We start from the raw sequence: 115343 nt of genomic DNA, 5'->3' as shown, positions 1-115343 counted from the left end.
GAGAGGCCGTGTTAGATATACCTCACTGATCAGCCTCTCAGAACTATCCACTATATGTATCGCTGATATCTGCTTCTTCTTTTGCCAATTTCTCTATACCTTCCTTGAGACCATATTCCAGAACAATCTCGCTAAGGTCAGTAAGCGTATAGTAGGAATACGGCTCTTCAGTCCCCGTATTCGGGTCTCGGCGGTTCCGAACGAGTGCAGAACGCTTGAGCTTCCGGAGGTAATAATGTAGCTCATTCCCCTCTCTATCAAGCATTTTGGAGAGTTCACTTTCGCTGAGGCGGTCTTCCTCGCTTAATGCAGTCAAGATCTTAAACGCGGGTTCAGAGGCTGCAACACTGTACATTTCCAAGTACTCTTCTAGCGTAAACAGACTGTCCTCTGGCAAATCGATATCTAGCTCAGGTCTCTCATCACCTCCTTCGTGATCGTTATCCCGCGTCTGAAGCGCACCTCCATCGGATCGAATTGAGAATCGGTCAGCCATTATTGGTCACGTATTCCGGTCTACCACCTACACTGGGTTAAATATTCTTACCCCAGTGGAAGTAGATCGATCCGACCGGGTTTAAGTCTCGAGAAATAGTAGAAAAAACAAGAATGCGAGAGCGACTCTTCGAGGCTCTAGACGAGAGCGAATATATCCAACACGATGCCAGCAAGTCCGATTTTCTCGTATATTTGATGGGGCCGTACAAATCATATCCACCATACGAATCTCCAACGCCGGAGGAAACTGATGTCGCGACGAGCCGCCCAACACTCAACGAGATCACCCGTCGGCTACAGCGTGGTGAACTAACGTTAGATCAAGACGAGGCGTTAGCACTACTGATCTCACTAAAGCGAGATCTGCGAGAGCAGAACGGAGTGAACGCGTTCCTCGCTACTGATCCGCAGATCCCGTTGGATGAGATGGACGCAGCGACACAAAGCATCGAGTATACGAAAGCGGCAACGGCGACTGTCTTCATCGCTCCTGCAATGGGTGACAATCTCGGCGTTGGGATCGAAATCGGGTCCGTATGCGAACATCTCGATCAACCGGAATTGCTGACGGACGTAGCGTTCTATGGAGAGGAAAACGTCGAGAGTGCGATGATCAAGGCCGTCTCTGAACGATGGCACGTTACGATCGACGATTTCAGAAGTTACGAAGACCTCTACAAAGCTATTCGAGCCCATCTGCGTGCTGTTGCGTGACAGCGTTATTCCCTCGTTTCATTTCATCGTTGCTACCGCACCATCGGTTAGTCCGGCTCTGTTGAAATCCTTTCGCGTTGACATTCAGAAGAGCCACTCTTCCCACCGAGTTCCGCAGATCCGATGCGAAACTAGCTTCTGAGCAAATCGCAAGACGACAAGAGGGTTTCAACAGAGCCGTTAGTCCGTAAAGAATATGAAGTAGATAGAACCAGCGGATATCGAAGCTCTCACCCGCTATAGCGCGCTGCAAATTACCAGAGTTTCTCGCTTCTATTGTACAGATCAGCTAATCTAGATACAACATCCTCAAGCGCGAGAAGCTCTTGCTCAACAGCATCAAGTGTCCAGAATCGGACCTCGTTGTGGAACATCTCTCCCGGCTCTTCCTGGGTCTTACGGCGAACAGCGCCGAGATTGCGTAAACAGGTCAAATTAGGGAGGACGACATTGACCCGTTTCACGTTGACTCCTTCGTACTTATCGATCGTCCTCGTTATCTTCTTGTGGTCAGTCTCGTAGAGCGTCTCGACTTCATAGACCTCTCTAGAGGGCTCGTGGTAGATATCCGGTCTAGGGTTTCCACCGCCTCGAAGTTCGGTTTCAGTCGGGATTCGTTCTTTGAGATCGATTCTGGACTCCTCTTGAACGGCGACCCCATCCCGTTTCAGGAGTGCTTCGACAGTGAAGCACTTGATCCAATAATGGAGACGGGATTCTTCTCCCTCATCGCGAGCGGTGATCTCCTCGAGCGCACCGGACGGTTGAATCGCCTTCCTGAATTCGTCTTCACCGCTATGGAAGAGTCGATCTAGCTTCTGGGAGTCGGACTCGAGGGAGACGTTACCCCATGCTAACCGCACTAATTCCCGCTTCACGTCTTCCGGAAGCGGTCGCGGCCGTACCGACAGTATCTGGGTCGTTTCCCTCACGTCATCGGTCGACCGGAGATAATCGTGGAGAGCGGGCGCGTACTGTTCATTGGCGAAGAGCAAGAGATATCCGAGTGTTTCCGAGAAGAATTCGTCTATACGAGAGGTGAGTTTCGAGAGATCGAATTCCCCTTCCCGAAGTGACGTTCGAATTTCGTCGCCGTTGATTTCGGAAACGAAATCGAAGTACTCCTCGCTCGAGGCATCGTCGTACGAGACGATTCGGTTCTGTACGCGAGTATTCTCGAGTGCCTCACCCTCGCTGTCCGCTAGCAACGAGGCGAGGGGCTTGCCACCGTTGAGTTGACGGAACTGCTCTCGGCAGAGCGTCTCGAGAGTTTGCTTGTACTCCTCGTCCGGCGTCTTGGCCGCGACGATACACAGCGGATCGTACGAATCGAGCGCTCCGCCATCGATATCGAAAAGGAACTCGTCCAATTCGTGGAGCTGGTCCGGTGTAATGCCCTCCTGTTCCGTATCGGTTGCAGACGTGGTCGCCTGTGAGAGGTTGGAATCGCTCGCGTCAGTGGACGTCGACGCTCCCGAAGTCGATTCCTCGCTCGTCGTTTGCGTTGAACTCCGAGAATCCAATTCGCTCACCGGATCGTTGTCCTCGATCTCTGTAACGGAGAGTAGTGGCCGTGCTGGGAGTCCGATCTCTGGTTGTTCTATCGAGCAGTAGTCGACTGCGATCGGCTCCAATTTCGCGTTTTCCCAGATCCGCATCCGTGGTAGGTCGAGTTCGGTCACCTCGAAATAGGGACGAGACTCGATTGCAGCTGGTTCGAGTTGCCAGCCGTCTCGCTCGAGGGCGCGAATCGAGACCGGCGTGATTTCTCGAGACGAAACGCGGTCGGGCGATAGCTCGAACGGGACGGCTCGAGCGGTCCCCGGAGACTCAGACAGGAGTTTCCGACGGATCCGTTTCCTCGAGACGGAGACCGACGATTCTGGGACCGGCTCCGTTCGCACCTCCCGGTGATCAGATACAGGTTCCGCGTCTTCCGTCGGCCGTGTTCGGGGTGTATCGTTAGTCATTCCGGTCAGAGATTCTGATCGATGACGGCCGGATAGTTCATGACCGCATCAGCGAATTGGAACTGCTCGTTTCGATCCTCGAAGATCTCGAGTTCCGAAACTAGAAACCGCTTGATTTCCAGCAGACGACCGTGCTCGATCTCGGAGAGTTCCTCGACGCGATCGATCTCAAGTCGATACCCGTTCTGCTGATCACCGTATTTGAGCATCGTATCGAAGACGGTTCTGATCTCCTCACCGTAGTTCGGTTCGCTGACAGCCATCTTGATCCTGTGATCGAGCCACTCCTTTCGAGGGTTGGGGATCTCCTCGTCGAGGTACTCCTCGAGTGCTTGCCGACGGTTGTCATCGCCGAAGAACTCCATAACGTCGCCGACGATGCTTTCGATTTGATCTGCTGTGCCCTGATAGCTCGTGGATACCTCTTCCTCGTCGATTTGGAGACCGAAACCATTGTTGAGGAACTGTTGGGTCTCCATCTGCTCGAAGAGATCGGGATAGGCGTGGCGCATCTGGCGGCGCTCCTGGGGCAGTAACTGGACCATCTGGCTCACGTAGTTCCGCGTCGGCGCGAGCGCGTTCATCGCCTCGAACAGCTGTGCGAGGTTCTCCTTGAACTCCTCCTCGGAGAGTGGGGTATACTCGACGTCTTCCGGTCGTTCGGTTTCACTCATGTGGACTAGCCATCACAATCGGTGTTGATAACAGTTGTCAGATTAGGTACTAATATCAATATGTTGAAATCTACGGCCGATAGTGATGTTCTCAGAGCGTTTCGAGGGTCTCGAGGACGAACTGTTGGACCTGCAACACGCACTCACTTCTGCCAAAGCTCAGGGACAGTCGATAGCTCGAGAATCCGAACTTCGGGATCAGATAGCCGAGATCCGTCGTAAAATAGCTGAGCTATAGTAGACGTTAGAAGTAATTGCTCACGTTTGGCACAGAGACCTGATCAATAGCTGTATCGATCGCTGTTGTGAGGTCGTTGAGTGAATCAAAGAAACGATTGCTGAGTGCCGCTTGGAGCTGTCTCCAGCACTCCTCGACGGGATTGAACTCTGGCGAGTACGCCGGCAATGTCACGAAGGCGAGGTCGTCACGGGACGCTAGGTCCGTGACGGTCGACGCCCGAAAATACGGCGCTCCATCCAACACAATAATCAAGTCATCTTTGAACTCTTTACATAATGCGAGAATGAAATGCCTTGCGTGATCGGCGGTATCGTACTCTTCAAACCGAGCGAAAAAGCGATCACCGTTCTCGGTGATCGCGCCTAAGAGACACGTCCAGTCGCGTTGTCCGGACAGTTCAACAGACGGTCGCGTGCCGCGCGGAAACCACGCGGCACGCGGCTCACTTGGACGGATTTCTTGGTTTGATCGATACAGACTACTGTGGCGTCCATTTCCCGTCGCTTTTTTTGAGTTCTTCGCGGAACGCTTCTTGTTCCTCAGCCTCGGATTCGGCGGCTGTACGGCGTGGTTTTTGATAGCTCAATCCCGCTTCTTTGAGCAACCGCCGGCAACTCGGATAGGAGTACTCGATGCCGTAGGTTTCGTCGAGGTACTGCTGGACGAGCGCCGGCGCGTCGATCCCGACTTTCTCGGGAGGTTCGTGAACGGTTTGTTCGAACTCTTCTTGCTGTCTTTCTGAGAGCTTTCGTTTTCTCCCGGATCGATGAGCATCAGAAACGGCTTGCTCAAGCGGTTCGTCCGTATCGAGTCGCATGAGCCAACTGTAGATTGTTCTTCGACCAGTGTCGTGCCATTCTGCAAGTTCGGTCTGAGTCACGCCGTTCTTGTACGCAATCGCCGCTAACAACCGTTGTGTCGGCTTAGCTCCCTCAACCCTGGCAAGGGCGTCTTGGAGTTCTTCGACGGAGATCTCGTCGAGATGGTCCATTGTCTACAGCAACAATCTACGGGCGGAAAATTCTAGCGGTTACTATAGTTTACTGTTGGATACCTCTAATTCGACGTACGGTGACCTCGGCAAGTCGTCTAAAACCGACTGTGTCCGGCACGATATCGACAGCGACCCCATGCTTATCGACAGCATGTTCTGTCGGGGGTCCTATCGCGCCAACAATTGTCTCCTCCAGTCCTCGTTGTAGTGCAGTGACAGCGTCACGTTCAGTCGCGATCTGTACGAAGTACTCGACTGTCTTCGGCGATGTGAACAGTATGCCATTCAACTCACCGTTTATCGCCAGTGAAACTGACTTTCCGGCTGTCTCCGGTCGTTCCAAGCGATACAGATGCGTTTCTCTGACGACTGCACCCGCTGCTTCCAGTCCTTCAACCAGTACGTCGCTACCGTGTACACTTCGGGCGAGTTCGACAGTTTGACCCTCAACCTCGGCGGCTAACTCGTCGACGAGTCCTGTGGACGTGAACGTTGGTGGAACGACATCGACCGAATAGCCCCGATTGCGTAACGCGGTCTCAGTCTGATCTCCAACGGCACAAACGGTGGTTTCCCGTTGTTTCCATCCTGCTGTCGCAACTAGGTTGACGCCGGTCTCGCTCGTAAAGACACAGTAGTCCGCGTGCTGTGGGACCTGACCGGTCGGTTCGATTGTCAGCATTGGATCCGGAATCGGGGAAACATCGAGTGACTGGAGATACTCGACCGCTTCGACGATACGGTCATCGTCTGGTCGAAGGACAGCCACTGTCGGCTGGGACATACCTGACTGTTAGCCGATACTGAACTTGTGTGTGTCGAGAATCGTCGACCAAACTCGAATGATTAAAACCCATATCTTGCAAAGTACCGGTATGGACGACAATTCTCACGATCACGTTGTTCCTGGAAGTGACGAAGAGTTGGCGACGGCAGACGTGCAGGGCTACGATTTCCGTGGCGAATTCGATTTTCAGGAGATGCTGGAATCCTACGCGACGACGGGCTTTCAGGCAACGCAACTCGCAGAGGCCATCGACATCGCCGAGCAAATGCAAGACGCCGATGCCACGATCTATCTCACGTGTACGTCGAATATCATCTCATCGGGATTGCGTGAAGTCGTCGCCCACCTCGTTCGCGAAGGGTACGTCGACGTGCTTATAACGACTGCGGGATCGCTGGCAGAGGACGTCATCAAGACGGCGAAGCCGTTCAAAATGGGGGCGTGGGACGCGGACGAAGCCGCGCTCCGGGAACAGGGAATCAACCGTCTTGGAAATCTCTTCGTTCCCTCTGACCGCTACGTCTGGTTAGAGAAGTACTTGTACGACTTCTTCGATGAGTTCTTCGCTGAAGAAAAGGTTCGGACACCGACAGCGTTCGCCCGCGAGTTAGGGGAGACACTTGACGATCCAGATTCGGTTTTGAAGCAAGCGGCTGACAACGATGTTCCTGTGTACTGTCCAGCGTTGACAGACGCTGAAGTGGGGAACTTTCTCTATTACTACCGACAAGGGTACGACTCGGAGGTTGGCATCGAGATTCTTGACGACTACGACTCGCTCATCGAGGATGGGATGCTAGCCGATACGACAGGTCTGATTGCAGTCGGAGGGGGCGTACCGAAACACCACGCGATTATGACGAATCTGTTCCGTGGTGGAGCGGATTATGTCGTCTATATTTCGACCGGTATGGAAGGCGATGGGTCACTCTCTGGAGCGCCCCCGAACGAGGCAGTCTCGTGGGGGAAGATCAAAGACGATGAGCAGACAAATTACACGCAGGTTGAGGCAGAAGCAACGCTCGTCTTCCCACTGCTCGTGGCGGGCGCTTTCAGCGATTAACGATCCAGAACTATCTGTCTCTTAGCAGGAAATATCGGATCTGTTGAAACCCTCTTGTCGTCTTGCGATTTGCTCAGACGCTAGTTTCGCATCGGATCCGCGAAACTCGGTGGGAAGAGTGGCTCTTCTGAACGTCAACGCGAAAGTATTTCAACAGATCCAAAATATCATATTTGGATCTTGTGAAATAATTAGCGAGTTACAGGTTCAGTCGGTAGGTTGAGTAGATGCAGACCATCCCAAGGTCTCGGTTGCTCCGATTTGTCGAGGAAGCATTTCAGTTAACGCAACGTGCTGTAGCTCGCTACTCTTCGAAGTTCTCGAAACAACGCTATACGCTCCATCAGCACATCGTTTTCCTCTGTCTCAAGGTTCGGAAGAACACGATCTATCGTACACTCCTCGATGAATTCATTGAAATGCCCCGTATTCGGAACGCGATCAATCTCACTGAACTGCCAGCCCCATCAACACTGTGCAAAGCGTTCGATAGACTCGATATGGCTGTCTGGCGAGTGTTGCTCAATCTTTCTGTTTCACTGCTCCCGACCAACGGCGTTGCGGGGATTGATGCGTCGGGATTCGACCGCAGTCACGCCCCAAACACTACACGAAACGAGCCAAACTCACGATTCAGCAACTCAAGGTAACGCTGCTGGTCGATTCCAAAGTGAACGCAATCCCCAATCTACGGCCAACGGAGTCAATCAGAGACAGTCAACTCTGCTCTGTTGAATAGCGGTGCTTCTGTAGCAACTCTCGATCTACGTGGCCTTGTGAGCTGGTCTCCATAGTCCTTACAAAATCGGGATGGCCCGTTCTCCGCTCAGAGGGCGCTATTCAACACGGCAGTCAACTCAACGCTCAAGCAGAAATACGGCGCGTTTGTCCGTTCACGACGCTGTTGGAAGCAGTTCCGTGAACTCGCTCTTGCGTGTATCGTCCACAATCTTGACCAAGCAATCTAACGACTAGTACAGGTGAGGCACCCATTGGTGGATAGAGGAGAACCACTACTCGCTGGTTTCTAAAGTCACGTCTCAAAATATGTCGATAACAGAACCAAGCATAAGGCCGACTCCCAATGCGAGCGTTGAGTACAGGGCTTGTTTACTCCTAACGCGAAAAATACCAGAAATCATAATCCCAAGTGAGCAACCCAGCAGAAAGCCGTGAATCGCCCCCCATACACTTCTGACCCCATCAGATGGTACTACAACTTCAACGAGAACTATCCCCGCGACCCCGAGCAGAAATAGGATTCCATCTCGCCGTACGTTTCGCTCTTGCCGATCAATCATATGTCGTCTCTGGGAGAATACTTGGATAGTCTTTGCCATTTCGTTTTTCTAAGTTTGCATGTGTAGTGTGCAGTAGATTCACGTGAACATTTCTATAAAGAAGAGGATTTCAACAAAGCCTCGAATACCTAATATTCTTGCAACTGTCCCATAGCGGCGGGCTGAATTGAGATCCTCCCCGCTCTAAACAGTAGTTGCCGAATCAGATCGACAATTGGATCAAGACTAGTCGATTTGCTCGTTCGGTGAAAGGCTGGACAAGAATTGGAGACAATGATTGATAGAGAAAGAGGAAGGAACGCTGCTGGCAGCGGTGTTCCTGAGCGATGTCACTCATCAAAACGCGTTTTGACCGATCTGCTCGGTCGTCCCGAGCAGATCTTTACCCGTAGTCAGTGGACAGCACGAATGTACGGAAAATCTTCGTCGAGAGCGGTGGTTTCGTCGGAACTGGGCCGTCTGAGATCAATATATTTGCGAGAATCCAAAGGTTGTAGAGCGTCACCGCGAACAGAAAGTAGAACAGCCGCACCGAGAACGTCGGCGACGACGTTCTCGGAAGGAAGTCGCCGATCTGGCGATACGACGTTTCAATCCCCCAGCGGCGGCGGAACGCCGTCGCGTACGCTCTTGCTGAGCTAGCCTCAATGGCGAGATTCGTCACAAACCAGACGTACTCGTCTTCGCTTGATCGGTGGGGTACTGCAAACACCGTTACTGCGACTGTAGCAGTTGGTTTGCGCTTGCGTTGCATCAGATACTCATCGACGACCGTCTCAGCGCCGGCGCTGAGACGGTCTTTCATCCCCTTGCTCGGGCGTACACGAACGAGATAGTCTACCTCAAGACGTTCGAGTTCTGCGACGACGTGAACTTGGTAGAACCCTCTGTCGAGATAGACCTGTCTGATTGAGACGTACTCTCGTGCTGTTTCGATGAGGATGCGAACGGCTTCGCGCTTGGCGCGAAAGTCGTTCGCCTCCATCGGAAGGACAGCAAGCGTGAATCGCGTTCCTGGTGCAACGATACACAGCGTCGCAAAACAGTACGTCCGATTCGTTCCTTGATCAGGATAGGTGATCAGGACGTGTCAGCATCGGCTGAGCCGTAAAACCGCCATTCGTGAAGATCAATCGCAACATCGACACAGTCAGGCAAGAGCCGTTGCTTCCGGAGAATATCGAAAAGATCGTCGCGGACGCCATCGAACTGCTCGTCGATGGCGTCCGCGTGCAGCTTTCTGAGATAGTAGAGTAATGATTTTGCAAGCTGATTGCGAGCCGTCGACGTCACGCCGACGGCTCGCCGTGATCGAGTTGGCATGTTTTCCCACCGGTGTTAGCGAATTCTTGCTCGAAGGCGATACGAGAGAGGACTTTTTGGAAGTCCTCTCTCGTGTAGCTCCCACAGGGTTTGATGTCGAAACTGAGCGCTGGATAAACCAGAGTGGAAGCGGCGCGACAGACTTGTTTTGCTTCACCTGTTTCGACCATAGCCACCCTACCAGCAACGGCACAAATTAGCTTCGGCGTCTACTGTAAAGGGCGGGGCTTTCTCCTCGCACTTCCGTAATCTGTCGTCCGAATCCTTTTGATATTTCATAGCGTAGCTACTATCGAAGCTCGTCCCAGCCAGGGTCACGGGCTCGCGCTCACCCCTTTGGTTCGCGTTCGATGGTGACTCTGACAGCGTCGTCGATTTGCCGTTGCGTCGCGATTGCCCGCTTCACCTTGGTAGTCCAGGGCAGCGGGACTATCCGCGAGCAACTGATCTGTATCGTTTTTCGGCAGCGTAATGCTGAAACTCACCTTCTCCTGCTTCTCATCGTCGCCATCGGGCTCGTCGCCCATGCCTGTATCGTAGCCCGGACGGATCAATAATCTATGGTACTTCGAATCTCCTGCCTAATTCGAATCAATCTTCTTCTACCCGGGTGAACTCGACCTTAGACAATTATATAAGGCAATTATTATTACTTAAATTTAGTATCCATAATTATTATAGTATTCAAAGAGACAATTCGTTACTTCGTTGGAATCAGTCCATGGGATAATTTTTCACTTTTCACTTTTATGAACATACTGTTACATGTGTATGATTACTGGCTGATGGTGATTGTACCGCGATTTACAATTATATCATATCCAATATAGTTGAGCTGAATATAACTTGATTCAGCAAGGCGATCCAGTGCATCAGGATCAACGCTATCATATAGTGGTGGCAAGTCTAGGGGATCCTGTTCCTCCATTTCGGCCACTCTATTTACAATTTCAATGGCTGGACTAGGTCGTGTACTCGTAGTTGGATTCCCCATTAGGAACTCAATTTGACGCCCCTGGCTTATAATTGAATCGTGAATGAAAGTAGGAAATCATAAACCATTATGGTTAGTGGCGCTCGGTAAATCTATCTCCTGTCTTACCGTTCGTCGGATAGGTCACGGGGAGTGTATGCAAACTGTTCTATGACACGCTGTCATCTAGACAGTGCTCGGTACTCTAGTATTTCAAACGTCCACCATATGGAGTGGCGTAACATTTGCTTGTCGACTGGATATTACGAAATAGTATGTTAGCCTGTTGCACGTTCAAGATCAATTCGTCAGACATGGCAGCGTGAGACTGATCCAGTGCGAATCTGCCGAGTGATAATCAATTCGGTGAGAGAAGTCTCAGAAACGCTCGCTGAATCGGGTGTTTGAGTTAGTTTCCGATCACGAATAGAGCCGCCTGAGAGCGATGCCTCTCAGGCGGCGCGTGCTTCGACTCCGGTCTGGGGCCGTCAGATGAGGCGACTGGGAGAACGTACCAGTCCTGGTCTCCCCTGTCGTTTTGTGGTGAGTGACGTTGCGACCAGAGCGACTGCCGAAAGCACGACGTGAGTTTCCACGTTGTTCTCCTTGCGTGCGCGGACGCGATCGAGGCCGGTAAAGGACTTCAGCCGAGAGAATACTCGCTCGACACCTGCCCGCAGGTGTCGATGCATTCGTTCCTTGATCGCCTGGAAGATGTAGGTCTCTTCGACGCTGCCGACCTCGATGCCGTACTCTGAGAGTTGCTCTTGTGGTAACCGTTCGAGTGCGTCGTACGGACTGTCAATCTCGTCACCGTGGTTCTTGAACAACTCCTTGATCTCGTCGCGGATCGCCTTCAGTGGCGCTGAGCGTCGTGGATTGATCGCCGTCAGCAGCGGACAGTCGAGTTTCTCCTGGGTGAACTCTCGATTGCCTTGGCTGTCGAAGCCCGCATCAGCCAGTGCTGCCTGGATATTGTCGGTGTCGTACCGCTTATCGAACTCCTCGATGAGCGGTTCGAACGCCGCACAGTCGTTCCTGCTGCCGACCTCCATCGTGAGGGTGACCGGCAGCTCTGCGGCTACATCCACGACGATGTACACCTTGTACCCGTAGAACTTCCCCTCGTGTTTGCCCCAACTCGCTCCCTCGACCTCACCATCGTCGATTTTTTCTCATGTGTTTGCCCAGGCGGCGATGTGCGTGCTGTCGATCACGACGAACTCACCGGCGTGATCGTGATCAGCGAGTAAGTCGCCATACATCGATTGGAGGCAGTCACGGAGTTCATCGGGGTGAAGGTCGTCAAAGGCACGCCAGAGCGACGTCCCGTCCGGGACGTCCTCTGGCTCGTAGTCGAGAGCTTCCCGGAAGGAGTGATTCCGTCGGAGACGGCGTTCGAGGGCGTCGAAGGAGTCGCCCTCGAACTGCCGGAGGACCAGAGCGGCGGCTCGTTCGGGCGGGATCGACTGAATCTTTGAGACAGCAACCGAGAGAAACGTCGCGAGAAGTTCGTCGCGGTAGAGGTAGTCCTCTTCGTCGGTATCATCTGGACTGACGTCGGTTGGCTGATCAGTTTCGCGTTGGCTCAGCTGGGCGTCCCGCAGGGACGGCCAGCTGTGGACGTAGACCGTCATGTTCCAGTGTTCGACAGCGTGGATCTCCTGTTGGTCGCGAGGTTCCGGAGCGCTCGGTAGCAGCGTCGATCGAGGAGGTCGTTTGCTTCGGGGGCAGTGATCCCAGAAGGTCACTGGAACGCGAGATGCTTGAGCGTGGCTTTGGTGGTTTCCTTGCGGTGGAAGACAGCGACGCCGTCATCCACCTCGAGTCGCCAGAAGCCGTCATGGGTGGCACGATGGCCAACAACGTGTTTGCTAGCGACGTACTGACCGTTGTGGTTCAGGGAGGTGTAGAAGGTGTTTGTCGAGGCGATTTGGTCGATATACCACGCCGGCACGTCGGTGCCGACGCGGAACTTGTCTTTGGAGGCGACCTCATCGTGGGCTCGAAGGAACTGACGAACGGTGGCCTTATGCGAAGCGGCGGCGTTCTTACTGGTGTCGGATCGTTGTATGTACATACCATCGATCCGGCTCCTAATCTAGTTAAAGAGACTATTCTAGCTCGTAGTGATATCTCTTGGACTCCTTTGTCTAGTTAAAGTGCCTATTTCAGACGATAATGACTGATTTGTGAGACTCCGGAGATTATTTTAAAGTTATATAGTCTTATATGAAAAGCACTTATTACTAATTAGTTAGTATTTTGAAATAAGTTATGGTAGAACAATCCAGAAGAAAGGTCCTGGAAACGGCATCAGGCAGTCTCGTTGCAGGTGCGCTGTTGCCGAAGGTTTCAGGCGCGAGTCAAAGCGACGAACGACTGACGCAGGAGGAGTACGAGCAAGTATTAACGAAGGCAAAACGACAACCCGACGAGAGCGGTTTTGAGGCGTTCCAACAGGTGATTAGTGACTCTGATGTCAGTGCCACAGGGATGGTGTTCTCCGCTACGCTTCCCAAAAAGAAAGAGGAGGACTCGAACATCGGTATCGAGATACACCGTAAATATAGGATGGACGGACTCTGTTGAAATGATTTATCGTTGACATTCAGAAGAGCCACTCTTCCCACCGAGTTCCGCGGATCCGATGCGAAACTAGCTTCTGAACAAATCGCAAGACGACAAGAGGATTTCAACAGAGTCGATGGACGTAAAGTTCTATCTGTACGGTCCCAATCTACTTTGCCCAGCTTCCGATGAGGCGACTACCCTTGGAAGCGCCACCGACAGTCCAAATTCGTTGGATGTCTATTTCTTCTTCGAGCATGACCCGCCAATCTGGAGTATAGGAGGGCAAATGCCGAATGATATTATACGCTGAACAGGCGCAATACCACGGCCTGAAGGCCGTGGATACGCGCCGTCACTCCGTGACTCATTCCACAGTCCCCGACAGGGCTGGATATTCTATTGTTCTTAATCCAAACTTTTACAATTTGAGCGAGTATAAGTGATTATAGAGGCGTTCCACGAATGCTGGAAGTCCACCGCACCCACCGAGCGAAAATCCGCAACCACTCACAGGTAGCGGACTCGCTCGACCGGCATGGCTGGAGTGTCAGCAAACTCTGGAACGTCGCCAACTACCACTCCCGAGAAGTCTGGGAGGAGACGGGCAAAATTCCGGACCATAAGGAATTGAAAGACGAGTTGAAAGGTCACGACAAGTACAAGGGACTGCACAGTCAGTCCAGTCAGCGGGTTCTGGAGGAACTCGCTGAAGCCTTCCACTCGTGGTACTCCAGTGACGATGACAGGGACAATCCGCCCGGCTACCGCAAAGAAAACTACTACGACTCGCAAGGCCGTCGCGTCCACGAAGAACACCCACGCAGCACGGTCACGTGGAAACAGAACGGCATCCGTCACGACACCAAGAATAACCGAGTTCGACTCTCGAAAGGGGCGAACCACAAGGAACACCCTCGAGCATGGGAATACATCCTTGTCGAGTACGAGACACGACCTGGAGTCACGGTCGAGAACCTGCAACAAGTCCGCGCCGTCTACGACCAGCAGAACGAGCGGTGGGAACTCCACCTCGTCTGCAAAGACGAAATCGAGACACCCAACGCTCCCGGCGAGGAGACAGCAGGCATTGACCTTGGTATCAGCAACTTCGCCGCTGTCGCATACAGCACAAACGAAGCCGACCTGTACCCCGGCAACCGCCTAAAGCAAGACGGGTACTACTTCCTGAAAGAAATCGCTAACTGTGACGACAGCGGTGGTGAACGGGCCGCCCGCTTGCACCACAAGTGGTCAGAACGCCGTACTCACTTCTTCCACAGTCTCGCCAAACACATCATCCAACGATGCGTGGAGAACGGCGTTTGCCGCATCAACGTCGGGGACTTGGAGGGGGTTCGAGAGGACGAACACGGCGAGTCGAAAAACTGGGGTAAGCACGGCAACCTCGACCTACACGGGTGGCATTCGATCGCTTCACCAAGATTCTCACGTACAAGGCGAAGGTCGAGGGTATCGAAGTCGTAGAAGTGTCTGAACGGGACACGAGTAAGACGTGTTGGATTTGCGGTAGGGAAGACGATAGTCAGCGTGTTCAACGCGGCTTGTACGTGTGCGAGGCGTGTGACGCGGCGTTCAACGCTGACGTGAACGGGGCTGAGAACATCCGTCTCAACATCAACGACGAAAGTAACTCCGAGTCTGCACCCAGTTTGGGTGGAGATAGGAGTACCGGCTGGTTGGCACAGCCCGAAGTCTACCTTCATAGCCTCTCCTGCGGATTCCAACCGCAGACAGAGGTGGTGGACTGCAAACACTAATATCCCAACCGCGGTCGGGATTCCTCCGCCTTCAGGCGGAGGAGGATGTCAATACTATCTCGTTCGCCAACCGAAACTGGTACATCCCGACGGACCCTCGCCTTGACACCAGTTCTAGGGTTTCACGCAAGAAAGAAGACCCGAACGGCATGGTATTCGAGTACGAGGATTATAAGTGGGGAACAACGAGGAGTTCGCTCAGGTGCAGGTCAAACCAGATGAGGACGATGTTGATCCAGACGCCCGCCAGGTGTTCGGAACGTACACCCATCATTGGAGCAAGATCGAAGTTGAGAGTGTGAGTATTTCCTCTAGCGGAAGCGTGAGGGTTGACGTCCACGACACCGAGAAGCAGTGGTACCTTCATAACGATTTTGAAAGCGTGCAACAGGCTAATGAACTGATAGTGATCAATCCTGTCGTTGTCCCTCCGTGATTTGGGACCGGCCGAGGACTGAATACCTATGAACGAAACTCATAATGGTCAATGGGCTCTATCTATGAACACATCCGGGACAAGGCAACTACAGCGCTGACCGATCGGTCTATCGGATGGTCCACAGAAACCAATGACGGTTACTGATACCACTTTCAGGCCAGCCCTCGATTATCCTTTGAGTGAGAGTTCGATGCATATAACAATCATCGGAGCTGGTGAAGTCGGACGAACGATCGCTGCAACGCTCGCAGACCTTCACGAGGTAGTTGTTATTGATTGTGATGAGCAGGTCGCCGAGGAACTCACGTACGCGCATGATGTACTCGCTATTCACGGAGACGGTCGAGATATTGAAATACTACGAGAGGCCAAAATCAACCGAGCGGATCTCGTAATCGCGTGTACCGACGATGACGACGTCAATACCGTTATCTGTGCGACCGTAACGATGATCACTAATGCGTTCACGGTTGCCCGAGTGAGACACCGAACGCTCTTCGAAACGTGGAACAATCATCCGGGTGCGTTCGGTGTCGACTTCATGATCTGTACGGACTCGTTGACGTCCGAAGCAGTGTTTCGAATTTCTGGACTCCCTGCTGCACAAGAGGTTGATACGTTCGCGAACGGTCTCGTCCGAATGGCTACATTCGAAACCGACCCAGAGAGTCCGTTTGTCAATCAAACCGTGCGCGAGATTGATCTGGATAAATCGGTAACGGTTGCGGCGATCTTTCGCGACGACGAGTTAGTACTTCCAACTGGTGAAACAGTAATACAGTCCACCGATCGAATCGTGGTTATCGGAAGCGCAAGCGGCGTTACGAACGTTGCAAATCGTATTTCGGTGTCATCGCGAAGTCCGACTGACGAGGTCGTTATCGCCGGTGCGAGCGAGATTGGCTTACAAATAGCCCGACTGTTCGAAGAGCACGGCTATCACCCCCGAGTAATCGAACAGGATCCTGATCGCGCCCGAAACGCGGCCGAAGCACTCTCACGTACGACAGTACTTGAAGGAGACCCCGCAGACATCGGATTTCTGGAACGCGAACGCATCGAAGATGCTGATCTCGTCATCACTGCATTGCCGGACGACGAACGGAACTTACTCGTATCGTTAGTAGCCCGTCAGCTCGGGGTCAGCGAAACCGTCGCTATCGTCGAGAACATTGAGTACACCGAATTATTCGAGACCGTCGGCGCCAATGTGACCGTGAATCCGCGCGAAGAAACCGCCGAAGAGATCATTCGATTCACTCGACTTGTCCCTACTGAAAAGATCGTACTGCTTGACCACGATAGTGCGGAAGTGATCGAAATCGTAGTTACAGAAGAAAGTATTCTCGCAGGTCGTGAAATCAGGGATTCTACGGCGAGTCTTCCGGATGGAGTTATTATTGGAGCGATCGCTCGAACTGGTGAACTCGTGACGCCTCGAGGAACGACCGTAATCAGACCGGAGGATCACGTCATTCTGTTCGTAGATACGGACGCACTCGACGAGATCACCAAAGTTATCTAACGCGAGATCAGCACGACTTATAAGCTGCAACAACTAGTAGGAAGATATGGCAGATCTCAACCGGATTGCGAAGCGAATACACCATATTAGTCCCGAACCCGTCGAGCTTACGCTCAACGAAGGAACGACGGCCGTATTTCATATTACTGGGGCCGAATTCTTTCAGCAGGAATTTCAGGCAGAGGGTGTTCGCGAGGACGATGATGCGGACTACCGCTTCATCACAAGTACGGATAACGAATCAATTCTGGTCGGACGAAAGGGCGTAGACGAGTCGGGGTGGACGATAGTTGGAACGGTAGCTGAAGTCAACAGGGGCAGATCGTAACCGCTTGTTCGCTAAGTATCGTGTAGCTCCGTTTGTTACGCGTTGTTTATCCAATGTGTAGTGAGATACCCATTCTAGTCGGTCCCTCCCCCAGACCTAGCTGCTGTCAGCACTGTTGACGATGGTCGGCGATTCTCTTAGAACGCACTGCTCACGTTCGATAGTATATAATAGTCCTGTTCTTCCGAATAATGATGATGACGCGCCGTGTAGTTTTGCAGTTGCACGCGATAGATTACATTCATACGCGTGTAATGGCTCTGTTGAAATCCTTTAGCGTTGATATTCAGAAGAGCCACTCTTCCCACCGGTTCCGCGGATACGATGCGAAACTAGCTCCTGAGCAAATCGCAAGACAGCAAGAGGGTTTCAACAGAGACCGTGTAATGAGACTTCGCAATCTCGTTCCCAAATAGGTATTACATATAAGAATACAGTATAATAGGATTATCCGGCGATACTTGTTACAGATCTGATAACTTAGCGATAATCGTCCAAGTACGAATCTCTGATTTCGGTCTCGAGGTCGTTAACGTATTTCGTCAGTATCTCCGGCAACTCAGTAGTGTACCGTTCGTCCATGAACACGGGTGGCATAACGTAGTTACTGTGAACCCAGCCGAAGTCGTCTACTTCGGAGAGTACGCAGGATATTCAACGATCAGACAGGCACGTATATGTGACATTGCCATATGATCAAGTACGAATCTCATGATATGATGCGCCCACTCGAGGTTCACCCGCGCGCGGACGATGCTGACACTCGTACTGAATTGGCCGCAAGGCGTCGACCACGAATAGACGAAGGAGTGATAAGAGTGTCTCCCACCGTCGTCTACGGCACCGAACCAGCCAGCACAGATCCGGGGTTGCGAAGATACCCGTCATCAGCGAACGAGATGGCGGAACCGGGGCACTCTCGTCCTGCTCACTTCTGATTCCAGATCGTTGTGAGCTCACCGACGATTTCCGGATTTCTGAGAGTGTCACTGTCCGTGGGCGGTCGATCGTTGACGATGCGCTCGAGGAGTTGGTACATCGTTTTCCCGGAGTAGGTTTCAGGTAACTCAGGTGTGAATATGATACTTTTTGGCCGTGCAAACTCACCGACGTGTTCAGCGACCGCATCCGCAACCGCGTCCCGGATGGTGGTCCGATTCTGCTGTCCCTGTGCAAGCGTCGCGAAGACGCAGGTCCCGGTCTCGCCGGCGGTACGCTCAGCGATGGCAGCGGCTTCAGTAACACCGCCAACGGTCGTTATTGCAGCCTCGAGTTCGGCCGTTCCGATGCGACGGTTTCCGATTGTAATAACGTCGTCGTCGCGACCGATGATCGTCACGTACCCGTCGTCGTCGACGATGGCACGGTCGCCAGTGAAGTACCGCCAGGAATCCGCCCGTGGGTCCGAAAACGCCTGCCAGTATTCTGCGAGAACCCAGTACTGGTCTCCCTCGAGCGGAGCGAGCATCGACGGCCAGGGTCGGTTGATCGTCAGATAGCCGGGTTCGCCCGGCGGGAGTTCACGGCCGTCTTCGTCGACGATCTGAATGTCAATTCCGGATAGCGGTGGGCCAACCGAACCTGGCTTTAACTCGTCGATTCCAGGACGGACCGAGATGAGGATGCACCCGGTTTCGGTCTGCCACCACGTATTGACGATCGGACATCGTTCTCCGCCGACGTGGGTGTAGTACCACTCCCAAGTATCCGGGCCAATCGGTTCGCCAACGGTACCGAGCAGTTGCAGCGACGAAAGGTCGTGAGCCGTGGGAAACGACTCGCCCCACTTTATGAACGTCCGGATTACTCCTGGCGTCGTATAGAAGATTTCCACACCGTTCTGTTCGATCACCTCCCACGGACGGTGGCGATCTGGATAGCGGAGACTTCCCTCCGCGAGGACGACCGTTGCACCCGAGAGCAGTGGCCCGTAGACGACGTAAGAGTGACCGGTAATCCACCCAACATCGGCCGTACACCAGATCGTGGTCCCCGGCGTGAGTTCGAATACGGTCTGGGCCGTCCAAGCAACACCTGTGAGGTAGCCCCCGGTTGCGTGAGTCATCCGCTGCGGCTCGCCAGTCGTTCCTGACGTGTGGATGTGAAAGAGGGGGTCAGTCGCCTCCCGCGGCACTGGAGGCACGTTTGCATCGGCGTACGTCTCGACGAGGTCATCGTAATCGTACTGGTCCTCGCCGAGGTGTATGCCGTGACTTGCACCGAGTCGATCGACGATGATAGTGGGGAGAGATTCCTCAATCGATGCCAACGCTGTATCGGCTTTCCGTTTCTGATCGATCACGGTCTCCTCACGAAAGCTACCGTCGCATGTGACGAGCGCGCGTGAGTCAACACGTTGTATCCGTTCAGCGAGCGCATTGGGGGCGAACCCCCCGAAGACGACGTTATGGAGCGCGCCGATACGAGCACAGGCGAGCATCGTGATCGGTAACTCGGGGAGTTTCGGCAGGTAGATCGTGACGACATCGTCTTCTTCGACACCGAACTCGCGGAGCGCGGCTGCGACAGCTGACACCTCATGATAGAGGTCGTAGTACGTATAGGTTCGACGCTCGCCGCGTTTCCCTTCCCACCGCAGTGCGACCTGATTCTTCCGCTCCTCGAGATGACGATCAATACAGTTTTCCGCGGCGTTCAAGCGCCCACCAACGAACCATCGGTAGAACGGTGCATTTTCCTCGTCGACGATGCGGTCATAGGGCTCGCTCCACTTGAGCAACGATGCGGCAGCGTCCCAGCACGCCGGCCACTCGCGATCGGAGCAGTTTCCATTGGCTGGTTCCGTCGTAGTTCCGTCGCGACCGAACGCTTGCGGAGTCCGGCGACGAACCGTTCGGTTCTCAAGGGATGGATACGCCAGTCTTTCTTCGATCATAGATTCGTCTCTTCGACGCCCATCCTCCTGTAGATTCTGCTTATTATCATTGACGATGTTGTGATTTGAAAATCGAGACAGATGTTTGTCAGTCACCTCTGGAAGGGTTCGGGTGCCGAGCTAATGAGGTCGTACTTATGTCTATTTTCAAGAGCCACAACAGTACCTCTGCCGGCGAAATTGCCGCTTCTCGTCAGGTAGTGTTCGTAGTCTTCCTTCATCGACTCCCGTTCCCGCTTGAGGCGTTCAGACTCGGGTTTCTTCCTGGATTTCGTGAAACTGAGGGTATCAGATAGACCAGTGTCGGGACCTCACGTTCTCTGTTGGGATGTCGGACAATGTCTTCCGGACCCCTAATCTGGACTGGTTCGTCGATCGCTTTTTCGAGTGCGAGCCACAGGTTGGTATCATCGGCGACATCTACGAATCCGCCGACGTCAACGACCACGTCGCCGCTGCTCGCGAGAACAAGGGTCGCTACCAAAAGCCGGACTCATCATCGTCCCGAAATCTCATGTCGTGATAGACGCGCTCCCAGATGATGTGATCCTCGGATATTCGCAGGTGTACGCCGACCACCTGGCGAACGAATTCTTTGACCCAACTGTTTGGAGAGGGCAACGCGTCCATATCCTCGATAGGAGTCCGCCCAAGCAACTCGACGCCATTCGACAGCTGACCTGTCCGACGCTCACGGACGAGTCACCAGCCGACATCTCGGAATCGATTGGAACGGACTACATCGTAGCGTACAGTTCGGTGAGTTCTGGATTGCCGGCGGCTGGGACGACAGCGGTCGCGACGTCAACCACGTCACCGTCCGAAAGACCGCGCACCACAGAGTCCTGCAAATCTCGGGCAGGCCACCTGCACCGAGTTCAGGGCTAATATTTGGCGAACCTGCCGAGATCCCTTCGTTGCCGAATACGATACCGGAACGATCTGCGGATGCTGCAGCTACGAATGCTATTTTTACTCGTCACCGGAACAACCACGAGGAGATCGCCGTCGAACAGAGTAACTATTTTCCGCCGACGTGGGCGTAGTGACTAATCCACCCAGCGTGAAGCTAGGAGCCGTCGCGCAGAATCCATTTAGCGAGCGATCGACTACACGGCAATGGACGAGTCGCTTTCGGCCCAGATACAGTCTCACATCTACCGGTGAAGCAGGCCGAGTGCCTCGGGGCTTGACCTCGAGGTATTTCACCCAATGGTTCCACTCGTGATCAATAGAAGAGTAATTCCAGCTACTAACACCAGTGATAACCATCCGAAGAATATCATTGCAGATTGCCGGCCTGTGAGATGCTCACCGTTAAGCATTTCGTCAAGCTCCATATACAGTATCACCCATTAGATCGAGATAAATCATTTGGTCTGGCCCGTTCTCTAATTCGATCACGATTCCTTCGACTTGATTTTCCGGACATTCTTGAGGGGTTCGCTAGTCGAACTGCCTTCGTAGAACATTATTTACATTGACACTCGTTCGTCTATGGGACGATCTGGCTGCCGTGTTTTTGTGTTGTTATCACATGTAGGTTGATGATCTCGTTCACCTTCACATCGACCAACAGCGTCACTTTGAACTGCTGAATCGTAAGTTCAGTTCGTTGTGTAGTGTTTTGATGCGTGACTTCGGTTGAACCCTGACGGATCAACTCCACTTGTCGGACGTAACGTCCTGTGGGAGTCAATATGACACGCCAGACAGCCATATCAAGCCGATTGAACGCCTTACAGAGTGTTGATGTCGCAGGAAGCTTAGGTAATCCAAGAACTCAACGAATACGTGGAATCCCGATTAACTCGTCAGAGCGTGTCATAGAATAGTTCTCAGGAGGCGTTGTTCACGGTTTCGCCCTTGAGCAAAACCCATGACTGACGAAATTCATAGGATTACACGCGAATTGGAAGCTGTATAATCGCCAAGTTGAGGGTATGAGACGTATTCTATGACACGCTATGTCAATCAGTCCACGGTAGGTCGTGTTCTTCCGAACTTTGAGACACAGAAGGACAACGGCTGCGGGAGCGTATAGCGGTGTTTTGAGAACTTCAATGAGTCCCGAGAGACGACTCGGCGTGCTAGGTGGATCGCCTTTTCAGTAAAACGGAGAATCCGCGATTTCGGGAGGGTCTTCATCTCATGGAATTACAGAACGAACATGTAACTCACTGTGGATTTCAACAGAGGCGTATGAATCAGACTGATCGCAATGGGTCGTAATCAAAGTATCGGTCACCTACAGAATAGAGGTATAGACGCTGTATCGAAACCCTACTATTGATTTGTTTATTAGTACAGTATAATAGGATCACTCCCGCTTCGCATTCGGTTCTACTCCGATCCCATTACAATCGTACTGGTGTAATACACCTGTTCGCGTAAATTGTTACAAACCCCTCAACTCAGTACTATACTGATAGTAGACCTAACTGTTAGTTAAAGAAACGGTTCAAGAAGCGCTTAAATATAAGAATTCATTTATATAGAGAGTTATATTATCCTCATCGAGGGAACGACGGGCAGATTCCATATTACCGGAGCTAAGTTCTTTCAGCAGGGATTTCAGGCGGGGGAGGGGACCCGTGAGGACAATAATGCGGACTGTCGATTCATCACGAGTACAGATAACGAATTGATTTTGGTCGGACAAAAGGACGTAGACGAACCAGAGTGGACAATGATCGGAGCGGTAGCTGAAATCATCAAGGGCGGATCGTAACGGTCTGTTCGCTAGGTATAGAACGCAACATTCACGCCCTATAGTATATAAAATCCGAATATACTGAATGATATTGACGATGTATTATGAAATTTCGCAATTGTATTCAGTATATTACACACATACGAATGTAATGTATGTCAGTCATCTCGCTCCGAAAATAGGATATATAATGGTACAGTATACTCGGATCATTCATCGAACTCGTAAGCGGTTTGATTATTTAACGATAATCATCCAAGTATGAATCTCTGATTTCGGTCTCAAGGTCATCAACGCATTCCGTCAGTAACTCTGGCAGTTCAGTAGTGTATCGCTCATCCGTGAATCGATACTTCGGTCCAATGATAGCGATCGCACCGAGAACGCTCCCATCGGGACCTGTCACGCGCCGCCCAACTTCTCTGAGACTGTCGACGTACTCTTCATCGGCGAATGCAACGCCTCGTTTGCGAATCCCCTCAAGTTCCTGTAAGAGGGCGTCCCGGTCTGTGATGGTGTGTTCTGTCTGTCTGGGGAGTCCCCAGTCGTCTAATACTGCTTTGACGCGTTCGTCAGATAATTCAGCAAGGATCGCTTTGCCGGTTGCAACGCTGTGAAGATAGTAGTAGATCCCGGCGGGGCTAGGTGCAGTAGAAATATGTCGTTCCTTAGATGGAAAGTGACTGTCCGGATGAAAGGATTCATGGACGAGAATGCCGCGATTATCATTCTCGACAACGAATTCGACCTCTTCGTCGATTTGGTCGGAAAGTTCTGTTACAGTCTGCTTCGCCAGCGTGTACGCCTTCTTGCGTGAGCGGGCATACTCGCCATGGTTAAGGAACCGTAGCCCGATATGATATACTGCACCCTCCTTCGTGAGATATCCTTCTTTGAGAAGGGTTTGGAGATGGAGGTGGATCGTACTTCTCGAAATCTCTAATTCATTGGTTAATTCATCGAGTGTCGCGCCGCCTAATTTCTGAACCGTGTCAATCACATCTAAAGACCGTTCCGTAGTTTTCGCTGTCTTCTGAGTCATATCTGTCTGTATTGGCTGAAATTATATAATAGTTTTCCCAAATCAGACTATTAAGTTTGGTAAGTGTCACCTTTCTTGGCTATCCTATACAGAGAACGTTAGCGAAACTGCTCTCGTAAGATACGGTGTCAGTGGTCGGGTTTTTCGGCTGGAGCAATCATGTCTTCGATCCTGAGGATGAGGATGTTATTCGTATCGTCCTTACCGTCGACGCGTCCACCAATGACGAGCTTCGAGAGAGGGGTTGGTCCGACGGTGATTGGATCGTCCTCATCGACGTCATTAATCGTTCCCTGCAGGTGAATCTCCGCACGACAGAGTTCTGGATGATGGATGCTCGAGAGGTTAATTCCATCGACAATAACGTCTTCGACGAGATCCCCCTCGTGCTTGAGGGCGACAGAGACTGGGTCGTCCAACTGCTGGATATCGAGTGTTTCGTAGGCCGAAGCGGTCGGTTTGTAGCCGCCTTTCGGACCGGGAACGCCCTCTACCAGTTGGAGTGCTTTGAGGCTCTGCATCTGGTTGCGGATTGTCCCTGGGTTCCGGTCAACTTGTTCGGCGATGTCTTCGCCCTTGATGGCACCCTCAGACTCTTTGTAGAGGTTTGTTAGTGCGCGGAGAACCTTCTTCTGGCTCGGAGTGAGTTCGATGGACTGCATAGTGAGTTATTCGTTTTTATATGCCTTAAGCCCAGCGGGTGAATCCTTTCGGAAGTACAATTAGTGTATGATAAATAGTACGAGCCATCCCCGTCGAAACTGCGGTCCTGGATGATGATCGGAATTTCGTACCCGTCCCCAGGCACTCCGAGCTTCCGTACGCAGTCGCTTGCAGGCACCGCGAACGTAGACCAAAGGAGAATCCTTGATCAGGCTTGAATGAGCCAATCTGGTTAAGGAGATAATGATAATATATATACTCCTGTGGAATTGAGATAGATCTGTGAGTTGGAAATGAGTTTGGAAACGCAAACTAATAGCGAAGGAGAGAGGGAATCAGACGATCCAGACAACTCGGCATTAGCGACAGCGCTTCACCAAGTTGAGAACGCGTCCAAGTATGTAAACGTTGACAAAGGAGTGATAGAACGGCTCAAAGAGTCGACTCGGGTTGTTCAAGTTACCGTCCCACTCGAGCGCGATGACGGCACGGTCGAGACATATACTGGCTACCGCGCCCAGCACGATGACGTTCGAGGCCCCTATAAGGGCGGGATCCGTTACCATCCCGATGTCTCATCCAAGGAGTCACAAGGGCTCGCTATGTGGATGACTTGGAAGTGTGCCGTCATGGACTTACCGTTCGGGGGTGCAAAGGGAGGTATCGTCGTCGATCCGGATGATCTTTCAGAGGGTGAAATGGAACGGCTAACTCGTCGATTTACTGAAGAGTTGCGCGACGTTATTGGACCGACGAAGGATATCGCTGCACCGGACATGGGGACAAACTCGCAGACGATGGCCTGGATGATGGACGCTTACAGTATGCAACAAGGGGAAACTATTCCCGGTGTTGTTACCGGAAAGCCACCCGTTGTTGGCGGAAGCAAGGGTCGCAAGGAGGCGCCCGGGCGGTCCGTAGCGATTATTACGCGCGAGTTTATCAACTATCAGAATCGCGATCTCGAAGAAACAACTATCGCGATTCAGGGATACGGCTCCGTTGGAGCCAACGCAGCCAGGACGCTCGACGACTGGGGTGCTGACATTGTTAGCGTTTCCGACATAAAAGGCGCAATTTACGATCCCAGCGGTCTCGATACCCATGCCGTCCCCTCTTATAGTGAGGAACCCAACGCCGTGACGACCCACGATGCACCCACGCTGCTCAGTGCCGATGAGATCTTCAAGCTCGATGTCGACGTACTCATTCCGGCTGCTATTGGTGGTGTCCTTACAAAAGACAACGCAGATGACGTTCAGGCAGACATCATCGTGGAGGGGGCTAATGGGCCGACTACGACCGGTGCCGATGAGATCTTTGAAGAACACGATATCCCGGTTCTCCCCGATATTCTTGCAAACGCCGGTGGCGTTACCGTCTCCTATTTTGAGTGGCTCCAGGATATTAACCGTCGTGAATGGTCACTTGAACGCGTCCATAATGAACTTGAAAGTCAAATGCTCTCCTCGTGGGAAGATGTCTACACCACTTACGAGACCAAGGACGTAACATGGCGTGAAGCCGCATACGTGGTTGCACTCGAGCGCATCGGGAAAGCAAAATCGACTCGTGGACTCTGGCCGTAGTACTCGTCCTGACCAATCACCTCGGAATTGTCTGAATTGGCTCTGTTGATATCCTTGGAGGGTTACAGATTCAGTCGATAGAAGGTTTCTCACACCGTGATAATCGTGCTTCCCGGATTGTCTCCGCGTTCGTCGTTGGTGATAGCGACGACGAGGCGAAGGCACAGGCAAGGTACACTTGCGCTCGTGCGTGGACGCGGCCTCGGGCGAACACATGCCCGAGGCCGCAGACCTTCACTGGTTCGTTAGTTCGTTCGACTCTAGTACGGCGGTTGTATGTCTCATCCAACGTGGACTGTTTCAGCTGTACGTCCTCGCTGTGTTGTTCGATGCGGTCTTCGACCCTGTACTCGATATCTTTCGGGTCGTCGGTGTTTCGCGCGTTGTACGGTGCGACTGGCACGACCCCTGTGGCCAGCAGGTGGTCGTGCCAGTCGAACGTGTCGTAAGCGCTGTCACCGACCATCCAGATTGGTTTCTCAACGGCGAGCGCGTCACGTGTGACGCGCATCGCCGTCTCTTCCGGTACTTGTTTGCTCTCAGTGAACCCGGCTGCAATCGGGATCTTTTGCCCGGTCGAGACGATCGTGCAGCCGTAGCCATGGTAGTATTCGTCCTCGGTTGGATCGTAGCACTTGTAGGCGTCTTGATCGGCAGGCATCGCCCTCACATCGGTTGAATCGATGCAGTAGGTCAAGTCGGTCGAAGACTTCGTCAACAACCTGTTCGAGGTCGGTGAGAAAGCGATCGACCGCATCTCTCGACGCCGGTCGATCGAACCCACAGCTCAGCCAGACAACCGTGTTCCGAAGCTCTCGTTCAACGGGACGAATGCCGTAGATGTCCTTGTAGTAGCAGTGAAGAAAGCCACGTATCAACTCTGGTGGTTCGTGGTCTCGTGTTCGCTCTGTCTCCGCCGGGGCGAACACGTCGAACTCTTCAAGAAAATCGAAGGAGAGGTACTCGAACAGCGCTATCGTCTCGGTCTCCACGACATTGAAGAACGAGTCTACCGAAGGATCATCTTGCAGGGTCGCTGAACTCATCCACCTCAGCGTTCACCCTGCTCTTTGGTGTGCTACTCGTTCTATGACACCCTCCATTGATCCAATATTAGTCCAGAGGAGGATAACTATTTTGAGTAAACCACTAGATCATCAATTCATAATTCCGTTTGTATCGGCGTATACAGGTCGAAATAGCGGTTACCCTCGTTTCACCAACACATCCAAACCCTTTTGACTAACTGGTTAGTAAATAGAATATCAAGCAAATGGCGGACGATCCAGCCACCGAGATCTTGGATGCGACGTATCATGCCCTCTGTGAGTATGGCTATGCGAATCTCACACTCCAGGATATAGCTGCTGAAACAGACAAGAGCAAGGGATCAATCCACTACTACTACGGCTCCAAAGACGAATTATTCATCTCTTTCCTCGATGAACTGTACGAACGGTTCACCGACCGCGTGGGCACTCACAACGGTGACACACCGTATGAACAACTTGAGGGTCTCCTCCAAGAATTACTCACTAGCGACGCTGACTCGTCGCTGAGGCCGTTCAGAACCGCGATGCTCGAACTAACAGCACAGGCCCCATACAATTCGACTTTACAGAAGCGCATCACCGACTTCGATGAGTTTCTATTCGAACAACTGCGAGCGATACTCGCAGCCGGCGTAGACACCGGCGAGTTCGACGACTCCATCACGCCAGCCGACGATGCGGAATACCTCGCAACGACCATTATTGGTGCGCACACTCGCCACGTCGCTATCGACCACTCCTCTGATCAACTCTACAATATGATGACGATATACATCGAGCAACAACTGCTCGCCGACAAACAACCGGAGGTCGCACAGTAATGAGCGTTTGCAGCCGCATCCAATCCCTCTTTAAGGGACCCGAAGAGTTCGACCTGACATCAGGCAGCATCGGGAAACCACTGTTCTTCCTCTCGATGCCAATCGTCGTCACAAACCTCTTCCAGACCGCGTACAATCTCGCGGACACGTTCTGGCTGGGTCAGTACAACACTGACGCACTCGCCGCAATTAGCTTTGCCTTTCCGATGGTGTTTCTGCTCATCTCACTTGGGATGGGGATTTCCGTCGCCGGCAGCGTCCTTGTCGCACAATTCACCGGTGCTGGCGAAGAGCGCAAGGCCGAATACGCTGCCTCGCAGACAGTAACGTTCGCCGTTATTGCCTCAATCATCCTCGGCAGCATCGGCTACGTCGGTGTCGACAATTTTCTTGGTCTGATGGGCGCGTCGCAGGACGTGTTACCACTGGCGACGAGTTATATGGAGGTCATCTCACTCGGTCTCGTGTTCATGTTCGGGTTCGCCGTCTTCGTCTCGCTCATGCGCGGATACGGGGATACAATCACCCCAATGCTCGTCATGTTTGGGTCGGTCGTACTCAACATCATTCTCGATCCGTTCCTCATCTTCGGCTGGACTGTCGTCGAGAACGAGCCGCTCATTGGTACGGTGGCATTCCCCGAACTCGGAATTCAAGGCGCAGCCATCGCTACCGTGTTCTCGCGTGCGCTCGCACTGGTTGTCGGCCTATTGATCATGTTCCGTGGCGAACGTGGCGTTCAGATCCACCTCCGCGATATGGTCCCGGACCTCTCGTATCTCCGCCGCCTCGTTCGTATCGGTCTGCCGGCATCGATTGAGGGCACTGGCCGGGCGCTCTCGATGAACCTGCTGTTGGTTATCGTTGCGATATTCCCGGATACAGTTGTTGCCGCGTACGGTATCGGCACGCGTGTCTTCTCGGTTGCCTTCCTCCCCGCCCTTGCCGTCGCCCGTGGTGTCGAAACGATGACTGGCCAGAACATCGGAGCCGACAAACCGGACCGAGCCGCACAGGCGGCGGGGCTGGCGGCAAAGGTTCTCTTCGGGCTTCTCACGGTCACAGGGATCGCCGCCTTCCTGTTCCCTGAACCCATCGTCTCGATATTCGTCGGTGCGAATCAGGCGAACGCCGCCCAAGTTGTTGATATCGGTGCGGAATTCATTCGGTACGTCGCGCTGACGTTCGGGTTTATGGGTATTATGCGGGCGTATACAGGTAGTTTCCGCGGTGCTGGGAAAACGCTCACTGCGGCGGCAATCTCCGTATTGACGCTTGGTGTTATTCGCTTCCCTGTCGCGTGGATCACCGCAGGTCCGCTCGGAGAAACGGGTGTCTGGCTATCGTTTGCGGTTTCGAACGTCGCCGGAGCGATCATTGCATACGTGTGGTATCAAGGTGGTACGTGGCGCGGGAGCGACCTGACCGAACCCAACGTTGATCTCGACGAAACGAGTGTTGAGACAGTAGCAGGTGATGACTGATACCAATGGCTGACTCGACCCCTGTCCACCCCTCACAGATCGAGCGTCATCTGAGACAGGCGCTCAGTAACGCGGACGAGAACAGTCTACCGCTCGTCCGCGATATACTGCACGAATCTCCCGACAGATGGTACGGACAGCTGGTAGTGGTCATGTTGCTCTGTTGCAGCGTCGAATAGCACCAGTTTCAGCCTTGTTCTCGGCTGAATTCCGTGAGACTTGTGGGGAATTGGACGCCGTCTGGCGATATGAGGTCGAAACGACCGATCATACGGCAGTGTAAGAATCTTGCCAAACAGCACGTGGATAACCCTGACGAACCCGCTGCGCCGGACGGCGCCAGCGGGTTCGCCGAGTGGGCTCAGATCGCGTTTATCCTCTTGCATGCGGAACTCGACAAAGATTTCCGAGAGACTGAAGCATGGTTCAATGACTCCAGAGCCATCCGTGAAGAGCTCAACATCGACAAATCGCCGGATCACACCACGCTCTGTCGATGGGAGCAACAGGTCGACATGCGTGAGCTCCGCAGCCTGCTCCGCCGCAGTGCGGAGCAGGCTGGCTGGTCGGGAACAGCAGCAATCGACGCCAGTGGCTTCCAGCGAGATCAGACCAGCTATCATTACCGGAATCGTGCTGGCTTCTCGTTTCATAAGCTGAAGACGACGGTTTTGGTCGATACAGAGTCACTGGCGATCAAAGACGTTCATTTCACGACGAAGCGCAAGTGGGACGGACACATCGGCTTGCAGGTCTATCGGCGCAACGCCGAAGACCTGCAAGAGTTCCTTGCAGATGCGAACTATTCGTGGTCAGATCTCAGAGAGGAGTGTCGCGCTGGCGCGACACGACCGCTAATCAAGCACAAGGAGCACAATGCGCTGAAGAAAGCGCATAACGCTCGGATGGACGAAGATCTGTACCATCAGCGGACACTGAGTGAGACTGCGTTCTCACTACTGAAGGATGACGGTGAGAAGTTACGCTCTCGGAGCTGGCACGGCCAGTTCCGAGAGCTCACGCGCAAGTGTATCGTGCATAACCTATCGCAGGCGGCGAGTTAGGGCTCGCCGCCTGCTCTCTTTCTCTGGACGTATCCGCCAGAGACATCGCCGTCATCCACGTACGGGTTCTCACAAAGTGACCTAATTCTGATGGTTGCAGAATCAACGAACTGGACTCCTCCCACATCATCCAGATCTCAAAACCATCAGTACAGGAGTTCTAACGCCATCTACCTGAATATCAAAATTTCAATACTGCCGCCGTCTTGCGTTCAACAGAGCAGGTCATGTACAATTCACTGTCTGATCACCAGAATCACGAGGAGGTCCTTCCTGCCGCCGTATCAATCGAATTACTCCGAGAGTACGTTCGTCTTCGAAGCCGGTTGTTTACCACACTTACCGACAAAGATACGCACTCGCTCACGTTGGATCCGACAGCAGCGCTATTGACAGGATATTATCTGTATACGGCCTCGTTCTCGTCACTCGGATCAATATCTGGTCCCCAGTCGGATGGCTGTTTTGGGGTACTGACAACGGTGATTGAAACGATCACGGAAGCGTTTGCGCGCACCTACACGTCGGCCGGATCAACAGATTGTGAGGAAGCGGTGTTTCTCGATGAAACAGCGGGAAGTCTCGGTGCAGGTGCTGCTGCCCTTGGAGCGACGCTGGCTGATTTCGACGACGCAGTTCGTCCCCACTGTGAGCGACTCGGACGGAACCTCGGTACAGCCCGCCAGTTCCGCGCTATCATCGAAAGAGATTCAAACAAAGCGATGGTTGCCTCGCCCACGTTCGACGAGTCACAATTCCGTCTACATGCAGAACGGAGGCGAGATGACGTTGACAAGGCTCTCGATACCCTGTCAAAAACTGTAGACGTAACGAACCTTCGAGCGTTCGCCGAAGCTACGACACTAAGACTGGAGCAGCAGACTTCAGACACTAATGATAACACACTCAATTAACTTTCCAGGGTACTGTCATACTCAGGCGGCGACTGGACAATGCGAGGAGACGATGTTCGATTTTCAGTTTGAGAGCCCTGGGACTACCGATCTGTATGTACGACTCGTAGGACAGAGAAGCGTTGAGTATAATGTTATCTATATTATTCCAGCCATCACGAATGTTGGTGAAGAACAACCAGTAACTGTTGGCGAGTGTACCTCAGAAGCGGAGGTGATGAAGACAACTGAGGAAGTACTACACGTTCACCAGCAATCAATCCGCACAGATGATCACGCACTCGATGAACTTGACATCGAAGCACTAGAAGCAATCGTCGGTCGCTACCGATACGGTTCACTTAGTATCGACTTCGAACGCTCCTCGATACGTTTCAGCACTCATAGAAAATTGATTGGGTTCAGCATATGACCACGGAATCTCAAGACGCCGTCCTCAGACACCTGACGTCGATCCAACAGACCCTCCAACTGGATGAAAACATCCAGCAGTACGGTAAACTTCTCGTTTCAGAACTCACCGCACGCGAACTTCAGATCCGAGTTCCCACTCGTACTGCTGCGGCATGCTTCCTCATTGCATGCCGGTTGCGAAAGACTCCGATTCGTGTGACTAAGATAGCCGACGCCTCAAATGTTGCTGAATCAGAGATTCTTAACGAAAAGAAACGGATCTCGGACGCGCTGGAACTCGGAATACCGAACGACGATCCAATAGTAATACTCAAAGAAGCATGCAAAGATCTAGCTCTCTCTGCCGACATCCAAGCTCACGCACAACAGATTGCAGACTTAGGTGCCGAAGCCGGAGTCACCAGTGGCGTCTCTCCATATACATACGCGGCAGCTGTACTCTACGTTGCCAACTCAGCTGCCGACACCGACCTCTCTCAGGCCGACATCGCCGACCAATTTGATGTATCGACAGCCACACTCCGAGACAGACGCGACGATCTACTTGACGCAATCGGAAGCCAACTGTTCAAACTACAATACCCAGCAGCCCCGTCCGAAGCCGTCTCACTCGTTGACGACCTGCTGCACCACGCACAGACTGCGCACTGGGCACAGGGCAAACGCCATATGGGCGTTCTCGCTGGAGCATGGTTGTTTGCCGCGAAGGAATATCAAACCGAGACCAGCGTATCAGAACTCGCGGCCCTCACTGGTGTGAGTGAATCAACGATTCGTGCCCGCTACGAGGACTTTGACCGTTCTCATAATGGCTGGTGATTCTATTTGTATACTAAGCCGTTCAGTGACATCCTCGCCCGGCGTGAACGCCGGGGCTTCCGCCGCAGGTGGAATACCAGCAAAGTGCTGGATTGAGGTTTCAAGACGTATTCGCATCACCGGTCTCTGGCTTCGCCCCCGCTCCCACCGTTGGTGAGCTAGACGAAACCTTGTCATCGGAAGCCCGCCTTTCGGACGGGAGTCCCTCGATCGGTAACGTGTCTTGGTGGGCCTGCCACTGGCCCCCGCTCCGAGGCGAGTCATCGCCCACCCATTTCACTGGTAGGCTCTCTCCCCACGGATTTAGCCGATTGGCTATATTCGCTGCTGCGTTCAAATCCGCTTGATACTCCGACACCCAACACTCCTCGTTCGTACACTTGAACGTGCCCTGATGCGGTCGATACCCGATATGCTGGCACGCATGGCACGTCTTCGACGTGTGATGCGGGTACACGTATTCCACAGGAATGCCGTGTTCCGCTGCCTTGTCCTCGATGCGTGACTGTAGTTGGGAGAACAGCCACTTGCCGAGGCGTCGATTCCAGTACTTCCCAATGTCCTCGTCGGTGATTCCGTCGAGGTATTCGAAAACGATAACCGGGTTCTCGAACTGTGCAGCGTATTCGACGGCTCGTGCGGAGGCTTTCTCGATTTCGTCTTCGATGGCGTCTTGCCACCGACCCCACACGAGGTCGTCCAAGAGCTTTGAGGCGTATCGGGGTTTCAAGCGGTCTTCGGCACTGGATTGTTTCTGTCGGAGGTGTCGGACGCGACCACCATCCACGAATAATGGGTCAACGGGTGTGTTGTCTCGGAGGGCACAGCCCACCAAGAGTTTGGATTCACCCACGTCAAACCCGACGGGTGTCATATCGTCGCTCTCACACGAATACGAGTGGTCTGGTTCGACTTCGTAGTTCGCGGTGACGTGCAACACCCATCTATCACCGTCGCGTTGTAAGCGGAGTTCGCCCGCCCATACACTCTCGTCTTCGTCGTTAATCAGAGAGTGCCACCAGTCTTCTTGCTCTGGGTTCAACTGGAGTGGTATCCAGAAGTTCGTTCCACGACCGGGTAGCGGGACTTCCCAGCAAATTTCGTGGTGGCGGTCTTCATCGTGGTCGAAGACGGATGCGGTGTTGGCGTAGCGGATTGGATGAGTGTCTGCGAGTTGCTTCGCATCATACGTGTCCTCGTCAAGCAAGTTGGGCACGTATTGTTTGAGAGCGTTTTTCGAGTGCCAGTTGAGGTCTTCACCTGTGACGACCTCGTTGACGGCGGTCATCGTATCGCACTCGTTGTTGAAGCTACGACGGAGTAGTTTCTCGTATCGGTCGTGTTCGTCGTGGAGCTTGCGCTGCTTGTGCTGAGTGGGTGGGGCAAGATACGCTTCGAGCGTCTTGCACTCCTCACTCATTCTTCAGCGTCGAGTCCTTGTTCGATGAGTTCGGCGTATGCGAAGTCCATTCGCAGGCCGTTCTCACGAGAGTATTCTTTCACTCGTTCGTGGAGGTCGCTTCCACGTTCAATGGCGATGTCAACTCGCATCCGTTTTTCAGTACGTTTCTTTGTACCTTAAAGATTTGTGTTGACAGAGGGTATTCAGAGTGCTGTCGCTCGTGGTTTGCGTAGTCGAGTGACGCGATTCACGCCCGCCGTGAACGGCGGGATTCTCTCGCTGCTCAAAGATAGATCGAGAGCCGCTTCGGTAACTGCTTGTCCTGTGCTGATCACGTGATCTTCCCCGAGACACGGTGAAAGCAAAAGCGGTGATCTGCTCACTACACGTGCGAATTGACCGCTTAGAATCTCCTGTTATAATTACGCGATGTTAATCTCGGAAAGGTGGAATGAGATTGAATGCTGCTGCGGCCAGCAGGCAAGAAGCAATAACGAATCCTCCGCTGATAGCCATTGAGGAATCAATGAAAAACCCTCTTATACCAATGAAGAGGGCTAAAAGAGAAAATCCAAGGAGGGCAACGGTTCCAATAGCATCTAACACACCGTTCTTGACAGCATTTCGGGGCATCTCTATGTTCTCATCTCGGCTCATTTCGGTCGTCCCACCGTCCGTTTCAATATCGGGAACCATATATCTGGGATTAGGTGAGATAACCCATAAGTCTGTTTGTGTCGAGTGTTTGTAGAGAGCTATTCTACTTTGGTCATTGTACATCCTGTACTGACCGTGAGGGATCATTATCTTTCATGTACTGGGGGTTCAGCAACAGCGTTCGTCGATGATATCGATAGTCAGTTACCAGTCGGTATCTTTTTAAGTATTGTTTGAATACTATTTCTTCGATACGTGTCGGGTTCGGAAACAGAATACTTCGGCCCAAACCGAATTAGGATCGATTTCTCCGAAACCGTCTACATTGACGGTCCTATCGATATTTCTCTACAGGGACGCCTTCCGTTCGTATCCGAACCAGACATCACACTTGTCGCTGCGATGCTCGGATTCTCAGGCGAGATCCCCGATGACCGCGCCGAGTGGCACCACAACTACACACCGATTGAGTGTTGGATGTCAGCACACATCCTCCGTGAAGTCAACGGGTGGACGATCAAGCAGACTGCGAAGCGAATCCGAGCGGAGCGCGACATGCCACAGACGCTCGGGTTCTTCGAAGAAGAGCCAAAACCCGGTGCCCGTGGCGACCCACCGAGTTACACACAGCTGCGGGACACGTGGGAAGAGACGTTCACAGATCGACACCGTGGCGCGGTCAAGGTCATCACCGAGCGCCTCGTCGAGTACTGCCGCGAGAACGGCTTCCCGGCACCAGAGGACGTATTCCTCCCAGAAGAAGAGGTCGAGGAGCCGACCGAAGACCACCCTACCGTTCGGGAGTTAACGATCGAAAAGACTGCGGACGTGTGGGAGTACGCCCGTCCAATGGTACTGAAACACTGGTACCTGAAGCGCCACCACAACTGGCAGATACCGGAAGCGAGGTTTTTCGACGGTCACGCAGCTCTCGCTACGGCTGGCGACGACGTTTTCCCCGAGTCTGGGCTCGGGAATATGTTGGCGAAGTCCGGACACGACCAAATCCATTACCCCAGCACACACCGACGCGAGCTCAAGAAGTTCACCATCGAAGAGATACGCGAGTTGCACCAAGAGGTCACGCGCGATCTCATCGCAGAAGCCCGCCGTAAAGGCGAACTCGTCGGGAAAGTGAAGGTGGCGATCGACCAAACCAAAGGTCACCCATGGACAGGCGAGGTCGTGCGGAACGCCGACGGGAGCAACGCTGAAGACTGGGTACTCGGGTACAAGAACGACAACGACACACGCCCACAACACTACTTTCAATGGGCAACCGTCCAAGTCGTCGGCCTCGATGTCCCGCTGATTCTCGACGCGGTCCCGGTGAAGCGCGGGATAACGAAGGGCGAGATCGTGGATAAACTGATGGAGACGGCGAACGAGTTACTCCACGACCCGGAGATCGTGATGATGGACGCTGGGTTCGACTCGGAAGCGGCGAAGAACTCTAGCGAGAAGCACTCAACGTACTACCTCAACAAGAAGAGCCGCGACTCGGACGATAAACGGCGGATGCGCAAGATGTGGGAGAACCGCGAGACAGTGCGCATCATCGAAGAGGAAGACCGGCCCGGCATGCCGACTCGGAAGACAGTCTACGTTCCGCACGTGCTCGCCGACGAAGAGGACGAAGGTGACAACGACGGCCCGTCCGAGCTCCGGCAGGGACTCCTCTCCGACTTCCAAGAGGCTGGTGGGGACGAACTCCCCGACCAGTCGCCGTTCGACTCCCTCGTGGACGACATCCGAGAAGAGGAAGGGGAGAAAGGGCTCAGCGAAGACGACATCGACGGCGCTGAGCAGTACGTCGTCTTTGAGACGAATCATCCGTTGGCGAACAAACGTGGCGGTCGGAACCGAGAGACAATCCCGGAGGAAGAGCAGATACACGCTGCTGCCCGAATGATTCGTAACTACGGCGACCGGTGAGGTATCGAAAACGGCTACAAGAAGGTCGGCCACTTCCTGCCCCGTTCGGGCAGTAAAGACCCGGTGCTGCGGTTCTTCGGGTTCATGTTTGCGTGTACGCTGTGCAACTGCTGGCGGCTCGTCGATCTCCTCGTGAAGCTGTCCGTCGAGGACGATCCCGACTACGCGCCGTTGGTGACGGCGAGTCAGTTCCTCGCTGTGGCGGAGGGAATGTTCGGTCTCGGGTCGAAGCCACCGCCAGACTAACGTAACGCCTTCCTTCGGTTTGCTGAATCGTGAGCGGCGGCGCTGTCCGGTGTTAGTCTAAACCGGATTTTCTATATTCATATGGTAAGTTATGACATTTGATAGAATAGCGAGCGGCTATTTTCCCGTCTGAATCTCGAAACCAACCGGGAACCAACCGACATCTACCCTACTTCGTTGGAACCAGGCCACTCGAAGCTGTATTGGGGTTGGCGCTTTACTGGCTCCTTGGAAGGCAGGAAGAGTCACCACAGAATAAATCGTAGTTGCGTCAGTACTTCCTACTTTCAGCCGATACTACGGACGTGAGCTATTTTCATCTGTCTCATGAATTTTGCATAAATATAATACTTCGAAAACCCACCGGTGTTTCCGGCGTTGAGACACTGGCTCGGGGCCTATTTGCTTCCCGTCCCATCGTTCGGACATGGAGGTGAGCAAGACGAGGATAGCGAGCATCGTTGCGGTCACGACCGCACTCGGATACGCGCTCTATCAGCGCCGCTCGATCGAGTCCTCTGACAGCCATGGCGACGAATAGGTCCCCCGCTGACGACGACAGCCGACAAGCACAGGCGCTCACAGAGAAGTCCACGCCCGTGGCGATCCTGCTGGCGTTCGTCCTCTCGCCGGTCGCGTACTACTACGTCGGCCGGACGAAACTAGCAGTGATCAACTTCCTCACGCTCAATTACCTGTTGCTGGGCGTCGTGATCGTCCCACTTCACGTGTACAAGATCATCAGTGACGCCGAAGCCGAACGAGGCGACCAGACGACAGTCCGGTGAGAATCGCCACGTCACTCGATCATTCCCCGTCGATACTCGTTTTTCGATCCGTTCACGACGAATAGTCGGTGTCGTAGAGACGGACGGTCACGACGCTTCCAGTCGGCTCGTTCTCGCGGAAAGAGAGGTCCCCGCCCAGTTGCGTAACGGCCCAGTTGACGAACCAGAGCCCGATACCGCTCCCGTGTTCGAGTTGCGTCTCCGTTCCGTCGCCAAGTATTTCCCGCTCTCGAGCCGGAATCCCCGGTCCGTCGTCCGCGACGACGAGTTCGGCGGTACCGTCGGGACTCGCTCGAGCCGTGATCTCGATCCGGGGGGAGCGGTCCGCGTGCGTGATCGCGTTGTCGACGAGTTCCGACAGCACGCGCCGGACGACGGATCGATGCGACGAGACGAGTATCTCGCCGGGACAGGACAACGAAATTTCACACGGGCGGTTAGCAGTTCGGTACTCCTCGACGACGTCCCGTGCGACAGCAGCGAGATCGACCGGCTCGGGCGACCCCGCGCTGGCGGTCATCACGTCCTCAGCCGCCCGGGCCTTGCTGCTGAGTTCGACGAGGTCGGTCGCACTGTCACGAATTCCGTCCCGTACGTCTTCGTCGTCGATACGGTCGGCGTACGCGAGGACGACATCCAGTTCGTTCCGAACGTTGTGCCGGAGGACGCGATTGAGTACAGCCAGTCGCTGCTCGCGCGTCTGGCGGTCGGTCACGTCACGTAACATCACGGTTCTCGCAACCGGACCGGCCCCGTCATCGGTATCGGTTTCGGCGTTGTCGACCGCCGAGACGCTGAACTGGAACCGTCGGCGTCCTTTCGTCGTCTGGAGCGGGATCGTTCCCGTCGCACCCGCAGAGAGGTCGGTCCCCTCGAGCCCGGTGGTGATCGAACGGAGCGGGTCACCGATCATCGATTGCGGGGACTGACCGAACAACTCCGCAGTCGTCGCGTTCGCGTCGAGGACGTGGTCCTCCCAGTCGAGTACGATGACCGCCTCCTGGAGCGCCTCGACGACGCGCGTTCGGGCAACGTACTCCGCCTTGGGAAAACCCGTCATCACCGGATACTGCCGCACTGCGACTGCGAGCAGCCCACCGGAGACGAGGAGGCCGATCGTGACGCCGTCCGCGACGGGGTCGCTACTCCCGATCCCACCGGCGAGATACGGCGCCGCGATCGCGGCGATCACGATCGCGACCTGTCCCCTCGAGATGCGGGCGTGGTTCCACCCGTGCCCGACCAAGAGATAGGTACCGTACGTGAACAGTCCCAGAACTAGCATAATCTCCGCTCCGATAAACGACACGAGTAGGCGTTCGCCAACGGTCTTCGGGGGACGAAGGGCGACGACGATCGCGCTCAGCACAACCGGGACCGCCATCCCGAGAAACATGGCGATGCGCCGCCGCGTGAGGCCGGTTCCCCGACCGGTGTAGCTGAGCGCGTACACGACCCAGACGCCCGGAACGACGATCCCGACGCCGAACTGGCCGATGTCGATGATCATCGCCAGCGCCGGAACCGCCGACGTCCCCGGTAGTTCCGCCAGTGCCGAGAGGCCCCCGAGAACCGTCAGGAGTGCCAGTATGACGATAAACGGGGGCGCGCTGGGCCGGTCCCGTGACTGGACGGCGAGCCAGAGCGTCCAGCCAAGCAGCGCGACCGCTGTGACGTCGAGAGCGACGGCCGCGGACGTCTCGACGAGTGACATCGATTCCTCTCTCGCAATGTTGACAGTGGGATGTAATGAACGCGGTGGTCTCGGCCGACCGAGAGAGCAGCCGTCCGATGGCTCTCACCGCCGGCAGCGGAGAGAAACGGGCCGATCGTTCACAAATCACCGCGCTCGAACTGACGGGAGCCGACCAGCAGCGGGACCGCGATCCAGGCGACGAGTACCGCCAGTGCGGCCCACCAGTCGACGAACGCCGGCGTCCCGTTCCCGACGTACCGGTTCGCCCGCTCGACCTCGAATCCCACCGAGAGGAGTCGAGCGTACGCTTCGCCGGGTTCGACTAACTGGAGGAACAGTGCCCAGTCGGGCAGGCCTAGACTCGTGTCGAACCGGTGAAGCACCGTCACGGCGATCGACGTAAGGGTTCGCCAGAGGACCACCAGGAGGAGGTAGCCACCGACCGCACCGTAGGTGATCCGGCGATCCGTCGTAGTCGACGCCGAAAGTGCGACGGCGATCGCGACGAACGACGCGCCGTAGAGGGCAGTGGCGAACAGGAACCACGGATACGCGATCGCACCGGCTTTCCCGTACCGCAGCGCCGCGTACAGCCCAGCGATCGACAGTCCGAAGAGTGTCGGTCCCAGCAACGTGACCGTCCGACCGACCGCCGTTCCCACGAGCAACTCCCGACGGGACTGCGGCAGGGACAGCGAGAGCAAGAGGCTCCCGTCAGTCCGGTCGTCGGAAATCGACCGATAGCCGAGTAAGAGCCCGAGTATCGGCAGGACCCCGTCGACGAGTCCAACCGAACCCGTGACGAACCCCGCGAACGTCCCATCGTCTACGGTAGCGTACGCGACGGCGTAGCCGCCGAACAGGATCGATAGCAGTCCGAGCAGTAGCCAGAGCGTTCGGGAGCGGCGGGCGTCGTGGATATCCTTGCGTGCGACGGTCCGCCAACTCATGACAGATCACTGCCGGCAAAGCGGCTGTAGGTCACCGTCAAGGGCCCGAGTAGCCACAGGCCGAAGACGGCCAGTGCGACCCACTCGCCGAGATACCACGGACCGTCGACGCTCGCACTCGGATCGAAAAAGCCCGCAGTGACCCGCTGGAAGACAGCCCCGGGCTCGAGGCCGAAGACGAACCGGACGGGGTCGGGAAGGCTCCCGTCGACGAGTCCGGCCCTGTCGAGTCCGTACTGGAGCCCGTCGGCGATGGCGTCCCAGACCAGGACGAACAGGAGGAATAGCCCGAACGCGACCACGAACGCGCGCTGTTTGGTCACGGTCGAGAGCGACGCGGCGATTCCGAGGTTGGTCCAGATCGCTCCGAAAGCGACGGTCGTCGCGACGAAGCCACAGAACTGCACGACCTCGAGTCGGCCGAAGGGATACACGACGAGTCCGGCACCGAGGACCATCGCGGCGAGGATGACGCCACTTACCAGCCCGACGCGGCTCAGGACTTTCCCGAGAACGAAGTCGCCACGCCCGTGCGGCAGCGACAGTGAGAGCAACAGCGAGCCGGACTCGCGTTCGCTCACGACCGCGTCGTGGCCCAGCAAGACGCCGGTCAGGGGAACGACGGTCGCGAGCCAGCCGTCGACGAACCCGGAAAAGCGGGCAGTCGTAATCGGGTCGGACCCAAACACCGGATAGAGGTACGCGGCCGCGAGAATCGTGACGGCCGGGAGTACAAGCACCAGTCGCGTCGACCGCGGTGCCGAAGCGAGCGCGGCGTCCGTTCGGGCGATTATCCGCCAGTTCATTCCCGACTGCCCCCCGTGTACGCGAGGAACATCTCCTCCAGGGAGGCCTCTTCGGTCCGGAAGTTCATCACGTCCGCACCGCGGCGCTGGAGTTCGACCACGACGTCCATCTTCGCGTCGTTCGTACACGTGACCTCGAGCGTCGTCCCGTCGCTGACGGTCACCGTCTCGACGCCGTCGACGCCGCGGACCGCCTCGGTCGTCGCGTCGTCCAGTTCGCCGACGTCGATCAGGAGCTTGGTCCCGCCGCCGATCGACTGGCGAAGTCCGTCGATCGTATCGACGGCGACCAGTTCGCCGTCCTGCAAGATGCCGACGCGGTCGCAGATCGCCTCGACCTGCTCGAGGATGTGACTCGAGAAGAAGACCGCAGCGCCGCGGTCGCGTTCCTCGCGGAGGATCGATCGGATCTCGGCGGCTCCGCTCGGGTCCAGCCCCGTCGTCGGCTCGTCGAGGAGCAGGAGATCGGGCTCGCCAACGAGCGCCATTCCCAGAACGAGGCGCTGTTTCATGCCCTTGGAGTAGTCGCTTGCCGGCCGGTCGGCCGCCGCCGAAATCCCGACGCGCTCGAGGACCTCGGCGGGGTCGTCGTCGGCGTCTTTCGACCGGACGACGTACGCGACGTGTTGGCGGCCGGTGAGTCGGTCGAACACCGAGTAGCCGTCGGGGAGGACGCCGACGCGCTCGCGCGCCGAGACGCCGTCGGCCTGACAGTCGCGACCGAACAGCTCGGCCGAGCCGTCGGTCGGCCGAGCGAAATCCAGCAGGACGTTGATGAACGTCGACTTGCCGGCACCGTTCGGGCCGAGGAACCCGAATATTTCCCCTTCCTCGACCGAAAGGGAGACGCGCTCCAGTGCCGTGACCGTTCCGTATCGTTTCGATACCCCGTTAGCGGTGATCGCTGCCATAGTCGCGGCTTCGGATACGGGAAAGAAAACGACCGCCGCCGTGTGTCACGCCGAGAAACACCGTTTGCTGGGTCCCGGTCGTTGCCGCGTCATGTCGGACAGTCGAAAGACGTTTCAGATCGGTTTTCGTTATTACTAGGGTGTGCGTCTATGGGTCAGGGTTACAACGATGAGTGTATGATCTCCCCAGCAGTACGCCGGGCGGCGGTTCGACCGGCCGTTGCGACGCGTCGAACGAGTCACCACGAGCGCACCGTCCCAGCGGCCGGGCGTCGGTGATCTCCATGACGGACCGCCGTGATGACGGTCGGGCGGACGAGTCCGACGCCATCACGATCGATGCCGTGCCGGTGCCGGTCATGGGTTACGATGTCTCGGCCGGAACGCCGGTAATCGCAGCGACGAACGATACGTTCGATGCGACCTTCGACGCGGCGTCGATCGGAACGAACGTCCGCGAATGGCTGCGTCGGAACTGCGCAGTCGACGAATCAGAGGTCGCAGCTGCCTGCGATCAGCTCGCAGCCGGGAACGCGATCGATATCGAGATCGGTGTCCGAACGGGCGACGCTGAACGCCGACCGGTCCGGCTTCGGAGCGTCGGCCGCTCGAGCGACGACAATACCAGCGACGGAGCGGACGGTGGGGACGAGGTTGACGGGTACGTCCTGATGACCGAACTGGAACCGACGAGCGCCGATCCCGTCGAGTTCGACCGCGTCGCAAGCGTCATCACGCACGACCTGCGGAACCCGCTGGACGTCGCGAAGGCACACCTCCGGGCGGCGAGAGAGACGGGCGAGACGGACCACTTCGATCAGGTCGAAGACGCCCACGACCGGATGGAGCGGATCATTCGAGATGCGCTCACGCTGGCCCGTGGGGACCGCGCGATCGATGCGTCCGAGAACGTCGCGATCGATGCCGTTGCATCGGACGCCTGGGCGACCGTCGAGACGGAGGCCGCGTCGCTCGAAATCGACGACGACCTCCCGCGGCTCGATGCCGATCCCGACCGGCTCCAGCGGCTGTTCGAGAACCTGTTCCGGAACGCCGTCGAGCATGGCTCGACGAACTCTGGCTCGGCCGCTGGTCAGGATACTGAACACAGTTCGACAGACGGTCCGGACGCGACCGAATCGGCCCGTGACGAACCGGTCCGTGTCCGGGTCGAAAGCGCCGATCGTGGGTTTCTCGTCGCCGATGACGGGCCCGGAATTCCGGCCGACAAGCGCGAGCGAGTGTTCGAACCCGGCTACTCGTCGACCGACGCGGGGGGCGGAACCGGTCTCGGGTTGACGATCGTCAGGCGGATCGCCCACGCACACGACTGGACGGTTTCGATCGCCGAGGGATCGTGCGGCGGTACGACGTTCGAGTTTCGACCGATCACGGACGATGACTGACCGATTCGACGACGAGACGGCGGCAGGTGGCAGCGGTTCGGACGCGATGGACGAGCGACTACAGCGGGCTCCCATCGGGATCATCGAAACGGCGGCGGACGGACGCGTCGTCGACGTCAACGACGCCGCTGCGACGCTCCTGGAGACCGACCCGTCCGCGCTACGCGGGACGGCGATCGGGGAGTGCTTCCCGAAGTCGGCCGACGGGACGCTGCGGGAGACCTTCGGCGGCCCATCGCCGACGCCCGCCTCCTTCGAGGAGTACTACCCGCTGATCGACCGGTGGCTTGCGGTCGACGTTCACGTCGACGAGGGAACGCTCGTCTACGTCCGAGACCGCACACCGCAGAAGGAAACCGAGCAGACCGTCGATCGGATCGACCAGCGACTCGATCGGATCCAGCGGATCAACTCGTTGGTCGCGACCGTGTTACAGCAGGTAATCGGCACGTCGGACCGCTCGGACATCGCTCGGACGGTCTGCGAGCAGTTGGGCGGCACCGACCTCTACAGGTTCGCCTGGGTCGGCGACCGGTCGTTCTCCGAGGAGCGTCTCCGAGTACTCGCCGCGGCTGGCGATGCAGCCGACCTGCGCGAGCGGATCGGCGAGAGCCTCGAGGACGAGCGCACCGTCCCCGGCCAAGCCGCGGTCACGTCCGGCAAGACGCAACGTCACGAGGCGATCGCCGAGGACGATACCGTTCCCCGTGGGATCCGTCGAGCGGCGTTCGGTCACGGCCTCCAGTCGTGTCTGGCGGTCCCGCTCGCGTACCAAGGGACTGTCTACGGCGTCGTAACGGTATACACCGACCGGGAAGACGGATTCAGCGATCAGGAGCGAGTCGCCCTCGAGACGCTGGGCGGCGTCGCGGGGTTCGCGATCAATGCCGGCCAACAGGAGGACCTACTGGTCGCCGACACGGGTACCGAGGTAACCGTCGAAGTCCGCGGCGAGACGGTCCCGTTCGTCGGTGCCGCACGCGAGGCCGACCGCGCCCTGTCCTTGGCGGGGGCGATCCCGCGCGGCGACGGCGCGGTCGTCTGTTATCTCACTGCTGACGGCCCGCTCGAGGGCGTCGACGAATCGCTGACCGACTGCGAGGCCGTCGCCAACGTGCGGCGGATACGGGACGAGACGGAACCGCTTCTCCAGGCGACCGTCAGCGGCGAAACACCGGTGACCGCGCTCGCGGCGTGGGGTGCGACGATCGAGGGCGGCGAGTACGGCGCCGAGTCGGCCCGGCTGGTCGCCGAAGTCCCGTCCGACGGCGACGTCCGACGGTTGCTCGAGGCCGTCGACGCCGTCGTTTCGGAAACGCAACTGGTCGCCAAACGGGAGACGACTCGAGCGCCCGAGCCGACCGAGGGGTTTCGAGACACCCTCGACGAGCGGTTGACCGACAGACAGCGAACGGTGCTTCGGACTGCCCACCTGTCGGACTACTTCACGTCGCCGCGTGGGAGCAGTTCGGCGGAGGTGGCGGAGACGCTCGACATCGCCGGATCGACGATGCTGTATCACCTCCGGCGGGCAGAGCAGAAACTCGTCGAGGCCTTTTTCGACGCCGACTCGCCGACGGAGGCAGGCGGTTCGGATGCGGCTAGAGACGACGTGGAACCGAGTACGACCGACGGGACGTGACTCGAGTCAGTACCGGCCGCGGTCGATACCCGAGAACTCGGTCAGCAACTCCTCGGCGTCGGGAAGGAGACCGAGAACGCGCTCCTCGATAGCGGCCCGGCGCGCCTCGAGGTCGGCGAGCCGATCGTCGCGTTCGATCTCGTCGGCGGGGAGTTCGGCGTCGATGACCGCTCGCGTCGACTCCAGACGGAAGTACTCGCCGAGGAGTTCGTACGCCAGGACCTGACACTGCTGGTCGATGGCCGCCCGGAGGTCGTCGCGCTCGACGGGCTTCGAGAGGTAGTCGTCGAACGGCATGTCGACGATGTCCAGTCCGGGATCGATCGCCGTCACCATAACGACCCGCGTTTCGAGATCCCGTTCCCGGAGTCGCTCGAGAACCTCGTCCCCCGAGAGACCGGGCATGTGTCGATCGAGCAGGACGACGTCGGGTACCGGCTGCTCGTCGACGACCGCAAGGGCTTCCTCGCCATCGTACGCGACGGTCACGTCGGCGACGTCTTCGAGGCGGAGGGCGTACGCGTCGGCCACCTTCTTCTCGTCGTCGACCATGAGGACCCGGGGCGCTGTCACGCGCATCTCGTTTCCCATCTTACAGGTCGGTAAGCCGTCACCGTACTAATATCCCGGTACGATCGGACCGCGGTCGGACGACGTCGTTGCGGATAGCTAGAGTAGCGTGACGAGACCGTTGCGACTGGTAGCACCACCGTACAGGGACCGTCCCGTCGAATCAACGACTATCGATGTCGAAGGCAGATCCCGCCCATAAGGAGAGACGACCGACCCCATCCGAGAACGACGAGACGGTGATAGACACGGAGACAGCGCTCGACCTCCTGAGCGACGATCACGCCCGGCGTCTCCTGGACGAACTCGACGGGAACCCGCTCTCGGCGACGGAGTTGGCAGAGCGCACGGACAGTTCCCGTGCGACCGTATACCGCCGACTGGACAGCCTCGAGGACGCGGGACTCGTCCGGAGCGCGATGAGCGTCCGGGCGGACGGTCACCACCGGCAGCGATATCACGTCGCAGTCGATCGAGTGCGACTCGAGTTCGACAGCGATGGACTCGCGATAGAAGCGAGCGATCACGTCGAACGCGACCGCAACATCGACCCGCCTCTGCATAGCTAGAGGGTGATCTCGATCGGGAGTGCCGCATAGTAGCGAGACACTACACGACCGTTCAACTGGTACGAACGACGTACCCGATGTCCGATTCCGAATCCGCGTCACGATCCGATCCCGCGCTCGGGGCCGTCTCGAGCGAAACAGAGCGTTCGATCGATATCGATGCCCTCCTCACAGTACTGGCTGAAGAATACACGACAGAGATTCTTGCGGCAGTAGGCACGGGATCCGTCCCTGCCCGCGAGATCGCAGACGAGACAGGCGCTTCCCGTCCGACCGTGTATCGGCGTCTCAACCGACTCGAGGCGATCGGGGTCCTCGAGACGACGATGGTTCCGTCCCCCGGCGGACAACGCCGGCAGGCGTTCGAACTCGTTCTCGAAGAAGTCGAGGTCCCACTCGTGGCCGATGTGGACGCAGTTGCAGACGGGAGCTGACAGGTGAGGTCGGAACGATCACGTTTCGCCGACTGTCGAGTTCCCTCACGGCGACTGCCGTGGTGTTTCGCCGGACGATGTCACAGCCGATGCTCGGTGGACTTGTATAATATTATAGACTACAACAAATCATTAATATTTTTTATAGATATGTGGGGAGCCTCAATTCCAGCGTCCTACTGTCCGCTTTCGAACAAGTTTGAAACCCCATATCGTGGAAAACTCACACTCACGGGATCAGAAGCGCTGCTTTGACGGCGAATGTTGGCCGTCGTTCCGGTTGCGTTCGTCTCACAGGAACGAGAAACCACGAAACGCGGTACGAGATCGGGCAGTTACCCGAGACGGACTGCATCAGGGTCAGCCGCATATGTCGAAGCACAGACTAGTGCCCGAAACCGACATATCTATTTGAATCACGCCGGCCTGATGCGATTCCAACGATGGGGTCTCGGTCAGTACGAGGTCGACACCGAACCGCCAGCCGCGTCCAGTCGCGACCAGTACCGCCACTTCGCTCGGATTTTGTACCGCTGTACGACCGCGAGCCTGAACCGCGGATGATCGGCGAGATCCCACGGGTCACACTCGAGGCGATCCATGACCGTCCGCATGAGGGCGGCCAGTTCGCCCTCGTCGGCCGGCAGCGGCGAGACATCGACGAGACAGACGCCAGCGGTCGTTCGCTCGCGAACGTCCTCGCGGACGGCCATCGAGAGTACTGTGCGCGAGACCGGGTCGGCAGTAACGGGGACGACGGTGAGTTCGGTCTCGGACGGTTCGGTAATAGTCACTCGAACCCCGTCGGCATCGCTACCGTACAGGAATCGGTCGGTACCCGAGGGCGACCGGTCATCGATCTCGAACGGCAGGCCATGGTCCTCGAGCGCTTCGGTAAGCGCCTCGAGGAGCGTCGCTTGCGAACAGCCACAGAACGTTCGCCAGCGGTTCCCGACGAGAACCGTGTCGACGAATCGTCGCACGAGTGAGCGCTGTGCGTTCATTGATCGTCGTTACCAGCCTGCGTCTTCGTGTCCCAGTTCGTCGCGGAGTCGTTCGACCTTCTCGACCGAGGGTGCATCCGTGACCAGCGACACGGCGACGGTGACACACAGCGAGAGCGGTAAGGCGAGCAGAATCGCCGAGAACATGGGCAGCAAGAGCCAGGCCCCGACGTAGCTCAGGAGTCCGGTCACCATCCCGGCGAGCGCGCCGGACGTCGTCGTCCGCTTCCACCAGATACCGAGGACGAGCGGGAAGAAGAACGCGGCCGCCATCATCCCGGTCGCATCGGTGTAGAGGACAACGAGGACGCTCGGCGGATCGAGCGCGGCGATGGCGATGGAGACGAGGCCGACGCCGACGGTCGCGACGGTCCCGAGACGAACGACCCGTTCGTCCGAGGCGTCGGGGTTGAGGACCGTCCCGTAAATGTCGTTCGCGATCGACGCCGACATCGCGAGCAACAGCGCGTCGGTCGTCGACATCACGGCGGCGAGGATCGCGGCCGCGACCAGCCCCGCGACGACGGCGGGCAGCAACGATTCCATCACGACGACGAGTGCGAGATCGGGATCGGCGAGGTTCGAGTCGATACTGAGCGCGACCGAGGGAATGATGTAGAAGGCGATGACGCTGAAGACGGCGTACAGGATCGCGACCCAACTGTAGGCGATCTTGGCCGATTTCGGGCTGTCGGCCGAGAGGACCCGCATCACGATGTGGGGGAGGATCGCGACCGTCGACGCCCAGATGACGAAGAACCCGAGATACGAGGCCGGATGGACCGGCGCCATCTCGAGCAGGCCCGGCGTCGCAGCGCCGGGGGCGGTAATCGAGAACCCGTAGTAGGCGAACCCAATACCCGCCATGATGAGCATCAGCCCCCATATCAGCACGCCCTGAAGGACGTCGGTGACCGTAATCGCCCACATCCCGCCGAGCGAGACGTACCCGATGAAGATCAGGCCGATGACGACGACCGACGGCAGATAGCCGATCCCGAGGAGATACTCCGTGACGACGCCGGCGGCCTTGAGCTGTGCGACCATATACAGGACGAACGCGAGGATGACGACGATCGGAACGAGGAGATTGATCCGTCGATCCCGATAGAGGAAGTCGAAGACATCGGTGATCGTGTACGCGTCTACGCGCCGCATCGGTTTGGCGACGAGAATCGCCGCGACGATGAACCCGACCACGGAGCCGGTAATCGCCGTCCAGCCGAACGGCAACCCGAAGGTGTACGCGAACCCGATCGAGCCCAGAAACGTCCCACCGCTCGCGAAGGCGGCGAAGATCGCGAGCGTGTTCATCACGGTGCCGATCTCCCCGCCCGCCGACCAGTACTCCTCGCCCGAGCGGTGATCTTTGAAGTAGTAGCCGATGCCGAGGATAACCAGGAAATATCCCAGAACGATCGCGAGTTCGCTGGCTTGGCTCATGCCGTCTCACCGCCCCGACGTTCGACGTAGTACGTCGCCGCAACGAACAGGGTTCCGAGGACGACCATTACGATCGGCTGAGACAGGAGGAGCCACGGCTGCCCGGCGATCATCAGTTCGACGCCCGTGAGCAGCGGTGCATACGCGACTGCGATGAGGATCGCCGCGACGCCAAGCATCCCGGCGGACAGTCGGTCGAGTCGAAAGAACCCCGATGTCGAGACCGTGCCATCGTCTACTCGGTCGCTATCGTACTGTTGTGACATCCCATACCACGGTATAATACACCACCATATAATAATTATGGCAGTTCATAGCGTACTGACGGCGAACCGCCGCGACTCAGTGTAATCCACCAGAACGTTTATCAAAGGTGGTTGTCGATTTGTGAGTATGGGAATCGCAAGCACACTAGACGATAGACCCATCGACGAGATCACGGTCGACAGCATGCTCCGGGCGCGAGCGGCTCGGATCCCGGACGAAACGGCGTTGATCTACGGCCCGAACGACACCCACGTCACGTACGACGAACTCAACGCGACCGCGAACCGGATCGCGAACGGCCTCCGCGAGCTGGGCGTCGAACGGGGATCGAACGTCTCGTTAATGGCCGCTCATCCGCTCGAGACCCTGCATGGGATGTTCGGGATCAACAAGGCCGGCGGCGTCTACTCGCCGATCAACTTCGAGTACGAAGGCGAGACGCTGTCCTACCAACTCGACGATACCGACCCCGACGTCTTCGTTCTCGAGGACCGATATCTCGACCGCTTCGAGGCCGTCCGCGACGACCTCGAGACCGATCCCGAACTCGTCGTGATCGAGACGGACGGCCCGAGTCCGGAGACGAGCCTCGAAGCGACGTCGTTCGACGAGTTGCGGGAACAGCCGGCGACCGATCCAGACGTCGACGTCGCCTGGCACGACACTGCGAGTATCGTCTACACCTCCGGGACGACGGGGATGCCGAAGGGGGTCGTTATTCCCCACCGGTGGATCTTCGCGAACTACATCGCGCCCAAACGGGCGGTATTGAACGAGGACGACGTCGTCCACACCTCGCTCCCGCTGTATCACATCGGTGGTGTCTACGCCGACGTCGTCGCCGGACTGGTCGCGGGCGGCACGGTCGCGCTCTGGGATCGGTTCTCTCCACAGGAGTTCTGGGACCGCATTGACACCTACGAGGCGACGTCGGCGACGCTCATCTCGGTGATGATGCCGTGGCTGATGAACGCACCGCGGACCGACTCCGATCACGAGAACACGCTCAACAAGGTCCACATGCAGCCACTGCCCGAGGAGTACGAGGGACTGGCCGAACGCTTCGGGTTCGAGATCGCGACCGTCGCCTTCGCCCAGACCGAGACCGGGTCGCCGATCGTCGGCGTTATTCGCACGGACGACGCGGGCGGAACGCCGCCGTCGTACCGCCGCGGCCTCGAACCCGCCGCCGTCGAGGAGCGAGCCCGCGAGATGAACCTTCCCGTCGTCGAGCGCGTCGACGAGGAGCGCTACATGGGTCGCGTGCGCGAAGACATCGCCGAGGTCGCCGTCCTCGACGAACACGATCGTGCGGTCGAGACCGGCGAGGTCGGTGAACTCTGTATCAGACCGAAACAGCCAGGGCTGTTACTCGAGCGCTATCACGCGAAACCCGAGCGGACGGCCGAGGCGATGTCGAACCTGTGGTTTCACACGGGCGATGCGGCCTATCGCGACGAAGACGGCAACTTCTACTTCGTCGATCGGCTCGGCGACGTGATCCGTCGCCGTGGCGAGAACATCTCTTCGATGCAGATTCAAGACGCCGTCTCGACTCACGACGCCGTCGAAGCGGCCGCCGTGTTCTCGATTCCGGCACCCGAAGGCGGCGAGGATCGGATCGGGCTCGCAGTCGAACCCCGCGGCGACGAGTCGATAACCGAAGCGACGATCAGTTCGCATCTCGAGGGGCGAATCCCGTCGTTCATGCACCCCGACGAGACGTTTATCGTCGACGAAATCCCGACGACAGAGACGAACAAGATGCGAAAGGTCGAACTCAGGGAGCGACTCCTCGAATGACCGACGACGATCCGTTCGAGGCCGTCGCCGACGCGAAAGACGCGCTCTCGGACGACGCCCGGGACGACGCCGTCGAGTACCAACACGGCCTCGGCAAGCTCACGGCTCGAGAGCGAATCGAGTACCTGCTGGACGAGGCATCGTTCGACGAGATCGGACGGCTCGCCGCGCCGATGCCGACAACGCCGGAGACGACCGACTGGGAGCGCGAGGACGCACCGGCCGACGGCGTCGTCACGGGATTCGGTCGGATCGACGATCGACCCGTCGCCATCTTCGCGACGGACTTTACCGTCAAGGGGGGCTCGATCGGCCACGCCGGCGGCCGGAAGATCGCGCGCGTGACCGAACGCGCACTCGAGCGTGGCATCCCGCTGATCATGCTGCACGACGGCGGCGGCCACCGAATTCAGGAAGGCCTCGACGCGGCACCGTTCGCTCGCGGCGACAACGGCTTCTCGAACCTCCAGACGGCGCTCTCGGGGTGGGTCCCCGTCGTTTCCGCGATGATGGGGCCGGCCTTCGCTGCGCCGACGAACTTCGCCGCGCTCTCGGATTTCGTCCCCATCGTCGAGGGGACCGGAACGATGGGCGTCGCCGGCCCCTCGCTCGTCGAGTCCGCCCTCGGCGTCGAGGGGACCAAGGAGGAGCTCGGCAGCGCGCGGTTCCAGACGACCGAGACCGGGATGGCCGACCTCGCCTGCGAGGACGACGAATCGTGTCTCGACGCCATCCGGACGTACCTCTCGTACCTGCCGCGAAACGCGGAGTGTGAGCCACCGACCGTCGAACCGACACCGCCGACCGAAAGCGCTCGAGAGCGGTTGCGCGAGATCATTCCATCGAGTCCGCGAAAGGGCTACGATATCGACGCGATCATTCAGGGCATCGTGGATCGGGACTCGACGTTCGAACTTAAACCGACGTACGGCCGCAACATCGTCACGGCGTTCGCCCGCCTCGAGGGCGAGCCGATCGGCGTCATCGCGAACAATCCCCGGTTCAAAGCGGGGACGATCGATACCGCCGCCTCGGAGAAGGCCGCCCACTTCGCGGCCGTCTGTGACGCGTTCGGACTGCCGATCGTCACCCTGACCGACGTGCCCGGTATCCTGCCCGGCCCGGACTCCGAACGGGAGGGGATCGCACGCCACTCCGCGAAACTCCCGTTCGAACTGGCTCGAGCGACGGTTCCCATCGCCAACGTCGTGTTGCGACGCGGCTACGGGTTCGGCTACGTCGCCATGGGCGGCGGCCGCTCGCTCGACTCCGAGTTGACGGTGCTGTGGCCCACGGCCGAACTTGCGGCGATGGGGATCGAAGGCGCAGTCGACATCGCCTACAGACACGAGATCGAGTCGGCCGACGACCCCGAGAGCCGTCGGCAAGAACTGATCGACAAGTTCGAAGACCGGACCGACGCCGTCCGCGCGGCCGCACGCGTCGGCGTCGACGGCGTCGTCCAACCCGAAGAGACGCGTGACCGAATCCGACGGGCGTTCGACCGGGCCGACGACGGCCGCGACCGGGACTGGCCGCCGAAAAAGCGATCGATCAACCCGATATAGGCGGCCCGTACCCGTCGTATCGCCGACCGGGCAATCGGACTGAAGTTTTATATGAACGTTCGTGATAGAACGGGTGTATGCGAGAGATCGGAGACGGTAACGTACTGCTGCATATCGACGACCACCGCGCGGACGTCGTACTCAACCGACCGGAGCGACGCAACGCGATGAACCAGGCGCTGCTTCGCGATCTCCGAACGGCACTCGAGGAGGTCGAAGCGCGTGACGACGTTCGGGCCATGGTACTTCTCGGCGAGGGCGACGTCTTCTGTGCCGGGATGGACCTCGAGATGATGAAACGACGCGGTGCGGACGACGCGCCCGATTTCGAGATAGGACGCGACGACATCACCCACTTCATCGACGACATGAGCGTCCCGTCGGTCGCGAGCATCAAGGGGGCCGCCATTGCGGGGGCGTTCGAACTCGTGTTGCCGGTCGATTTCAGGATCATCAGCGAGGACGCCAAATACGGCGTTATCGAGGTCGAACTTGGGCTGTTTCCCTCCGGTGGGGCGACACAGCGGCTCCCGCGACTGGTGGGTCTCTCGAAGGCGAAGGAACTCGTCCTCACCGGCGAGTACATCGATCCACGGGAGGCCAACGCGTGCGGGCTCGTCCACGAGGTCGTTTCCGACCGGTCGGCGACCGACGACCGGGCTCGCGAGTGGGCCGATTCGTTGACCGAAAACGCGCCACTCGGCATGAAACACGCTCGAAAGCTGTTGAACGCCGCGTTGGAGACCCCGCTCGAGCAGGGCCTCGAACGCGAAGGCGAACTCGGCGAAACGTTGACCGAGACCGACGACTACACCGAAGGGTTCGAGGCCCAACTCGAGGGTCGCGAGCCGGAGTTCACCGGACAGTAGCGATCACCTGCCCGTTCTCCGGCTGGGACGTCCACTTCAGTTGGGATCGATCGGCGACGCGAGTCCGCGGTCGGTTCTCTCGAGCGAGCCTCGTCCGATATTATCGGATGGCTTTATTAACTGGCCCGAACGGTCTATGGTATGGCACAACAGGGGCCGAAAACGAATCAGCTCCAATCCGTTCGAACGACGTTCAAAATCATCGAATCACTCAAACGAAACACGGCCGAGAGCGTCTCGACGCTCGCTGAACAGCTCGAGCTACCCAAGAGTACGGTTCATTCACATTTGACGACGCTCAACCAACTGGGCTATCTGATCAACGAGGACGGGACCTACCGTCTCAGTTATCGGCTCGTCCACCTCGGTCGGACGATCGAACAGTCACACGAACTGCGCCGGATCGTCTCGCCAACGGTCGAAACGTTGGCTGCTGAGACGGGCGAACAGGCCTATTTCGCCGTCGAGGAAAACGGTCTCGCCACGAATATCGTCGTCGCTGAGGGCGAGCGGTCGATCCGCAAGCAGTTCCTGCCGGGCGGCCAGGCACGGATGACGAACACGGCGACCGGCAAGGCGATCCTTGCACACCTGCTACCCGAACGGGTCGACGAGATCGTCCAACGATGGGGGATGCCCCAAGCGGCCCCGGGAACGATTACCGACGAGACGGAACTCGCCACCGAACTCGAGACGATCCGGACGGACGGCATCGCGTACGCTCGCGAGGAGAGCGTCAAGGGACTGCTCGAGATCGCGATACCGATACTGGACGACGACGGGCATCCCCACGGTGCCCTCGAGATCGCGGGTCCGACCAAGCGACTCGACGATGACGACTACCGGCACGAACTCGTCGACGAGATCGAAACCGCCGGCAACGAGATCGAAGTCAATCTCTCGATCAGGTAAGCCCCGAGTCACCGATTGGCAGCGGCGTCGACCGTCGGTATCATCTCGTTCGAGTCGGTCGGATGGTCGCCTTGCTATTACAACGATATACTTGTAAACCCAATCGAGAACGACCGAACCGAAAGGTGTTCGACCGAAGCACGTGACCCACGAACCGGTCGTCGTCCGGTTCCGCGAGTTCGAACAGAATATCGCAGTCGGGAGTCACGCTTCGACGATCCCCCGTGGGCCCCGTGTCGACCTGGTGATCGGTTCCCTCACCCCCGAATAGCTATCTATATTCATATATGTCTACGTTTGCCTCAGGAAATTGTCTATCACGCCCTCGATCGCTACCTCGATCGCTACGCAGTGTCCATCGAAACCGACCGCATATCGATCGAGTAAGGCAATCGGTCGATCGGTGACATCGACCGGGAAACCGTTCCTCGACGTGGCGTGTCTCGAACGGTTGGTGAGGGAGACCAGTGAGTACTGTATTCTCCCTTTGGTGGATTTAAGGACAGTCAGCAGGCCGTTTCGAGACGGCCTAGTCACAACCGAGCAAGAACTCGGCAATCGGATCCACGGGTTCATCGAGTCCGTCGCAGTCGGACCATTGCCGGGAGGCGACCGTCGTCGTTCCCGTTGCGGTCGATCGTGTTCCATCGTTTGTGCCCGATAACTCGAGAATCTATACGCTATCAGAATAGTATTTGAATACGATAGGTTGTGTATCTATAGTCGGCCCGCGCTTGCACCTCCCCTTCCGACGTCCACTCACGTACCGCTCTATCGAGGTCGCTGTGAAGACCGCTGGCTGATCGGGACCGACCGTCCGGTAGGCCCTCAGCGCTCGCTCGTTCGAACGCCAGTTCGACGTGCCGATTCGTGTTCTGTCCGTGAGAACGAGAGGTTGCCTGGTATCGGGACGAACCGCCAACCCGCCGTCCGAACCGCTCGAGGCGGCCGGTCTGAGGTGAGGCGGTGTTGAAGTCGACCGGGAAGCGATTACGATTGGAGCCACCGAAACGATTTCCCAGACCGATCGCGACGCAGTCATGCGATCAAGTGTGTAATGACGTTCAGTGGCGATAGCAGACGACGACCCTCGGGTTTCGTGTCGGAGTCGTTACTCAGTACGCATCCAGTCGCTCGCCTGTGGCTCCGACGGATCGGTGGGGATCTGAACGAGGACCGGTTCGTCCGCCACGGCTGCGGACCCGACCGTCGACCGTATCTCGTCGGGGTCTTCGACACACTCACTGCGCATCCCCATACTCTCCGCGAGCGACGTGAACGAAATCGGCGCGTCGCTCCAGTTGTACTCACGGTCGGAGAGGTCGTAGTCTCGTCCCGCCTGATCGCTGATGATCGCGTAGTCCTCGTTGGTGAACACGACGACCGTAATCGGAACGTTCTCCGCGACGGCCGTGTGGAGTTCGTGGATGCACATCATGAGGCCGCCGTCGCCGGTGAGAACGACGACGTCGTCGTCGGGATTGGCGAGCTGTGCGCCGATTCCTGCCGGGAGACCGGTTCCCATCGTCGCCCACGATCCCGGGTTGACGTACGACCGTGGACCGGCCGCCGCAAAGACGTTGAGCGCCCAGACGCGAAACCCACCGGCGTCGACGGAGACGACCGTGTCCTGTGGAATGGCGTCCCGGACGCTCTCGAGTGCGCTCACTGACGTCAACGGTGGCGACGAGCCACGGAGTTCGTCGAGGCGGTCGCTCGTCGCTTCCCGGACCGCCATCGCCCGCTCCGTCCCGTCGCTGGCACGGATCGGTCGGTCCGCGAGCGCGGCCTCGAGTTCCGAGAGCGCCACCCCGGCATCGGCGATGATGCCGACCGTGGGATCGTAGCCGTTCCCGAGATCGTCGGCATCGAGGGTCACGTGGACGAGGTCATCGGGCAGTTCGACGCTCCAGGTCCGGGTCGCGACCGCGTCGAAGTCCGTCCCGACCGCCAGTGCGGCGTCGGCGGTGGCGAGACAATCGAGGAGTTCGGGGGACGCACTGCCCGAAAGCGTTCCGGCGACGTACCCGTCGGGATCGTCGGGGAGAACGCCCTTGCCCTTGTACGTCGTCACGACGGGTGCCTCGAGCCGGTCAGCCAGTCGTCGAAGCGAGTCGCTCGCGTTCGCGGCACGGACGCCACCGCCGGCAAGGATCACTGGCATCGTCGCCTCGGCCAGCAGCGTCGCAGCCGCCTCGATATCCGATTCGGCGGCGTTCTCGACGTACTCTCGGTTGTACTCTCCGGGTGTCGCCAGGGGAACGTCCATCGTCAAGAAGTTCTTCGGGATTCCGATCCGGACCGGCCCCTTGGGCGGCGTCTCAGCGATCGCGATAGCTTCCTCGACGATCGCGGCCGTGCTTTCCGGTCGTTCGACGAGCAGGTTCTCCTTGACGACGGTATCGTAGGTTTCCGGTGGCGTCTCGTGGATTCCACCGCCCCCGCGAACCTCGGGTTCGGTCTCGACGGCGATATGAACGAGCGGGGTACAATCGTTGAGTGCGTTTTTCAGCCCGTTCATCGCGTTCATGTCGCCCGGCCCGGGAACGACAGCCGTCGCCGCCGGCGTGCCGCTCGTTTCCGCGTACCCCCACGCTTGATGGGATACGGCGGTTTCGTGGCGTGCGACGACGAACCGGATATCGTCACGTGTCCCGATCGCTTCGTTCAACGGGAGCGTCTGTTTGCCCGGAATGCCGAACATCGTGTCGATCCCATTGCTCGTCAATCGTTCTATCACGGCACGATTAACATCCATATCTCGTCATCGGAAACCAGATACTTATCATCTCCCATTCCGGTTATCGCTTCGCCGGCTGAAACGGTTTTGGCCCGCCTGTTGCTCTGTGTCGCGTCCCGAATAAGAGGGTCGGAGGGCCGACTTGCGCTTCAAAGTGTGAAACGATACCGAGAGACGCAGTTACCGGGAACGGTCGTCGCGGACGTTAATCGGTTCCCTCCGGCGCTGTACCGTGTTCGGAGTCGGCGTCCTGCCCGGTCGGGTCGACGTCGCGTCGCACTGTCCCGACGTCGATTCCCCGTCGGTTCGCATCGAATTCCGACAGTCCGTACACGAGTCCGACAAGCAAGACGACGCCGATCGGCAGGAATACCAGTGGCGGGACGGCAAAGAAGCCGTACAGGAGATAGCAGACGACGACAACGGTCGCAACGGTCGTCGCGTAGTACGCTTGCGTCCGGACGTGGTCGACGAGGTCAGCACCGGTAAAGGTCGACGAGAGAACGGTCGTATCCGAAATCGGTGACGTGTGGTCCCCGAAGATTGCGCCGGAGAACACCGCCCCCACAGTGACGGGTGCGAGTCCGAACCCGCCGGTGAGATCGAACGCGACGGAGATCGCAACGGGTGTCAGCAGGCTCATCGTCGCCCACGACGATCCCATGGTGAGCGAAATGAACGTCGCGGTGATGAAGACGGCAACGGGGAACAGTGCCACCGGAATCGTCCCTTCGACCAGCGTCGCGACGTATGCCCCCGTCCCCAGTGCATCGGCGACGGTACTGATCGACCACGCCAGGATCAGAATCGTCACCGCAGTCAACATGAGTTCGAACCCTTCGAGGATGGCATCGATGCCTTCGTCGGCGGTAAACAGGCCGTATACGATACCGATACCGAACGCTGTCGAGACCATTGCGAACGATCCCCAGACCAGTGCGGTCGTCCAGGACCCGTTGCCGGCGATGGTCGTCGCCGTTTCGACGAACGTCGCGAACTCACCTGCGAGCAGTGACTCGATCACCGGCTGGCCATCGTAACCGGTCCGAAGCGCGCTGCCGATCGTAACGGCGATCAGGACCACGATCGGGAGCAGGAACGTCCGAAGCATTGGTCGGTCAGTGATCGGATCACTGAGATGGCCCTCGACTTCCTGTAACGGGTCCGCATCGTCGTCGTTGACCTTGCCCGTTTCCCAGGCGCGGCGCTCCGCCGTGAGCATCTCACCGTAATCCCGCTGTGTAACGACGATGACGCCGACCATGACGATCGCAAGAATCGCATAGGCGTTGTACGGGATCGACTGGAGGTAGACGGTGAAGACGTCCGGTGTCTGGACGCCCGCTCCGGTTTCGATATTGCTGAATGCCTCGTTGATCATCGACAACTGAAACGCGACCCATCCCGAAATACCGATCGTCGCGACGGGAGCGGCCGTCGAGTCGACGATATAGGACAGTTTCTCCCGTGAAATGTTGACTCGGTCCGACGTTTCACGCATCGTGTTCCCGATGATCGCGGTGTTTGCATAGTCGTCGAAGAACAGCGCCATACCCAACAGCCAGGCGACGATCCCGACTTTCCGTCTCGTCTCGAGGCGTTTGCTCGCTATCTCCTGAATAGCGATAGCACCGCCTAACCGCCAGATCAGTGCAACGCCCGACCCGAGGAGGAGCGTGAAAATCAGGATTTCCGCGTGAAACCCGTCATCGGCGATGATGGCTGCGACGACCCAATCGAACGTCTGTCCGATGCCGAGCCCGCCGGTATAGATGACGGCACCGAACCAGATGCTCACGAACAGTGAGAGGATTATACGCCTCGTGGTAATCGCTAACGTGATCGCTAAAATCGGTGGTACGAGGGAGAGTATCCCGAATTCACCCATAGACCCCAATGAATCATGACCTTTGATAAGTCTTTCCATGGCTGATATACTATGCCACGATATCGAGCCCGGAGTCCATTGTGTACGTCCGCGGGGCCGATATCCCGTCGACTCTCGTCACGATACCGTCTATTTCAGAATATCAAATCAGGCGTATCACTCTATATCACAACCATATGCCTGTAACGTTGCCGAGAGTGTGTGATAGTGTAACGTCCAAGGAGCGGCCGCTTACCGGCTCTATCGTTCGTGTTCGCTTCCTTTTCAGTCGCCGCATTCGCTTGAACATCTATTTGATATATGCGAACCACGTTCTCCCGGTGAGCCGTATCACGGACCGCTCACGCAAAGATGAACAATTATATGCGCCACAGGAGAACGGACGAACGTGAGTCGATCAACAGCAAGTGGAACGAATCTCCACTATATCAACGGCGAATGGACGAGCGGAACCGGCTCCGAAACCTTCGAGAGCGAAAGCCCTGCCACCGGCGAGACACTGGCGACGTTCCAGCGCGGCACCGAGGCGGACGTCGACGCGGCCCTCGAGGCGGCGGACGAGGCCTTCGAAGAGTGGCGGGAACTGTCGGCGATCGATCGCGCGGAGTACCTGTGGGAGATTTACCACGAACTGCGCGAGCGCCACCAAGAACTCGGCGAGATCGTCTCGAAAGAGTGTGGCAAAGAGATCTCCGAAGGAAAGGCGGACGTCACCGAGGCCTGGCACATGGTCGAATGGGCGGCGGGCAACGCGCGCCACCCACACGGCGACGTCGTCCCGTCGGAGATTCCGAGCAAGGACGCGTACATGCGCCGGAAACCGCGGGGCGTCATCGGCTGTATCACCCCGTGGAACTTCCCCGTCGCGATCCCGTTCTGGCACATGGCCATCGCACTGGTCGAGGGCAACACCGTCGTCTGGAAGCCCGCCGAGCAGACCCCGTGGTGTGCCCAGATCATCGCCGAGATGTTCGAGGACGCCGGGATTCCCGATGGCGTCTTCAACATGGTCCAAGGGTTCGGTGACGCCGGCGCGGCGATTACCGACGACGAGCGCGTCGATACCGTCCTCTTTACCGGCTCGGCCGAAGTCGGCCACGAGATCGCCGGCAAGGTCGGCGGCGAGCCCGGCAAGCTCGCGGCCTGTGAGATGGGTGGCAAAAACGGCATCGTCGTGACCGAGGAAGCCGATCTCGACATCGCCGTCCACGCGGCCGTCATGAGTTCGTTCAAGACGACCGGCCAACGCTGTGTCTCGAGCGAGCGGCTGATCGTCCACGAGGACGTCTACGACGAGTTCAAAGAGCGGTTCGTCGAGATCGCCAAGGACGTCGCCGTCGGCGATCCCCTCGAGGAAGAGACGTTCATGGGGCCGGCGATCGAGGCAGACCACGTCGAGAAGATCCACCGGCACAACGAACTCGCGCGCGAAGAGGGCGCGAACGTCCTGGTCGATCGATTCGAACTCGAGGAGAGCGAGATTCCGGAGGGTCACGAGGACGGTCACTGGGTCGGCCCGTTCGTCTACGAAATCGACTACGAGTCGGACCTGCGCTGTCTCAACGAGGAGTGTTTCGGCCCCCACGTCGCCCTCCTCGAGTACTCGGGTGACATTGAGGACGCGGTCGAGATCCACAACGATACGCCCTACGGGCTGGCTGGGGCGATCATCTCGGAGGACTACCGACAGGTCAACTACTTCCGCGATCACGCCGATATCGGGCTCGCGTACGCGAACCTGCCCTGTATCGGCGCGGAGGTCCAGTTGCCCTTCGGCGGCGTCAAGAAGTCCGGCAACGGCTATCCGAGCGCCCGCGAGGCCATCGAGGCCGTCACCGAGCGCACCGCCTGGACGCTGAACAACTCCAAAGAGATCGAGATGGCCCAGGGACTGTCGGCCGACATCACGACCGACGAATAACTGGGCTCACGAGTCGGATCGACTGCGAACCGGCGACGATTTTCCCCTTTCGCGGTTCCCACCCGAGATCGGCCTCGGTTCCGCGTTCGAATAAACGCGTTTGATATATGCAAGTGTTTAAGAAACAGCGCTATAGATGAAGGGCTATGTTCGGAACCACAAAGGAAACGAACGGTCAGCGGGAGATCAAATCAGTCCACAAGATCGATGAAATACTGGCCGCTATTAAACGGCTCACCGAGGGAACGCTCACGGAGATCACCGAGGAAGTCGACCTGACGAAGGGCACGGTCCATACGTATCTCCGGACGCTTCACAACTGTGGCTACCTCACGGAGGAAGACGGCGTCTACCGACTCAGCTTACAGTTTGTCACGGTCGCGGAACACGTACGAAACGAAACCAGCCTGTACATGGCGGGCCACGACGAGATCGACGAACTCGCCGAACGGACCGGGGAATACGTACACCTCGTCGCTGAGGAACGCGGTCGCGAGGTCACCCTCTACGAGAGTCGCGGCGAATACGCGATCGCGACCGACTACCACCTCCGTCTGCGCGAGACACCGCAGTATCTCCACCACAACGCCGCCGGGAAAGCGATGCTTGCACACTTCGATGCGGACCGTCGAGACAGGATACTCGACGCCCAAGAACTCGAGGCACAGACGGCAAACACGATCACGGACGAGACCGAACTTCGGGAAACGCTCGAGACGGTACGAGAGAACGGCTATGCGCTCAACGACGAGGAGGAAATCCGTGGCATGCGTGCCGTCGGTGTACCGATCCGCGTTCCCGACGGTTCCATCTTCGGTGCAGTGAGCATGAGCGCACCGGCCAGTCGGCTGAAAGGCGAGCGGTTTCGGTCGGAGGTCCCCGAACTCGTCATGGAGACCGCCAATCTCATCGAGGTCAACCTCGAGACCGCACAGCGTGACGGCTGATTCGACGTGATGTCGAGCCGGGAGTTGCAAAGAGTATATATACTGGCGTAGAGTTACCGTGACGATACACGGAACATGCCTGTAACTACCCAGCGACGGTGTCCAGCGTGCGGTACTGTTATTGACACCCACGAACCGGAACCGAGATGCGGGAACTGCTACTGGAGTAACGGTACGAAACAACCGAGTGACTGACGCGTGTCTTCGGCAGCCGCACCGCTCGTAGCCGCCGCGAGAGTCGCGACCGACCGGCCGATGCCGACACGTTCGCTACCCCGGGTGGCGTGACAGTGAACGACGGCGAGTTGCTCCGACAGCTCACCCGTCGGAGCCGATCGCTCGAGTGTGGGGACCTCCCGTTCGACGCCTGGCAGACGATCCGGACGGCGGTCGAAAAGCGAAACGTCCTCCGGGGAACTGCCGTGCGTGCTACCCAGTGGCTACGACGTAGCGACGCGCGGGACACGAGGGCTGACATCCCGCCGACGAAACGGAACCATCGACGAGTCTTTCCACCAGCATGACAACACCAACGGACGCCAGAATCGACCACCCGAACCGATCGACGACTCGAACCGTTCGCCTGCTCGGCGCGCCGCTCGATCTCGGAGCGGATCGGCGCGGCGTCGACATCGGACCGCGAGCCATCCGGTACGCGGATATTGCCGGCGAACTCGAGACAGCCGGCGTTGCTTGCACCGATTCCGGAGATCTACGTGTCCCCCGACTCGAGCAGTGTAATGTCCCGGATACGGAAGACGATGCGAAGTATCTCGACGAGATCGCCGATGTCACCGCCGAACTCGCGGACGAGGTCGCCGACACGATTGCGGACGGTGACGTTCCGATCGCTCTGGGCGGCGATCACGCGACTGCGATGGGAACCATCCGCGGCGCAGCACGAGCGGCGGACATCGGGGTTCTCTGGTTCGACGCCCACGGGGACTACAACACACCCGACACCTCTCCCAGCGGCAACGTCCACGGGATGCCCCTGGCAGCCGTCACTGGCACCGGTGAGTTCGACGGACTCGACTGGACGACGACGCCGACCGTCGCCCCGTCAAATACGGTCATCGTCGGCGCACGACGTCTTGACAACGCCGAGCGAACCGCCCTCAAGGAAAGTGACGTAACCGTGTTCACGATGCACGACATCGACGAACGCGGTATCACCGCCGTCGTCGAGGACGCGCTCGATATCGCAACCGACGGCGTGGACGGGGTTCACGTCAGCCTCGATCTCGACTGGCTCGACCCGACGGTCGCACCGGGCGTCGGAACACCCGTTCGCGGCGGCGTCGAATACAGGGAAGCCCACGCTGCACTCGAGTGCGTTGCCGACCGCGACCGCGACGCGGAGCTACTTCGCTCGGTCGATATCGTCGAGGTGAATCCGATTCTCGATCGAAACAACCGCACCGCGGAAGTCGCAGCCGAACTCGCCGCCAGTCTTCTCGGCAAACGGATAGCGTAACGCTTCGGTAGCCCCTCGATCGGAGTCCCTGTTGTCGGAGAAACGACCGTCACAGCGTAGCGGCCCCGGCGAAACGACTCGCCTATCAGTCACGCATCGGCGCCTGCCGAGCCACCGTTTTGTTGATACCCTGAGTTTTAAGACACTCGTGACCATGTGAGAGAGTATGCAGCGCGAAACAGCAGAGCCAGCTGTACAGCAACTGCCAGGCCCGACCGCGACGGAATGGGTCGACCTGCATCATCAGTCTGCAGCTACGAGTACGTACGTCTACGACTTCGTCTGGGACATCACCGAAGACGCCGAGGGCCCCTTCTGTACGGACGCGGACGGCAACGTACTGTTGGATTTCACGAGCCACGTCGCCGCCGCCCCGCTCGGCTACAACAACCCGAAGATCATGGACGACCTCCGCGAATTCGACCTCGTGGATCCACTGAAGATCGCCGGGCAGGATTTCTACGTTAGCACCGGTGGCACACCCGACGACGCCGAACTACCGTCACAGAGCCACCTGATGGACAAGCTGACCGAGATCACCGCCAAATACGACATGGACACGGTCTTCCTGTCGAACTCCGGGGCAGAGGCGGTCGAGAACGCGATGAAGATCTGTTACGATAACTGCGAGCAGCCCAAATACGGCCTCACGTTCGAGGGCGCGTTCCACGGGCGCACGCTCGGTGCGCTCTCGCTGAACCGGTCGAAGTCCGTCCACCGCCGTGGGTTCCCCGAACTCAGCGGCATCCACGACGTCCCCCACAGCATGGCCGGCGTCGAACGCCTCCGCGAGAAACTCGATCCGAAACACGGCCACATCCCCCCCGAACAGGTCGCCTTCCTCATCCTCGAGCCGGTTCAAGGCGAAGGCGGCTACCGGGTCCCCGACGCCGAGTTCATGAGCGCCGTCGACGACCTCTGTGACGAACACGACATCCCGCTCATCGCCGACGAGATCCAGTCGGGCGTCGGTCGTACCGGGAAAATGTGGGCCTCCGACCACTACGATTTCGAACCGGACGTCATCACGAGCGCCAAAGCACTGCGCGTCGGTGCGACCATCTCGCGGTCGGAGCTGTTCCCCGACGAGAAAGCGCGAATCTCCTCGACGTGGGGGGCCGGCGACATCCTCTCCTCGATTCAGGGATCGCTCACCCTCGCTGCGATCGACGAACACGACTTGCTCGATCACGCCGACCGACAGGGCAAAGGGCTCCTCGACCGTCTCGCACCCCTTCAAGACGAGTACCAGGCCCTCGAGGACGTACGCGGGCTCGGGCTCATGGCCGCCATCGAGTTCGAGACCCCCGATCAGCGTGAAGCGGTCATGGAAGCCGCACTCGAGCGCGGCCTGTTAACGCTTGGCTGTGGACGGAAGACGCTCCGATTGCTGCCGCCGCTTGACGTTCGCGACCGCGAACTCGACATCGCCGTCGACCTCCTCGACGAGGCGATCGCGAGCGTCAGTCGAGCCGCGACCGTCTGACTGCGACCGCCAGGGCCGACGACGGACAACGCGGAGACCGCATCGTCCCCGATTTCAAATGTGGGGTTCCGCATCGAGTCGTCCCCCGTACCACGATATTTCGACACCGCTCTCCGACGCACGGTTCGAGTGATGTAGTGCAACCACCGCGGAAGCGGCGAGACCGCCGCCTCGAGGTTGGAACGCGATGGTCGAAAAGAGACGAACGCGGCTTCGGCAGCGACGACGATCGGTCGAGACGGGTTTGACGGTGAACTGTACGGAGTTCGAATATCGAGCCGCGTCGAACGAGCGAGTGAGCCTTACTCGTCCCCGGCTGGAACGGGTTCGGCGTGTTCGACCGCGGTACTCTCCGCGTCTGCTGATTCCTTATGCGTGATGTTCCATCCAGTGACACCCATTAGGATGAGTATCAGGGGCGAGAGGAAGCCCAGGAAATAGTACGGCGCATAGTCGAACGTACTGACGCCGAGCGTTCCCGCCATGAAGACAGCACCACTGTTCCACGGGACGAGCGCGCTCGTCACTGTCCCGGACGATTCGATTGCTCGAGACAGGTTTTCGCTCTTGAGTCCTTTTTCCTCGTAGAGGTTCCGGAGCGTGATCCCCGGAACGACGATGCTGACGTATTGCTCCGCAGCGAGAACGTTCATCGACACGGCCGAGAACGCAGTCACGCCGGTCAGGCTCGCGACGCTACGACTCAGCCGGCCGAGATGGTGAGCGAGGACAGCGATGATACCGGTACATTCGAGCATTCCGCCGAGTGCAAGCGCCGAAATAGCGATCGTAACGGCCCACGAGCCGCCGACCATTCCGCCACTCGCCAGAAGTTCGTTGACGACCTCGAGTCCGGTTTCGGGGCTCGTACCGCTCTGGGCCGCGGACCAGATCTGCTCAAAGCCCGTCCCTTGCAGTACGAGCGCGGTCGCCGCGCCGGCAAAGATACCCGTCCCGAGGGCCGGAATCGCGGAAATACCGTATATCGCGAGCGCGAACGTTACCACGATCGGGAAGAACGCGAGCGGGGAGATCGTGTACGTACCGGCAAGTGCCGTCTGTATCTCGCCAACCCGGTCGGCCGGAATAGATCCGGAGGCGCGGAGACCGAGGACCGCGAATAACATGACACTGATCACGAACGCGAGCGTGGTTCCATTCCGCATCGCGTTGATGTGGTCGTAGAGATCGGTGTTGGTGACGGCTGCCGCGAGGTTCGTCGTGTCCGACAGCGGCGATTGCTTGTCACCCGTGTACGCCCCGGTGAGGATCGCCCCGGCCGTCATCGGTGCGGGGAGGCCGAGCCCGGAGCCGATTCCGATAAAGGCGACACCGAGCGTCCCTGCCGCCGTCCACGAGGACCCGATGGCGAACGTGATCACGGCAGTGATCACTGCGGTCATCGGAAGGAACACTGCGGGAGTCAACAGACTAAGCCCGTAGTACATCATCGCGGGTATCGTTCCCGCCTGAATCCACGTGGAGATGAGTGCATACACGATAAAGAGAATGAACACCACCTGAATCCCCATAAGGAGACTCTGGGTGATCCCGTCGTACAACGTATCCCACGAGACACCGAGCCAGTAGTAACTGAACAACCCGGTAAACGTGATACCCCAGAAGAGGGGGAACTGCGGGTCCAGCCCATAGATTCCGATTCCGAGGGCGAGGAACGATAGCATTCCCGCAACCGGTACCAACGCCTCACCTAACGAGGGACGGGCGTCCGGATCGAGTTCGTCGAAGAGTGTAATATCGTATTCCATTGTTGTCAGTCGTGACAGGCCACGCGATAGTCGGATGCGTCCGCGGTCCGGACAACCGTGCCTCGAGACTCAGTCGGCAGTATGTTCGCTCCGTAAGAGTAGGGTTGACAATGCATGTCGGTTCAACGATTCCGATGATCATTTATGTATCTTATGCTCTTGGAGACCGTCGTGCGTCGATATCTGTGAGAATATTAACTACAAAAAGACAGTAGAGAGTTTGGATATATCGAAGTACAGGAATGAAAGATCCACATAGCGGCCACAGAACGCGATCATTGGGACAGACACACTCCGCTCGGCCCGACGGAAGTCGCACGTAGCCCGGGCCAATACCCGCTCGAGCAACCAACAGCGTTTGGTCATCGCTCCGGTTCGGGTGTCGATTTCAGCGGTTCTCGAGGTGATTCAGCGACGATTGCCTTACTCCATTGCGGCGCTAGGTCCATCGAGATCAGGCGCCGTCTGTTTGCCGCTATTGCTATCATCGCGCTTGAAACGAGACACACCGGTCCAACGCTGCCCTGCGAGCGGGTGTGCAGTGACTTTCAAGCGCGACGATAGCCCACCTCGAGCCGGACAAACCGGCGCGGTTATACGCCGCTATGCCACCGAGAAACCGGCCAGTATATTCGAGCCACCGGTTTGAGGTACACGAACCCGGGTCCGGGACGGTCGTTTGAATTCGCGTTCTTCCCCGCTTTCTAGGGGGAGAGGATCCAGTAGCACTCTCGCTGCAACTCGTTCGTGTACTGTGATCGGACACTGAACTGGAGATGTCGCAGTGCAGCAGGGTAGTTCGAAACGATCGCGATCAGAAATAGCGGACACTTGATATGAGTTCGGAGAGACTATAAATTCGATCGAAAAGCGGCCCCCAGGGCAACGTCCGAACCGCTGACGAGCGGATGCTAAGCGCTCGAGTCAATAGCCAGCACGATACCATGCCGGCCGACCGAATAGAGGACGAGCAGAATCCGGCGGTCGTCTGCTCATCCGATTGACGGCAATCCGATCACGGATGTGTTTGAAATTTTCAAAGTATTGGGCCCGATAATCGTCAACGTTCCCTCTTCGTTCCGTTTACGGGGCGAGACGATGGAGCCGAACAGACGATACCCAATACAGTCATATGTTTGTAATGGAAGGCTGCATTCCGGATCACGGTAATCAGTTGCTACCAACGATTTGTGCTGGAGAAGTTCGGATATATCGAACAAATAGTGCCGGTCCCATAGCACCGAGACACGGTCATCGTACGAAATATTTATATTGTGGTAGTGGATGTGGCCAATGTATGCAGAGACAAAAAGCTGAGCCATCAGTCCAAAACTTACCAGGACCAAAGGCCGAAGAGTGGGTCGATTTTCACCACGAGTCGGCAGCAACGAGTACATACGTCTATGACTTCGTCTGGGACATCACCGAAGACGCTGAAGGGCCGTTCTGTACGGATCCCGACGGGAACGTGCTGCTCGACTTTACGAGCCACGTCGCCGCTGCGCCGCTGGGCTACAACAACCCGAAGCTGATGGACAAACTGAAGGAGTTCGACCTCGTCGACCCGCTGAAGATTGCGGGGCAGGACTTCTATGTCAGTACCGGTGGAACGCCGGAAGACACGGAACTTCCGGGCCCCGCCCATCTCATGAACACGCTGACGGATATTACCGATCAGTACGGGATGGATACGGTCTTCCTGTCGAACTCCGGAGCCGAGGCGGTCGAGAACGCGATGAAGGTCTGTTACGATAACTGTGAGCAGCCCAAATACGGCCTCACGTTCGAGGGCGCGTTCCACGGGCGTACGCTCGGAGCGCTCTCGCTGAACCGGTCGAAATCCGTCCACCGCCGTGGATTCCCCGAACTCAGCGGCATCCACGACGTCCCCCACAGTATGGCCGGCGTCGAACGCCTCCGCGAGAAACTCGACCCCAAACACGGCCACATCCCGCCGGAACAGGTCGCCTTCCTCATCCTCGAGCCGGTCCAGGGCGAAGGCGGCTACCAAGTCCCGGAGCCGGAGTTCATGCGTGCGGTCAATGACCTCTGTACCGAACACGACATCCCGCTCATCGCCGACGAGATCCAGTCGGGCGTCGGTCGTACCGGGAAAATGTGGGCCTCCAACCACTACGATTTCGAACCGGACGTCATCACGAGCGCCAAGGCACTGCGCGTCGGCGCGACGATCTCGTCCGAGGAGATCTTCCCGGACGAAAAGAGCCGTCTCTCCTCGACGTGGGGTGCCGGCGATATCCTTTCCTCGATTCAGGGGACGCTCACGGTCGCAGCCATCCAGGAACACGACCTGCTTACCCACGCGGAACAGGCCGGCGAGCGGTTCGTGGGACAGCTCGAGGAGCTTCAGGCCGATCACCCCGAAACGGTCGTCGACGTTCGCGGACTCGGTCTCATGACTGCGATCGAATTCGATACGAAGGAACGTCGGGAAGCAGTCGTCGATGCTGCCCTCAAGCGGGGGCTACTGACGCTCGGATGCGGGCAGAAAACGCTCCGATTGCTCCCGCCGCTCGACGTTCGCGACCGCGAACTCGACATCGCCGTCGACCTCCTCGACGATGCGATCGACCACGTCGGATCGTAATCGAGTATCCCCTCGATGATCACGCGGCCCTGTCGGCACGATCCGACCACGGACCCGCGCACGCAGTGCTAGTCGCCGAACGATCACGACTCTCGACACCACCAACCGACTTCACCAATGACACAGAAACAGACCACTCACGCGGAATCGGACAGCGAATCGACGACCGAATCACCCCTCGAAACTGCTCGCCGGCAGCTCCGCACCGCTGCGAGCCGGACCGATGTCGACGACGGCGTCATCGAACGCCTCAAACACCCGACCAGAGTCGTCGAGGTCTCCATTCCGCTCGAGCGGGACGACGGCTCCGTCGACGTCTTTACCGGCTATCGCGCACAGCACGATGACGTTCGCGGCCCCTACAAGGGCGGCCTCCGCTATCACCCCGAAGTGAACGCCGACGAGTGCGTCGGCCTCGCGATGTGGATGACCTGGAAATGTGCCGTGATGGACATCCCGTTCGGCGGCGGGAAAGGCGGCATCGTCGTCGATCCGAAAGACCTCAGCGACGACGAGAAAGAACGGCTGACCCGACGGTTCGCTGAAGAGATCCGAGACGAGGTCGGTCCCAGCAGGGACATCCCCGCACCCGATATGGGCACCGACGCACAGACGATGGCCTGGTTCATGGACGCATACAGCATGCAGGAAGGGGAAACGATCCCCGGCGTCGTCACCGGCAAACCACCCGTCATCGGTGGGAGTTACGGTCGAGAGGAAGCCCCCGGACGGAGCGTCGCCATCGTCGCACGGGAAGCGGTCGAGTACTACGACGAGCGTCTCGAGGACGTGTCGATCGCAGTGCAAGGGTACGGAAGCGTCGGTGCGAACGCCGCCCGCCTGCTTGATGAGTGGGGTGCGGACATCGTTGCCGTCAGCGACGTCAACGGTGGACTGTACGACCCGGACGGCCTGGATACACAGGACGTTCCGTCCCACAAGGAGGAGCCGGAAGGCGTGCTGCGGTACGACAGTTCGAAGACGGTTTCCAACGAGGAACTCCTCGAGTTGGACGTAGACGTTCTCATCCCGGCCGCCATCGGGAACGTCATTACGGCCGACAATGCGGATCGAATTCAGGCCGACATCATCGTCGAGGGCGCAAACGGTCCGACGACCTCGACCGCGGACACGATCCTTCACGAGCGTGGCAAACACGTCATTCCCGACATCCTCGCGAATGCCGGCGGTGTCACCGTCTCCTACTTCGAGTGGCTCCAGGACATTAACCGCCGAACGTGGTCCAAGGAGCGAGTCAACGACGAACTCGAATCGGCGATGCTCGACGCGTGGGCCGACGTGAAAGCGGAAGTCGACGCCCGAGGACTGAGTTGGCGGGACGCGGCGTACGTCGTGGCGCTCAACCGCATCGGCGAGGCAAAGGAAGCCCGGGGACTCTGGCCATAGATCGGTCGAGCGATTCCGGCAGCCATCGTTTCGTGACGTGATCGCCGACGGCGATTCGTGAGCGTTCCCGTCTTCGGCTCGGGTACCGGACTTAGCGTGGCTGTTTGACGCCAGCCGTCTCGAGGTTCACTTCGATGATATTGGCCGCTTCCATAACTAACTCGGGAATCTCGGATTCGAAGTAGTCCCCGGAGAGACGACTGGTCGGTGCTGTCACACTTATTGCCCCACAGACGGCGGCATCGGGTCCCGTGATTGCAGTGCCGACGGAGCGCATTCCTCGTACTTCCTCTTCATCGTTGACTGCGTACCCCTGAGTTTGGATCCGGTCGAGTTCCTCGAACAACGTTTCGAGATCGGTAATCGTCTTTTCGGTTCGTTGGACGAACCCCTGTCGGTTGACCAACTCCCGGACCCGGTCTCGATCGAAACACGCGAGCATCGCCTTTCCAGCTGCCGTGTGGTACAGGTACTGCGGTGACTCCCGCATTCGGAGGTGGTAATCCATCGCGATCGCCCTGTCACCGCTACTTTCGTAGAGCGTCACTTCCTGCCCCTGACACTCGACCGTCAGATGTACCCACTCGCCCGTCTTCTCGGCGAGTTTTTCTACTTCGTCTTGCCCTGCGCGGTAGATATCCGTCTGGTTTCGAACGCTTTCCCCCATCGTTACCAGCCGTACCCCGAGTCGATACTCGTTCCCCGATTTCGTGATGAACCCCTCGCTCTCTAGGGTCTCGAGATACGTATGGACCGTCCCCTTCGAAATATCGACCTCGCCGCAGAGATCGGTAAACGTCGGTGCCTCGAGATGCTGAATCGCTTCCAAGATAGCACTCGCTGTCTGAATCGATTTGATACGGCGTGGTGAATCGCTCGAGTCGTCGGCGTCCATATCGGTTATCATCTTCATCGTACCATATAGGTTTGTATATACCAAACTCACGGGAGCAGTGCCCTGCTACGACGCTACTCGGGACGACGGTCACGATCGTTTCACAGTCGAACCGATGACACAGTCTCGAGGGCCACTGAAGATTACTGCACAGTCGATCGTACTTCCGCGATACGATCGTCTTCGATGAGGATCGTACCCCGTTCGCAGAGCCGGTTCCGGTCGTCGGCCGCGAGACGTCTGCATCGAGGATTACAACACAATATGTAATTTGGATTTACTTTTCAGAGACCTCTCAGTATGATGTCATTGCTCATCGTCACCACGAGGATATCGACATCTAACAGAGACGTCTTGGCAGATATCTCGTCGATGAGACGATTACTGCACTCGTTGAAGCGCTGCAGTGGCAGTATCTCCACTATTTTTGTTCGAGTGGCAGCCAAATGAAACAGTGATCAGATAGACTATGGAGGGTGTTATTACAATGAAATATAAGTGGCTGATTCCGATACTCTGTGGTATGATTGCTGAGAAATTCGACGTGTTCTTGTTTGACCTCGATGGGGTGGTCTACGTTGGGGATGAGCCACTGCCTGATGCAGTTGACTCGGTAACCCGACTCTACGAGATGGACAAGGAGCTACGATTTCTAACGAACGATCCACGCCCGACGCGGCGGGCGGTCGCAAGCGATCTTCGAGAGATGGGGATCAACGCACAGGAAGACGAGATCGTCACGTCAGGCTGGGCGACTGCACAGTATCTCTCCCAGCAGGATGTGACCACGACCGCCGTCGTCGGCAGTGAAGGCTTGAAAACCGAACTCCAGACAGCGGGGATCGAGATTACGGACACAGATCCAGAAGCGATGGTTGTCGGCGCAAATGAGGAGACGACATACCGGGATATTCGGCGGGCAACGAGGCATATCGATCGGGGAGCAGCGTTCGTGGGGACCAACCCCGATGGGTCGTTCCCGACGCCGGATGGCCCTGCACCCGGAGCTGGGGCCATCGTCCGTGCAGTCGAAGCGGCCGCCGGAACGGAGCCGACGGTCGTCGGGAAACCCGAACCACTCATGTTCGAGATGGCCATCGATGGACTGTCCGCTAATATGAGCGCTGTCGTGATCGGGGATAACCCGGCCACGGACGTACTCGGTGCACACCACGCGGGGCACACTGGGATTCTGGTAGCCGACGAAGAACCGACTGCTACATCCGCTCGTGACCGACAGGAGCCAGAACTGACGATTTCGACGCTTGCTGACCTGTTTACTGAGGAAATCGAGCCGTGGGAATCGCCGCCATATTCGTGGCCGGATCAGATTCGGCCGGGCGTCGCGGCGGTCGTGACTACCGATTCGGATGAGGTGCTGTTGTTAAAACGCGCTGATACGGAACAGTGGGCGCTTCCAACGGGCTCGGTCGAACGGTGTGAGCCAGTCCAAGAGGCAATTTCACGGGAAGTCATGGAGGAAACGGGAATCCGTATCCAGGTCGAGGAGTTAACCGGTGTGTATTCCCGCCCTGAGCAACAGGTGTTTTCGTATCCATCCGGAAAGACAGTCCACTTCATTACGAACTGCTTCCGGTGTACCATCGAAGCGGGGACAGCCGAAGCCGATAAAGAGGAAGCACTTGAGGTCGGATTCTTCGGCGTAAACGACTTGCCGTCCGACATCCTTCCGATGCAGCCACAGTGGATTGCTGATGCCATTGATATGAGTGGCCCCTGTGCAATTCGATAATCCACAGACCGTACTAACCAGTTGGACGGTCTCTTGCAGTGTGACCCCGAGGCCATTCACTTGTACAGGTCGAGTTACCTGAGGAGTACACTCGCTCGCCGATCGTGGCAGTAGATAACACGCTCTTGAAGAAGGAGACGGGATCGAATAGATAATCGCTTACCCCGACTGGATACCTGCTTCTCGAGTGGACTGAGGACATCCGGGTGCTGGCGGATCCGGGCCTACTCGACCGGGAAACAGGAGGCATGTTCCGCCGGGCGCTTCGCGCTGTTGCCGATCGGCCGACCGACGGCGATACTCACTACCCGTTCGACAAACTCGTGGAAATCAGCCAGCGTGGCGAGTGGATCGACGCTATCTCGAGACAGAGGAGGTCGTAGAACCGTCCGAAGTGAGCGGTGGGACGTCAGCGGGGTCACGTACCGGCAGCGAGACCTCGGTTCGGTCTATTAATATGGCATCTGTCATAATCATAAATACGACAGTTCTGTGTTTTCGATGGTTTCAAGGCTATTATTGCTGGAACAATGCCGTGCTTGTCATAGAAGACCCTCGCTTACGGAGGATCTGGACAGTGAGGCCGATCGTCTCAATGCAGACGGTTCTTGAACCGCTTCGTCGTCAATGGTGAGTCTCCGTCGTCGTTTTCTCAGCTTTCACCTCTAACACTCTTTACAGTGGCTGACGTACCTCCATTCAACGATGCCTATCGACCGAGACACCTTCGAGAACACGAGCGAGGACGAACTCAAGGAACTATCCGTCCCCGATCAGGTCCTCGGTTTTCTCGCCGCCAACGACGATCGGGCATTCAAAGCCCACGAAATCGCCACCCAGATCGGGGTCGACGAGGGCGCAGTCAGTACCGCTCTCTCGCGGTTGAAGGACCGCGATCTCGTCGAACACAAGGCGACGTACTGGGCGGTGACTGATGACACCGAGCGCCTCGAAGGATACAGCGGATACAAGCGGGCGACCGAACTGTTCAACGACCGACTCGGTACCGAGGACAAGAAGGCGTGGCGCGAGCAAGCACCTCAGAAACCACACCCCAGCGTCGAGGGCGAACAGTGACAACTTCCAAAAGCACACACCCATATATCAGCATATAATTTATCAGTTGGAGATATACTCAGTAATTGAGACTGTCTCTCCCAATGCATAGGCCGCAGCATGGCTTGCTCATTCACAACGGGTACTATTTCGACCGCTTGAACTCGAACCGTGCTCCGCCATCGGTTCCGTCTGTCACCGAGACCGTCCAGTCGTGTGCCTTCGCAATGTCGGCCACGATTGAGAGCCCGAATCCGGTACCCCCCTCGCTGGACGTGACGCCGTGATTGAATACTTCCTCTTGGCGCTCCTGTGGAATCCCGCTGCCGTTATCCGCAACGTAGAATCCGTCGTCTTCGTCTAGTCGACCCACGGTCACTATAACGTCGTCACCACCGTGCTCGACTGCATTCCGGAAAAGATTTTCAAAGAGCTGGGTCAGCCGCCCTGCATCGCCGGTGACTGTCAGGACTTCATCTGCAATTGTAAGCGTTGCCTCGTCCGTGTCAACATATCCCCACGCCTCCGTTGTAATACTCTCGAGGTCGATCTCTTCTGCATTCTCGATCGTCGTCTCCACACGTGCCAGCGTCAGGAGGTCTTCGATGAGCCGCTCAATTCGGTCGTGTGCAGATTCTACTTTTTCAAAGTGTTCCGCGTTCCCGGTCTCCTCCGCGATCTCGAGAAACCCCATTGCGACGGAGAGCGGGTTCCGCAAGTCGTGGGCAACGACGCTCGCGAACTGGTCAAGTCGCTCGTTCTGTCGATGTAACTCCGCCTCTCGACTCGCTCGTGCGAGTGCTGCCTCGACAGTCGCACCGAGGATCCGAAACAGATCGATATCTGTCTCAGAAAAGGCCTGCGTGGAAATCGAGCCTGTCGAGATGAGCCCATACTCTCCTAGTGGGACGAGAATCTCACTTTGGATCTCTGTGTTCGGGTTGTGGGGTTGACCCTCGGTCTGGACATCATCATATACCTGGGTTTCTCCGGCCTCAAACGCGTCCCAAGCGAGACCGTCTCCGGGGGTGAATCTGGGAGAAGCGCCAAATAGGTCTCGTGCTGTGGGAGTCTCTGTGATTGGGACGAGTGCGTCCTCTCGCTCGTCGTATTCCCAGATCCCAGTAATATCAAGATCAATTATCTCGGCTGCCGCATCAACGGCGATAGCTCCGATCTCTTCACTTGATTCAGCACCGCTAAGCTGCTGTGCGGTCTCCTGAAGGGATCGAAGGCGGGTTTCCAACCGTTTCTGTTCAGTAATATCCTCCAACACGGCAAGGATGCTCGTGGTTTTCCCGTCGGAATCTGTAATCGGCGCGACCGACAAGAGCAGGTCCAACTCGTCTCCGTCTTTTGTCTCCCGGCGTATCTCCTTCGCTCGAATTCGCTCGCCGCTCAGGGCGCGCTGCTTGTGTGACGCAAACTCGGCCTCCTGGTCATCCGGGACTATCGGATTGAACTCGCCAAGTACTTCTTCTCGCGACCAGCCGAACATATTTTCGGCCTCATCGTTCCAACGAATGACGGTGCCGTCAGTGTCGATCTCCATGACCGTGAGTGGTGTGGCCTCGATGAGTGATTCCAGTCGCTGGTTCGTTGCTTCGAGTTCGCGCTCGCGCTCAACCTGCTCGGTGACGTTTCGAGCGATGCCCACAACTCGAACGGTCTTGCCATCGACGGTGACCGGTGCGAGACTCGTCTCCCAGAACCGAGCATCGTCACCGATATCGAGTTCTTCACGATACGAGATCGGGGCACCCTGATCGACGCAGCGAGTGTAATTGACTTCGAGATCAGTACCCTGCTCGTCGCCGAACACTTCTCGCGGGGTCTTGCCGCGAACTTCCTCAGTTGTGAGCCCGGTCTGTGTCTCGTATCCGGGGCTGAGTCGAGCAAACTCGAAGGATGGGTCCTCACCAGCAGTATCGACGTCAAGCAAGAATATCGCGTCCCCTGATGTTTCGAGCAACGCCTCGTATTCCTCCGCGAGCTCTCGATGCTCACGCCCTTCCGTTTTTCGCTCCGTTATATCCTGAAAAACACCCCGAAGTGCTGGGTCGCCGCGCTGTGTGTCGTCGACGTATTCTCCCCATGCCCGAACGTCACGCACCTCTCCGTCGGTTCGCACGATCCGGAGGTCGAGGTCGTACGGCTCCCCGTTTTCGATTGCCCGGTCGACTGCTGCGGTAATCATCTCTCTGTCGTCAGGATGATAGAATTCGAGCCCCTCCTCAAGTGATGGCTCGTAATTCTCGTCGACACCATGAATCTGGCGGACCCCGTCAGACCATGTGAGTTCGCCTCTCGATGGGAAGTACTCCCAGATACCGACATCTGCGATATTCTGGACGCGGTCGAACAAGAACTCTTGACGCTCAAGTTTGGCCCGGTCACGACTGCGCGAAATCTCGGCACTCACGAGTTGAGCTAACAACTCGACGAACGTTCGTTCAAGTACTCCGAACGGAGCGACTCGCGTCGTTGGACTCGAGAAATTGACTGTCCCATAGCGGGTACCATCAACGACGATGGGCACGCCGATGTACGACGCTAACCCGAATTCACGATAGGCAGGGTGGGCCTCTTTTCCGTCGCTAACGGCGTCTGCGAACGAACAGACCGAATCCGTGCTAACGACTTCCGCACAGTACGTCGCCTCGAGATCGAACTGATCACCAGCTTCGATATCGGCCCCTGGTGCGTGAACTGCTTGGACTGTGTAGTCGCTCTCCTGAATCCGTGAGACGAGTCCGATTTCGAGTCCGAGGGTCTGACAGCCGACTGCCAGTAGGTTCTGGAGTCGTGACTCGGCTGAGACGTCGCTTTCTGCCATGACAGTTTGGAGGGCCTGAAGTGCGTCCCGCTCTCGTTCCAATTGACGCTTCACCTCGCTTTGTTCGGTAACGTCTCGAGCGACGACGAGTACTTGCTTGTTTTTTTGACTCTGGAACGGCGTGACCCGAACGTCGAGCGTTCGTTCACTGGTCCCGGACAGAATGTCGAGTTGGAGATCCGCATCGTACAGACCAGTGAGACCACTATCGCCCTCTATCCCGTCAAGTGTCGATCTGACTGCCTGGGAGAATCGCGTTGCATCGGACTCGCTAATGCGGTCACCGACGACGGTTTCAAGCTGTTGTCCCGTGAACTGGGCCGACCGATCTCCTGCTAGCAACTGCTTCGCAGCCGTATTCGCGAACTCGATATCACCCTGCTCGTCGAGTACGAACACAACGTCGTGGATGTTCTCCAGAATAAGGTCACTACGCTCTAGCTCCAGTTCTCGTTCTCGCTCAGTAGTAATTTCGCGCGAAAAGACGGTCAGACCGTCGTCATCTGGGAACGCTCGCACTTCGACCCAGTAGTCGAACGGCCCTCCCAGACGCTGTTCGAACGATACCGGTTCACCAGTCTCCATCGCCGTTCGATACTTGTCTTCGAGTTCCGTCCCGACGATCGACGGGAACTCTTCCCAGATGGTTCTTCCGACGACTGCGTCTGGTTCACGATCGATTCGATCGGCCATTTTTTCGTTCATATACTCGATGCGCCAGTCGCCATCGACAGCGTAAATCGCGTCAGTAGCGCGTTCGAGCGTTCGTCGAAAGCGTCGTTTCGTTTGCTCGGCCTCCTGTTGTTTCCGTGCAGCGCTCGCAAGTGTTCGAATGCGGGCCGCAAGTAGTGTGAAGTTATCACGTTCCGACCGTATTGGGAGATAGTCCGATACGCCCGCACGAGTCGCTTTGCTCGCGATTTCCTCGCTCCCTTGTCCGGTAAATAGGATGATCGGAATTTCATCGTTCTGCTGCCGGATCGACTCCGTAAGCCCGATTCCGTCGGAATCTTCGAGCGAGTACGCCGTGACGATACAATCGATTCGGTCCGTAGCAAGGCTCTGAAGCGCCTCGTCGACACCGTCCGCAGATAGATAGTTGATCTCGGTACCGGTCTGTTGGAGTTTGGAGCGTGTCATAGAAAGCGTCACGTACGAAGCAGCAGGGTGCGGAAAGTGTGTCCAGCACAACCGCGACCCTGCAAGACGTTGCTTCGGTCGATGAGTTTTTGAATGCAGCGGCTACGGAAACAGTTCCGCTGTTTGAGTATCTTGAGTTCGAGTTTCTACTGGAGTACGACGTGTTCGCCCCCGCTCGCCGGGGGCGAACACGAGTTCACCAGCCACCTGATCTCTTTCGCGCCTTTCTCCATTGCTACTACAAGAACATCTACGGAACACGCCCAGTCACGCGAGAACTCCAGCACGGCCTTGTCTGGTACTACTGCGGACTCGACAAACCGCCATCGAGAGACACCATTGACCGGTTTCTCACTGATCTCGAACACATTATCAACGATGTCTTCGACAGGCTCGTCGAGCAGGCCGCCGTCCGCGGCCTGCTCGACTCGACGTACTCTATCGATTCGACGCACATCGAGGCGATCCAGTACAACGACGCTGCCTCATGGAACTACGATCCAACAGCCGAAGAGTACTACTACGGCTTCGGCTGTACGATCGTTTCAACCGGTGCAAAGATCCCGATAGCAGCGGAGTTCACACAGGCCAAACAAGCAGACCAAGAGACGGCGATGCGCGTCACGGGTGACGCGCTCGCCGTCGATACACCGATCTGGATGCTTGGAGACAGCGCCTACGACATCCTCGATTGGCACGACTACCTGCTGACCGCAGGAGTCGTGCCAATCGCTCCGTACAACCCGCGAAACACTGACGACCCGAAAGACATCGAGTACAGGGTCGAAGACCGCATTGAGGAACACAGCGAGGACGTTCAGCTGAAACGATCCATCTTGGACGAGACGTTCAACAACCGGACAGGAATCGAACGAACCAACGACGCAGTCAAGGACTGCGGCCTCGGGCACGTCCGCGCCCGAGGCCGCGTCCACGCACGAACAGAAGTGTTCGTTGCGCTATGTCTTCGGATCGTCATTGCAATCACCAACTACGAGCGAGGACACGATCCAGGACGTGAGATGCTCAAGCTATGAGTTGGATTCTATGACACGCTCGGTTTGTGCAAAATCACGATCGTCGATAAGAATGGGTGAAGTAGTCATGGATCGACTTCGATATCTATTATTTAGCCGACAATGCTTTGTCGTTTTCCCACTTGCCTGCCACTTAATTTCTGTGTTGTATGCTAGTATAGATGGGAGTGTTTTATACTCTAGTAAGCGTATCAGATTGTATGAAGAGTCGAGGCGTAAGTCCTCTAATTGGATTTGTTCTTCTAATAGGAATAGTTGCTGTCGCCTCGATAAGTCTCCTTGTCGTCGGGGGCGAGATGATGGATACAGGTCAGCAACAAACAGAAGAAACCCTGGTGAAACAATCATTTGTCAAATTGAGTAATACTATTGCATCCATGAGAGAAAGTAGTGATACAGCAAGTGATGCAACATTAAATGCTGGTGAGCAGGGAGCAATAGCGCACCATGATTCCGCCACATACGAAATATGGGCTGAAAGCTATAATAGTTCTAATAAAATGCCCATCGAAAATGGAACAATTGGTACTATTGAATACAAGAGCGACGATGGCACAAAAGTCGCCTTTGAGGGAGGGGGCGTTTTTAGCGAGACGGGCAAAGAAACGCAAGTTCTCTCTAAACCAGCAATAAGCTATGACAAAGAAGCGAATACCCTCTCGTTTTCAGTCACAGAACTCACGGATGAGAGGTCCCTTCGATCAGGAGACATCTATCTTAACCATGTAAATTCTACTGGTGGTGAAAAGACGTTTGTCAGAGACGACCACATATTCATCAATCGCTCTTGTGTAGCACTTTGTTGATCTCACAGCGTAGCTTTGATAGCGTGTTTGAGCGCTTCTCTTCCCGGTTTCCGCAGTAGTTTTCGTCGAAGCTGGAACGCTCGGAGATACTGTGTGAGCTTATCTTTTGAGACGCCTCGATGAGGCGAGAGCCACGGTCGCAGCAGCGATCCGTGGCTCTCGCAGGTATTGACGTGGACATCTTCATCCGCGTATTCGCCGTCGCCGTGGACGACGTATTCGCGCTCGAATGCGTCGTCCTCGTTGAGTGGGTCGTAGACACGAAATCCGTCGGTGTAGACGGTCAGTGGCTCCTTCTTGCGGTTTGCGAGAAGGAGCCGAACCGTTGATTCGTCGGCGGATTTCGCGGGGATCACGTACCGATTGTCGGTGCCGCGATCGACGATCGTGAACACCGGCGGTTTGTCCTGATCGTACGATCCTCGTCCACGCGTGGACAGGCCACGCGAGCGCGACCGAGCGTCGCGCTCGCGGCCTTTCAGCCCTGCAGAAACGTAGACTTCGTCGATTTCAACGGGACCGACGAGGTCGATCGAAGGCGCGTCGAGCGCCTTCGTGAAGCGCTCGACGCGCTGGTAAATCGTTTTGTACTGAACGTCGATTTCTAGCTGAAGTTGGCGAAGACTCGTGTTAAACCGGAGAAACGCGTAAATCGAGAACAGCCACTTTCTGAGTGCAACCTTCGAATGGGCGAAAATCGTGCCGGTCTTGTCGTTGAATGTGCGGTCGCAATTCTTACAGAGATAGCGCTGAAAGTTCCCATAGCTGCCGTTCTTGACCGTTCGGTCAGAACGGCAGCGAGGGCAAGTAACACCGTTACGCCAGCGAACCTGCTCCAACAGGTCCGCTGCGACCGATTCCGACCCAAACACATCTAGCGGAATCATGCCTAACGGACACCGCTGACGCGGTGTCCTTGCTCTCTTCGATTCGACAGCGACAGCTAAGCGGCGTCAACAATCTCCTACAGAAGAGCGTGAGACTAATATTCTCGTAGAGCGTCGTTCGAGGCCCCCGTCGTTCGATAGGATGGACCTCGCCGTTATGGAGCAGTAGTGGATGGTTGCCGGTGATCTTCGTGAGTGTATCATACCCCCGGCGGTTGAAGACATCGTCGAGGCGCTGGGTAGTAGATGATTTACCACGAGTCCCCGAGACGACAATTTGAGTATCGATTCGATCGAGAATCTTACGATGTCGGATACCTCTCGTCACCTCACTCACCAGTCCTGTCAAACTCGACGACCCGACTTCGACTGGGTTCGGACCGGTCTTCCACTCGTATTCGGCCCCGACGAGAAACATCGGAAGTGCCCCCGCCGCATAGTCTAAGAACTGGTCCGCCGCGGACTGTGCCGACACTTCTGTCGGGAAGCGATCGGCACTATGCCCCAGTACCCCGTTTGCAGTTTGGAGCCGCCAGACCCAGTTGTTTCGTTCCTCCGGGAGTTCTCCTGACGGTGTGGCCTCTTGTTCGACGATGATGTCGGGCGCGTCGACATCGGTGTCTGGGAAGGACTTTTTATTTCCGGATAGTTCTGCAACAGCAGCGCGAACGATGTCAATTGCTTCGCGTGCTGCTCGGGACGTATCGTAGTGGCGATTACCGGTTGCTAGTACTTCCGCTGGTCCCCTAAGACGCCACGACCAGCCGAACCCACGGCCGTAGATCTCGAAGGCGGTCCGACTCATGTTTCACCCCCTTCAGAGAGAACCGATGCAGAGAGAACATCCGCTTCGCTCGGAGGTGATACCGTATACCAGTACGCGATACCCAGGGCAGCCACCCAGAGAACCGCTGCAATCCCCAGGACAGGCAACGTCAACTCTTGTGGAAACCCACGAGATTGAGGTACACTGAACAGTCGAGCGACGATCAAAGCGGGAACGAAGACCACGATCTGAAGCGGGACGACGAGGCGGCGCTCGAAGGGGGCTGACGCATGCGCGTTGTACGCCCCGACACCCGCCAAGATCGCAGTGAAGAACGCCGACAGTCCACGCTCAATCGGCAAGACAAACGTCAGCGATACCGAAGCGAAGATCGCGACTGCGACAGTCACTCCGAGAAGGACTCGTCCGTACCGGAGTGTGAGGTAGTTCGAAAACTGGATGAAGCCGAACGATAGCGCAAGTAAAAGGACGTACAGGATTACGAGCCAGTAGCTCGCTAGCGCATAAATCGCGAGGAGGACCGCACCGATGATCCCGACACGGACACCGAACCGATCCCGGAGCCGTTCAGAAAGAACGAGGCCACCAGCGAACAGTCCGGCCACAATCTCTCGAGGGAGTATAACAGATTCGGGGTCGATGGGCACTGCAACACCTTTGTAGATAGCGACATCCGCCGTCGAAGAGAAAAGGACCGGCGGTGTCAGCGTACCAAATTGACGCGCAAACCCATTGGAGACCAGTACCCAGCCGAGCGCAGTGAGGGTAACGAATAACCCGACACTCGCTAAGAGGTCGTTTCGGCGATATTCCGGTTTTATTCGATGATAATTGTACGCTTCTAGCCCGGGGAGAATACTACCCAGAAACGCAACCACTCCCACCTCAAGACCTAACTGCAAGATGAAAAAGAGCGTGACCACTGGAACGGCTGTTCCGATGACCATCGTTGCGATAAGCTCGTCACGCCCAAAAATCAACGTTCGGCGACGGAGAAGCCACAGACCGACGTACGCAGCTGCCCCACTCAACACAAAAACGGGGAGCATGACGAAGTTCTTCAAACAGTACACGGCAAGAACGGGAATGGTGATTGACCCTCCCATACGATACCCGGTGAACTGAGTGATGGCTCCGACGCTCAAGAGACCGATAACGGCGACTAGTGTGGCCACCCACATTGTAACAGTCTACCAGCTAATGCACCTTTATACTTTCAATCTGTACGGTCGCTCACTGGAGTGTTTGCTGTACCCGTCCGTATAGTTCGGATTTGTTGAATGGCTTAGCCAAGAAATCGTCCGCACCTGCCTCAAGCGCTCGAACGATGTCTTCCTCCCGACTCCGAGACGTCAGCATAATAACTGAAATCTCCTGCATTTCACCGTTCTCTCTGATGCGATCCAAGACCGAAAACCCATCCATCTCTGGCATCATAACGTCAAGAATGACCGCTTTCGGTAGTGCATTCGAATTATTACTCAGCTTTGCACGCTAGCCTCGGTTGTTGAGTGAACGAAGAGATGATCGATCTCGGTCATAAGGTCATCAACACCGCGGTCATCATTGTCTCGAACCCACGAGAGAAGGTTGTAGACGGCTTCCTTCAGGGAGTGTTCGAGGTTCGCTCGAAGCGATGACGCCTTCGAGCGAACCGTTCCCAAGGCGCTCGAATCGGGATCAAGACGAACGAGACTGTAGGCAGCCATCAGGAGGTGCCAGTGGCGACTGGCACCTCCGTCAGTCTGCAGCTCGCAGTCTCCCAAGCCGAGATCCTGCTTCGAGTCCTCGAAGAACGTCTCGATGCGCCAGCGCATCCCGTAGGAGCGAATGATGTGGGCGGTTGGTGCGTCGGTCTTGTTCGTAGCGAGGTACTTGATCGGGTTATCTTCGTCTCCGTCGGTCTCTTTCTCTGCGATGACCAGCTTCACGTCTCCCAACTGGGAGACGGGAAGCTTCTTCGTCCAGATGTGATAGGTTTCGTCGTCAATATCGCGCTCAACCGTGTCGATGCGCTCTTCCAGCGCATCGACGCGGAGCTCTTTGCCGGCGTAAGTCACCTGTCGATTGCTCCGGAGCGGGCCGATCCAGTCCTTGCCGTAGGATTCGATGTGTTCAGGAAGGCCAGAATCGTGAGCGAACCACGAGTCGAAGAGGTAGGTGTTCGCAGGCACACCTACCTCTTCTTCGAGTTCGGTGATGATCTCGCGGGCGAGGTCGTACTTGGTGTCGTGGTCTTGGTCATCCTCGTCTTGCTTTTCGTAGAGGCGGAAGGTGAGCGGGTAAGCGGTTTTGTCGTCAGCGTAGAAGGCGTAGATGAGGTCTTGCCCCCAGACAGTGTCACCTTCGGCGTGATCGTAGAAGTGGCCGACGCCGGGGACTTCGTCCCCGGCTTTCTCGGTGATCGTGTCGTCGAGGATAATGTAGCCATCCGTTGACCAGCGTGTTTCACCGTGTTTCTGGAGTTCTTCAAGGCGTTCGTGGTTGAACTGCTGTTCGTCCCAGTCGTACTCGGTGAGGAACTTGTTGAGAGCGCGTTTGCTGTTGGCTTGCTCTGTTGAACGCAAGACGGCGGCAGTATTGAAATTTTGATATTCAGGTAGATGGCGTTAGAACTCCTGTACTGATGGTTTTGAGATCTGGATGATGTGGGAGGAGTCCAGTTCGTTGATTCTGCAACCATCAGAATTAGGTCACTTTGTGAGAACCCGTACGTGGATGACGGCGATGTCTCTGGCGGATACGTCCAGAGAAAGAGAGCAGGCGGCGAGCCCTAACTCGCCGCCTGCGATAGGTTATGCACGATACACTTGCGCGTGAGCTCTCGGAACTGGCCGTGCCAGCTCCGAGAGCGTAACTTCTCACCGTCATCCTTCAGTAGTGAGAACGCAGTCTCACTCAGTGTCCGCTGATGGTACAGATCTTCGTCCATCCGAGCGTTATGCGCTTTCTTCAGCGCATTGTGCTCCTTGTGCTTGATTAGCGGTCGTGTCGCGCCAGCGCGACACTCCTCTCTGAGATCTGACCACGAATAGTTCGCATCTGCAAGGAACTCTTGCAGGTCTTCGGCGTTGCGCCGATAGACCTGCAAGCCGATGTGTCCGTCCCACTTGCGCTTCGTCGTGAAATGAACGTCTTTGATCGCCAGTGACTCTGTATCGACCAAAACCGTCGTCTTCAGCTTATGAAACGAGAAGCCAGCACGATTCCGGTAATGATAGCTGGTCTGATCTCGCTGGAAGCCACTGGCGTCGATTGCTGCTGTTCCCGACCAGCCAGCCTGCTCCGCACTGCGGCGGAGCAGGCTGCGGAGCTCACGCATGTCGACCTGTTGCTCCCATCGACAGAGCGTGGTGTGATCCGGCGATTTGTCGATGTTGAGCTCTTCACGGATGGCTCTGGAGTCATTGAACCATGCTTCAGTCTCTCGGAAATCTTTGTCGAGTTCCGCATGCAAGAGGATAAACGCGATCTGAGCCCACTCGGCGAACCCGCTGGCGCCGTCCGGCGCAGCGGGTTCGTCAGGGTTATCCACGTGCTGTTTGGCAAGATTCTTACACTGCCGTATGATCGGTCGTTTCGACCTCATATCGCCAGACGGCGTCCAATTCCCCACAAGTCTCACGGAATTCAGCCGAGAACAAGGCTGAAACTGGTGCTATTCGACGCTGCAACAGAGCATGTTGGCTGGAAGGACTTCGCGTGCGATGCCCGCCACGGTCTTGTTGCTGGCCGCAACAAGACCTGTGGCGTAGGTTTTGGCGTGATGACGTTGTGCTGGAGACAGCGACTCGAACTCGTCGAACGCACGCGTACACGACAAGAAGTCCGTAATCGGCATCATCCGTCTTTGCCACCGCCTACGTCACGCTCCTACTTCAACGTGCAAAGCTGAGTTATTATTTAAGTACTCCCATGCCTCCTTACCATCTTTTACAGTCTCTACGTCGAACTCCTCACTGAGACTAATACTGATCATCTCTCGGAGGCTTTCATCGTCGTCAGCAGCCAGAATTTCCGCAGGCATACTAGCAAAACATCCGTCCCGATTCCTTAAATAGACCACATACAAATCCCTCAATTACTGCGCTCTTTAATCAGTAGCTACCTCGATAACCCACGAGGGTGTCTCGCAAGAAATATTTAACCAGTTAGACCGTCAAATCTCTGCAACTGTGTTCGGTACCACTGACGAACTGGACGATCCAATCCGCGTCCTCTACGTGAACTCCGATCCCGCGTTTGCGGAGTTAGTTCAAACCAAACGAGCGTGTCATAGAATCCAACTCATAGCTTGAGCATCTCACGTCCTGGATCGTGTCCTCGCTCGTAGTTGGTGATTGCAATGACGATCCGAAGACATAGCGCAACGAACACTTCTGTTCGTGCGTGGACGCGGCCTCGGGCGCGGACGTGCCCGAGGCCGCAGTCCTTGACTGCGTCGTTGGTTCGTTCGATTCCTGTCCGGTTGTTGAACGTCTCGTCCAAGATGGATCGTTTCAGCTGAACGTCCTCGCTGTGTTCCTCAATGCGGTCTTCGACCCTGTACTCGATGTCTTTCGGGTCGTCAGTGTTTCGCGGGTTGTACGGAGCGATTGGCACGACTCCTGCGGTCAGCAGGTAGTCGTGCCAATCGAGGATGTCGTAGGCGCTGTCTCCAAGCATCCAGATCGGTGTATCGACGGCGAGCGCGTCACCCGTGACGCGCATCGCCGTCTCTTGGTCTGCTTGTTTGGCCTGTGTGAACTCCGCTGCTATCGGGATCTTTGCACCGGTTGAAACGATCGTACAGCCGAAGCCGTAGTAGTACTCTTCGGCTGTTGGATCGTAGTTCCATGAGGCAGCGTCGTTGTACTGGATCGCCTCGATGTGCGTCGAATCGATAGAGTACGTCGAGTCGAGCAGGCCGCGGACGGCGGCCTGCTCGACGAGCCTGTCGAAGACATCGTTGATAATGTGTTCGAGATCAGTGAGAAACCGGTCAATGGTGTCTCTCGATGGCGGTTTGTCGAGTCCGCAGTAGTACCAGACAAGGCCGTGCTGGAGTTCTCGCGTGACTGGGCGTGTTCCGTAGATGTTCTTGTAGTAGCAATGGAGAAAGGCGCGAAAGAGATCAGGTGGCTGGTGAACTCGTGTTCGCCCCCGGCGAGCGGGGGCGAACACGTCGTACTCCAGTAGAAACTCGAACTCAAGATACTCAAACAGCGGAACTGTTTCCGTAGCCGCTGCATTCAAAAACTCATCGACCGAAGCAACGTCTTGCAGGGTCGCGGTTGTGCTGGACACACTTTCCGCACCCTGCTGCTTCGTACGTGACGCTTTCTATGACACGCTCCAAACCTACAATGACGGGAACTACGATGATGCATGGCGTGCTGTCCAGCAGTATCGACATGTCACTTCGTTCAGCCGGGATCATCCTGAAGAAGGTTATGCGTCTATTGCAACGGCACTTAAATTACCCAAAACGCGCGTACGGTCTTGGATTGATGCAGACAAAACACCGAGTGTCGTTACAGGATTGTATACTGCTCGCGACCGGAACTGGATTGATCTGACAACCAATGATGACCAGCTGATACCACTAAATGTACTCATTGCGAACGTGTATTCTGGTGGTATGATTGCAACTGATCACTGGCAACCGGTCTTTACGCTCAATGAGGCTGGGTTTGAATCAGAGTGTATAACAGCTCTTGAGTTAGCTGGTGTTGGATATACTGTCAGGAAAGAGGACAACGAGAACCGTGGTCCCTCTGTCCGACCAGGGGAAGATGGTGCAATTCTCGGGCGTGTCATGCATGTTCTCGGCGCGCCAGTCGGACAGAAATCACAAGATGAGGAATTATCGTTACCCCGGTATCTCGAGGCGGCACCTCTTGAAGTACGAACGCAGTTTGTACGATCGTATCTTCGGAACCGATCTGTAACAAAAGAGAGTGGTTCAATACAGATTATAGAAGCGCGACCGCATTCCTATCGTGAGGAACTCGCGGATCTAATCGAATCTATTACCGGCGAACGAGTGACAGTTGGCGAGCGCTCAGTGACGGTATCGGCTGCGGCAGTAGAAAAACTTGGCTTGGAGATCACGTAACTTCTTGGCAAAAGGGCTTGCAGAGGTATTGTACAACTCTATTGACTACCACCGTCATACCAGCAATCCCAGTTGTTCTTGCCTCTCGGACCTCGCATTCGGGGCAGTAATCGGAGCCAGATCGCTCGAGCAAATCGTACTGTCGGAACTTGTCCAACCAACCTCGCAGCGGCCGGTCTCGAACTGGTGCGCTGCTCCGTTCGCAGTAGGCGTTGTAGATCTTGCCACTCGTCATCGGTCCGATGTCGGCGGCGGCCTCAAGCACGAGTCGCTGGTCGCGGGTCAACGACGAGAGTCGCGACTGGATCATGTGTTCGTCAGCATCGCCAGTCGATGCGTCGACAACTGTTTCCGTGACTTAGTCGAGTTTCGCGTTGTACAACAGTATGGTGACGTATCCTCAAGGAAACCCGATTTGACTGAGGACCGGACTGGGGATAACGTGACGGCGGCTGACATCGCAAGCGACGGGACGGTCGAGGCACTGGGCCGTGCCGGTGAAATCCCCGTTGTGGCCAGCGACGACGAACTGATCTAAAGTCTCGAGTACCCACTCATTCGATACCCCACTGGAACCGGTGCCGTTCCATGTGGAGGACGATGTCTCGGTGAGTGCCACTCACAGCAGGAACACGAACACCGGGTACGAGGTGGCAATCGCCAGTGCCGGCGTCAACACCCACATCGTTACGATGCGCTTGGCCGCGCTCGGATCGAAGAGGCTCCGCTCGTCGAGATCAGCCGGTCCTTCCGCGCCGACATCCGGTACGTCTGGGACGTCCGCTGGTTTCTCTGCCGGCTTCTCCTGGCGAGCGATGTCCCCGATGGTCGGGCCAGCAGGAGCCTCCTCGGCGCGGGAGGTGACCAATGCCCCTGTTGCGACGTCTACTTCCGGCCGCTCGGGTGTTGGGATTGCCAACTCCACCAGTGTCGCCGCCCGACTCGCTCGGCCCCACCCGAGCCCAATAATCGTCGATGTCGTACTCACCGCGAGACTCGCGGGAATCCCGAAATAGGAGAGGATCGTAATCACTGTCCCACCGACGACGGAAACGATCAGCGATGCGAGGATCGGTAGTTCCGTAATATCGTCCCCGACCGTCTCCAGCGTGCGACGGGCGATAGTAAAACTGCCCAACCCGAAGGCTGCCACCGCAAGCAGGACGCCCTGATTGACAGTGAGCGATCCCCCCGAACCGACGAGGGGAGCCACTGCGTTCGCCGCGTTCGACGCCCCCGCCGAGAACGCCATATAACAGGCGATGACGACCACTGAGAGTGACCCGACGATGTCCTGTGGTGACGCGTTCTTATTTAAATACGGACGTGGAACTGTCCCCGACCGGTCAAGCTGGACGAAATGGAGATCGAATTTCGTGAACGCGATGTAACGGTCGAGATACGGGTAGATGTAGCGTCCGACTACGGCCCCGATGAGGAAACACGACAGGGGTGCGACGATCCACGCCGAGACGATAACGAACATCAGCGCCCGATTGAGAGTGTCGGATGCGAGACCCAATCCGACGATCGCCCCGACGGCCGTCATCGAGGTCGAAGCTGGAACGCCATAGAGATTGGACACGAATAACGACGCGCCGGTGAAAAACAGGACGGCAACGCTTGCAGCGGGCGTAAACTGGGTTGCCGGCACGATACTGCTACTCATCGTCGCGATGACGTTCCGACCGACGGTCCACGCACCGATAAAGCCGAAAGCGACGAACAACGCGCCAGCGGTCGTCTTTCGGACCAAGCGCGAGCCCACTGCCGGACCGAACGCCACGCCCGTTGATGACCCTCCGATGTTGAACCCGACGAATATCGCGACGCCGATACCGACGACAGTTAGCAGCACAACCATCGTATCTGAGTCAACATTATCTGACTACCTTATATAATCCCTGACGCCGGAACCGCGTTGCTGCTCTTTGTCTACTTCGTTAGTTCAGCGGGTCTCGAGGGACGACCGAGCGGCAGTCAATCGCCTGGTTGCAGTGAGGTCTGGGAGTCGGTTTCCGTCTTGTACACGTTCCCTTGGATACGGACTTCATCCCGCTCGAGCAAATCGTGGTCGGCTGTGTTTGAAGTGTCCCGGGTCAGCCGCCAGAGCGGCCGGATGTTACAAAGCGCGAATCCGACGACGATGAGCGCGAATCCGGCGACGGTCGCCATCGTGATCCCCTCCCCGAGCAGGGCTGCGCCGAAGACCGTCGCGACGATCGGTGTTGCGTAGTTGATGAGGCTAATGTTCGTTGCGCCGGTTCTCTCTAGCAACGTGAAATACAGGAGGAAACCGCCCGCTGTCGCGAAGACCCCGAGGTATGTGAGCGCAGCGGCTGCCGACGGCGTCCACGTTACGTTTCGGAGCGTTGCTCCAGAATAGGCGTACGCCGTCACGTGGAGGAACACTGCACCGGTACCCATTGCCCACGCGTGGAGTGCCATCGTTGGGAGGTCCGCCGACCAGCGTTCGGTCAGGACGGAGCCGAGCGCGAAGACGACTGCGGACGCCAAGAGAAGCCCGATACCGAGGAGCTGTCCATCAACGGACCCACCGGTAATTGCAATCGCGATTACGCCGGCAAGCCCAGAACAGAGTCCGACGACATCCGTGACGTAGATCCGTTCCGTCGAGAGGACTCGAATGGCGATGATCGGCGTGATAATCGGTGTGAAACTGAGAACGATCGCAGCGACACCGCTCGTGACGTAGCTCTGGCCGATGAACGAGAACGCGAAGTGCGCTCCGATGACGAGGATGCCGTTCGAGAGGATAAGAGCGAGGTCGGCTTTCGTCCGGGGACGCCACCGAAGCCGGCCGAGTAGCACCGCGCCGACAAAAATGACCGCAGCGATATCTAGTCGGGCCGCTGCGAAGAGAAGCGGTGGGAGCGTTTCGAGCCCGATTTCGATCGCTGTGAACGCCGTTCCCCAGACGAGTGCAAGCGCACCGAACAACAGCACGTCTTCTAACTTTGTCATGTTACCATTGCATAGTATGTCATTGCTTCAAAGTCGATGTAGTCTCTATAAGCGGCTCAACTAAACGATTTGCGGGGACAGTGATAACACGACTCAACGGCTGTCCGTCCTTGGTAATCATTATCTAGACATGCAGCTCGGCACGAATGAGTGGCGGTGGTTTCGCTCAGTAGCCGACTAACTGTCCGTTAGCTGCTGTGCGGTTACTGGTGAATTCACTGAGGTAAAAGTCGACGAACGGGGTCCCCCACCATCCATGGCATGCAATAGCGGATTTGCCAGCGGAAGAACGGCCCGAACCGACGAGAATGCAAAGAAAACCGGCTGTGTGGGGCGACCACCGATCCCAGCCAGTCGATTACCGCTCCTATTCACAGTTTCGACAGGAGTTCGCGACTGGAGTAGCAGTGGTTCCCTCGCTCTTTGATAGTCAGGTCGGGTCACGAGTACACAGACAGCATGGAATCGGACCAATACGGTAGTACTTCTGGGATTTGCCTCTTATTCATCACCCACAGACGTACACGTGCGAAACCGTGCCGACGCCGACCGATGCCACCGTTCGACTCGTCGTCGAACCGCCGTGGATGGTCGCAGTTCGTCGGTTCTCGTGGTACGCGACGGACGAGCGCGTCCGTCGGGAACGGGAGCGACTCAGCGAGGAATTCACACGACGAGGTCTCGAGACGGACGGCGAGCCGGCGTTACTCCAGTACAACGACCCGTGGACGCCGCCGTTTATGCGAACCAACGAGATCGAAGTCCCCGTCGCGGACGTTCCGGATGACCGCCACAGCGGTCATAGTCAGACGGTAGCACGGGAGTAAGACGCCGTCCGAAGCGCGCGCTACCGCGACGTGGTCGCGAGCGGTTCGTTGCCCTCACTGGACGCCGTCCCGATATCGTGATCATTGAGGTCGGTCGCGAACTGTGACGCTGTTTTCGGGGGGCTCGAGCCGTGACGGGCGACGGAGTCCGAATCAGTCGTCACCTGCTGTCTCGACGGTCGTTTCCTCGAGGGCGGCTTTGGATTCAGTCAGGTCGCTCCCGCGCCACGTGCCACGTCGATACCAGGCGTAGGCGATGGTCGCTCCGGCGACGTTCGAGATCGCGAACGAGAGCCAGATCCCCGTTTCTCCGAGCGGGCCCGCAGTGAGCCACGCGATCGGGAAGCGGACGACGCCGAGCGTCACCACGGAGATCGCCGCTGCAGTGAGCGTTTTCCCGGCGCCGCGGAAACTACCCGTGTATGCCCGCATAATGCCCATGAATCCGAACGTCAGCGCGACGTACCGGATGAACTCCGCCCCGATAGCGACGACCTGAGCGGCGTTCGCCTGGTCGGCACCGACGAATACCGAGACGATGGGCTCCGGAAACAGGAAGGCGGCGATTCCCGCGACCGTGAGGGCGCCGAAGAGGACTTTCGCCGCCAGCCCCGCCGCTCGTTCGGCTCGGTCCGGTTTATTCGCCCCGATGTTCTGGCCGGTCATCGTTTCGACGCCACGGGCGACGGCGAGAGCGGGAAGGAAGGCGACCGAGAAGACACGCGTTCCGATGCCGTACGCGGCAACGACCGTGTCCGGGAACAGTGCGACGATGACCAACAGGAGGTTCATCGAGACTGCTCGCCCGGTCCCTTCGATGGACGCTGGCAGGCCGATGCGAACGAGTCGGCGGAGATACGAGAGGTCGGGGGCCATGTCGCGGAGACGGATCTTGACGCCCCGGGTACCGCGGAACATGATCACGAGGCCGACGACCAGTGCGAGCGCGCGCGAGAAGACGGTAGCGATGGCCGCACCCTGGATACCGAGTTCGGGGAACGCGAGCGTGCCGACGAGCGGCGCGTTCTCGACGACCGTCCATCCGAAGATCAGGAACGGGTCGATGACGATGTTCAGTACGACTGACCCGAACATCACGAGCATCGGCGTGATCGTATCGCCGTACCCGCGCATGAGTGCGACGAAGACGGCGAACCCGAACATGAACAGCAGGCCGAGCGAGATGACTTCCATGTAGCTCGTCGCCAGCGGCAGCACGTCCCGTGACGCGCCCAGCAGGCCGAGGAACGTGTCGACGCTGACGTAGCCGACGCTGCCGAGGATGACCGAAGCGATAACGGCGAACGTTATCGTCTGTGACGCGGCGTACTCGGCCTCGCGTTCCTCGCCCGCACCGGTGAACTGTGCGACGAGAACGCTGCCGGCGACCGAGATCCCCATCCCGAGCGAGATGAGCAGAAACACCATCGGGAACGCGAAGCTAATCGCAGCGAGCGCATCGGTGTCGTACTGGCCGAGCCAGAACGTATCCGCGAGATTATACGCGGTCTGGAAGAGGTTCGTGACGACGATCGGCATCGAGAGGAAAAACAGCGGCTTCCCGATGCTACCCGAGGTCAGATCGAACTCCTCGGGGCCTTTGAACAGCGATCCGAGACGGCTGGACGACCCCATTACTGTGCGACCTCCGAGTTCTCGTCGGCGAGCAGCTGTCGCTCGAGGTATCCGGTCATCGTACCGTAAAGCCGTGCAGAGGAGTGGTCGATGACGACGTGACGGGTTTGTGCGCCGGTAATCGCCGTCGTGAGAAACTCCGCGTGGCGGGCTGGATCGACGGATCCGTCGAACTCACCGGCGTGTACGCCAGCCGAAAGGATCTCTCGTAGTTGTTCGAACAGGAACTCGTCAAATTCGATGAGGCGTTCCCGCAGCGGCGGGTTGTACGGAGCCTGTGCCTTCAGTTCGAGCATCGCAGTTCGAAACTCCCTCCGAGACGAGTCGGCGTCGGTAGTGAGCAATACCTGAAAGAGCGTCTCGAGTCGTTCACGTGCCGTGTCTCCGTCGTGCGTGCCCACGCGATCGGTGAACTGCTCGTATAATTCGTCGAGAAAGGCGACGAACAACTCGTCTTTGGAATCGTAGTAGTAGTGGATCGACGCCTTGCTCTTGTCCGTTTCGGCAGCGATATCCCGCAGTGTGAGGTTCGCGTAGCCATGCTCGCAGAGGGCGCGATACGTTGCATCCAGAATGTCGGTAGCTGGTTCATCTGCCATCTGATCGATAGGGAGCTTACTAACTAGTTAGTCAAAAGGGTTTGGGAACGGAACAATCGACAGAACACCCACTTACAGCCGAATTGCCATGATTAATAGAGTGATATGTAGAGCTATTCTAACTAAGCGGTTATCAGAGAGCTAGTGCAGGGTGACTAGAGAGCAATTCCCGGTTCGAGAGACGAGCGGTCACCAGCGCACAGAACACATATAGCGCTCGAGGAACTACGGAGAGCGAATGGACGATTCCGCGTCGGCGCAGTCGCGAATCCACACCGCCCCACGAACGGATGTCTCACAAAATCAGGGCAAGTTCAGGATCCATTTCAATTTCCCCGGCCGTCCGGTCCCGGGCCACGACGACCACGGATACGGTCCGCTTGCGGCGGTCGTCGAGTCGTTCATGGATCCGGGAACACTGATCCGGATGCATCAACACCGCAACGAGGAGATCATCTCGTGGGTTCCCCACGGGGTGATGCGTCACGACGACCGGCAAGGGAACGAACTCGTTACCGATCCCGAACACCTGCTGGTGATGAACGCCGGCAGCGGCTTCTGGCACGCCGAGGAGACGCTCGCGGACGACCCGCCGCTGCGGATGCTTCAGCTCTTCGTCCGACCACACAGTCTCGACCTCGAGCCGGGCATCCAACACGCGCCGATCCCCGATCCGGCCCCCAACGAGTGGCGGCACCTGTTCGGATACCTACTGTTATGTCTTCGAGGGGGCAGTCGACGTCGGCGACGAGTCCGTCGGATACACCGAGAGCGCGCTCGTGACCGGCGAGAGCGACGTGTCCGTCACCGCGACCGAGGTGTCGACGATCGTTGCGTTTTCCATCAACCCCGACGCCCCGATCACTCGGCAGGGGACGATCGGCCGCTGAGACTGCGACGGGCCAGTTTCCCCGGCACCGCTTTTTGCGACCTCGGAGAGGGCCCCATCGAACGTCCGTACTCGAGGGTGGCGTCCTCGAGGTGGCCCTCTTTCACTGGGGGACGAATCCGGCAAGCGGCGCTTCTGGCGAATCATCCGTCGGTAGCCGAGAATGGTCGGAAGGGAACTCAGGCGGTATCCTCGTCGGACAGTAGTGGCCGAGTCGAATTCACGACGACCAGCAGACTGCTCCCGCCCATCGCGAGCGCTGCAAAGAGCGGGTTCAACAGACCGATCACGGCAAGCGGGATCGCGATGGCGTTGTAGCAAAACGCCCACGCAATATTGCCTTTCACACGGCGGTTCGTCGCTCGAGCGAGTTCGAAGACCGTCCCGACGGACGCGAGGTCGTCATCGACGAGGGCGACGTCCGCGGCGTCAGCAGCCATCGCAGTCCCACCGCCTAGAGCGATGCCGAGATCGGCCGCGGCCAGCGCCGGTGCGTCGTTGGTTCCATCGCCGACCATCACCGTCCGTCCCGTCTCGTTGAATCGCGTGACGGTCTCGGCCTTTCCTTCCGGCGGAACGCCCGCAAACACGTCGTCGACGGCAGCGTGATCCCGAAACTGCTGTGCCGCCCGGGCATCGTCGCCGGTGAGGACGACCACATCTTTCCCATCGTCGGAAATGGATGCCACCGTCTCGTCCCAGTTCTCCCGCAGTTTGTCACCGACGACGATGACGCCTTCAGCAGTCCCGTTGCGACCGACAGCAACCGGAACTCGTCCGGTTTCACGGCTGTTCGCAATTCGATCGGTGATGTTCGCGGGAACGTCCCAGTCGTGATCGCGGAACAGGTCCGGGTGGCCGACGATGATCTCGTCTCCGTCGACAATACCCGAGACGCCGTTCCGATAACTGTCGAAGGAGACGACACGGTCGGCCGGTGAATCGGCGTCCGACCCGGACTCGACCGATCCACCGTCGGGCACCGGTCGCTCGGTGGCGATGGCCTCACCGACGGGATGTGACGAGCGCTGCTCGAGAAGTGCCGCTTTCTCGAGCAACGCCGTCCCGAGATCGGTCTCGATGACGGTCATTTCACCCGTCGTCAGTGTGCCGGTCTTGTCGAAGATGACGGTCTCCGCGTCGCGGATTCGCTCGAAGATGCTATCGTCGAAGACGACGATCGAGCGTTCCAACGCGTCGCGGACCCCTGCGGCGACTGCAAGCGGCGTCGCCAGCCCGAGCGCACAGGGACAGGAAACGATCAACACCGTGAGCCCGACGAGAAGGGCGGAAACGCCGTTCCCGAGAAGGAAGTTCACGCCCGTAACGACGACTGCGAGAGCGAGAACGACCGGCACGAAGATCGTCGCCAGTTTGTCCGCGAGTTTCTGAATCCCGTGGGAGCCGCTTTGCAGGTCCCAGACGAGTTCGGTGATCCGATCGAGGCTACTCGTCGCCTCCGCTCCGACGCGGACGGTCACCCCGCCGTCCGTCACCATCGAGCCGCCGACGACGGTATCGCCCGCGGTCTTCCGAGCGGGAAGGGACTCACCGGTGACGACCGCCTCGTCGACGGCTGCGTCACCGTCGACGACCGTCCCGTCGACGGGGATCCGTTCCCCGGACCGGACCAACACGCGATCATCGACCTCGAGATCCTCGACTGCGACGTCTTCTGCCTCACCGTCCTCGCGAACGCGACGGGCTTCGTTGACCTGGATAGAAGTCAGGTCGGAGAGGCGCTCGGTCGCCTCCTGCTTGATCGACGATTCGTAATAGTTGCCGACCGTGACGATAACGATTATCGCGACGGTCACGTCGTAGTAGATGTGTTCGCCACCGAACACGATCGAGAGCGTACTGTAGAGGTACGCGCTCACGGCCGCGATCGCGACGAGGAGATCCATGTTCGGCGACCGCGTCTTCACGCTGACGTACGCCCCTTGGAGGATCGGCTTGCCAGTCACGCCCAGGATGATCGTCGTGAGCGCCGCGATGACGACGTAGAATGGCGTGGCGACGGAACTCGCGAGCGCGCTTTCGAAAAACTCCGTGACCCGGTCGCCGTAAAACAGGCCGCCGAAGTACGTCGGGTAGATGATGACGAGGTACTGCAACATGACGGACATTCCCATGAGGACGCCGACTGCGATTCGCCCCATCTCCCAGTTATTCGCTCTCCGACGGCTGAACGTATCGTCGCGGGCGTAGGCGCTATAGCCGAGTCCGCTGATCTCCTCTTGGAGGTCGGCCGCCGAGACGCGGTCCGGATCGTGATCGATTCGAACCGTGTCGGTCACGTAACTCGAGCTGGCATCGCTGACGCCGTCGATCGTCGTCGCGGCTGATTCGATAAACGCCTCGCAGGTCGCACAGTGCATCCCGTCGACTTCTAGAAACGTCGCGTCGTGATCCGACGGGACCTCGCGATCGGACTGTGAATCGTCTCGAGCGCGGCGGACGTCGTCGGCGTCGATGTCGTCGACGTCCCCAAGGGTGACGTAGACATCTCGACAGCCAGTACAGCAGAACCGATTGCCGTCCGATACGATGTCACTCCCACTGACGGGGAGGTCACAGAGTGTACAGCTGGGTTCTGACGGCGAGGTGTCGGACATTCGTTAGTCACTAGTGGCCGTTGCCGCGATTTGTTGTGTGTCGATCCCTCCGTAGAACGATCGTTTCGAGTGTCGTATCCGCGGTCTTCTCACCTCGTGCGCCAGCAGGACGTCCTTGAGCGCGACGACCGCGACTCCACGTAATCGGTGTACTCGCCGGCACCGACTGCCATCACTGGCATCGATCACGACACGCGAGATGTCCGTTCCGATACAGTACACTCCCGCGAGAAACAACGCCACGGCACTGCCAAAGGGTGGAACCTGGTACATGTCGATCAGTTCGGACCGTGATATCGGCCGAGCTAGTCGCTTGGAAGGGTAATGTATTTCGTCTCCTCTCCCGGGAATTATCGAACCAACGCCCTGTTGGAAAACTCCTTGTTTGGGCCGCGTAGCGCGGTCAACCACCCACTCAGAAATTCCGTTCCCAACGGACGGAAACACTCTTGCGCTTCCGTTGGCTGCTGAAAATCGCTACTCGAGGGGCGAAATGCCCAATCACGCGTAAGTCTGGGAATAGTGTTATATAGCGGCTCGCGTTACGCCAGATCCGAGAGGCTCTCGCCGACGCGGAAGCCGATCGGTTCACCGACCTCCTCGGAACCGAGTGCGACACCGAGTAACTGCTCGTCGGGATCGCTAATCGTCACCGTTTCGCTCGCCCGTGATCGGCCGTCTATTTCGGTGTCAGTCAGTTCGACGGTCACTTCGTACGAGCCGGCCTCGCCCCACACGTCGTCGTACACTGCGACGGACTGTTCGTCGTCTCCGGAGGCCGACCCTTCGTTGTCGTTCCCCGACTCCGACGGAGCGAGGTCGAACGTCTCGTCGAGAACCGTTTCACCGGCGGGGTCGCCGACGGCGATGGAACCGGCGACTCGTCGGTCGGTTTCGTTGAACACGTTGACCTGTTCGAGCAACCGGTCTCCGATGAAGTCCATTGCGGTCGTACAGCCGGCTATCGCTGTCAGTAGCGCCGTTGCGCTCGCAGCGAGAGCCGCCCGTCTGGTGTGGGTGGTGTCTCGAGGCGTCCGTTCCCGACTGTGATCTCGGCGGCGAATGCCGTCACTCGAGGCGTCGTTCCGTTCCATGGGTCGAACTCAGTGCCCCTCGATCGCGTCGATGACCATCGCGGCGGCCACGACTGGGACCCGCGGCACGGAACTGGCGTCGTCGATCTCGATGTCGTACCGATCTTTCATCGAGAGTTGCCCCGTGATCGAACCCACGTGGCCGCCGTCGGCGTCGGTGATTTCGTAGTGGTGTGGGATCAGGTTCCCCAAGAGCCCCGTCCGGAACAGACCGACGAACTTCCGAGACGTGATCGCCGCCAGCTCGGCGTCGGTCTCGGGGTCACGGATCGTCCAGGTCGCTCCCGTAATCTGCTCGAGGAGCGAGTACTCGTGGTCGAGAACGACGACGTCCTCGTCGCTTCGAGCGTCCGTGAGAACGTACTGGCCCTTGTAGTCCCGGATCTGCTGTGCCGTCACGGTGAACACGTCGTCACCGTCCGCATCGACGAACGGGAACTCCTCTTTGAGTTTGAACGTCTTTTGCTTCCCCTCGAGGACCGTATTACCGCGGTCGTCGAGGGCTCTGTACTCGTTCCGTATCAGGTTCTGTTCGACGGTGTACCGGTCGGCCGAGAGGTCGAGCCCCTCGATATCGTAGTTCGACGCCTCCATGGACAGTCCCTGTGGCCACGGAAGCAAGAACCCGGTTGCGGTGTCTCTCGCTCCGAAACAGGTCCGTTTCTGTCCCAGCGACTGTATCCGCCGTCGCCGTCGCCCGTCGTGCGCTGTCGCAAAGCCTTCGGCTCTGCTGAAACCCATTTGTTAGACACTGTCCTCGGTGAAAAGGCCGTTACGTAGGACTGCGAATGTACTACCGATCAATCTACCAGCTGCGGCCATATGTTCTTGCCTTCGTGCGAGATACAGCGCGCAAATTCAGCGCGACGAATATCCCAGTTGGACGGTCAACAATTTCTGTCGTCAACTGACCGAAAGTCTATCAGTTCACAGGCTTCTAACGGGTACTGTGGCCACTCTCCGCCAGCACCTGTACGGCGAACATCCGCTACGTGCGCTTGTGACTGTTATTGCGGTCGGGGGTACAACCGCGCTCCTCCTCATTCCATTCGGTCTTCTTGAAATCGGAGTCTCCGGACTGATCGGTACGGCCGTCTTTGCGATCGCCCTCGGCGTTGTCCCGGGAGTTGCTGGCGGAATTTGCGGCAGGTATCGGCTCGGATTTCCTGCGGCCGTTGGAAGTGGTATCGCTCCGGGTGTTGCGTTCTATCTCGTGGTAGCTGTCGGAGCGGCCCTTGAGGTGGGAAGCTTCGGTGGGGGTGATTCGCCGCTTGGGCCGTTCGCTCTTCTGTTGACGACGCCGAGTTTCCTCTTGGCGACAGCAGGCTTCACTCTCACTATCTTGGTGACTATACTACGCGAATAACGTTCGTAGGTTGTGTTCTAAAGTCTGGTACGCTTCATCATTAGCGTGATGAATCGACTCTCTATATCTTGCAGGCTGTTCCTGAAAGGAGTCGGGCAAATCTCGACCAGCGCTGGTATGTGAATCCCCTGTACTGAACGATAGAAACTTTTGTAGAGGCTACGTGTCGGAGCGCCACTCGGGGCGCATATCTATTTCGCCGTCTTCGGTGATAAGGATCTGTAGTTCGGCGAACCCCGAATCGAGCGGGATCTCCTCACGCACGGCAGTTTCGTCGTCCAACATCACCATCGCCAGCACCCCCGACGTATGGTCGATGGACGATAACTCAGCCTCATTAAACGTGTGTGTGTTAAGTTCTTCACCATCCATTTCGCTGTCAACAGCCGCAACCAAATGCACGCCAGAAAAGTAATGGGTGTAGCCAAGCCCGGTACTCGGGATCGACGTGATCGCAACCGAAACCATATGCTTCTCATCGTGCTGATTCTCCAGCACAATGGGCGCGTCGGGCTTATCATTTAGCTTCTTGGATAGGCTAGAACTGCACCCGGCCAGTCCGCCTAGCAACCCAGTGCCGAGGACGCTAAGCGCGGTTCGCCGTGAATGGCTCATATGTCCTGTGAAAATGAAAGTGGGATAAGCTTTGTGTACAGTTCTTCCAGCCAGTTCTTTCCGCGACCGCCTAGTCCCGCTATAGCTACCATGGATTCTTGACCGAGACGCGCACTACATTCAGCAGGTGGCTTTTGGCATATTCGGATAGATCGATAGCCGCTTCGGCAACTGCTTGCCCTGTATTGAGCGATTTTGGAGAGTCGAGATTGGGCGTACCAACCGTTCTATGATACCTCACCAAGATTTTCACGTCTTACTCTGAGAGATGTCAAGTGCTACGGATAGATTGTCGCGCAATCGAGCGAGCGGTGGATAGCTCGATCTCGTCAAACGTATCGTCTTCTTCGAGTGTCTCAATTACAGCGTCAACTGGTTCTGTGAACGTGAACATGAGGTGAACACCGCTTTTGAAGCCACCGCTCGTCCGCTCGCTTTCGAGTACACCATACGTTCCTGCTTTGTTGATGTGGCTGTTGACCGTTTCCTGTGTATAGACATCGCGGTCGGTGCGTTGGCAGATCTCCTGATACAACGTGTAAATTGCTGGACTTGGTGCCGCGCCATTATTCACATCCGCGACAACGGCCGCAGCATAAAGCGAGAGCTTCTTCTGGAGAGACATTCCACCAACAATTTCTAACACTCGGTTTTTCACGACTGAGTCATTGGCTGCGTGTACATGCCGCTCTGTAACAACTGTCTCTCCGTTCCTGTTTGCCAACTCTCCTGCATCACGAAGTAGGTCGATTGCTCGACGTGCGTCACCCTCGTTTTTCGCCCCGTATGCAGCAACGAGTTCGATGACGCCGTCATCGAGTGCCCCGTCTTTGAAAGCGTCGCGTCGGCGGTTGAGGATTTCGATGAGTTCGTTAGCATCATAATCGGAGAAATGGATACCGGTCGGATTGTACGAGCTATCGGTGTGGCTATCGAGATTCTCGCGGAATTTGGGATGGTTCGTGATCACGACCGTTGAGACGAGGGTATCGACATGCTGCTCGGCCATAACTCGGCTCAAGCTGTAGAGTAACCGAGAATACGCAGGCTCATCATCACTAGCGCGACCAGTAAGAGTGTCAATTTCGTCGAGTATGAACACAAGAGCATCGAAATGCCGGTCAACAATCTCGTAGAGGCGGACATATTTTGCATCGGTGGAGACACCTTTCCGAGGGATATCCCAGGAGACGCCGGCTTTCTTAGCGGTTTGATTTCCGAGTTTCCAGACAGCGCGGTCTAACGAGTGGGACTCCATCGTTTTGAAATTGACCGCAATAAAGTCGAAGTCAATCTTGTTCTGAGTGGCGCGTTCTTTTACCTTCTCAGCGACCGCTTTCACCGTGAGTGTTTTCCCAGTACCACTTGGCCCGTAGAGTAAGAGATCTGGGGGACGTTCGCCGTCGAGGGTGTCACGAAACGCCCGGGCCTCAGCTGCCAGTTGTTTATCACGGCCATAGATCCGGTTATGATCAACGATCGTGTTCGAGTCAACGAGTTGTTTATTCTCGAAAACTGTTTTTCGTTTGCCATCAAGGATGCTATCGACGATAGATGACTCAGAAGACTGATCTGTGATATCTTCGCTCCCATCTCCCTGCATGTCGGATGGGTTGTGATTCATTATCGGTGATAAACACTAAACTGCAATACCTTTTTCGAAATGAAGGGGGTGTAGTCGAAATGAAGGCACCATGATCGAAATGACTCAGGGTGCTATCGGAATCGAAGCAATAGGAGCAGTATCGAGATGAGGACACCGTGGTCGAAATGAAATTAGGTAGAGGGAGATGTTCCAGAGGCGAATCACCCTCACACCGCAATCGAAATGAAATCATAGAAATTGAAGACAGAGACTGTCCCATATCCAGCCTGAGAGCGGATTATGCGGTGAAACTGGCTGAGTAAGCCACCGTGATCGAAATGAACTCAAAGAAGTGACCTGTAGAATCAATATTTATTAGCAGTATCGCGTATGAGGCCCTGAATCTGTGTTTAACGCCCCAATTTCATTTCGAAAACGGTGTGTGGGGGTCGATTATCTAGACGTTCTATAACAGATTTCATTTCGAATACAGTGTGGGTGGGGTCCAGATCATTCCCACAGAGTCCAGTCAAAAATCATCACTTCCCTTTTCTAGCGGTTCTAAATCTTTCTCCCCAGCCTCAACTTTGCTCGCTCGATCCGCCACTCGTTATTATCGAACGCGATTTCGTAGTTCTGCTCACTACGCTTCAAGATCGACTGGATAGCACTCTCGGGGATTTCGAAGAATTCTGCAGTCGCTCGCTTCGACCGACCCTTCTTCACTTCCCTAATGAAGTTCTGTGCGCGGGCATACTCGTCTGGAACCTGGTACATGAACCCGTCCTCAACGTCGTAGCCGAACGGCGGACGACCGACGCGCTTTCCGTCACGGCGGGCTTTGTCGATACCTTGCTGAACGCGGTCTTTGATCATCCTCCTCTCTGCATCTGCGAACGTGATGAGGATGTTCAGCATTAGATCGCCCATCCAGTCTTCTTTCCCTGTCGTATCAACTGGCTGTTCCACTAAATCTAGACCAATCCCTCGATCACGGAGTTCCTCAACGAAAGACGCGAGTTCGCTGAATGATCGGCCGAGCCTATCGATCTCTGTTGAAACTACTACGTCGTATTCATTGAGTTCATCTCGAAGATCATTATACTGATTCCGGGCGAGAGATGCGCCTGACTCGACGTCTACAGAGGAAACAAGGCGAGTGCCTCGGGGCTTGACCCCGAGGTGGTTCACGAACCACGTAATGTTGTCTTCTTCGTACTTCGATGCGATTGAGTCGCGTTGTCTCTCGGCATCTTGATCGGCTAACGGTCGTTTGGCACATCTACTTACCGGCTGATTCAATCAAAGGGAGTTAGAACAAACCACCTACGAGTCTTTTTCTGACAATCTCTAGTATCTGAGTCAACCATATAGAATTAAAATGAATCTTGAAAATGACTCACTCAGACATATTCTCGGACATGAACCGTTTCGGGAACCGCTTCTCGTAGTCGTACACTTCGTATTCTTCGCGGTCGAAATCGGCAGTGATCGCATCGGGCTCGGATTCGAACGTGACGTGGCCACCTTGGATGTCGCGCTACCATTTGAGGCGTCCCGTATCGTACTTTTTCTCTGCTGGTTCGTCGGCTGGGAAGTACTCGGGTTCCTCTCGACCGGCTTCGTCGTAGAACTCGCGGAAGATGCGTCGAACGTCTTCGATAGTGCCGTTCCCGTCGGTCCAGGGTTGCTCGGTGAGCATCCGGCGGGCGACGTAGCTGAATATCGGATTTTCTCGTTCTAGTACTTGGGTGGGGTCTTCTTGGGCTTCCCGGAATCCTGGGTCTTCAGGGTTTGATGGGAAGGAGATGTTCAGAACGCAAATATATAAGTGAACCTGTCGAACGAGATGTTCGCCGTAAGTTCATCCATGCTTCAAATTACAACTAGTTGGCAATAAATCCGTCCAAGAGCAGTAGTTGCCTCTCTCCATCAACTACGCCGTCAACCTCGCTCAGGGTTTGCGCCTGCTTGCGATTCTGAAGATTTTGTTGTTGAAGCGATCCAGTAATCTGTTCTGACGGTCGCTAAGCCCGGTCAGTTTTCTCGACTCGCCTATAGGGGAACAATGGGTACTGTGAGCGATTGTAGGGCCAATATGCACTTTTACATTCTATTAATATATGTCACTACCATAGAATCTAGAACAAGGGTTTTTAATTGGATGGATGCTATTCCGCTTCGCGTCAGATGGCGAGTTCAAAATCACCTGCTGACATCACTCAACAGTTGCGAAGAGAACTCGGTGATGCAGCAGAAGACGTCCAACGAGCGTATAGGGACCTGCACACGTGGATGATCGATAAGGGAAAGAATCCAAGGAGAGAAATCGGACTTAACGAATCGACGGCAAAGAACTACCTCAACCGTCTTGATCAACTCCATCGATTCTCAATCACGTATTTCGATCCGGACGATCCTGCGAAAATCGAGGACGAGCATGCCGACAATCTCCTGTTGATGATTGATCGAGCAGAGATCACGAAACAACGAGGGAAGAACAAAGGCGAAGAGTACGGTGAATCGACGAAGAGAAAATTTGCCGACACTCTGGAGTGCTATTTCAGATGGCGGTATTACGAAGGGACGATGGACTACGAGTGGGAATCAAAAATCAACTTCAGTGACGAGAAAGGTGAATCCGCGTACCGATTCACCTACCGCGAACTGGGACTCTTGTTTGAGGCAGCAGAGTCCTATGGCGCACTCCCATCGTACTACGATACGCCTGTTGACGAACGGGAGAAAATAGATGGCCTCGTTGCACAGCGGCTTGGAATCCCGAAAGAAGACGTGACGCGAAACGATTGGTTGCATGCTGATTGGAGTGGGAAAGTCAACTCCATGGTAACCGTTGGGTTCGATGCTGGACTCGCACCGATCGAAATCGGAAACGCCGAAACGCATTGGTACGACCCGAAGTCGAACACACTCAAAATACCAACTGAGTACGCCTGCAAAGAACGCGAAAAAGAAGAGATAGGCCTGTCAGACAGGTCTGGAGATGTGCTGAGTGGGTGGTTTCAGGAGCGACGTCACCTCGAAAAGTACGATGGGAGCAACAAGATCTGGCTCAACAGGGAGGGAAACCCCTACCAATCCGGGAGTCTCTGTAACCTTCTGCGCAATCTATGCGAAGAAGCAGAGATCAAAACAGATGATCGGAAGATCGTCTGGTACAGTCTCCGCCAGACGATGGGGCGGAACGTGACTGCCGAGGGAGAACTGTCCGAAGCCAACGATCAACTGCGACACGAACGATACGAGACGACACAAGAGGCGTACAACCAGACCCCAGTCGAAAAGCTTCAACTCCGGCTCAACGAAACCCAGCGAAAAGCAGAGAAGGCAGCAGCAGATCCCGAATACAACCCCTTCGCAGAAGAGGCAGACGCGACCTCGTCAACAGCCACTACGAACACTCAACCAGCACAGGAGACAAACGAGACAACTACGGCGGTCTCCAAGACGCATGGCGGCGGCCTCCACATCGATGCGGTGATTCCGGATACGACTGAAGCCCGTGTCGATATCACGAGGCAAATCCTTCAAGACGGGACAGAAGAGTAACGCTGCCCCACTACACAGGGAACTACCCCATTCGATCTAACGCGTTCTTCCGGTCTTCGACCGGTGCTTGATCGTACTTCATCGTCGTTTCTGGCGACTTATGACGGAGTTGAGTCTGGGCAGCCGCGAGTCCTTCCTCACGCGCCATGTACGTTCCTGTCGAATGCCGGATGGCATACCAACTCATTTGCCGATTCTCTGTGGAGATCTCTGCGATCTCACAGAGCCGGTGAAGCAAATTCCGGAGTGACGAGGTCTGGTACGGATTGCTCCTTCTCGTCAACCAAAGCGCGTCGGTGTCATCGTACTTTTCGATCGTTGCTCGTTGTGTCAACCAGTGATCCAGCATCTCGACAGTCTGGGTCTGGAGACTAACAATCCAGTGTTCTGTATTCTTCGAGGACTCTTCTTTCGGGATTCGAAGGACACCGTTGTCGACGTCCACCCACGACGTTCGTGCGCGTTCAACCTCAATCGGGCGTAGACCACCATCGAGGCTCGTGGCGACAAGGCTCGGTATCTTCCATTTGTTCGCGCGTTCCCAATCTGCTTCCGTCACTTCTGTCTTCGGCTTCTCGAATCGTTGTGCCAGGTACGCAACCCACTGGTCTCGCTCGTCACCGTAGACGTTATCACGATTAGGGACACTTCCATACTCCAGTGACGCGTCGCGGATGGCAGTCCGCTCTTCGCGCGTTAAGTAATCCCGTGGCGTCGTTGATTGGTTTTTGCGGGAGAACGTAATCTCTGGCTCCCACTTGTCTGCACCCCGTTGATGATGACGCCACTTGTAGAGCATCATCAAGGCCTTCCGACACGAATTCTTGTGCGCGTTTGATTTCTGTTGGCCAGCTAAGTGGCGCAAGTAATTGTCAGCGTGGTCGTGAGTGAGACTCGTAGTGTACCCACCTTCCTGCTCCCAAACCCAGCGGTAGAACTGGTCCATTCGGAACGCGCGATTGCTGACGGTTGTTTTTGCGTACCCATCAGCTGTCTTCGGATCTATACCGAATGTTAACAGCCATTCAAGGCACTGTTCTCGCTCACTTCGGTAGTTGAGGAATTGCCGCTCATTTAGTAATTCTTCTGTCGGCCCAGGGATGAGCGTGATGTCTTCGAGGGGGTCGGTTGCCTGGTCCGCGTCTTTCATTGCCTGACCTCCGTGACGGGAACCCAGGTCGTTGCCTCTCGATTTCGCCAATCGCAAGACGGCGGCCGATTTTCCCCCTTGAACTTCATTGCCTCACGACACAGTGGAATCGCAAGACGGCGTCGGGGTCGATGCACCATCTGAACCGCATTGCCCGTGAACATACGTTTACCTGTGGTTAGTTCACGGTGAAAACCACGAGAAGGCGGCGGGGTAGGATGCTCCGACAGGGATTCGAACCCTGGTCATTGCCGTGAGAGGGCAATATGATTGGCCGGACTACACCATCGGAGCGTGCTGCGTCGTGTCCCGACGCGTCGCGAGTGCATTCCATCGTAGCGCCGTCTGACGTTTAAGCATTCCGTTTCGTCCCGGGGGTGTTGAACGCTCTCACGCAGGTATTTGTCGATCGAGCTACTCTTCGAACGGCGACTTGGTCGCCTCGGGTTCGAACCCCTCGAGGCTGATGATGTTCTCGCGGCCGACGCGGAGTTTGCTGATCGTGCCTTCCTCTTCCATGTCGGAGAGCAGCATGCTCACTTTGGACTTCGACCAGCCGGTGTCCTCGACGATGTTGACCTGTTTCATCCGACCGCCGTTCTCGCGGATGAGCTTGACGACGCGGTCCTCGTCGGTCAGTAACTCCTCGTTGGGGATCGACTCGGAGTCGTCCGCGGCGTCGGCTGAACCGACGGCGGAGCCGGCACCGGCGGCCGCTCCGCCAGCGGGAGCCGCCGGTTCGTCGTCGGACGTCGATTCGTCGTCGCTGACGGGACCGTATCGTCGGTACCAGACGGCGGCCACGACGCCGACGACGAGTAGCAGGACACCGACGAGGATCGGAACGAGGTTCCCGCCGAGCAGCCCCGTGTTGCCGTCGCCGATGGCGGCCGAATCGGGGCGATCGAACACGACTCGCGGCCGTCCGTCGATGAACTCCCGTTTGCCGCTCCAGCGAACCGACTCCGCGTCCGTGAGCGAGCCGCCGGCGTACTGGGCGTCGTCGGGTTCGATCGACCGGAAGGTCAGATCGCCGCCCGCCTCGATGACGATCGCCTGCTCCGCGGAGAGCGGCACCCCGTCGAAGACGTCCCCGACGACGAGCCGGTCGTCCTGCACGTCGGCGAAGTTCGTCCACGTAAACGACATCTCGACGACTCCGGTCGGCGTGAACTGGTCTTCGACCCGTACCGATCGCCGGAAGTTCGTCGCTTCCATCTCCCGGCCGGATTCCTGCATACCGGCCTGGGTCAGTTCGCGTGACTGGTTGGTAAACCGATCATAGAGGCCGGTCTCGTTGGCCCGGAACTCCTCGGCGAAGTCCTCGAAGTTCTCCTGGGTTCTGGTCGCGTTCTCGTCGTCGGTAAACCGCTGTTCGTATCGGAACGTCCAGGTCGCGCTGCCGTTCTCGTGGACGCGGATCTCGAACGTCGTATTGTCGAACTCCCGCGTCTCCTGTCTGAGCAGTCCCCGCGAGTCCTGGGGTGCGATCGCGGCCTCAGTCTGTGGCTCAACCGGCGTCGTCGAGACGGCGTCGCCCGGCCCGCCGGCCGCCAGCGATGCCGTTGTGCCGACGGCGAGGACGGACGAGAGAACGAGAAGGACGACGAGTCCGACGGATCCCGGCCGATTCATTCGTCTTCCACTACGTGCCGGAGCTAAAAATGCTTGTGAATATCGCTACCGAACCGATGGGGCCGGTTGTCATCCCCATCGGCGAGTCGGGTGGACACCCCAAGTGCCCGCCGCGACGGACGCCACGGCTGCGTGTCGATACCCACAAACCGATCGGCCGCGTACCGCTGGCTATGATTGCCAATCTCGCGCAGGGTGTCCAGGTGTTTACCAGCAACGTCTTCCTCGTCGACGGCGACCGACCCGTCGTCATCGATACCGGTGCGAACTTCGACGTCGTCGCGGCCGCTCGTAACCACGTCGACGACCTCGAGGCAGTAATTCTCACTCACACTCACCGCGATCACGTCGGGAACCTCGCGGCAGTCAAAGACGCCTTCGGCGTCGACGCGTGGGGTTTCGACCCGTCGATCGACGGCGTCGATCACGCCATCGATGACGAGGCGACCGTCCGGCTGGGCGACCACGAGTACGTCGCATTGCATACCCCCGGCCACAAGAACGACCACCTCTGTTTCTACTCGGAATCGGCCGGCGTCCTCTTCGCCGGCGATCTGATCTTCCAGAACGGGAGTTTCGGCCGAACCGACCTCGAGGAGGGCGACCGAGCGACGCTGATCGAGAGCATCGATCGCGTCCGTGAGCGGATCGACCCCGACCTTGCAGAGATGCACACCGGCCACGGCCCGAGCGTGACGACGGATCCATACGACCACGTCGAACTCTCGGCGCGGATGGCCCGACAGTCCTGACTGCGGGCGTTTTTGCGAGCTACGCCCGGCCGGCGGCGTCCAGCAGTGCGTCGTAGGCGTCCGCATACGCGCCAGCGATCCGTGCGGGATCGTCCCGGTCGTCGCCCCCGAGCGCCGGCAGCCGAACCCGCTCGAGGGGGTCGAGATACTCGAGAACGTCGGGGACGCGTTTCTCGACGGCCCCATCACGGGGGCTGGAGCTGGCGACCTCGCAGGCCCGAGCGTAGCGACCGCCCGGATAGATCCGGGCGCGGCCAGGTTCGACGGCCGCGACGGCCGCGATCGACGCCGGTTCGAGGGAGTCGAGCGGAAGCGCGATGTCGCTGTAGGACTCGACGACGGCCACCTCCGTGGCCTCGATCTCGGCAGCCAGTCGCTCGAAGGCGGGGACGTACTCGCGCTCGGCGAGGGCGTTGAACTCGTCGACGGTCTCGACGGGGAGGGCGTCGGAAAGCGGGAGCGCCTCGGCGACCCGGTCCGGCACGTCGGCGGTGGCGTTGCGAACGAACAGCGGGTCGTCGGGGTCCCGACCGATTCGGTCGATCACGAACTCCCGGTCCGAGCGGCCGAGCAGTCCCGTCCCGCCGTCGGGAGCGGGCCGCCACAGCCGATGGACGGGGTTGAGCCGTTCGGGCAGTCGCTCGCGGCCGCCGGCCGCCGAGAGTCGCGCGGCGTCTTTGCCGTACAGTCGCCCGTCGGCGAGTGCCCGGCGACAGTCGTCGTGGTCGAACCAGAAGTCATTGCCGGCACGGGGCTTGTAGCCGACCGCGCCGGTCCGCTCGAGGAGGCCGGCCGAGAACGTGGTCTTGCCGGCGTCGACACGGTCGGCACCGACCACGAGCAGGATCATTCCCGCAGGCCGTAGTAGCCGGGTTCGTCCTCGTCGCGGGGTTCGGCGACTACGAGGTCCTCGGCGTTGGTCATCACCCACGGAATCGCCCAGTCGAGCAGGATATCCTCCGTCTCGCGGTCGATGTCGGCGTCCGGTTCGATCCCCTGGAGCAGGCGGGCGATCTCGTAGACGGTGTACATCCGGTCCTCCTCGAGCAGTTCCGCGGGGGTGTAGAAGTCACACGGCGGGAGACTCTCGAACTCCGATTTGGGTACGGGCATACACCCTCGTACCGCCGGCTGACGCCTAAATGATTCGTTCGGGAGTCGAGCGCCGACGGTGAGGTCGGGTCCACGCGTCCGACCGCCCCGAGTCAGCGACAGATGCCACCTCGTCCTGACTCGCGCCGTCACTCGTCTCGCGTCCCGCCGTCGAGATAGTGTCGGATCCGATCCCGGCTCGAGTCGGCTACCTTCCGGAACGCGACGACGCGGTCGCCGTCCTCGCGGCGGTCGGCCTCGATTTCGATGGTCAGCGACTGCTCGCGGAGGTGATCGAACAGCGCCTCGAGCGCGTCGGGGTCGCCCCTGACGGTGTGGCGCTGGCCGATCGGTTCGTCGGCGGCCACCGCACGGATCGTCGCGACCATCGGTAGCAGGATCGCTTCGCCGAGGCCGTGGGCTCGCTCCCGGAGCCGGTCGTCGCTCTCGGCGAACTCGGCGGCCCGAAACGCCTCGCGGACGATCCGCGAGAAGACGAAATCGCGGCCGCACTCGAACGGCAAGGAGAACGCGTAGGCCAGTTCCTCGCGATGCTGGGATGCCGTCGTGTACTTGACCATCGATTCCCCGTCGGCCGACTTCAACACGACGCCCTCCCGGCCGGCGGCGTCGAGGTCGGCGATGGCGGCCGCGGCTATCTCGACCGCTTCCGACGGGGCCGCCCGCCCGAAACACCGCGGCTGGCCGAAGTCGAACGCCCGACAGAGCGCGCGCCGGTCGGCGACCGGCATCGGCTCGCCGGACTCCCCGTCCCGAACGTCGAACACGCGGACGTCGTGGGAGTCGACCCCCGCGTAGTCGGTGGTCGTATAGGGCGTCTCCGGACCGATCAGCTCCGCACAGAGGACCGTCTCGGGGTGTCTCTCGAAGAAGGGCTCGAGGTCGAGCAGGGCCCGCGCCCGGGCGGTCGTATACGGACAGACGTAGCCGCTTCGGGTAAACGCAAGCGGCTCGCCGCCGACGGCCGCGATCCGGACGTTGAACCCGTCGAGTTTCTCCTCGACGACGACCGTCTCGGTGCCCGCGAAGAACGACTCGATACCGGGCTCGAGAACGAGGATCCGCGGGATGCTCGGGTAGCCGCGGACGACGACGTCGGCGTCCTCGACGACGACGGTCCCGCGCTCGACGCCGTGGCGCGCGGCCGTGAGGACGTGGTGGGTCCGGCCCGCCACCGACCGCTCCTCGAAGTGTTCGAAGAGGTCCGCGGGATCGTCGGTCGTGGCCGCGAGCCGCTCGCGATACGCGTCCCGGTCCATACGTCGTCCGACCACGCACCGGCCCAAAAACACCGGGCCGTCCTCGGACCGGTCGCGAGCAGCCGGGTCCCGACCCGTTTTTGGGCCGACCTCTTTGTGTCGGACCGTCGAACCTCCGCGTATGTCCGGTGACCCCCCACGCCAGCGGTTCGTCCTCGACACGTCGCTGTTCATCACCGAGGAGATCCGACGGGACGACGAGGGGATAGAGACGGCCGTAATCCGCCTACTCGACCTCGTTGCGACCGCGCGCCTCGAACTCAACATCTCCTGTTATGTCCCCCCGTCGATCCACGACGAACTCGCGACGATGCTGCGCGAGCGCGACGTCGACGACGAGGTCTTCTCGCGGCTCGACACGTGGGTCGTCCGCAAGAGCCCCGACCGGTACGGCGTTACCATTCCGGCGAACATCGTCTACGAGTTCATCGACGAGATGAGCGACCGGGTCGATCGGGGGCTTCGCGTCTCCGAACAGGCGATCCGCGAGGTCGAACAGCTCGATCCGGACGAACTCGCCCACGGCTCGGGCGACGGCGACCGCGAGGAGTACATGACCGACGCCGACCGCGTCGTCTCGGACCTGCGCGACAAATATCGGCGGGCACTCCGTCAGGGCGTCCTCGACTCCCGTGAGGACTTCGATCTGCTGATCCTCGCGCGCGAACTCGACGCCGGCGTCGTCACCGAGGACCGCGGGATCATCTCCTGGGCCGACGAGTTCGGCCTGCGGTACGTCCGCGGCGGCCAGTTCCCCACGCTGCTCGAGGAGTACCGACGGGCGGCCGGCATCGACGACGAGGGCTGATCCACCGCGATGCGGTGGCGCGCGCTGGGTCGCGGTTCGCCGTCAGGGCGAACCGCGGCGCGACTCCGTGCGAGGGATGAGCGACCGACTGAAAGGAGGAAGCGAATCGGTTGGGGAGGGCGTGGCCGCTCCGTGTTGCCACGGTAGCAAGACGGCTCGTGCCGCCGTCCACCCGACGAAACCGGCAATCCAGATTCTAACTATTCGGATTCGAGCCCTCGAGCGAGCAGTTCGACGGGGTGAGCGGGCCGATCGTACCCCTCGAGGTCACCGACCTGTGTCCGACAGGAGGTGCCGGGCGCAGCGACGATCGTCTCGCTGTCGTTGCCCGACGACTCGGCCGAACTCGCCTCGAGTTGCTCCCGAAGCAACGACCCCATCGCTTTCGAGAGATCGTAGTGTTCGACCTCGTAGCCGAAACTCCCGGCCATCCCACAGCACGTCGAATCGACCGGCTCGACGGCATAGCCCGCCCGCCGGAGGACGCCCACGGCGTGGTGGTCCGCACCGCGCGCTTTCTGGTGGCAGTGGCCGTGGAACGTCACCGGCGTCCCCGCCGTCACTGACTCGTCGAACGCGATCACCTCGTCCAGCCGGCGCTCGTCGACGTACTCACAGACGCCGTAGGCGTTCGCCGCGAGCCGCTCCACCCGGCCGTCCGCGAGTAGCGATCGGTACTCGTCGACGACCATCGCCGCGTCCGAGGGTTCGACGAACAGGACCGACCACCCACGCTCGAGAGAGGGCTCGAGGTCGTCGAGCAGCTCGCGACCCTGCTCGGCCGCGGTCTCGAGCAGCCCCTCGGAGTAGGCGGCTCGCCCGGTCGGTCCGAGATCCGGGATCGCCACGCGAACGTCCGCGGCCTCGAGGACCTCGACGGCGGCCTTCCCGACCTCGGGATTCGAGTAGTTCGTATCCGTGTCGGGAAAGAGGACGACGCCGGCCGTCGCGTCCTCGGGGGCCACCCGCGTTCCGCCGCGCGCTCGCGGCGCTCCCGCTCGCGTTTCCGAGACGGCGTCGACGTCTCGCTGCTCGAACCACTCGACCAGTGACTCCCGCCGGAACGTCGGCAGCGTCCGCTCGGGTGCGATTCCGATCGTCTTCTCGAGGACGGTCCGCGCGCCCGGCAGGTCCGTCGCGTGGTTCGTCACCGGCGCGAACGTACTCCCCAGCGACGCCAGTCGGTCGACGTTTGCGAACAACCGCTCGCGCAGGCTCACACCCTCCCGCTCGTGATACCCGTGTTTGACTTCGGCCTTGAGCTTCGCGAGATCGACGCCGGTCGGGCAGTCGCTCTGACAGCCCTTGCAGCCGACACAAAGGTCGAGGACGTCGGACTGGAACCGCTCGCTGTACAGCTCTTCGGGATCGATCTCGCCGCTGATCGCCGCCCGGAGCAGGTTGGCCCGCCCGCGCGTGGTGGCGATCTCCTCCTCGGTCGCCCGGTAGGTCGGACACATCACGTCGCCGTCGGTCTGGCGACAGGTCCCACAGCCGTTACAGAGTTCGACGAGTTCCGAGAAGCCGCCCTCGTCGTCGAACTCGAGGGTGGTTCGGGGCTCGAGCGAGGCGTAGTCGGGGCCGTACCGCAGGTTCTCCCGGCTGTCCGTCGGATCGTCGTCCCGATAGACAACCTTGCCGGGGTTCATGCGCCAGTCCGGATCGAACGCAGATTTGAGGTCCTGAAACGCCGCCCAGAGGTCCGGCCCGTACAGCTTGGGGTTGAACTCCGTCCGCGCGAGGCCGTCCCCGTGTTCGCCCGAAAACGAGCCGTTGTGTTCGCGGACGAGGTCCGTCACGTCGTCGGCGATGGCCCGCATTTTCTCGACGTCCTCGCCCTCTTTGAGGTTCAGGACCGGCCGGATATGGAGGGTTCCGACGCCCGCGTGGGCGAAGTAGGCGGCCTCGGTGTCGTGGTCCTCGAGGATTTCCTGAAACCCAGCGACGTATTCCGCCAGTTCTCCTGGGGGTACGGAGGCATCCTCGACGAAGGGGTAGGGTTTCGGATCGCCGTCCATGCTCATCAACAGCGGGATGGCGGCCTTCCGGAGTTTCCAGAGCCGGTCCTGTGCGGCCGGCTCGAACGCCGTGATCGAATCGACCGCCGCCCCGCCACCGACGAGATCGGCCGTCGCGGTTTCGACGGCCGCAGGCAGGTCGTCGACGACCTCCGAATCGAACTCGAGCAGCAGCGCGGCCGCGGTGCCCTCGGGAATCGGCTCCACATACTCGGCGTACTCCGCCGACTCGGCGGCCAGCCGGAACACCTCGTCGTCCATCAACTCGACCGCGCTGGCCTCGAGTTCGAGCGCCTCGGGGACGGCGGCCAGCGCCTCGAGCAGGTCGTCGTAGCAGTAGACCGCGAGCGCGGTCTCGTCGGGCCGGGTCACGAGCGAGAGCGTGGCCTCGACGACGACGCCGAGGGTTCCCTCCGCCCCGACGAGCAGTTTCGAGAGGTTGAGGACCCGGTTCCCCTCTTCGCGGGCTTTGCCCGCTCGGTCTTCCGAGGCGGCTCTCGCCGCCTCGCTCTCCGCGTCCTCTCGAATCACTTTCTGCAGGTTGTAGCCGCTGACGCTGCGCTTGAGATCGGGATAGCGCTCCTCGATCTCGTCGACGTTGTCCTCGACGAGCGCCCGCACCGTCCGGTAGATCGCGGCCTCGCGGTCGTCTTTCGAAACGAGCCGCTCCCACTCCGGACTGTCGAGAACGACGTCCCGCGTCCGGATCAGCGAGCCGTCGGCCAACACGACCCGACACTCCTCGACGTAGGCGTCG

The 115343-nt window shown here is 57.9% G+C and carries 95 protein-coding genes, 1 tRNA gene and 13 pseudogenes (1 of these 109 only partly in view); 45 read left to right on the top strand and 64 right to left on the bottom strand.

The features are described from left to right. Positions 1 to 43: 43 nt before the first annotated feature. Complete coding sequence (locus tag NATPE_RS08685; protein WP_015298928.1) at positions 44 to 496, bottom strand: helix-turn-helix domain-containing protein; 453 nt, start codon at positions 494 to 496, stop codon at positions 44 to 46. A 113-nt stretch (positions 497 to 609) separates the two neighbouring features. Between NATPE_RS08685 and NATPE_RS08680 the strand changes: the two genes are divergently transcribed. Continuing rightward, positions 610 to 1212 (top strand): DUF7509 family protein, encoded by a 603-nt coding sequence (locus NATPE_RS08680; RefSeq protein WP_006182269.1) that lies wholly within the window; start codon positions 610 to 612, stop codon positions 1210 to 1212. A gap of 254 nt (positions 1213 to 1466) precedes the next feature. Here the strand turns inward: NATPE_RS08680 and NATPE_RS08675 are convergent, their stop codons facing one another. The 4 genes and pseudogenes from NATPE_RS08675 to NATPE_RS21155 all read right to left on the bottom strand — a co-directional run bounded on the left by NATPE_RS08675 (position 1467) and on the right by NATPE_RS21155 (position 5875). Further along, complete coding sequence (locus NATPE_RS08675; protein ID WP_152422594.1) at positions 1467 to 2894, bottom strand: hypothetical protein; 1428 nt, start codon at positions 2892 to 2894, stop codon at positions 1467 to 1469. 293 nt (positions 2895 to 3187) lie between these two features. Continuing rightward, the gene (locus NATPE_RS08670) at positions 3188 to 3856 is read right to left on the bottom strand and encodes a hypothetical protein (protein ID WP_006182267.1); all 669 of its coding nucleotides are present in this window, start codon (positions 3854 to 3856) and stop codon (positions 3188 to 3190) included. Between the two features lie 244 nt (positions 3857 to 4100). After that, positions 4101 to 5088, bottom strand: a pseudogene (locus tag NATPE_RS21160) (IS630 family transposase). A gap of 49 nt (positions 5089 to 5137) precedes the next feature. Further along, positions 5138 to 5875: a uroporphyrinogen-III synthase gene (locus NATPE_RS21155; RefSeq protein ID WP_006182264.1), complete on the bottom strand. Its 738-nt coding sequence runs from the start codon at positions 5873 to 5875 to the stop codon at positions 5138 to 5140. A gap of 91 nt (positions 5876 to 5966) precedes the next feature. Between NATPE_RS21155 and NATPE_RS08660 the strand changes: the two genes are divergently transcribed. Next, positions 5967 to 6941: a deoxyhypusine synthase gene (locus NATPE_RS08660; RefSeq protein ID WP_015298925.1), complete on the top strand. Its 975-nt coding sequence runs from the start codon at positions 5967 to 5969 to the stop codon at positions 6939 to 6941. A 227-nt stretch (positions 6942 to 7168) separates the two neighbouring features. After that, a pseudogene (locus tag NATPE_RS23545) lies at positions 7169 to 7909 on the top strand (IS5/IS1182 family transposase). A gap of 715 nt (positions 7910 to 8624) precedes the next feature. On the opposite strand, the gene NATPE_RS23540 reads toward NATPE_RS23545, so the two are convergent. The 7 genes from NATPE_RS23540 to NATPE_RS22970 form a co-directional block, all read right to left on the bottom strand. Further along, the gene (locus NATPE_RS23540; protein WP_241432768.1) at positions 8625 to 9269 is read right to left on the bottom strand and encodes a transposase; all 645 of its coding nucleotides are present in this window, start codon (positions 9267 to 9269) and stop codon (positions 8625 to 8627) included. A 53-nt stretch (positions 9270 to 9322) separates the two neighbouring features. After that, positions 9323 to 9565 carry a hypothetical protein gene (locus NATPE_RS23535; RefSeq protein WP_241432765.1) on the bottom strand — a complete coding sequence of 81 codons (243 nt, stop codon included), beginning with the start codon at positions 9563 to 9565 and terminating at the stop codon, positions 9323 to 9325. A gap of 314 nt (positions 9566 to 9879) precedes the next feature. Then, positions 9880 to 10092: a hypothetical protein gene (locus NATPE_RS22165; protein WP_015298924.1), complete on the bottom strand. Its 213-nt coding sequence runs from the start codon at positions 10090 to 10092 to the stop codon at positions 9880 to 9882. Between the two features lie 248 nt (positions 10093 to 10340). Next, on the bottom strand, positions 10341 to 10559 hold the full coding sequence (locus NATPE_RS22675) for a HalOD1 output domain-containing protein (RefSeq protein ID WP_015298923.1): 219 nt from the start codon (positions 10557 to 10559) through the stop codon (positions 10341 to 10343). A 467-nt stretch (positions 10560 to 11026) separates the two neighbouring features. Next, on the bottom strand, positions 11027 to 11629 hold the full coding sequence (locus tag NATPE_RS22980) for a transposase (RefSeq protein ID WP_241432763.1): 603 nt from the start codon (positions 11627 to 11629) through the stop codon (positions 11027 to 11029). An 84-nt stretch (positions 11630 to 11713) separates the two neighbouring features. Beyond that, on the bottom strand, positions 11714 to 12175 hold the full coding sequence (locus tag NATPE_RS22975; RefSeq protein ID WP_049897226.1) for a transposase: 462 nt from the start codon (positions 12173 to 12175) through the stop codon (positions 11714 to 11716). Between the two features lie 110 nt (positions 12176 to 12285). Next, positions 12286 to 12618 carry a hypothetical protein gene (locus tag NATPE_RS22970; protein WP_006182257.1) on the bottom strand — a complete coding sequence of 111 codons (333 nt, stop codon included), beginning with the start codon at positions 12616 to 12618 and terminating at the stop codon, positions 12286 to 12288. A gap of 197 nt (positions 12619 to 12815) precedes the next feature. On the opposite strand from NATPE_RS22970, the gene NATPE_RS08630 reads away from it, so the two are divergent. The 5 genes and pseudogenes from NATPE_RS08630 to NATPE_RS08610 all read left to right on the top strand — a co-directional run bounded on the left by NATPE_RS08630 (position 12816) and on the right by NATPE_RS08610 (position 17182). Further along, positions 12816 to 13130 carry a hypothetical protein gene (locus NATPE_RS08630; RefSeq protein ID WP_006182256.1) on the top strand — a complete coding sequence of 105 codons (315 nt, stop codon included), beginning with the start codon at positions 12816 to 12818 and terminating at the stop codon, positions 13128 to 13130. 444 nt (positions 13131 to 13574) lie between these two features. Continuing rightward, positions 13575 to 14890: pseudogene (locus tag NATPE_RS08625) on the top strand (RNA-guided endonuclease InsQ/TnpB family protein). Between the two features lie 175 nt (positions 14891 to 15065). After that, complete coding sequence (locus tag NATPE_RS08620) at positions 15066 to 15326, top strand: hypothetical protein (RefSeq protein WP_006182255.1); 261 nt, start codon at positions 15066 to 15068, stop codon at positions 15324 to 15326. A gap of 193 nt (positions 15327 to 15519) precedes the next feature. Next, positions 15520 to 16854, top strand: a complete 1335-nt coding sequence (gene trkA / locus NATPE_RS08615) for a Trk system potassium transporter TrkA (protein WP_006182254.1) — start codon at positions 15520 to 15522, stop codon at positions 16852 to 16854. 46 nt (positions 16855 to 16900) lie between these two features. Beyond that, positions 16901 to 17182 carry a hypothetical protein gene (locus NATPE_RS08610; protein ID WP_006182253.1) on the top strand — a complete coding sequence of 94 codons (282 nt, stop codon included), beginning with the start codon at positions 16901 to 16903 and terminating at the stop codon, positions 17180 to 17182. A gap of 928 nt (positions 17183 to 18110) precedes the next feature. On the opposite strand, the gene NATPE_RS08605 is transcribed toward NATPE_RS08610, so the two are convergent. Both NATPE_RS08605 and NATPE_RS23245 read right to left on the bottom strand, forming a co-directional pair. Beyond that, positions 18111 to 20078, bottom strand: a complete 1968-nt coding sequence (locus NATPE_RS08605; protein ID WP_006182252.1) for an acetate--CoA ligase — start codon at positions 20076 to 20078, stop codon at positions 18111 to 18113. Between the two features lie 92 nt (positions 20079 to 20170). Further along, entirely contained in the window at positions 20171 to 20299 is a 129-nt protein-coding gene (locus tag NATPE_RS23245) for a hypothetical protein (RefSeq protein WP_275040178.1), read from the bottom strand. Between NATPE_RS23245 and NATPE_RS08600 the strand changes: the two are divergent. Then, positions 20279 to 21124: pseudogene (locus NATPE_RS08600) on the top strand (DUF6610 family protein). The gene NATPE_RS23245 and the pseudogene NATPE_RS08600 sit on opposite strands and share 21 nt — an antisense overlap. A gap of 159 nt (positions 21125 to 21283) precedes the next feature. Here NATPE_RS08600 and NATPE_RS23240 read toward each other — a convergent pair. From NATPE_RS23240 to NATPE_RS08585, 5 genes and pseudogenes are all read right to left on the bottom strand, one after another. Next, positions 21284 to 21418: a hypothetical protein gene (locus NATPE_RS23240; protein WP_275040176.1), complete on the bottom strand. Its 135-nt coding sequence runs from the start codon at positions 21416 to 21418 to the stop codon at positions 21284 to 21286. Positions 21419 to 21576: 158 nt separating this feature from the next. Then, positions 21577 to 21894, bottom strand: a pseudogene (locus NATPE_RS08595) (IS5/IS1182 family transposase); the annotation flags it as partial. Positions 21895 to 22050: 156 nt separating this feature from the next. Beyond that, a pseudogene (locus tag NATPE_RS22670) lies at positions 22051 to 22226 on the bottom strand (IS5 family transposase); the annotation flags it as partial. An 806-nt stretch (positions 22227 to 23032) separates the two neighbouring features. Next, the gene (locus NATPE_RS08590) at positions 23033 to 23833 is read right to left on the bottom strand and encodes an IclR family transcriptional regulator (protein ID WP_006182250.1); all 801 of its coding nucleotides are present in this window, start codon (positions 23831 to 23833) and stop codon (positions 23033 to 23035) included. Between the two features lie 128 nt (positions 23834 to 23961). Next, positions 23962 to 24495: an Rrf2 family transcriptional regulator gene (locus tag NATPE_RS08585; protein WP_006182249.1), complete on the bottom strand. Its 534-nt coding sequence runs from the start codon at positions 24493 to 24495 to the stop codon at positions 23962 to 23964. 294 nt (positions 24496 to 24789) lie between these two features. Between NATPE_RS08585 and gdhB (NATPE_RS08580) the strand changes: the two genes are divergently transcribed. Next, entirely contained in the window at positions 24790 to 26085 is a 1296-nt protein-coding gene (gene gdhB / locus NATPE_RS08580; protein WP_006182248.1) for a glutamate dehydrogenase GdhB, read from the top strand. A gap of 89 nt (positions 26086 to 26174) precedes the next feature. Here the strand turns inward: gdhB (NATPE_RS08580) and NATPE_RS08575 are convergent. Further along, positions 26175 to 27131 (bottom strand): annotated as a pseudogene (locus NATPE_RS08575) (transposase). Between the two features lie 227 nt (positions 27132 to 27358). Here NATPE_RS08575 and NATPE_RS08570 point away from each other — a divergent pair. The 6 genes from NATPE_RS08570 (at position 27359) to NATPE_RS08555 (ending at position 32653) form a co-directional block, all read left to right on the top strand. Beyond that, complete coding sequence (locus NATPE_RS08570) at positions 27359 to 27958, top strand: TetR/AcrR family transcriptional regulator (protein WP_006182245.1); 600 nt, start codon at positions 27359 to 27361, stop codon at positions 27956 to 27958. Beyond that, the gene (locus tag NATPE_RS08565) at positions 27958 to 29442 is read left to right on the top strand and encodes an MATE family efflux transporter (RefSeq protein WP_006182244.1); all 1485 of its coding nucleotides are present in this window, start codon (positions 27958 to 27960) and stop codon (positions 29440 to 29442) included. Before NATPE_RS08570 ends, NATPE_RS08565 begins: the two co-directional genes overlap by 1 nt. 248 nt (positions 29443 to 29690) lie before the next feature. Continuing rightward, positions 29691 to 30506: an IS5-like element ISNpe14 family transposase gene (locus NATPE_RS08560; RefSeq protein ID WP_015298909.1), complete on the top strand. Its 816-nt coding sequence runs from the start codon at positions 29691 to 29693 to the stop codon at positions 30504 to 30506. 368 nt (positions 30507 to 30874) lie between these two features. Further along, a complete protein-coding gene (locus tag NATPE_RS21115) occupies positions 30875 to 31420 on the top strand; it encodes a polyprenyl synthetase (protein WP_152422593.1) in 546 nt (181 codons plus the stop codon). 52 nt (positions 31421 to 31472) lie between these two features. Then, entirely contained in the window at positions 31473 to 31832 is a 360-nt protein-coding gene (locus tag NATPE_RS22665; protein WP_152422592.1) for a hypothetical protein, read from the top strand. Continuing rightward, complete coding sequence (locus NATPE_RS08555) at positions 31829 to 32653, top strand: transcription factor IIIB 50 kDa subunit (RefSeq protein ID WP_006182242.1); 825 nt, start codon at positions 31829 to 31831, stop codon at positions 32651 to 32653. The genes NATPE_RS22665 and NATPE_RS08555 overlap by 4 nt, the downstream gene beginning before the upstream one ends. Positions 32654 to 32753: 100 nt before the next feature. Here NATPE_RS08555 and NATPE_RS08550 read toward each other — a convergent pair whose 3' ends face one another. From NATPE_RS08550 to NATPE_RS21110, 3 genes are all read right to left on the bottom strand, one after another. Beyond that, positions 32754 to 34073 (bottom strand): RNA-guided endonuclease TnpB family protein, encoded by a 1320-nt coding sequence (locus NATPE_RS08550; protein ID WP_006182241.1) that lies wholly within the window; start codon positions 34071 to 34073, stop codon positions 32754 to 32756. Beyond that, positions 34070 to 34204 carry a hypothetical protein gene (locus tag NATPE_RS23235; RefSeq protein ID WP_006182240.1) on the bottom strand — a complete coding sequence of 45 codons (135 nt, stop codon included), beginning with the start codon at positions 34202 to 34204 and terminating at the stop codon, positions 34070 to 34072. Before NATPE_RS23235 ends, NATPE_RS08550 begins: the two co-directional genes overlap by 4 nt. Positions 34205 to 34487: 283 nt before the next feature. Next, positions 34488 to 34751, bottom strand: coding sequence for a hypothetical protein (locus NATPE_RS21110; RefSeq protein WP_006182239.1), 264 nt, complete (start codon positions 34749 to 34751; stop codon positions 34488 to 34490). A gap of 216 nt (positions 34752 to 34967) precedes the next feature. Here NATPE_RS21110 and NATPE_RS08545 point away from each other — a divergent pair, with 216 nt between their 5' ends. The 3 genes from NATPE_RS08545 (at position 34968) to NATPE_RS08535 (ending at position 37681) form a co-directional block, all read left to right on the top strand. Beyond that, positions 34968 to 36647, top strand: coding sequence for a hypothetical protein (locus tag NATPE_RS08545; RefSeq protein ID WP_152422591.1), 1680 nt, complete (start codon positions 34968 to 34970; stop codon positions 36645 to 36647). An 84-nt stretch (positions 36648 to 36731) separates the two neighbouring features. Then, positions 36732 to 36893 carry a hypothetical protein gene (locus NATPE_RS08540; RefSeq protein ID WP_157557353.1) on the top strand — a complete coding sequence of 54 codons (162 nt, stop codon included), beginning with the start codon at positions 36732 to 36734 and terminating at the stop codon, positions 36891 to 36893. Positions 36894 to 37420: 527 nt separating this feature from the next. Beyond that, on the top strand, positions 37421 to 37681 hold the full coding sequence (locus NATPE_RS08535; protein ID WP_015298917.1) for a hypothetical protein: 261 nt from the start codon (positions 37421 to 37423) through the stop codon (positions 37679 to 37681). Positions 37682 to 37733: 52 nt separating this feature from the next. On the opposite strand, the gene NATPE_RS08530 is transcribed toward NATPE_RS08535, so the two are convergent. The 4 genes from NATPE_RS08530 to NATPE_RS08515 all read right to left on the bottom strand — a co-directional run bounded on the left by NATPE_RS08530 (position 37734) and on the right by NATPE_RS08515 (position 42044). After that, positions 37734 to 39395, bottom strand: a complete 1662-nt coding sequence (locus NATPE_RS08530) for an ATP-binding protein (RefSeq protein WP_006182237.1) — start codon at positions 39393 to 39395, stop codon at positions 37734 to 37736. Between the two features lie 119 nt (positions 39396 to 39514). Next, the gene (locus NATPE_RS08525) at positions 39515 to 40327 is read right to left on the bottom strand and encodes an ABC transporter permease (RefSeq protein WP_006182236.1); all 813 of its coding nucleotides are present in this window, start codon (positions 40325 to 40327) and stop codon (positions 39515 to 39517) included. Further along, a complete protein-coding gene (locus NATPE_RS08520) occupies positions 40324 to 41133 on the bottom strand; it encodes an ABC transporter permease subunit (protein WP_006182235.1) in 810 nt (269 codons plus the stop codon). Before NATPE_RS08520 ends, NATPE_RS08525 begins: the two co-directional genes overlap by 4 nt. After that, positions 41130 to 42044 (bottom strand): ABC transporter ATP-binding protein, encoded by a 915-nt coding sequence (locus tag NATPE_RS08515; RefSeq protein WP_006182234.1) that lies wholly within the window; start codon positions 42042 to 42044, stop codon positions 41130 to 41132. The genes NATPE_RS08520 and NATPE_RS08515 overlap by 4 nt, the downstream gene beginning before the upstream one ends. Positions 42045 to 42328: 284 nt before the next feature. Between NATPE_RS08515 and NATPE_RS08510 the strand changes: the two genes are divergently transcribed. Continuing rightward, complete coding sequence (locus tag NATPE_RS08510; protein WP_006182233.1) at positions 42329 to 43450, top strand: sensor histidine kinase; 1122 nt, start codon at positions 42329 to 42331, stop codon at positions 43448 to 43450. After that, a complete protein-coding gene (locus NATPE_RS08505) occupies positions 43443 to 45092 on the top strand; it encodes a bacterio-opsin activator domain-containing protein (RefSeq protein WP_006182232.1) in 1650 nt (549 codons plus the stop codon). The genes NATPE_RS08510 and NATPE_RS08505 overlap by 8 nt, the downstream gene beginning before the upstream one ends. Before the next feature lie 6 nt (positions 45093 to 45098). Here NATPE_RS08505 and NATPE_RS08500 read toward each other — a convergent pair whose 3' ends face one another. Beyond that, entirely contained in the window at positions 45099 to 45683 is a 585-nt protein-coding gene (locus tag NATPE_RS08500) for a response regulator transcription factor (protein WP_006182231.1), read from the bottom strand. A 218-nt stretch (positions 45684 to 45901) separates the two neighbouring features. Between NATPE_RS08500 and NATPE_RS08495 the strand changes: the two genes are divergently transcribed. Together NATPE_RS08495 and NATPE_RS08490 are read left to right on the top strand one after the other, a co-directional pair. Further along, positions 45902 to 46231, top strand: coding sequence for an ArsR/SmtB family transcription factor (locus NATPE_RS08495; RefSeq protein WP_244880101.1), 330 nt, complete (start codon positions 45902 to 45904; stop codon positions 46229 to 46231). A 77-nt stretch (positions 46232 to 46308) separates the two neighbouring features. Further along, positions 46309 to 46665, top strand: a complete 357-nt coding sequence (locus tag NATPE_RS08490) for an ArsR/SmtB family transcription factor (protein ID WP_006182229.1) — start codon at positions 46309 to 46311, stop codon at positions 46663 to 46665. A 455-nt stretch (positions 46666 to 47120) separates the two neighbouring features. Here NATPE_RS08490 and NATPE_RS08485 read toward each other — a convergent pair whose 3' ends face one another. Genes NATPE_RS08485 through NATPE_RS08475 form a run of 3 tightly spaced genes read right to left on the bottom strand, consistent with a single transcriptional unit; the run spans position 47121 to position 49378 of the window. Continuing rightward, on the bottom strand, positions 47121 to 47669 hold the full coding sequence (locus NATPE_RS08485; RefSeq protein WP_006182228.1) for a hypothetical protein: 549 nt from the start codon (positions 47667 to 47669) through the stop codon (positions 47121 to 47123). Between the two features lie 9 nt (positions 47670 to 47678). Continuing rightward, positions 47679 to 49112, bottom strand: coding sequence for a sodium:solute symporter family protein (locus NATPE_RS08480; RefSeq protein WP_006182227.1), 1434 nt, complete (start codon positions 49110 to 49112; stop codon positions 47679 to 47681). Then, positions 49109 to 49378 (bottom strand): hypothetical protein, encoded by a 270-nt coding sequence (locus NATPE_RS08475; protein WP_006182226.1) that lies wholly within the window; start codon positions 49376 to 49378, stop codon positions 49109 to 49111. The genes NATPE_RS08480 and NATPE_RS08475 overlap by 4 nt, the downstream gene beginning before the upstream one ends. 127 nt (positions 49379 to 49505) lie before the next feature. Between NATPE_RS08475 and NATPE_RS08470 the strand changes: the two genes are divergently transcribed. The 4 genes from NATPE_RS08470 (at position 49506) to NATPE_RS08455 (ending at position 54531) form a co-directional block, all read left to right on the top strand. Next, positions 49506 to 51182, top strand: coding sequence for a class I adenylate-forming enzyme family protein (locus NATPE_RS08470; RefSeq protein ID WP_006182225.1), 1677 nt, complete (start codon positions 49506 to 49508; stop codon positions 51180 to 51182). After that, a complete protein-coding gene (locus NATPE_RS08465) occupies positions 51179 to 52750 on the top strand; it encodes an acyl-CoA carboxylase subunit beta (RefSeq protein WP_006182224.1) in 1572 nt (523 codons plus the stop codon). The genes NATPE_RS08470 and NATPE_RS08465 overlap by 4 nt, the downstream gene beginning before the upstream one ends. Before the next feature lie 77 nt (positions 52751 to 52827). Further along, positions 52828 to 53619, top strand: coding sequence for an enoyl-CoA hydratase/isomerase family protein (locus tag NATPE_RS08460; protein WP_006182223.1), 792 nt, complete (start codon positions 52828 to 52830; stop codon positions 53617 to 53619). 141 nt (positions 53620 to 53760) lie between these two features. Continuing rightward, positions 53761 to 54531, top strand: a complete 771-nt coding sequence (locus NATPE_RS08455; RefSeq protein WP_006182222.1) for an IclR family transcriptional regulator — start codon at positions 53761 to 53763, stop codon at positions 54529 to 54531. A 1111-nt stretch (positions 54532 to 55642) separates the two neighbouring features. Here NATPE_RS08455 and NATPE_RS08450 read toward each other — a convergent pair. Both NATPE_RS08450 and NATPE_RS08445 read right to left on the bottom strand, forming a co-directional pair. Further along, entirely contained in the window at positions 55643 to 57289 is a 1647-nt protein-coding gene (locus tag NATPE_RS08450) for a thiamine pyrophosphate-binding protein (protein WP_015298916.1), read from the bottom strand. A gap of 187 nt (positions 57290 to 57476) precedes the next feature. After that, positions 57477 to 59159 carry a Na+/H+ antiporter NhaC family protein gene (locus NATPE_RS08445; RefSeq protein ID WP_015298915.1) on the bottom strand — a complete coding sequence of 561 codons (1683 nt, stop codon included), beginning with the start codon at positions 59157 to 59159 and terminating at the stop codon, positions 57477 to 57479. A gap of 388 nt (positions 59160 to 59547) precedes the next feature. Here NATPE_RS08445 and NATPE_RS08440 point away from each other — a divergent pair, with 388 nt between their 5' ends. The 5 genes from NATPE_RS08440 to NATPE_RS08420 all read left to right on the top strand — a co-directional run bounded on the left by NATPE_RS08440 (position 59548) and on the right by NATPE_RS08420 (position 64990). After that, a complete protein-coding gene (locus NATPE_RS08440; protein ID WP_006182219.1) occupies positions 59548 to 61080 on the top strand; it encodes an aldehyde dehydrogenase family protein in 1533 nt (510 codons plus the stop codon). A gap of 146 nt (positions 61081 to 61226) precedes the next feature. Next, a complete protein-coding gene (locus NATPE_RS08435) occupies positions 61227 to 62027 on the top strand; it encodes an IclR family transcriptional regulator (protein WP_006182218.1) in 801 nt (266 codons plus the stop codon). Between the two features lie 290 nt (positions 62028 to 62317). After that, positions 62318 to 62551 carry a hypothetical protein gene (locus NATPE_RS22660; protein ID WP_006182217.1) on the top strand — a complete coding sequence of 78 codons (234 nt, stop codon included), beginning with the start codon at positions 62318 to 62320 and terminating at the stop codon, positions 62549 to 62551. Further along, positions 62548 to 63504 carry an arginase gene (gene rocF, locus NATPE_RS08425; protein WP_006182216.1) on the top strand — a complete coding sequence of 319 codons (957 nt, stop codon included), beginning with the start codon at positions 62548 to 62550 and terminating at the stop codon, positions 63502 to 63504. The genes NATPE_RS22660 and rocF overlap by 4 nt, the downstream gene beginning before the upstream one ends. A gap of 166 nt (positions 63505 to 63670) precedes the next feature. Further along, positions 63671 to 64990, top strand: coding sequence for a class-III pyridoxal-phosphate-dependent aminotransferase (locus tag NATPE_RS08420; RefSeq protein ID WP_006182215.1), 1320 nt, complete (start codon positions 63671 to 63673; stop codon positions 64988 to 64990). Positions 64991 to 65292: 302 nt separating this feature from the next. Here NATPE_RS08420 and arcD read toward each other — a convergent pair whose 3' ends face one another. Further along, positions 65293 to 66759, bottom strand: coding sequence for an arginine/ornithine antiporter ArcD (gene arcD / locus NATPE_RS08415; RefSeq protein WP_006182214.1), 1467 nt, complete (start codon positions 66757 to 66759; stop codon positions 65293 to 65295). Between the two features lie 1297 nt (positions 66760 to 68056). Here arcD and NATPE_RS08410 point away from each other — a divergent pair. Together NATPE_RS08410 and gdhB (NATPE_RS08405) are read left to right on the top strand one after the other, a co-directional pair. Next, on the top strand, positions 68057 to 69367 hold the full coding sequence (locus NATPE_RS08410; protein ID WP_015298914.1) for a class-III pyridoxal-phosphate-dependent aminotransferase: 1311 nt from the start codon (positions 68057 to 68059) through the stop codon (positions 69365 to 69367). 117 nt (positions 69368 to 69484) lie between these two features. Next, complete coding sequence (gene gdhB / locus NATPE_RS08405) at positions 69485 to 70774, top strand: glutamate dehydrogenase GdhB (RefSeq protein WP_006182212.1); 1290 nt, start codon at positions 69485 to 69487, stop codon at positions 70772 to 70774. 91 nt (positions 70775 to 70865) lie between these two features. Here gdhB (NATPE_RS08405) and NATPE_RS08400 read toward each other — a convergent pair whose 3' ends face one another. Further along, positions 70866 to 71669 (bottom strand): IclR family transcriptional regulator, encoded by an 804-nt coding sequence (locus NATPE_RS08400; RefSeq protein WP_006182211.1) that lies wholly within the window; start codon positions 71667 to 71669, stop codon positions 70866 to 70868. Between the two features lie 523 nt (positions 71670 to 72192). On the opposite strand from NATPE_RS08400, the gene NATPE_RS08395 reads away from it, so the two are divergent. Both NATPE_RS08395 and NATPE_RS08390 read left to right on the top strand, forming a co-directional pair. Then, complete coding sequence (locus NATPE_RS08395; protein WP_006182210.1) at positions 72193 to 73422, top strand: HAD-IIA family hydrolase; 1230 nt, start codon at positions 72193 to 72195, stop codon at positions 73420 to 73422. A gap of 705 nt (positions 73423 to 74127) precedes the next feature. Then, positions 74128 to 74499: a MarR family transcriptional regulator gene (locus tag NATPE_RS08390; protein ID WP_006182209.1), complete on the top strand. Its 372-nt coding sequence runs from the start codon at positions 74128 to 74130 to the stop codon at positions 74497 to 74499. A gap of 124 nt (positions 74500 to 74623) precedes the next feature. Here the strand turns inward: NATPE_RS08390 and NATPE_RS08385 are convergent, their stop codons facing one another. Continuing rightward, the gene (locus NATPE_RS08385; RefSeq protein WP_006182208.1) at positions 74624 to 78454 is read right to left on the bottom strand and encodes a PAS domain-containing protein; all 3831 of its coding nucleotides are present in this window, start codon (positions 78452 to 78454) and stop codon (positions 74624 to 74626) included. Positions 78455 to 78492: 38 nt separating this feature from the next. On the opposite strand from NATPE_RS08385, the gene NATPE_RS08380 reads away from it, so the two are divergent. Next, positions 78493 to 79491, top strand: coding sequence for an IS5-like element ISNpe2 family transposase (locus NATPE_RS08380; protein WP_015298795.1), 999 nt, complete (start codon positions 78493 to 78495; stop codon positions 79489 to 79491). 200 nt (positions 79492 to 79691) lie between these two features. Beyond that, positions 79692 to 80297: a DUF7289 family protein gene (locus NATPE_RS22150; RefSeq protein WP_015298913.1), complete on the top strand. Its 606-nt coding sequence runs from the start codon at positions 79692 to 79694 to the stop codon at positions 80295 to 80297. A gap of 2 nt (positions 80298 to 80299) precedes the next feature. On the opposite strand, the gene NATPE_RS08375 is transcribed toward NATPE_RS22150, so the two are convergent. From NATPE_RS08375 to NATPE_RS08350, 9 genes and pseudogenes are all read right to left on the bottom strand, one after another. Then, a complete protein-coding gene (locus NATPE_RS08375; protein WP_049897225.1) occupies positions 80300 to 81184 on the bottom strand; it encodes an IS1595-like element ISNpe21 family transposase in 885 nt (294 codons plus the stop codon). A 91-nt stretch (positions 81185 to 81275) separates the two neighbouring features. Next, positions 81276 to 81989 (bottom strand): annotated as a pseudogene (locus tag NATPE_RS22895) (Mur ligase family CapB protein); the annotation flags it as partial. Further along, positions 81986 to 83152, bottom strand: a complete 1167-nt coding sequence (locus NATPE_RS08370; RefSeq protein ID WP_006183143.1) for a poly-gamma-glutamate biosynthesis protein PgsC/CapC — start codon at positions 83150 to 83152, stop codon at positions 81986 to 81988. The gene NATPE_RS08370 and the pseudogene NATPE_RS22895, both read right to left, overlap by 4 nt. A gap of 52 nt (positions 83153 to 83204) precedes the next feature. Beyond that, the gene (locus NATPE_RS23420; protein WP_345775709.1) at positions 83205 to 83420 is read right to left on the bottom strand and encodes a response regulator transcription factor; all 216 of its coding nucleotides are present in this window, start codon (positions 83418 to 83420) and stop codon (positions 83205 to 83207) included. 32 nt (positions 83421 to 83452) lie between these two features. After that, positions 83453 to 84526: pseudogene (locus NATPE_RS08360) on the bottom strand (IS701-like element ISNpe1 family transposase); the annotation flags it as partial. Positions 84527 to 84744: 218 nt separating this feature from the next. Then, a complete protein-coding gene (locus NATPE_RS08355) occupies positions 84745 to 85560 on the bottom strand; it encodes an IS5-like element ISNpe14 family transposase (RefSeq protein ID WP_015298909.1) in 816 nt (271 codons plus the stop codon). A 96-nt stretch (positions 85561 to 85656) separates the two neighbouring features. Beyond that, positions 85657 to 85815: pseudogene (locus NATPE_RS21100) on the bottom strand (IS701 family transposase); the annotation flags it as partial. Between the two features lie 21 nt (positions 85816 to 85836). Further along, a complete protein-coding gene (locus tag NATPE_RS21095; protein ID WP_015298907.1) occupies positions 85837 to 85998 on the bottom strand; it encodes a response regulator in 162 nt (53 codons plus the stop codon). Positions 85999 to 86258: 260 nt separating this feature from the next. Then, positions 86259 to 87257: an IS5-like element ISNpe2 family transposase gene (locus NATPE_RS08350; protein WP_015298795.1), complete on the bottom strand. Its 999-nt coding sequence runs from the start codon at positions 87255 to 87257 to the stop codon at positions 86259 to 86261. Between NATPE_RS08350 and NATPE_RS21090 the strand changes: the two genes are divergently transcribed. Continuing rightward, positions 87247 to 88068: a hypothetical protein gene (locus NATPE_RS21090; protein WP_015298906.1), complete on the top strand. Its 822-nt coding sequence runs from the start codon at positions 87247 to 87249 to the stop codon at positions 88066 to 88068. The genes NATPE_RS08350 and NATPE_RS21090 overlap by 11 nt on opposite strands. Before the next feature lie 619 nt (positions 88069 to 88687). Here NATPE_RS21090 and NATPE_RS08330 read toward each other — a convergent pair. Both NATPE_RS08330 and NATPE_RS08325 read right to left on the bottom strand, forming a co-directional pair. Further along, a complete protein-coding gene (locus tag NATPE_RS08330) occupies positions 88688 to 89932 on the bottom strand; it encodes an inorganic phosphate transporter (protein ID WP_015298905.1) in 1245 nt (414 codons plus the stop codon). A 116-nt stretch (positions 89933 to 90048) separates the two neighbouring features. Next, positions 90049 to 91053, bottom strand: a complete 1005-nt coding sequence (locus tag NATPE_RS08325) for a DMT family transporter (protein ID WP_015298904.1) — start codon at positions 91051 to 91053, stop codon at positions 90049 to 90051. 512 nt (positions 91054 to 91565) lie between these two features. On the opposite strand from NATPE_RS08325, the pseudogene NATPE_RS08320 reads away from it, so the two are divergent. After that, positions 91566 to 91880, top strand: a pseudogene (locus NATPE_RS08320) (heme-binding protein); the annotation flags it as partial. A 20-nt stretch (positions 91881 to 91900) separates the two neighbouring features. Here the strand turns inward: NATPE_RS08320 and NATPE_RS22655 are convergent. From NATPE_RS22655 to NATPE_RS08310, 3 genes are read right to left on the bottom strand one after another with little or no spacing between them, the layout of a single operon-like run. Beyond that, positions 91901 to 92044, bottom strand: coding sequence for a hypothetical protein (locus NATPE_RS22655; protein ID WP_172637287.1), 144 nt, complete (start codon positions 92042 to 92044; stop codon positions 91901 to 91903). Beyond that, on the bottom strand, positions 92034 to 93515 hold the full coding sequence (locus NATPE_RS08315) for an MATE family efflux transporter (protein WP_006182204.1): 1482 nt from the start codon (positions 93513 to 93515) through the stop codon (positions 92034 to 92036). The genes NATPE_RS22655 and NATPE_RS08315 overlap by 11 nt, the downstream gene beginning before the upstream one ends. Further along, positions 93515 to 94114: a TetR/AcrR family transcriptional regulator gene (locus NATPE_RS08310; RefSeq protein ID WP_006182203.1), complete on the bottom strand. Its 600-nt coding sequence runs from the start codon at positions 94112 to 94114 to the stop codon at positions 93515 to 93517. The genes NATPE_RS08315 and NATPE_RS08310 overlap by 1 nt, the downstream gene beginning before the upstream one ends. Positions 94115 to 94352: 238 nt before the next feature. Between NATPE_RS08310 and NATPE_RS23415 the strand changes: the two are divergent. Then, positions 94353 to 95004 (top strand): annotated as a pseudogene (locus tag NATPE_RS23415) (pirin family protein). Positions 95005 to 95182: 178 nt separating this feature from the next. Here NATPE_RS23415 and NATPE_RS08300 read toward each other — a convergent pair. The 3 genes from NATPE_RS08300 to NATPE_RS08290 all read right to left on the bottom strand — a co-directional run bounded on the left by NATPE_RS08300 (position 95183) and on the right by NATPE_RS08290 (position 99309). Then, the gene (locus tag NATPE_RS08300; RefSeq protein ID WP_015298902.1) at positions 95183 to 97621 is read right to left on the bottom strand and encodes a heavy metal translocating P-type ATPase; all 2439 of its coding nucleotides are present in this window, start codon (positions 97619 to 97621) and stop codon (positions 95183 to 95185) included. Positions 97622 to 98163: 542 nt separating this feature from the next. Further along, positions 98164 to 98715, bottom strand: a complete 552-nt coding sequence (locus tag NATPE_RS08295; protein WP_015298901.1) for a hypothetical protein — start codon at positions 98713 to 98715, stop codon at positions 98164 to 98166. 9 nt (positions 98716 to 98724) lie between these two features. Further along, entirely contained in the window at positions 98725 to 99309 is a 585-nt protein-coding gene (locus tag NATPE_RS08290; RefSeq protein WP_015298900.1) for an LURP-one-related/scramblase family protein, read from the bottom strand. A gap of 355 nt (positions 99310 to 99664) precedes the next feature. On the opposite strand from NATPE_RS08290, the gene NATPE_RS08285 reads away from it, so the two are divergent. Continuing rightward, positions 99665 to 100081 carry a hypothetical protein gene (locus NATPE_RS08285; RefSeq protein ID WP_006182197.1) on the top strand — a complete coding sequence of 139 codons (417 nt, stop codon included), beginning with the start codon at positions 99665 to 99667 and terminating at the stop codon, positions 100079 to 100081. Positions 100082 to 100240: 159 nt separating this feature from the next. On the opposite strand, the gene NATPE_RS08280 is transcribed toward NATPE_RS08285, so the two are convergent. The 4 genes and pseudogenes from NATPE_RS08280 to NATPE_RS23410 all read right to left on the bottom strand — a co-directional run. Continuing rightward, positions 100241 to 100696: a hypothetical protein gene (locus tag NATPE_RS08280; protein ID WP_015298899.1), complete on the bottom strand. Its 456-nt coding sequence runs from the start codon at positions 100694 to 100696 to the stop codon at positions 100241 to 100243. A gap of 271 nt (positions 100697 to 100967) precedes the next feature. Further along, on the bottom strand, positions 100968 to 102320 hold the full coding sequence (locus NATPE_RS08275) for a Cdc6/Cdc18 family protein (protein ID WP_015298898.1): 1353 nt from the start codon (positions 102318 to 102320) through the stop codon (positions 100968 to 100970). Between the two features lie 522 nt (positions 102321 to 102842). Further along, on the bottom strand, positions 102843 to 103472 hold the full coding sequence (locus NATPE_RS21080) for a recombinase family protein (RefSeq protein ID WP_241432762.1): 630 nt from the start codon (positions 103470 to 103472) through the stop codon (positions 102843 to 102845). Positions 103473 to 103686: 214 nt separating this feature from the next. After that, positions 103687 to 104091, bottom strand: a pseudogene (locus NATPE_RS23410) (hypothetical protein); the annotation flags it as partial. Between the two features lie 380 nt (positions 104092 to 104471). On the opposite strand from NATPE_RS23410, the gene NATPE_RS08265 reads away from it, so the two are divergent. Then, positions 104472 to 105851, top strand: coding sequence for a site-specific integrase (locus tag NATPE_RS08265; RefSeq protein WP_049804919.1), 1380 nt, complete (start codon positions 104472 to 104474; stop codon positions 105849 to 105851). Between the two features lie 22 nt (positions 105852 to 105873). Here the strand turns inward: NATPE_RS08265 and NATPE_RS08260 are convergent, their stop codons facing one another. From NATPE_RS08260 to NATPE_RS08250, 3 genes are all read right to left on the bottom strand, one after another. After that, the gene (locus tag NATPE_RS08260; protein ID WP_006182191.1) at positions 105874 to 107001 is read right to left on the bottom strand and encodes a tyrosine-type recombinase/integrase; all 1128 of its coding nucleotides are present in this window, start codon (positions 106999 to 107001) and stop codon (positions 105874 to 105876) included. Positions 107002 to 107220: 219 nt separating this feature from the next. Next, positions 107221 to 107295, bottom strand: a tRNA-Glu gene (locus tag NATPE_RS08255). Positions 107296 to 107415: 120 nt separating this feature from the next. Continuing rightward, positions 107416 to 108636: a helix-turn-helix transcriptional regulator gene (locus NATPE_RS08250; RefSeq protein WP_006182190.1), complete on the bottom strand. Its 1221-nt coding sequence runs from the start codon at positions 108634 to 108636 to the stop codon at positions 107416 to 107418. A gap of 173 nt (positions 108637 to 108809) precedes the next feature. Here NATPE_RS08250 and NATPE_RS08245 point away from each other — a divergent pair, with 173 nt between their 5' ends. Next, entirely contained in the window at positions 108810 to 109388 is a 579-nt protein-coding gene (locus NATPE_RS08245) for an MBL fold metallo-hydrolase (RefSeq protein WP_006182189.1), read from the top strand. Positions 109389 to 109407: 19 nt separating this feature from the next. Here NATPE_RS08245 and NATPE_RS08240 read toward each other — a convergent pair whose 3' ends face one another. The 3 genes from NATPE_RS08240 to NATPE_RS08230 all read right to left on the bottom strand — a co-directional run bounded on the left by NATPE_RS08240 (position 109408) and on the right by NATPE_RS08230 (position 111760). Next, entirely contained in the window at positions 109408 to 110238 is an 831-nt protein-coding gene (locus NATPE_RS08240; RefSeq protein WP_006182188.1) for a hypothetical protein, read from the bottom strand. Then, complete coding sequence (locus NATPE_RS08235) at positions 110235 to 110501, bottom strand: DUF5827 family protein (protein ID WP_006182187.1); 267 nt, start codon at positions 110499 to 110501, stop codon at positions 110235 to 110237. Before NATPE_RS08235 ends, NATPE_RS08240 begins: the two co-directional genes overlap by 4 nt. Positions 110502 to 110629: 128 nt before the next feature. Continuing rightward, positions 110630 to 111760 (bottom strand): RNA ligase, encoded by a 1131-nt coding sequence (locus NATPE_RS08230; RefSeq protein WP_006182186.1) that lies wholly within the window; start codon positions 111758 to 111760, stop codon positions 110630 to 110632. Positions 111761 to 111881: 121 nt separating this feature from the next. On the opposite strand from NATPE_RS08230, the gene NATPE_RS08225 reads away from it, so the two are divergent. Continuing rightward, the gene (locus NATPE_RS08225; RefSeq protein WP_006182185.1) at positions 111882 to 112568 is read left to right on the top strand and encodes an RNA ligase partner protein; all 687 of its coding nucleotides are present in this window, start codon (positions 111882 to 111884) and stop codon (positions 112566 to 112568) included. 200 nt (positions 112569 to 112768) lie between these two features. Here NATPE_RS08225 and NATPE_RS08220 read toward each other — a convergent pair whose 3' ends face one another. Further along, positions 112769 to 115343, bottom strand: the 3' portion of a protein-coding gene (locus NATPE_RS08220) for an FAD-binding and (Fe-S)-binding domain-containing protein (RefSeq protein ID WP_006182184.1). It continues 566 nt past the right edge of the window; 2575 of the gene's 3141 nt are visible here — the last part of the coding sequence; the start codon falls outside the window, past its right edge; it ends in the stop codon at positions 112769 to 112771.

The organism is Natrinema pellirubrum DSM 15624 (assembly GCF_000230735.2).
In the GTDB taxonomy this organism is placed as follows: Archaea; Halobacteriota; Halobacteria; order Halobacteriales; family Natrialbaceae; genus Natrinema; species Natrinema pellirubrum.
Note: the sequence above shows the minus strand (reverse complement) of the source record. Positions and strands in the feature narration are given on the sequence as shown.

Excerpts from the sequence above, each read along its gene's own strand:
- trkA (WP_006182254.1), top strand. The coding sequence starts at position 15,520 with ATGCATATAACAATCATCGGAGCTGGTGAAGTCGGACGAACGATCGCT.
- NATPE_RS08445 (WP_015298915.1), bottom strand. The coding sequence starts at position 59,159 with ATGGGTGAATTCGGGATACTCTCCCTCGTACCACCGATTTTAGCGATC.
- NATPE_RS08680 (WP_006182269.1), top strand. The coding sequence starts at position 610 with ATGCGAGAGCGACTCTTCGAGGCTCTAGACGAGAGCGAATATATCCAA.
- rocF (WP_006182216.1), top strand. The coding sequence starts at position 62,548 with ATGACAACACCAACGGACGCCAGAATCGACCACCCGAACCGATCGACG.
- NATPE_RS08275 (WP_015298898.1), bottom strand. The coding sequence starts at position 102,320 with ATGAATCACAACCCATCCGACATGCAGGGAGATGGGAGCGAAGATATC.
- NATPE_RS21095 (WP_015298907.1), bottom strand. The coding sequence starts at position 85,998 with ATGCCTGCGGAAATTCTGGCTGCTGACGACGATGAAAGCCTCCGAGAG.
- NATPE_RS08525 (WP_006182236.1), bottom strand. The coding sequence starts at position 40,327 with ATGAGTTGGCGGACCGTCGCACGCAAGGATATCCACGACGCCCGCCGC.
- NATPE_RS08230 (WP_006182186.1), bottom strand. The coding sequence starts at position 111,760 with ATGGACCGGGACGCGTATCGCGAGCGGCTCGCGGCCACGACCGACGAT.
- NATPE_RS08560 (WP_015298909.1), top strand. The coding sequence starts at position 29,691 with ATGAGGTCGAAACGACCGATCATACGGCAGTGTAAGAATCTTGCCAAA.
- NATPE_RS08500 (WP_006182231.1), bottom strand. The coding sequence starts at position 45,683 with ATGGGAAACGAGATGCGCGTGACAGCGCCCCGGGTCCTCATGGTCGAC.
- NATPE_RS08630 (WP_006182256.1), top strand. The coding sequence starts at position 12,816 with ATGGTAGAACAATCCAGAAGAAAGGTCCTGGAAACGGCATCAGGCAGT.
- NATPE_RS08330 (WP_015298905.1), bottom strand. The coding sequence starts at position 89,932 with ATGGTTGTGCTGCTAACTGTCGTCGGTATCGGCGTCGCGATATTCGTC.
- NATPE_RS08570 (WP_006182245.1), top strand. The coding sequence starts at position 27,359 with ATGGCGGACGATCCAGCCACCGAGATCTTGGATGCGACGTATCATGCC.
- NATPE_RS08355 (WP_015298909.1), bottom strand. The coding sequence starts at position 85,560 with ATGAGGTCGAAACGACCGATCATACGGCAGTGTAAGAATCTTGCCAAA.
- NATPE_RS22975 (WP_049897226.1), bottom strand. The coding sequence starts at position 12,175 with ATGACGGTCTACGTCCACAGCTGGCCGTCCCTGCGGGACGCCCAGCTG.
- NATPE_RS08565 (WP_006182244.1), top strand. The coding sequence starts at position 27,958 with ATGAGCGTTTGCAGCCGCATCCAATCCCTCTTTAAGGGACCCGAAGAG.
- NATPE_RS08420 (WP_006182215.1), top strand. The coding sequence starts at position 63,671 with ATGCAGCGCGAAACAGCAGAGCCAGCTGTACAGCAACTGCCAGGCCCG.
- NATPE_RS08290 (WP_015298900.1), bottom strand. The coding sequence starts at position 99,309 with ATGGAGGCGTCGAACTACGATATCGAGGGGCTCGACCTCTCGGCCGAC.
- NATPE_RS08470 (WP_006182225.1), top strand. The coding sequence starts at position 49,506 with ATGGGAATCGCAAGCACACTAGACGATAGACCCATCGACGAGATCACG.
- NATPE_RS08410 (WP_015298914.1), top strand. The coding sequence starts at position 68,057 with ATGCAGAGACAAAAAGCTGAGCCATCAGTCCAAAACTTACCAGGACCA.
- NATPE_RS22665 (WP_152422592.1), top strand. The coding sequence starts at position 31,473 with ATGTTCGATTTTCAGTTTGAGAGCCCTGGGACTACCGATCTGTATGTA.
- NATPE_RS08550 (WP_006182241.1), bottom strand. The coding sequence starts at position 34,073 with ATGAGTGAGGAGTGCAAGACGCTCGAAGCGTATCTTGCCCCACCCACT.
- NATPE_RS08480 (WP_006182227.1), bottom strand. The coding sequence starts at position 49,112 with ATGAGCCAAGCCAGCGAACTCGCGATCGTTCTGGGATATTTCCTGGTT.
- NATPE_RS23240 (WP_275040176.1), bottom strand. The coding sequence starts at position 21,418 with ATGGAGCTTGACGAAATGCTTAACGGTGAGCATCTCACAGGCCGGCAA.
- NATPE_RS08260 (WP_006182191.1), bottom strand. The coding sequence starts at position 107,001 with ATGAAAGACGCGGACCAGGCAACCGACCCCCTCGAAGACATCACGCTC.
- NATPE_RS08460 (WP_006182223.1), top strand. The coding sequence starts at position 52,828 with ATGCGAGAGATCGGAGACGGTAACGTACTGCTGCATATCGACGACCAC.
- NATPE_RS08685 (WP_015298928.1), bottom strand. The coding sequence starts at position 496 with ATGGCTGACCGATTCTCAATTCGATCCGATGGAGGTGCGCTTCAGACG.
- NATPE_RS08465 (WP_006182224.1), top strand. The coding sequence starts at position 51,179 with ATGACCGACGACGATCCGTTCGAGGCCGTCGCCGACGCGAAAGACGCG.
- NATPE_RS08240 (WP_006182188.1), bottom strand. The coding sequence starts at position 110,238 with ATGATCCTGCTCGTGGTCGGTGCCGACCGTGTCGACGCCGGCAAGACC.
- NATPE_RS08395 (WP_006182210.1), top strand. The coding sequence starts at position 72,193 with ATGATTGCTGAGAAATTCGACGTGTTCTTGTTTGACCTCGATGGGGTG.
- NATPE_RS08590 (WP_006182250.1), bottom strand. The coding sequence starts at position 23,833 with ATGACTCAGAAGACAGCGAAAACTACGGAACGGTCTTTAGATGTGATT.
- gdhB (WP_006182212.1), top strand. The coding sequence starts at position 69,485 with ATGACACAGAAACAGACCACTCACGCGGAATCGGACAGCGAATCGACG.
- NATPE_RS08280 (WP_015298899.1), bottom strand. The coding sequence starts at position 100,696 with ATGAGCCATTCACGGCGAACCGCGCTTAGCGTCCTCGGCACTGGGTTG.
- NATPE_RS22165 (WP_015298924.1), bottom strand. The coding sequence starts at position 10,092 with ATGGGCGACGAGCCCGATGGCGACGATGAGAAGCAGGAGAAGGTGAGT.
- NATPE_RS08515 (WP_006182234.1), bottom strand. The coding sequence starts at position 42,044 with ATGGCAGCGATCACCGCTAACGGGGTATCGAAACGATACGGAACGGTC.
- NATPE_RS08295 (WP_015298901.1), bottom strand. The coding sequence starts at position 98,715 with ATGGAACGGAACGACGCCTCGAGTGACGGCATTCGCCGCCGAGATCAC.
- NATPE_RS22150 (WP_015298913.1), top strand. The coding sequence starts at position 79,692 with ATGAAGAGTCGAGGCGTAAGTCCTCTAATTGGATTTGTTCTTCTAATA.
- NATPE_RS08250 (WP_006182190.1), bottom strand. The coding sequence starts at position 108,636 with ATGAATCGGCCGGGATCCGTCGGACTCGTCGTCCTTCTCGTTCTCTCG.
- NATPE_RS08670 (WP_006182267.1), bottom strand. The coding sequence starts at position 3,856 with ATGAGTGAAACCGAACGACCGGAAGACGTCGAGTATACCCCACTCTCC.
- NATPE_RS08400 (WP_006182211.1), bottom strand. The coding sequence starts at position 71,669 with ATGGACGCCGACGACTCGAGCGATTCACCACGCCGTATCAAATCGATT.
- NATPE_RS08450 (WP_015298916.1), bottom strand. The coding sequence starts at position 57,289 with ATGGATGTTAATCGTGCCGTGATAGAACGATTGACGAGCAATGGGATC.
- NATPE_RS08370 (WP_006183143.1), bottom strand. The coding sequence starts at position 83,152 with ATGTGGGTGGCCACACTAGTCGCCGTTATCGGTCTCTTGAGCGTCGGA.
- NATPE_RS22970 (WP_006182257.1), bottom strand. The coding sequence starts at position 12,618 with ATGTACATACAACGATCCGACACCAGTAAGAACGCCGCCGCTTCGCAT.
- NATPE_RS08310 (WP_006182203.1), bottom strand. The coding sequence starts at position 94,114 with ATGGCAGATGAACCAGCTACCGACATTCTGGATGCAACGTATCGCGCC.
- NATPE_RS08385 (WP_006182208.1), bottom strand. The coding sequence starts at position 78,454 with ATGACACGCTCCAAACTCCAACAGACCGGTACCGAGATCAACTATCTA.
- NATPE_RS23535 (WP_241432765.1), bottom strand. The coding sequence starts at position 9,565 with ATGCCAACTCGATCACGGCGAGCCGTCGGCGTGACGTCGACGGCTCGC.
- NATPE_RS08375 (WP_049897225.1), bottom strand. The coding sequence starts at position 81,184 with ATGATTCCGCTAGATGTGTTTGGGTCGGAATCGGTCGCAGCGGACCTG.
- NATPE_RS08235 (WP_006182187.1), bottom strand. The coding sequence starts at position 110,501 with ATGCCCGTACCCAAATCGGAGTTCGAGAGTCTCCCGCCGTGTGACTTC.
- NATPE_RS08510 (WP_006182233.1), top strand. The coding sequence starts at position 42,329 with ATGACGGACCGCCGTGATGACGGTCGGGCGGACGAGTCCGACGCCATC.
- NATPE_RS08300 (WP_015298902.1), bottom strand. The coding sequence starts at position 97,621 with ATGTCCGACACCTCGCCGTCAGAACCCAGCTGTACACTCTGTGACCTC.
- NATPE_RS21155 (WP_006182264.1), bottom strand. The coding sequence starts at position 5,875 with ATGTCCCAGCCGACAGTGGCTGTCCTTCGACCAGACGATGACCGTATC.
- NATPE_RS08520 (WP_006182235.1), bottom strand. The coding sequence starts at position 41,133 with ATGAACTGGCGGATAATCGCCCGAACGGACGCCGCGCTCGCTTCGGCA.
- NATPE_RS08490 (WP_006182229.1), top strand. The coding sequence starts at position 46,309 with ATGTCCGATTCCGAATCCGCGTCACGATCCGATCCCGCGCTCGGGGCC.
- NATPE_RS08390 (WP_006182209.1), top strand. The coding sequence starts at position 74,128 with ATGCCTATCGACCGAGACACCTTCGAGAACACGAGCGAGGACGAACTC.
- NATPE_RS08485 (WP_006182228.1), bottom strand. The coding sequence starts at position 47,669 with ATGAACGCACAGCGCTCACTCGTGCGACGATTCGTCGACACGGTTCTC.
- NATPE_RS08435 (WP_006182218.1), top strand. The coding sequence starts at position 61,227 with ATGTTCGGAACCACAAAGGAAACGAACGGTCAGCGGGAGATCAAATCA.
- NATPE_RS21110 (WP_006182239.1), bottom strand. The coding sequence starts at position 34,751 with ATGGTTCCCGATATTGAAACGGACGGTGGGACGACCGAAATGAGCCGA.
- NATPE_RS08610 (WP_006182253.1), top strand. The coding sequence starts at position 16,901 with ATGGCAGATCTCAACCGGATTGCGAAGCGAATACACCATATTAGTCCC.
- NATPE_RS08585 (WP_006182249.1), bottom strand. The coding sequence starts at position 24,495 with ATGCAGTCCATCGAACTCACTCCGAGCCAGAAGAAGGTTCTCCGCGCA.
- NATPE_RS23235 (WP_006182240.1), bottom strand. The coding sequence starts at position 34,204 with ATGCGAGTTGACATCGCCATTGAACGTGGAAGCGACCTCCACGAACGA.
- gdhB (WP_006182248.1), top strand. The coding sequence starts at position 24,790 with ATGAGTTTGGAAACGCAAACTAATAGCGAAGGAGAGAGGGAATCAGAC.
- NATPE_RS08505 (WP_006182232.1), top strand. The coding sequence starts at position 43,443 with ATGACTGACCGATTCGACGACGAGACGGCGGCAGGTGGCAGCGGTTCG.
- NATPE_RS08530 (WP_006182237.1), bottom strand. The coding sequence starts at position 39,395 with ATGTCACTCGTCGAGACGTCCGCGGCCGTCGCTCTCGACGTCACAGCG.
- NATPE_RS08245 (WP_006182189.1), top strand. The coding sequence starts at position 108,810 with ATGATTGCCAATCTCGCGCAGGGTGTCCAGGTGTTTACCAGCAACGTC.
- NATPE_RS08315 (WP_006182204.1), bottom strand. The coding sequence starts at position 93,515 with ATGGGGTCGTCCAGCCGTCTCGGATCGCTGTTCAAAGGCCCCGAGGAG.
- NATPE_RS08660 (WP_015298925.1), top strand. The coding sequence starts at position 5,967 with ATGGACGACAATTCTCACGATCACGTTGTTCCTGGAAGTGACGAAGAG.
- NATPE_RS08475 (WP_006182226.1), bottom strand. The coding sequence starts at position 49,378 with ATGTCACAACAGTACGATAGCGACCGAGTAGACGATGGCACGGTCTCG.
- NATPE_RS08605 (WP_006182252.1), bottom strand. The coding sequence starts at position 20,078 with ATGATCGAAGAAAGACTGGCGTATCCATCCCTTGAGAACCGAACGGTT.
- NATPE_RS08225 (WP_006182185.1), top strand. The coding sequence starts at position 111,882 with ATGTCCGGTGACCCCCCACGCCAGCGGTTCGTCCTCGACACGTCGCTG.
- NATPE_RS08455 (WP_006182222.1), top strand. The coding sequence starts at position 53,761 with ATGGCACAACAGGGGCCGAAAACGAATCAGCTCCAATCCGTTCGAACG.
- arcD (WP_006182214.1), bottom strand. The coding sequence starts at position 66,759 with ATGGAATACGATATTACACTCTTCGACGAACTCGATCCGGACGCCCGT.
- NATPE_RS08535 (WP_015298917.1), top strand. The coding sequence starts at position 37,421 with ATGGCGACGAATAGGTCCCCCGCTGACGACGACAGCCGACAAGCACAG.
- NATPE_RS08265 (WP_049804919.1), top strand. The coding sequence starts at position 104,472 with ATGGCGAGTTCAAAATCACCTGCTGACATCACTCAACAGTTGCGAAGA.
- NATPE_RS22675 (WP_015298923.1), bottom strand. The coding sequence starts at position 10,559 with ATGGGGAATCCAACTACGAGTACACGACCTAGTCCAGCCATTGAAATT.
- NATPE_RS08325 (WP_015298904.1), bottom strand. The coding sequence starts at position 91,053 with ATGACAAAGTTAGAAGACGTGCTGTTGTTCGGTGCGCTTGCACTCGTC.
- NATPE_RS08555 (WP_006182242.1), top strand. The coding sequence starts at position 31,829 with ATGACCACGGAATCTCAAGACGCCGTCCTCAGACACCTGACGTCGATC.
- NATPE_RS23245 (WP_275040178.1), bottom strand. The coding sequence starts at position 20,299 with ATGAAGGAAGACTACGAACACTACCTGACGAGAAGCGGCAATTTCGCC.
- NATPE_RS08540 (WP_157557353.1), top strand. The coding sequence starts at position 36,732 with ATGTTTGCGTGTACGCTGTGCAACTGCTGGCGGCTCGTCGATCTCCTC.